This is a genomic window from Streptomyces sp. NPDC049597, from assembly GCF_040675505.1.
Taxonomy (GTDB): Bacteria; Actinomycetota; Actinomycetes; order Streptomycetales; family Streptomycetaceae; genus Streptomyces.
In genome coordinates, this window is sequence record NZ_JBFAOY010000026.1 from 1 (window position 1) to 104,121 (window position 104,121).

At 69.9% G+C, this 104,121-nt stretch carries 94 protein-coding genes, 3 tRNA genes and 2 pseudogenes; 60 read left to right on the forward strand and 39 right to left on the reverse strand.

Annotated features, from left to right (window positions below):
- From AB0K02_RS25595 to AB0K02_RS25605, 3 genes are all read left to right on the forward strand, one after another.
- Positions 1-658 (forward strand): PLP-dependent transferase (locus AB0K02_RS25595; RefSeq protein ID WP_365994866.1); only part of this gene is annotated, 658 nt, incomplete at its 5' end.
- Positions 659-909: 251 nt separating this feature from the next.
- Positions 910-1,800 (forward strand): LysR family transcriptional regulator, encoded by an 891-nt coding sequence (locus AB0K02_RS25600; protein WP_365994867.1) that lies wholly within the window; start codon positions 910-912, stop codon positions 1,798-1,800.
- A 62-nt stretch (positions 1,801-1,862) separates the two neighbouring features.
- A complete protein-coding gene (locus tag AB0K02_RS25605; RefSeq protein WP_177149290.1) occupies positions 1,863-2,342 on the forward strand; it encodes an NUDIX hydrolase in 480 nt (159 codons plus the stop codon).
- Between the two features lie 28 nt (positions 2,343-2,370).
- Here the strand turns inward: AB0K02_RS25605 and AB0K02_RS25610 are convergent, their stop codons facing one another.
- The gene (locus AB0K02_RS25610) at positions 2,371-4,167 is read right to left on the reverse strand and encodes a globin domain-containing protein (RefSeq protein WP_365994868.1); all 1,797 of its coding nucleotides are present in this window, start codon (positions 4,165-4,167) and stop codon (positions 2,371-2,373) included.
- 524 nt (positions 4,168-4,691) lie between these two features.
- Between AB0K02_RS25610 and AB0K02_RS25615 the strand changes: the two genes are divergently transcribed.
- The 4 genes from AB0K02_RS25615 to AB0K02_RS25630 all read left to right on the forward strand — a co-directional run bounded on the left by AB0K02_RS25615 (position 4,692) and on the right by AB0K02_RS25630 (position 7,179).
- The gene (locus tag AB0K02_RS25615; RefSeq protein ID WP_365994869.1) at positions 4,692-5,237 is read left to right on the forward strand and encodes a DUF2269 domain-containing protein; all 546 of its coding nucleotides are present in this window, start codon (positions 4,692-4,694) and stop codon (positions 5,235-5,237) included.
- 4 nt (positions 5,238-5,241) lie between these two features.
- Positions 5,242-6,096, forward strand: a complete 855-nt coding sequence (locus AB0K02_RS25620) for a GNAT family N-acetyltransferase (RefSeq protein ID WP_365994870.1) — start codon at positions 5,242-5,244, stop codon at positions 6,094-6,096.
- A gap of 161 nt (positions 6,097-6,257) precedes the next feature.
- Positions 6,258-6,716, forward strand: a complete 459-nt coding sequence (locus AB0K02_RS25625; RefSeq protein WP_365994871.1) for a MarR family transcriptional regulator — start codon at positions 6,258-6,260, stop codon at positions 6,714-6,716.
- Positions 6,717-6,726: 10 nt separating this feature from the next.
- The gene (locus AB0K02_RS25630) at positions 6,727-7,179 is read left to right on the forward strand and encodes a GNAT family N-acetyltransferase (RefSeq protein ID WP_365994872.1); all 453 of its coding nucleotides are present in this window, start codon (positions 6,727-6,729) and stop codon (positions 7,177-7,179) included.
- Between the two features lie 86 nt (positions 7,180-7,265).
- Here the strand turns inward: AB0K02_RS25630 and AB0K02_RS25635 are convergent, their stop codons facing one another.
- Positions 7,266-8,642: a serine hydrolase domain-containing protein gene (locus AB0K02_RS25635; protein ID WP_365994873.1), complete on the reverse strand. Its 1,377-nt coding sequence runs from the start codon at positions 8,640-8,642 to the stop codon at positions 7,266-7,268.
- Positions 8,643-8,840: 198 nt separating this feature from the next.
- On the opposite strand from AB0K02_RS25635, the gene AB0K02_RS25640 reads away from it, so the two are divergent.
- Positions 8,841-9,224 carry a VOC family protein gene (locus AB0K02_RS25640; RefSeq protein WP_365994874.1) on the forward strand — a complete coding sequence of 128 codons (384 nt, stop codon included), beginning with the start codon at positions 8,841-8,843 and terminating at the stop codon, positions 9,222-9,224.
- 133 nt (positions 9,225-9,357) lie between these two features.
- Here AB0K02_RS25640 and dnaB read toward each other — a convergent pair whose 3' ends face one another.
- A complete protein-coding gene (gene dnaB, locus AB0K02_RS25645) occupies positions 9,358-10,830 on the reverse strand; it encodes a replicative DNA helicase (protein ID WP_365994875.1) in 1,473 nt (490 codons plus the stop codon).
- A gap of 425 nt (positions 10,831-11,255) precedes the next feature.
- Here dnaB and AB0K02_RS25650 point away from each other — a divergent pair, with 425 nt between their 5' ends.
- Complete coding sequence (locus AB0K02_RS25650) at positions 11,256-12,593, forward strand: MATE family efflux transporter (protein ID WP_365994876.1); 1,338 nt, start codon at positions 11,256-11,258, stop codon at positions 12,591-12,593.
- 137 nt (positions 12,594-12,730) lie between these two features.
- Here the strand turns inward: AB0K02_RS25650 and rplI are convergent, their stop codons facing one another.
- The 4 genes from rplI to rpsF form a co-directional block, all read right to left on the reverse strand.
- Positions 12,731-13,177: a 50S ribosomal protein L9 gene (gene rplI / locus AB0K02_RS25655; RefSeq protein ID WP_365994877.1), complete on the reverse strand. Its 447-nt coding sequence runs from the start codon at positions 13,175-13,177 to the stop codon at positions 12,731-12,733.
- Positions 13,178-13,195: 18 nt separating this feature from the next.
- Positions 13,196-13,432 (reverse strand): 30S ribosomal protein S18, encoded by a 237-nt coding sequence (rpsR, locus tag AB0K02_RS25660; protein ID WP_005315025.1) that lies wholly within the window; start codon positions 13,430-13,432, stop codon positions 13,196-13,198.
- A 43-nt stretch (positions 13,433-13,475) separates the two neighbouring features.
- Complete coding sequence (locus AB0K02_RS25665; protein WP_365994878.1) at positions 13,476-14,060, reverse strand: single-stranded DNA-binding protein; 585 nt, start codon at positions 14,058-14,060, stop codon at positions 13,476-13,478.
- A 75-nt stretch (positions 14,061-14,135) separates the two neighbouring features.
- Entirely contained in the window at positions 14,136-14,426 is a 291-nt protein-coding gene (gene rpsF, locus AB0K02_RS25670; protein ID WP_004950685.1) for a 30S ribosomal protein S6, read from the reverse strand.
- Between the two features lie 271 nt (positions 14,427-14,697).
- On the opposite strand from rpsF, the gene AB0K02_RS25675 reads away from it, so the two are divergent.
- The 3 genes from AB0K02_RS25675 to AB0K02_RS25685 all read left to right on the forward strand — a co-directional run bounded on the left by AB0K02_RS25675 (position 14,698) and on the right by AB0K02_RS25685 (position 17,395).
- Positions 14,698-15,012, forward strand: a complete 315-nt coding sequence (locus tag AB0K02_RS25675; RefSeq protein ID WP_365994879.1) for a hypothetical protein — start codon at positions 14,698-14,700, stop codon at positions 15,010-15,012.
- 141 nt (positions 15,013-15,153) lie between these two features.
- Entirely contained in the window at positions 15,154-16,272 is a 1,119-nt protein-coding gene (locus tag AB0K02_RS25680; protein WP_365994880.1) for a peptidoglycan bridge formation glycyltransferase FemA/FemB family protein, read from the forward strand.
- A gap of 91 nt (positions 16,273-16,363) precedes the next feature.
- The gene (locus AB0K02_RS25685; RefSeq protein ID WP_365994881.1) at positions 16,364-17,395 is read left to right on the forward strand and encodes an alanine racemase; all 1,032 of its coding nucleotides are present in this window, start codon (positions 16,364-16,366) and stop codon (positions 17,393-17,395) included.
- Positions 17,396-17,468: 73 nt separating this feature from the next.
- Here AB0K02_RS25685 and AB0K02_RS25690 read toward each other — a convergent pair whose 3' ends face one another.
- A complete protein-coding gene (locus AB0K02_RS25690; protein WP_365994882.1) occupies positions 17,469-19,040 on the reverse strand; it encodes a glycosyltransferase 87 family protein in 1,572 nt (523 codons plus the stop codon).
- A 125-nt stretch (positions 19,041-19,165) separates the two neighbouring features.
- Positions 19,166-21,841, reverse strand: a complete 2,676-nt coding sequence (locus AB0K02_RS25695) for a transglycosylase domain-containing protein (protein ID WP_365994883.1) — start codon at positions 21,839-21,841, stop codon at positions 19,166-19,168.
- 372 nt (positions 21,842-22,213) lie between these two features.
- On the opposite strand from AB0K02_RS25695, the gene AB0K02_RS25700 reads away from it, so the two are divergent.
- The 3 genes from AB0K02_RS25700 to AB0K02_RS25710 all read left to right on the forward strand — a co-directional run bounded on the left by AB0K02_RS25700 (position 22,214) and on the right by AB0K02_RS25710 (position 25,418).
- Complete coding sequence (locus tag AB0K02_RS25700; RefSeq protein ID WP_365994884.1) at positions 22,214-22,930, forward strand: helix-turn-helix transcriptional regulator; 717 nt, start codon at positions 22,214-22,216, stop codon at positions 22,928-22,930.
- Between the two features lie 59 nt (positions 22,931-22,989).
- Positions 22,990-24,072 (forward strand): inositol-3-phosphate synthase, encoded by a 1,083-nt coding sequence (locus AB0K02_RS25705; protein ID WP_365994885.1) that lies wholly within the window; start codon positions 22,990-22,992, stop codon positions 24,070-24,072.
- Positions 24,073-24,149: 77 nt separating this feature from the next.
- Positions 24,150-25,418 carry an MFS transporter gene (locus tag AB0K02_RS25710; protein ID WP_365994886.1) on the forward strand — a complete coding sequence of 423 codons (1,269 nt, stop codon included), beginning with the start codon at positions 24,150-24,152 and terminating at the stop codon, positions 25,416-25,418.
- 93 nt (positions 25,419-25,511) lie between these two features.
- On the opposite strand, the gene AB0K02_RS25715 is transcribed toward AB0K02_RS25710, so the two are convergent.
- Entirely contained in the window at positions 25,512-26,978 is a 1,467-nt protein-coding gene (locus AB0K02_RS25715; protein WP_365994887.1) for a CCA tRNA nucleotidyltransferase, read from the reverse strand.
- A 182-nt stretch (positions 26,979-27,160) separates the two neighbouring features.
- On the opposite strand from AB0K02_RS25715, the gene AB0K02_RS25720 reads away from it, so the two are divergent.
- The 7 genes from AB0K02_RS25720 (at position 27,161) to trxA (ending at position 36,672) form a co-directional block, all read left to right on the forward strand.
- Positions 27,161-29,515: a DUF6049 family protein gene (locus tag AB0K02_RS25720; RefSeq protein WP_365994888.1), complete on the forward strand. Its 2,355-nt coding sequence runs from the start codon at positions 27,161-27,163 to the stop codon at positions 29,513-29,515.
- A 44-nt stretch (positions 29,516-29,559) separates the two neighbouring features.
- The gene (gene murJ / locus AB0K02_RS25725; RefSeq protein WP_365994889.1) at positions 29,560-31,710 is read left to right on the forward strand and encodes a murein biosynthesis integral membrane protein MurJ; all 2,151 of its coding nucleotides are present in this window, start codon (positions 29,560-29,562) and stop codon (positions 31,708-31,710) included.
- Between the two features lie 120 nt (positions 31,711-31,830).
- Positions 31,831-33,567: a protein kinase family protein gene (locus tag AB0K02_RS25730; protein ID WP_365994890.1), complete on the forward strand. Its 1,737-nt coding sequence runs from the start codon at positions 31,831-31,833 to the stop codon at positions 33,565-33,567.
- A gap of 24 nt (positions 33,568-33,591) precedes the next feature.
- Positions 33,592-34,296, forward strand: a complete 705-nt coding sequence (sigM, locus tag AB0K02_RS25735; protein ID WP_365994891.1) for an RNA polymerase sigma factor SigM — start codon at positions 33,592-33,594, stop codon at positions 34,294-34,296.
- A gap of 476 nt (positions 34,297-34,772) precedes the next feature.
- Complete coding sequence (locus tag AB0K02_RS25740; protein ID WP_365994892.1) at positions 34,773-35,192, forward strand: hypothetical protein; 420 nt, start codon at positions 34,773-34,775, stop codon at positions 35,190-35,192.
- A gap of 123 nt (positions 35,193-35,315) precedes the next feature.
- The gene (gene trxB / locus AB0K02_RS25745) at positions 35,316-36,290 is read left to right on the forward strand and encodes a thioredoxin-disulfide reductase (protein WP_365994893.1); all 975 of its coding nucleotides are present in this window, start codon (positions 35,316-35,318) and stop codon (positions 36,288-36,290) included.
- Between the two features lie 49 nt (positions 36,291-36,339).
- Positions 36,340-36,672, forward strand: coding sequence for a thioredoxin (gene trxA, locus AB0K02_RS25750; RefSeq protein ID WP_365994894.1), 333 nt, complete (start codon positions 36,340-36,342; stop codon positions 36,670-36,672).
- 77 nt (positions 36,673-36,749) lie between these two features.
- Here trxA and AB0K02_RS25755 read toward each other — a convergent pair whose 3' ends face one another.
- The 9 genes from AB0K02_RS25755 to rpmH form a co-directional block, all read right to left on the reverse strand.
- Positions 36,750-37,367 carry a GNAT family N-acetyltransferase gene (locus AB0K02_RS25755; RefSeq protein ID WP_365994895.1) on the reverse strand — a complete coding sequence of 206 codons (618 nt, stop codon included), beginning with the start codon at positions 37,365-37,367 and terminating at the stop codon, positions 36,750-36,752.
- Positions 37,368-37,672: 305 nt separating this feature from the next.
- Positions 37,673-38,773: a ParB/RepB/Spo0J family partition protein gene (locus AB0K02_RS25760; RefSeq protein WP_365994896.1), complete on the reverse strand. Its 1,101-nt coding sequence runs from the start codon at positions 38,771-38,773 to the stop codon at positions 37,673-37,675.
- The gene (locus AB0K02_RS25765) at positions 38,770-39,843 is read right to left on the reverse strand and encodes a ParA family protein (RefSeq protein ID WP_365994897.1); all 1,074 of its coding nucleotides are present in this window, start codon (positions 39,841-39,843) and stop codon (positions 38,770-38,772) included. Before AB0K02_RS25765 ends, AB0K02_RS25760 begins: the two co-directional genes overlap by 4 nt.
- A gap of 248 nt (positions 39,844-40,091) precedes the next feature.
- On the reverse strand, positions 40,092-40,808 hold the full coding sequence (gene rsmG / locus AB0K02_RS25770; RefSeq protein WP_177149320.1) for a 16S rRNA (guanine(527)-N(7))-methyltransferase RsmG: 717 nt from the start codon (positions 40,806-40,808) through the stop codon (positions 40,092-40,094).
- A 112-nt stretch (positions 40,809-40,920) separates the two neighbouring features.
- A complete protein-coding gene (locus AB0K02_RS25775) occupies positions 40,921-41,433 on the reverse strand; it encodes a R3H domain-containing nucleic acid-binding protein (RefSeq protein WP_365994898.1) in 513 nt (170 codons plus the stop codon).
- Positions 41,434-41,447: 14 nt separating this feature from the next.
- Complete coding sequence (yidC, locus tag AB0K02_RS25780) at positions 41,448-42,734, reverse strand: membrane protein insertase YidC (protein WP_365994899.1); 1,287 nt, start codon at positions 42,732-42,734, stop codon at positions 41,448-41,450.
- Positions 42,735-42,737: 3 nt separating this feature from the next.
- Positions 42,738-43,097 carry a membrane protein insertion efficiency factor YidD gene (gene yidD / locus AB0K02_RS25785; protein ID WP_177149323.1) on the reverse strand — a complete coding sequence of 120 codons (360 nt, stop codon included), beginning with the start codon at positions 43,095-43,097 and terminating at the stop codon, positions 42,738-42,740.
- The gene (rnpA, locus tag AB0K02_RS25790; RefSeq protein WP_365994900.1) at positions 43,094-43,465 is read right to left on the reverse strand and encodes a ribonuclease P protein component; all 372 of its coding nucleotides are present in this window, start codon (positions 43,463-43,465) and stop codon (positions 43,094-43,096) included. The genes yidD and rnpA overlap by 4 nt, the downstream gene beginning before the upstream one ends.
- A gap of 18 nt (positions 43,466-43,483) precedes the next feature.
- On the reverse strand, positions 43,484-43,621 hold the full coding sequence (gene rpmH / locus AB0K02_RS25795; RefSeq protein WP_003956500.1) for a 50S ribosomal protein L34: 138 nt from the start codon (positions 43,619-43,621) through the stop codon (positions 43,484-43,486).
- A gap of 360 nt (positions 43,622-43,981) precedes the next feature.
- Between rpmH and dnaA the strand changes: the two genes are divergently transcribed.
- The 12 genes from dnaA to AB0K02_RS25855 all read left to right on the forward strand — a co-directional run bounded on the left by dnaA (position 43,982) and on the right by AB0K02_RS25855 (position 59,216).
- Positions 43,982-45,790 carry a chromosomal replication initiator protein DnaA gene (gene dnaA, locus AB0K02_RS25800; protein ID WP_365994901.1) on the forward strand — a complete coding sequence of 603 codons (1,809 nt, stop codon included), beginning with the start codon at positions 43,982-43,984 and terminating at the stop codon, positions 45,788-45,790.
- An 873-nt stretch (positions 45,791-46,663) separates the two neighbouring features.
- Positions 46,664-47,794 carry a DNA polymerase III subunit beta gene (dnaN, locus tag AB0K02_RS25805; RefSeq protein ID WP_365994944.1) on the forward strand — a complete coding sequence of 377 codons (1,131 nt, stop codon included), beginning with the start codon at positions 46,664-46,666 and terminating at the stop codon, positions 47,792-47,794.
- Between the two features lie 86 nt (positions 47,795-47,880).
- Positions 47,881-48,774, forward strand: coding sequence for a phosphogluconate dehydrogenase (NAD(+)-dependent, decarboxylating) (gene gnd / locus AB0K02_RS25810; protein WP_365994945.1), 894 nt, complete (start codon positions 47,881-47,883; stop codon positions 48,772-48,774).
- A 57-nt stretch (positions 48,775-48,831) separates the two neighbouring features.
- The gene (recF, locus tag AB0K02_RS25815; RefSeq protein ID WP_365994902.1) at positions 48,832-49,971 is read left to right on the forward strand and encodes a DNA replication/repair protein RecF; all 1,140 of its coding nucleotides are present in this window, start codon (positions 48,832-48,834) and stop codon (positions 49,969-49,971) included.
- Positions 49,968-50,513, forward strand: coding sequence for a DciA family protein (locus AB0K02_RS25820; RefSeq protein ID WP_365994903.1), 546 nt, complete (start codon positions 49,968-49,970; stop codon positions 50,511-50,513). Before recF ends, AB0K02_RS25820 begins: the two co-directional genes overlap by 4 nt.
- 307 nt (positions 50,514-50,820) lie before the next feature.
- Positions 50,821-52,896 (forward strand): DNA topoisomerase (ATP-hydrolyzing) subunit B, encoded by a 2,076-nt coding sequence (gene gyrB / locus AB0K02_RS25825; RefSeq protein WP_365994904.1) that lies wholly within the window; start codon positions 50,821-50,823, stop codon positions 52,894-52,896.
- Positions 52,897-52,940: 44 nt separating this feature from the next.
- Positions 52,941-55,535 (forward strand): DNA gyrase subunit A, encoded by a 2,595-nt coding sequence (gene gyrA / locus AB0K02_RS25830; RefSeq protein WP_365994905.1) that lies wholly within the window; start codon positions 52,941-52,943, stop codon positions 55,533-55,535.
- A gap of 87 nt (positions 55,536-55,622) precedes the next feature.
- Positions 55,623-56,174: a DUF3566 domain-containing protein gene (locus AB0K02_RS25835; protein WP_307717786.1), complete on the forward strand. Its 552-nt coding sequence runs from the start codon at positions 55,623-55,625 to the stop codon at positions 56,172-56,174.
- 82 nt (positions 56,175-56,256) lie between these two features.
- Positions 56,257-56,330, forward strand: a tRNA-Ile gene (locus AB0K02_RS25840).
- Positions 56,331-56,566: 236 nt separating this feature from the next.
- Positions 56,567-56,701 carry a DLW-39 family protein gene (locus AB0K02_RS25845; RefSeq protein WP_003958712.1) on the forward strand — a complete coding sequence of 45 codons (135 nt, stop codon included), beginning with the start codon at positions 56,567-56,569 and terminating at the stop codon, positions 56,699-56,701.
- Positions 56,702-57,246: 545 nt separating this feature from the next.
- Positions 57,247-57,690, forward strand: a complete 444-nt coding sequence (locus AB0K02_RS25850) for a hypothetical protein (RefSeq protein WP_365994906.1) — start codon at positions 57,247-57,249, stop codon at positions 57,688-57,690.
- Positions 57,687-59,216 carry a hypothetical protein gene (locus tag AB0K02_RS25855; protein ID WP_365994907.1) on the forward strand — a complete coding sequence of 510 codons (1,530 nt, stop codon included), beginning with the start codon at positions 57,687-57,689 and terminating at the stop codon, positions 59,214-59,216. The genes AB0K02_RS25850 and AB0K02_RS25855 overlap by 4 nt, the downstream gene beginning before the upstream one ends.
- Before the next feature lie 22 nt (positions 59,217-59,238).
- On the opposite strand, the gene AB0K02_RS25860 is transcribed toward AB0K02_RS25855, so the two are convergent.
- Both AB0K02_RS25860 and AB0K02_RS25865 read right to left on the reverse strand, forming a co-directional pair.
- Positions 59,239-60,585, reverse strand: coding sequence for a protein kinase (locus AB0K02_RS25860; protein ID WP_365994908.1), 1,347 nt, complete (start codon positions 60,583-60,585; stop codon positions 59,239-59,241).
- Positions 60,586-60,631: 46 nt separating this feature from the next.
- Positions 60,632-61,180 (reverse strand): DNA-binding protein, encoded by a 549-nt coding sequence (locus tag AB0K02_RS25865; RefSeq protein ID WP_365994909.1) that lies wholly within the window; start codon positions 61,178-61,180, stop codon positions 60,632-60,634.
- 191 nt (positions 61,181-61,371) lie between these two features.
- On the opposite strand from AB0K02_RS25865, the gene AB0K02_RS25870 reads away from it, so the two are divergent.
- Positions 61,372-61,444 (forward strand) — tRNA-Ala (locus AB0K02_RS25870).
- A 547-nt stretch (positions 61,445-61,991) separates the two neighbouring features.
- Positions 61,992-62,312: pseudogene (locus AB0K02_RS25875) on the forward strand (DUF6344 domain-containing protein); the annotation flags it as partial.
- 226 nt (positions 62,313-62,538) lie between these two features.
- Here the strand turns inward: AB0K02_RS25875 and AB0K02_RS25880 are convergent.
- Complete coding sequence (locus AB0K02_RS25880; protein ID WP_365994910.1) at positions 62,539-63,207, reverse strand: DUF5324 family protein; 669 nt, start codon at positions 63,205-63,207, stop codon at positions 62,539-62,541.
- 273 nt (positions 63,208-63,480) lie between these two features.
- Between AB0K02_RS25880 and AB0K02_RS25885 the strand changes: the two genes are divergently transcribed.
- Both AB0K02_RS25885 and AB0K02_RS25890 read left to right on the forward strand, forming a co-directional pair.
- Positions 63,481-64,014: a peptidylprolyl isomerase gene (locus AB0K02_RS25885; protein ID WP_365994911.1), complete on the forward strand. Its 534-nt coding sequence runs from the start codon at positions 63,481-63,483 to the stop codon at positions 64,012-64,014.
- A gap of 93 nt (positions 64,015-64,107) precedes the next feature.
- Positions 64,108-65,004 (forward strand): rhomboid family intramembrane serine protease, encoded by an 897-nt coding sequence (locus AB0K02_RS25890; protein WP_365994912.1) that lies wholly within the window; start codon positions 64,108-64,110, stop codon positions 65,002-65,004.
- Between the two features lie 261 nt (positions 65,005-65,265).
- Here AB0K02_RS25890 and crgA read toward each other — a convergent pair whose 3' ends face one another.
- On the reverse strand, positions 65,266-65,523 hold the full coding sequence (gene crgA, locus AB0K02_RS25895) for a cell division protein CrgA (RefSeq protein WP_365994913.1): 258 nt from the start codon (positions 65,521-65,523) through the stop codon (positions 65,266-65,268).
- 141 nt (positions 65,524-65,664) lie between these two features.
- Here crgA and AB0K02_RS25900 point away from each other — a divergent pair, with 141 nt between their 5' ends.
- From AB0K02_RS25900 to AB0K02_RS25925, 6 genes are read left to right on the forward strand one after another with little or no spacing between them, the layout of a single operon-like run.
- On the forward strand, positions 65,665-66,432 hold the full coding sequence (locus AB0K02_RS25900; protein ID WP_365994914.1) for a DUF881 domain-containing protein: 768 nt from the start codon (positions 65,665-65,667) through the stop codon (positions 66,430-66,432).
- A 52-nt stretch (positions 66,433-66,484) separates the two neighbouring features.
- The gene (locus tag AB0K02_RS25905; protein WP_365994946.1) at positions 66,485-67,186 is read left to right on the forward strand and encodes a class E sortase; all 702 of its coding nucleotides are present in this window, start codon (positions 66,485-66,487) and stop codon (positions 67,184-67,186) included.
- 30 nt (positions 67,187-67,216) lie between these two features.
- Positions 67,217-67,417 (forward strand): hypothetical protein, encoded by a 201-nt coding sequence (locus tag AB0K02_RS25910; RefSeq protein ID WP_307717988.1) that lies wholly within the window; start codon positions 67,217-67,219, stop codon positions 67,415-67,417.
- Positions 67,414-68,052 carry an aminodeoxychorismate/anthranilate synthase component II gene (locus tag AB0K02_RS25915; RefSeq protein ID WP_365994915.1) on the forward strand — a complete coding sequence of 213 codons (639 nt, stop codon included), beginning with the start codon at positions 67,414-67,416 and terminating at the stop codon, positions 68,050-68,052. The genes AB0K02_RS25910 and AB0K02_RS25915 overlap by 4 nt, the downstream gene beginning before the upstream one ends.
- Positions 68,049-69,392: a class E sortase gene (locus AB0K02_RS25920; protein ID WP_365994916.1), complete on the forward strand. Its 1,344-nt coding sequence runs from the start codon at positions 68,049-68,051 to the stop codon at positions 69,390-69,392. The genes AB0K02_RS25915 and AB0K02_RS25920 overlap by 4 nt, the downstream gene beginning before the upstream one ends.
- Positions 69,393-69,431: 39 nt before the next feature.
- Positions 69,432-70,109 (forward strand): class E sortase, encoded by a 678-nt coding sequence (locus AB0K02_RS25925; RefSeq protein WP_365994917.1) that lies wholly within the window; start codon positions 69,432-69,434, stop codon positions 70,107-70,109.
- Positions 70,110-70,183: 74 nt separating this feature from the next.
- On the opposite strand, the gene pknB is transcribed toward AB0K02_RS25925, so the two are convergent.
- The 6 genes from pknB to AB0K02_RS25955 form a co-directional block, all read right to left on the reverse strand.
- On the reverse strand, positions 70,184-72,202 hold the full coding sequence (gene pknB / locus AB0K02_RS25930) for a Stk1 family PASTA domain-containing Ser/Thr kinase (RefSeq protein ID WP_365994918.1): 2,019 nt from the start codon (positions 72,200-72,202) through the stop codon (positions 70,184-70,186).
- Positions 72,203-72,369: 167 nt separating this feature from the next.
- A complete protein-coding gene (locus AB0K02_RS25935; RefSeq protein ID WP_365994919.1) occupies positions 72,370-73,830 on the reverse strand; it encodes a penicillin-binding transpeptidase domain-containing protein in 1,461 nt (486 codons plus the stop codon).
- Positions 73,827-75,251 (reverse strand): FtsW/RodA/SpoVE family cell cycle protein, encoded by a 1,425-nt coding sequence (locus AB0K02_RS25940; protein WP_365994920.1) that lies wholly within the window; start codon positions 75,249-75,251, stop codon positions 73,827-73,829. Before AB0K02_RS25940 ends, AB0K02_RS25935 begins: the two co-directional genes overlap by 4 nt.
- Before the next feature lie 26 nt (positions 75,252-75,277).
- Complete coding sequence (locus tag AB0K02_RS25945) at positions 75,278-76,771, reverse strand: Stp1/IreP family PP2C-type Ser/Thr phosphatase (RefSeq protein WP_365994921.1); 1,494 nt, start codon at positions 76,769-76,771, stop codon at positions 75,278-75,280.
- Positions 76,772-76,912: 141 nt separating this feature from the next.
- A complete protein-coding gene (locus tag AB0K02_RS25950; protein ID WP_365994922.1) occupies positions 76,913-77,422 on the reverse strand; it encodes an FHA domain-containing protein in 510 nt (169 codons plus the stop codon).
- A 10-nt stretch (positions 77,423-77,432) separates the two neighbouring features.
- Complete coding sequence (locus tag AB0K02_RS25955) at positions 77,433-78,296, reverse strand: DUF3662 and FHA domain-containing protein (protein WP_365994923.1); 864 nt, start codon at positions 78,294-78,296, stop codon at positions 77,433-77,435.
- A 336-nt stretch (positions 78,297-78,632) separates the two neighbouring features.
- On the opposite strand from AB0K02_RS25955, the gene AB0K02_RS25960 reads away from it, so the two are divergent.
- From AB0K02_RS25960 to AB0K02_RS25975, 4 genes are all read left to right on the forward strand, one after another.
- Positions 78,633-78,719: transfer RNA gene (locus tag AB0K02_RS25960), tRNA-Leu, on the forward strand.
- A gap of 305 nt (positions 78,720-79,024) precedes the next feature.
- Entirely contained in the window at positions 79,025-80,515 is a 1,491-nt protein-coding gene (locus tag AB0K02_RS25965; RefSeq protein ID WP_365994924.1) for a DUF2252 domain-containing protein, read from the forward strand.
- 33 nt (positions 80,516-80,548) lie between these two features.
- Positions 80,549-81,394, forward strand: coding sequence for a hypothetical protein (locus tag AB0K02_RS25970; RefSeq protein ID WP_365994925.1), 846 nt, complete (start codon positions 80,549-80,551; stop codon positions 81,392-81,394).
- A 64-nt stretch (positions 81,395-81,458) separates the two neighbouring features.
- The gene (locus AB0K02_RS25975; protein ID WP_365994926.1) at positions 81,459-81,803 is read left to right on the forward strand and encodes a rhodanese-like domain-containing protein; all 345 of its coding nucleotides are present in this window, start codon (positions 81,459-81,461) and stop codon (positions 81,801-81,803) included.
- A 165-nt stretch (positions 81,804-81,968) separates the two neighbouring features.
- On the opposite strand, the gene AB0K02_RS25980 is transcribed toward AB0K02_RS25975, so the two are convergent.
- The 6 genes from AB0K02_RS25980 to paaA form a co-directional block, all read right to left on the reverse strand.
- Complete coding sequence (locus AB0K02_RS25980) at positions 81,969-83,138, reverse strand: acyl-CoA dehydrogenase family protein (RefSeq protein WP_365994927.1); 1,170 nt, start codon at positions 83,136-83,138, stop codon at positions 81,969-81,971.
- Between the two features lie 156 nt (positions 83,139-83,294).
- Positions 83,295-84,350 carry a 2Fe-2S iron-sulfur cluster-binding protein gene (locus tag AB0K02_RS25985; protein ID WP_365994928.1) on the reverse strand — a complete coding sequence of 352 codons (1,056 nt, stop codon included), beginning with the start codon at positions 84,348-84,350 and terminating at the stop codon, positions 83,295-83,297.
- Entirely contained in the window at positions 84,351-84,869 is a 519-nt protein-coding gene (gene paaD / locus AB0K02_RS25990) for a 1,2-phenylacetyl-CoA epoxidase subunit PaaD (RefSeq protein ID WP_365994929.1), read from the reverse strand.
- Positions 84,863-85,582: a 1,2-phenylacetyl-CoA epoxidase subunit PaaC gene (gene paaC, locus AB0K02_RS25995; protein ID WP_365994930.1), complete on the reverse strand. Its 720-nt coding sequence runs from the start codon at positions 85,580-85,582 to the stop codon at positions 84,863-84,865. The genes paaD and paaC overlap by 7 nt, the downstream gene beginning before the upstream one ends.
- Positions 85,579-85,869 carry a 1,2-phenylacetyl-CoA epoxidase subunit PaaB gene (gene paaB, locus AB0K02_RS26000; RefSeq protein ID WP_365994931.1) on the reverse strand — a complete coding sequence of 97 codons (291 nt, stop codon included), beginning with the start codon at positions 85,867-85,869 and terminating at the stop codon, positions 85,579-85,581. Before paaB ends, paaC begins: the two co-directional genes overlap by 4 nt.
- A complete protein-coding gene (paaA, locus tag AB0K02_RS26005; protein ID WP_365994932.1) occupies positions 85,866-86,837 on the reverse strand; it encodes a 1,2-phenylacetyl-CoA epoxidase subunit PaaA in 972 nt (323 codons plus the stop codon). The genes paaB and paaA overlap by 4 nt, the downstream gene beginning before the upstream one ends.
- A gap of 114 nt (positions 86,838-86,951) precedes the next feature.
- On the opposite strand from paaA, the gene AB0K02_RS26010 reads away from it, so the two are divergent.
- The 3 genes from AB0K02_RS26010 to AB0K02_RS26020 are packed head-to-tail and all read left to right on the forward strand — an operon-like array spanning position 86,952 to position 89,619.
- A complete protein-coding gene (locus AB0K02_RS26010; protein WP_365994933.1) occupies positions 86,952-87,788 on the forward strand; it encodes a DUF5819 family protein in 837 nt (278 codons plus the stop codon).
- The gene (locus AB0K02_RS26015) at positions 87,785-88,969 is read left to right on the forward strand and encodes an HTTM domain-containing protein (RefSeq protein ID WP_365994934.1); all 1,185 of its coding nucleotides are present in this window, start codon (positions 87,785-87,787) and stop codon (positions 88,967-88,969) included. The genes AB0K02_RS26010 and AB0K02_RS26015 overlap by 4 nt, the downstream gene beginning before the upstream one ends.
- A 17-nt stretch (positions 88,970-88,986) precedes the next feature.
- Positions 88,987-89,619, forward strand: coding sequence for a TrmH family RNA methyltransferase (locus AB0K02_RS26020; RefSeq protein ID WP_365994947.1), 633 nt, complete (start codon positions 88,987-88,989; stop codon positions 89,617-89,619).
- A 59-nt stretch (positions 89,620-89,678) separates the two neighbouring features.
- Here the strand turns inward: AB0K02_RS26020 and paaN are convergent, their stop codons facing one another.
- Positions 89,679-91,358: a phenylacetic acid degradation protein PaaN gene (paaN, locus tag AB0K02_RS26025; protein ID WP_365994935.1), complete on the reverse strand. Its 1,680-nt coding sequence runs from the start codon at positions 91,356-91,358 to the stop codon at positions 89,679-89,681.
- Positions 91,359-91,480: 122 nt separating this feature from the next.
- Here paaN and AB0K02_RS26030 point away from each other — a divergent pair, with 122 nt between their 5' ends.
- Both AB0K02_RS26030 and AB0K02_RS26035 read left to right on the forward strand, forming a co-directional pair.
- Positions 91,481-92,992, forward strand: a complete 1,512-nt coding sequence (locus AB0K02_RS26030) for a 3-hydroxyacyl-CoA dehydrogenase (RefSeq protein WP_365994936.1) — start codon at positions 91,481-91,483, stop codon at positions 92,990-92,992.
- Positions 92,989-93,588 carry a TetR/AcrR family transcriptional regulator gene (locus AB0K02_RS26035; protein WP_365994937.1) on the forward strand — a complete coding sequence of 200 codons (600 nt, stop codon included), beginning with the start codon at positions 92,989-92,991 and terminating at the stop codon, positions 93,586-93,588. Before AB0K02_RS26030 ends, AB0K02_RS26035 begins: the two co-directional genes overlap by 4 nt.
- Before the next feature lie 214 nt (positions 93,589-93,802).
- Here AB0K02_RS26035 and AB0K02_RS26040 read toward each other — a convergent pair whose 3' ends face one another.
- Positions 93,803-94,345, reverse strand: a complete 543-nt coding sequence (locus AB0K02_RS26040) for an Lrp/AsnC family transcriptional regulator (protein WP_365994948.1) — start codon at positions 94,343-94,345, stop codon at positions 93,803-93,805.
- A 241-nt stretch (positions 94,346-94,586) separates the two neighbouring features.
- Between AB0K02_RS26040 and pdhA the strand changes: the two genes are divergently transcribed.
- From pdhA to AB0K02_RS26075, 7 genes are all read left to right on the forward strand, one after another.
- Positions 94,587-95,726, forward strand: coding sequence for a pyruvate dehydrogenase (acetyl-transferring) E1 component subunit alpha (gene pdhA, locus AB0K02_RS26045; protein WP_365994949.1), 1,140 nt, complete (start codon positions 94,587-94,589; stop codon positions 95,724-95,726).
- Entirely contained in the window at positions 95,723-96,727 is a 1,005-nt protein-coding gene (locus tag AB0K02_RS26050; RefSeq protein WP_365994938.1) for an alpha-ketoacid dehydrogenase subunit beta, read from the forward strand. The genes pdhA and AB0K02_RS26050 overlap by 4 nt, the downstream gene beginning before the upstream one ends.
- Positions 96,727-98,163 (forward strand): dihydrolipoamide acetyltransferase family protein, encoded by a 1,437-nt coding sequence (locus tag AB0K02_RS26055; RefSeq protein WP_365994939.1) that lies wholly within the window; start codon positions 96,727-96,729, stop codon positions 98,161-98,163. Before AB0K02_RS26050 ends, AB0K02_RS26055 begins: the two co-directional genes overlap by 1 nt.
- Positions 98,164-98,350: 187 nt before the next feature.
- Positions 98,351-99,304: an NTP transferase domain-containing protein gene (locus AB0K02_RS26060; RefSeq protein WP_365994940.1), complete on the forward strand. Its 954-nt coding sequence runs from the start codon at positions 98,351-98,353 to the stop codon at positions 99,302-99,304.
- Positions 99,301-100,767 (forward strand): molybdopterin molybdotransferase MoeA, encoded by a 1,467-nt coding sequence (locus AB0K02_RS26065; protein ID WP_365994941.1) that lies wholly within the window; start codon positions 99,301-99,303, stop codon positions 100,765-100,767. Before AB0K02_RS26060 ends, AB0K02_RS26065 begins: the two co-directional genes overlap by 4 nt.
- Entirely contained in the window at positions 100,719-101,843 is a 1,125-nt protein-coding gene (locus tag AB0K02_RS26070) for a potassium channel family protein (protein WP_365994950.1), read from the forward strand. Before AB0K02_RS26065 ends, AB0K02_RS26070 begins: the two co-directional genes overlap by 49 nt.
- A gap of 10 nt (positions 101,844-101,853) precedes the next feature.
- The gene (locus AB0K02_RS26075) at positions 101,854-102,843 is read left to right on the forward strand and encodes an NAD(P)H-quinone oxidoreductase (protein WP_365994942.1); all 990 of its coding nucleotides are present in this window, start codon (positions 101,854-101,856) and stop codon (positions 102,841-102,843) included.
- Between the two features lie 110 nt (positions 102,844-102,953).
- On the opposite strand, the gene AB0K02_RS26080 is transcribed toward AB0K02_RS26075, so the two are convergent.
- Complete coding sequence (locus AB0K02_RS26080; protein WP_365994943.1) at positions 102,954-103,496, reverse strand: bacterial proteasome activator family protein; 543 nt, start codon at positions 103,494-103,496, stop codon at positions 102,954-102,956.
- Positions 103,497-103,606: 110 nt separating this feature from the next.
- Positions 103,607-104,121, reverse strand: a pseudogene (locus AB0K02_RS26085) (ABC transporter permease); the annotation flags it as partial.

Here is a 104,121-nt window from a genome sequence, read left to right on the forward strand (position 1 = left end):
GCGCCTGACCGAGGCCGCGCACGCCGTCGGCGCGCTCGTCGCCGTCGACAACACGCTCGCCACCCCGCTCGGGCAGCGGCCGCTGGACCTCGGCGCCGACTTCTCGGTGGCGAGCGACACCAAGGGCATGACGGGGCACGGCGACCTCCTGCTCGGTCATGTGACCTGCCGCGACACCGCCCTGGCGGCGGGCGTGCGACGCTGGCGGAAGATCGTCGGGGCCATTCCGGGCCCGATGGAGGCCTGGCTCGCCCACCGTTCGCTCGCCACCCTGCACCTGCGCGCCGACCGGCAGTGCGCGAACGCCCTGGCGCTCGCGCAGGCCCTCGGCACCAGGCCGGAGGTGACCGGCCTGCGCTACCCGGGACTGGCCACCGACCCCTCGCACGACATCGCGTCCCGGCAGATGCGGCGCTTCGGGTGCGTGGTCTCCTTCGTTCTGCCCGACCGCGCGCACGCGGAGCGCTTCCTGGGCGGACTGCGGCTCGTCGACGACGCCACCAGCTTCGGCGGGGTGCGCTCCACGGCCGAGCGGCGGGGGCGCTGGGGCGGGGACGCCGTCCCCGAGGGATTCGTCCGCTTCTCCGCCGGCGCGGAGGACTCCCAGGACCTGGTGCCCGACGTGCTGCGGGCGCTGGACGAGGCGGCCGCCCGCTGACGGCCCTGGCCAGGCGCTCCGGACGCCCGGCCCGGCCGGACGGACACCGTGGACGACCGGCCGGCTTCGGTGAACGGTCCGAGCCTCCCCCCTCGCGACTCGGACCGTTCCGGTTCCTGCGCGCCGAGAACCGTTGCGTTCAAGGCTAGTTGACTGTGCGTCAGTGTCCAATCACGCTGACGACAGATACCTATCGACTTATTTATAGTTGGCCGGGTTCGGGCGCAACGTCGGATCAGGAGGGACATGGCATGGATCTGGCCCTGCTGCGCACCTTCGTCACTGTGCACCGGGCCGGTTCCTTCACCCGCGCCGCGGCGCTGCTCGGCCTGTCCCAGCCGGCCGTCACCGGCCAGATACGCACGCTCGAACGACAGCTCGGCCGCCCTCTGTTCCTGCGCCGGGCCCGCGGTGTCACCCCGACCACCATCGGAGACGAGCTCGCCCACCGGGCCGCCCCGCATCTGGACGCCCTCCTGGAGATCGCCGAGGCCGGACTCGACGACGAGTCGCCGGCCCGCACGATCCACCTCGCCGGACCGCCCGAGTTCACCGCCCTGCGCGCCCTGCCCGCCCTCACCCCGCTGATCGGCCGGGGCCTCGCTCTGCGCACCTCGTTCGGCAACGCCGAGGAGACCCTCGAAGGTCTCGCCGCCGGCCACCACGACGTCGCCATCGCCACCACGCGGCCCCGTGGACGGCTGCTGACCTCGACCGCCCTGTGCGACGAGGAGCACGTCCTCGTCGCCGCCCCTCGGTGGGCGGCCCAGCTGGGACCGGACGTGCTCCGCAAGGGCCCTGCGGTCCTCGCGCAGCTGCCGGTCGTGGAGGTGCACGAGTCCCTGCCCCTCGTATCCCGCTACTGGCACGCCGTCTTCGACTCCCCTCCGGCCGACGCCGGCGCTGTCATCGCACCGGACCTGCGCGCGGTCCTGGAGGCCGCCGCCGCCGGCGCGGGCCTCGCCGTCCTGCCCCGCTACCTGTGCGAGGACGCGCTCGGGCACGGCCGGGTCGTCACGCTCCTCGACCCTCCCGTGCCCCCGCTGCGCACGTACTTCCTCGTCATACGCACCGGGACACTGGCCCACCCCCATGTCGCGCGGGCCCATGAGGAGCTGCTGCGCGCGGCTGAAGGCTGGTGAGGCGCGGCTCGCGAGGGGCCCGGAGGAGTTTCAGAAGCGGCGACATGGGCCACTCTCTTGCCATGACCGAACGACCAGTGGTCAAGCGCACCGCACGCGCCATTCTGCTCGACGGGAACGACCTCGTCCTGATCAAGCGCACCAAGCCCGGTGTCGACCCCTACTGGCTCACGCCGGGCGGAGGCGTCGAGCCGGAGGACGCCACCGTCGTCGACGCCCTTCATCGTGAGGTCCACGAGGAGCTCGGGGCCAAGATCACTGACGTGGTGCCGTGCTTCGTGGACACGGTCGAGCACATCGCCGACGGCGGCGTGACCGGAGTGAAGGTGCAGCACTTCTTCGTCTGCCGCCTGGAGTCCATGGACCCCTCGCTGCGGCACGGTCCGGAGGTCGACGAGCCCTGCGGGGAGTACGAGATCGTACGCGTCCCGTTCAGCAGGGTCGGGATCGCCGCCGTCCACCTGGTGCCGCTCTCCCTGCGCCACTACCTGGACGGCAACATCGAGGGCGTCCGGGCGATGCACGCACCCGATCTGGGCTGACGCCCACGACGGCGCCGCGTCGCGTCGCCTAGTCGGCCGCCGCCACGAGTTCTTCCAGGGAATCGTGGCGGATCCGGTCGTACGGGATGCCGATGCCGCGGAGCGCGTGCACACCGCTGCGGATCATCCCGGGCGGCCCGGAGATATAGGCGTCGAAGCCGTGCCACGGCCCGTACCGGCCGAGGTCCCGCACGGCCGAGGGGAACTCCGCGCGGTCGTCGACCACCGGGCGGACCGACAGCCAGGGGTGCGTCTGCTGCAGCCGGAGCATGGTGTCGATGTCGTACAGGTCGTGGTCGGAGCGCGCCCCGTAGAAGACCTCGACGGTGCGCCGCTCGCCATGGGTGGCCACGTCCTCGACGAGCGCCTTGATGGGCGCTATGCCGGTGCCGCCGCCAAGGCAGAGCAGACCGTTGTCGGTGGTGTGGTCGACCGTCATCGACCCGGCGGGCGGTCCGAGCCGCAGCACGTCCCCGGGTCTGGCGTGGTGGACCAGGGCGTTGGAGACCCAGCCCGCCGGCACGGCCTTGACGTGGAAGGACAGCAGCCCGTCGGGGCGGGGGGCGCCGGCGAAGGAGTAGTGCCGCCAGATCCTGGGCCACCAGGGCGTCTCCAGGCTCGTGTACTGCCCGGCGAGGAACTTGTACGGCTGGTCCGGACGGACCGTGATGATCGCGATGTCCGGGGTCCGCAGGTCGTGCGAGACGACCTCGGCATCCCACCAGGCAGGGGCGTGCTGCTCGTCCTCGGCCGCCGCGTCGATCATGATCTGGGAGATCGTCGTGTATGTGCGCACCCAGGCCGCCTCGGTCTCGGCGTCCCACGTGGTCGTCGCGTACCGCGTCAGGGCGCCGAGCAGGGCCTCACCGACGGCCGGGTAGTGGGCGGGCTGTGTCCCGTACTTGCGGTGGCCGCGGCCGAGGTTGCGGAGGTAGTCCGTCAGCACCGCCGCGTTGTCCATGTGCTCGGCCGCGGTCAGCAGCGCCTTGAGCAGCCGGTCGCGCTGGGTGTCCATGGCGACCGGGAACAGGGACCGCAGCTCGGGATGGCGGACGAAGAGCAGGGCGTAGAAGTACGAGGTGACCTGGTCGGCCACGGGCGCGATCTCGGCCATGCTCCGGCGGATCAGCACGGCGTCGGGGGACGCGGAGGACTCGGCGGGCGCGGAGTCATGGGGCTGCCCGGCCGGGTCGGCGTGGTCCTTACCGGAGGCATGGGCGTCGTGGGCCGCGGGGGCGGCATCAGGTGCGGCAGCGTGGTGCGTGCGCTGGGAAGGGATGCCCTGGGCCGTACCCGGCGCCGGCACGTCGCTCGTGCCAAAGGGCGCCTGCCGGGCCGGGATGTCCTTCGGTTCCGGTGCCCCATGGGCCGGATCGTGGCCGGCGGCGGGCCGGGAGTGCTCGGGCTCGGCGTCAGGTGCGGATGCGCCCGGGGCATCGGCCCCGGATGCGGTGCCCGGTGCGGCGGCCGGGTCCTGGTCCGGCTCCGCGGCCGCTGTCGGCCGCTCGGTATCGGGCTCTTCGGGGGGTGTCGACGGTACGTCCCGTACGACCGACAGCCGCGGCCGGTTGCGGCGGGACGAACCGGAACCGACCGGGCGTATCGCCGACACAGGGCGCGTCGGAACGGCCGTGGGCCGGCTCGGCCCGCCGTCCTCCGCCCGGCCGTCCTGCCCTTCCCGGCCAGGTCGCGAGTCAGTGGGTGCACCCTCGACCCCGGTCGCCCCACCGGGCCGTGCCGGTTGCCTGCGAGGGGTGAACCAACCGCCTCCGCTGTTGTCGCCTGACCCGCCGTTGTCGGCCGACCTGCTGGCCGGAGCTTCCATGGTGTGCCTCGCCTCGAACATCTTCCGGTCGGTTCACGCACGCCCGTCAGCAGGAACGTGCCGCACTTACCTGCGCTGTCCAGCACTGCCGCAACTCGTCCTTGCCACGGCCGTGCTCTGTATCAGGACGAGTTACCTCCGATGAAGACTCTGTCGGGACGCCCACTGTCGCAGCATGGCAGTCGATTCCCGGAACTGGGACAAAGAGCCGAAAGTCCGGGCAGCCGAACCCCTTTTCCCATTAGGCTCCAATGCCCCCATGTCTCTGCATCCGGATCGTCCGGAGCTCCTGCCCTCCCACTCCTGGTGCGCCCCGGATGGACTCCCGGGTCCCGCGGAGATGGAACCACCGTATGCAAGACACCCGTCCAGGCCAACCCCGGACTCTGCACAGACCCGGTCCGCGATCTTCACGCCGTACGCGCCGTTCATACGTCCGTGGGCTCGTGTACGCCGACGCCAGTACCCACGGTTACTCCCGCTGTCGGACGACCGGCACACGGCTGCCCGGCACTGTGTTTCACGTGAAACCACTCAAGCGCCCCGTCCGCCGGGGAATCCTTGTCGTCCATGTCGCCGCATCCGCGGGCTGGCTCGGGCTCACTCTCGGCCTGCTCGCGCTTGCACTCACTGCCTTCACCACCGGCTCAGTACCGGCGATCGAGGCCTCCTACCTCTCCATGAAGGTCTTCACCGACTGGCTCGTACTTACGCTCGCCTTCCTCACGCTCTTCAGCGGCCTCGTCCTGTCCCTCGGGACGAAGTGGGGCCTCGCCCGCCACTGGTGGGTCTTCATCAAGTTCTGGCTGACGCTGGCGACGACCACCGCTTCGGTCCTCGCCCTTCGGCCAGGCGTCAACGAGGCTGCCGGGAGTGTCGCTTCGGGTGCCGTGGTCGCCGATCCGCGTGACCTCGTGATGGGGCCCGCCGTGTCACTGGCGGCCTACCTCTTCATGACGGTGATTTCGGTACTGAAGCCGTGGGGAACCACCCGGCGTGGTCGCAGCGGGCGGGGCGTCGTCACTTCCCCTAAAGCGGTGGACGGAGGATCAGTGCGTCAGACAGCCTGACCCCATGTCGACTCCGCTCTCCGAGCTGCCCATCAGGCGCCTGACCATCGATGACCTCGTCTCGTGTGCCGACCTCTCCGAGGACCGCGGCTGGCCACGCGAGGATCACAAGTGGGGTCTGCTGCTGACGGCCGGCACCGGGTACGGGATCGACGATCCGGCGGGCAAGGGACTGGTGGCCGCCTGCGTGCTGACGTCGTACGGCCCCGGGCTCGCCGCGATCGGCATGGTGCTCGTCGCCGAGCGATTCGCCCGTCAGGGCATCGGGCGCCGACTGATGAAGCATGTACTGGCAGAGGCCGGGGAGACTCCCCTGACTCTTCACGCCACTCCCCATGGGCAGCCGCTCTACGAGGAACTGGGCTTCGTCACCACCGGTCGGGCGGAGATGGTCCGGGGTCACTTCACCGCCACCGACCCGGCTGCCACAGTGCCGACCCGTCCGGCGACAGCGGAAGACATGCCCGCGCTGGTACGCCTGGACGCCGAGGTCTTCGGCGTGGACCGGACCCACATGATCACCCGCCTCCCGGCCTTCGCCGACCAGCTCCGGGTGGCGGAGCAGGACGGCGCGCTGACCGGATACGCGGCTGCCTGGCCGAACATGGCGACCCACGTCGTCGGCCCCCTGATCGCCAAGGACACCGATACGGCAAAGGCCCTGATCACCTCACTCGCGGCGAACACGGACCGCCCGCTGCGCACGGACATCGATGTGCGCCACGAGCATCTGCTCACCTGGGTGAAGTCACAGGGCCTGGAGCCGGTCGCCTTCAACGCGGTGATGACCTATGCCATCCCGGCGCTGCCGGGCGACTGGACCCGCCGGTTCGCACCGCTGACCGTCGCGGCGGGCTGAGGATCGTCCCCTCCCACTGCGACGGCAGTACGTCATCCGCCGACGCCGGGATGCAGCCCAGCCAGGAATTACTTGCAACCGCTCAATAATTGCAAGCGCGGACTATTGCACTCATCGTCTACCCTGAGAGGGAGCCCCGAACGGCACCGAGGAGGAGACAGATGACTGCGACCGACCCCGCCCTCACAGCCCTCGCACAGGGTTGGTGCGCCCTCTCGCTGCTGCACGGAAAGATCGAGGCGCACATCGAGCGGGCTCTGGAGTCCCGGCACGGGCTGAGCATGCGCGAGTTCTCGCTGCTCGACGTGCTCAGCCGACAGCACAACGGGCCGGGCGGGCATCTGCAGATGAAGCAGGTCTCCGACGCTGTCGTTCTCAGCCAGAGCGCCACGACCCGGCTGGTCACCCGCCTCGAGGACCGTGGACTGCTGACCCGCTACCTCTGTGACACGGACCGCCGTGGCATCTACACCGATGTCACCGAAGCCGGTCTGGCTCTGCTCGCCGAGGCGCGACCGACGAACGACACCGCTCTGCGCGAGGCGCTCGACGAAGCCGCCAAGAATCCCGAGCTCGCTCCGCTCGTCAAGACCGTCGAAGAGCTGCGGGTCCCCGCGTAGTCTGCGGATCATGAGTGATCTGCACATACGCCGGGCGGTCGCCGAGGACATCCCGGCCATCGTGGCGCTGCTCGCCGACGACCCGCTGGGCACGCAGCGCGAGTCGCCCGACGACCTCGCTCCGTACATCACCGCGTTCGAGCGACTGGCCGCCGACCCCCACCAGCACCCGATCGTCGCCGTCCGGGACGGCCAAGTCGTCGGCACACTCCAGCTGACGATCATCCCTGGCCTCTCCCGGCGTGGCACGACCCGCTCGATCATCGAGGCCGTACGGATCCATGCCGACGAGCGCGGCAGCGGGCTGGGCACCCGGCTCATCGAGTGGGCCGTCGAGGAGTCCCGCGGCTTGGGCTGCCAACTGGTCCAGCTCACGTCCGACGCCACCCGAACCGATGCCCACCGCTTCTATGAGCGCCTCGGTTTCGAGCCCTCCCACATCGGGTTCAAGTTGACCCTCTGAGCACAGGAGGCGCTGCCCGCCCGGCGGTGAGAACGGGCCGACCCGTCTGGCATGGGTCGGCCCGTTTCACGTGAAACGTCCAGGGATCAGAGCCCGCGCCATCCGTCCTCGTCCACACCACCGGGCACCGCGTCGCCCTGTTCGTAGGGCTCACGCGTGAACACGAACGATCCGAGGTCCAGGTGGCTCACCGATCCGTCCTCACGGCGGACCACCGTGAGCGTCTCCCCTGCGAAGTAGCCGTCCAGCCCCGTCCACTCCCCCTTGGGCCCGGCCACGAAGCGAGACCGCCGGCCGCCCCCGCGCAGAGGCTCCAGGTCGACACCGCGATCGCCGACAAGGCGCAGCGCGTAGGCGTAGGTACCCCAATACCAGGGACCTGTGAGGTTCAGCAGCTCCTGGTCGACGTCGGGCAGCGGTCGCCATGGCGCGGGCATCCGGGGCTCGGCATCCGCCACGATGCGTACGAGATCGGCGGCTACGGTGCTCACGAGCGGCCCTGACGTCACATTGGCCAGCGCCACGGCGGCGACGCCGTCCTCCACGCTCACCCACAGCCCTGCGAGAAACCCCGGTAGGGAGCCCGAGTGCCCGACGAGTGTGCGCCCCTCGTTGCGGACGATCTGCATGCCCAGGCCATAGGTGCTGTTCCAGTCTCCGGCCTCTGCGGGCACCGACGGGATGCGCATCTCGCGCACGGAGGCAGCCCTCAGCACCCGGTCGTCACCCTCGGCGAGGAACCAGGCGAAACGACAGAGGTCCGTCGCGGTCGACCACAACTGTCCGGCGGGGGCCATCAGTCCCAGATCCTCGACGGGCTCGGGAAGCATGACATCGGCCCACGGATGGACGGCCCAGCCGCCCGCGTGCGGCGCTCGCGGCTGCGCGCTCGTCCGGGTCAGCCCCAGCGGGTCGAGGATCTCCATCTGGAGGGCCTGCTCCCACGGAACGCCGCGTACGGCTTCGACGAGTGATCCGAGAAGCGTGTAGCCAGGGTTGGAATAGTGGTGCCGACGGCCGGGAGGGTGCATCCGTGTCTGGTCGCCGAGGACATCGGCGAGTTCGGGGCGCAGAGTGCCGGGAGTCCGTTCCCACCAGGGTGCCGGAGACTCGGCGCTCAACCCCGCGCTGTGACCGAGAAGCTGAGCGATGGTCACTTCTCCGACATCCGTGGCGGGCAGATGCTTCTCCAGCGGATCGCTCAGATCCAGCAGCCCCTCGTCACGCAGCCGCATCACGAGAACCGCGGTAAAGGTCTTGGTGATCGAGCCGATGCGGTACTGCGTATCGGCGTCGGGTGCGTGTCCGTCGACGCAGGTACGCGCGCCTGTCCACACCGGACGGCCGTCCCTCAGCACGGCTCCGACGAGAGAGGGGGCGCGTCCCTCGCTCTGCGCTACGGCGATGCGGTGCAGGAGCGCCCTGCGGGTGGTGGGGAGCAGCTCTTCCCGGGATGAGGTCATGCAGCAGGTCTATCGGTGCACGGGCGCTCCGTCGACCCGATTAAGCGGGTCCACAAGGGCATTGAGGCAGTGGTGCTCACTCCGCATGCAGGCCATGGTGCCGTTGAACCCCTGCCGGTACGCCGCCTGTTCCGGCCCCACGTGCCGACCGAGCAGGACCTCTGACAGCTCTCGGGTTGTCTACGTACACTCCCGGGCATGGCATGCCGCATCAGTGAGCTGGTCCTCGACTGCGCCGATCCCGAACGGCTCGCCGCATTCTGGAGCGAGGTCCTCGGCTACGTCGAACTCGGCCGGGAGGACGACGGAAGCATCGAGATCGGGCCGCCCGACGCCGGCTTCGGCGGCCCGCAGCCCATCCTCATCCTCAGCCCCAGCAGCGACCCGCCGACCGGGAAACTCCGACTGCACATCGACGTCAACGCCACCGACCGCGACCAGGACGCGGAGCTGGAGCGGCTGCTCGCTCTCGGCGCCAAGCCCGTCGACGTCGGCCAGACCGGCACCGAGAACTGGCACGTCCTGGCCGACCCGGAGGGCAACGTCTTCTGCCTCCTGCACGCCCGGCTCCAGCCCCTCTGACCAGGTACGCCCTGACGCCAGGCCGTCCGGTCGTTCGAGTGGGGCCGGGCGGTTGCCCGTCGGTGTCAGCGCACGCATGTGCCGACATCCGAGCTGGATCAGAACACCACGTCTGAGGCCGTGCAACGGCGCATCACGTCTGAGCCATGTCCACGAAGCGCGAGTAGTGGCCCTGGAACGCCACCGTGATCGTGGCCGTCGGGCCGTTACGGTGCTTCGCCACGATCAGGTCCGCCTCGCCCGCGCGCGGGGACTCCTTCTCGTACGCGTCCTCGCGGTGCAACAGGATGACCATGTCGGCGTCCTGCTCGATCGAACCTGATTCACGCAGGTCCGAAACCATCGGCTTCTTGTCCGTGCGCTGCTCGGGGCCACGGTTCAGCTGGGAGAGCGCGATCACCGGGATCTCCAGCTCCTTGGCCAGGAGCTTGAGGTTTCGCGACATGTCCGAGACCTCCTGCTGGCGGCTCTCGGCTCGCTTGGAGCCACCCGACTGCATCAGCTGGAGGTAGTCGATGACCACCAGCTTCAGGTCGTTGCGCTGCTTCAGGCGGCGGCACTTGGCACGGATCTCCATCATCGACAGGTTGGGCGAGTCGTCGATGTAGAGCGGGGCCTGGGACACGTCGGGCATCCGGCGCGCCAGGCGGGTCCAGTCCTCGTCCGTCATCGTCCCGGAGCGCATGTGATGGAGCGCCACACGGGCCTCTGCCGACAGCAGACGCATCGCGATCTCGTTGCGCCCCATTTCGAGGGAGAAGATCACGCTGGGCAGGTTGTTCTTGATCGAGGCCGCACGCGCGAAGTCCAGGGCCAGAGTCGACTTGCCCATCGCGGGACGGGCGGCGATGACGATCATCTGGCCCGGGTGCAGGCCGTTCGTCAGGGAATCGAAGTCCGTGAAGCCCGTGGGCACACCGGTCATCTCACCGCTGCGCGAGCCGATCGCCTCGATCTCGTCGAGAGCGCCCTCCATGATGTCGCCGAGCGGCAGGTAGTCCTCACTGGTCCGCTGCTCGGTGACGGCATAGATCTCGGCCTGGGCGGAGTTGACGATTTCGTCCACGTCGCCGTCGGCCGCGTATCCCATCTGCGTGATCTTGGTGCCGGCCTCCACGAGCCTGCGCAGCACCGCCCGCTCATGGACGATCTCGGCGTAGTACGACGCGTTGGCCGCGGTCGGCACCGACTGGACCAGCGTGTGCAGATAGGGGGCCCCGCCGACGCGGGTGATCTCCCCACGCTTGACCAGCTCTGCCGCGACCGTGATCGGGTCGGCCGGCTCACCCTTGGCATAGAGGTCGAGGATCGCCTGGAAGACGGTCTCGTGCGCCGGCCGGTAGAAGTCGTGGCCCTTGATGATCTCGACCACGTCGGCGATGGCGTCCTTCGACAGCAGCATGCCGCCGAGAACGGACTGCTCGGCGTCGAGGTCCTGCGGAGGCACCCGCTCGAAGCCGGGACCGCTGTCCCAGCCGGTGCTCTCCCGGCCGCGGTCGTGCTGGTCCTCACGGCGGGTGTCGCTGCCGCGGCGGCGGGAGGCGGGAAGCCGGTCACTGGGACTCTCGGCCGCCCACGGGTCGTCCAAGGGCTCGGAAATGCTCACCCGCGGCCACCTCCTCCCGTCCGCTCCGCGGACCTTTGCCGTGGCACTCTTTCTACGGCACGACACTGACAAAACGAGTCGCCTGACTCCGCTTGCGCGCGTCGGGCGACGGTCCACGGTAGGCCCGTCGGCACCGTCAGCCAATCTGGTTATCCACAGGCCCTGTGGACGAGCGACCAGATGCTGTGGAGAAGTCTTCTGAACCTGTGCACGGACCGGGGGACAGCACTGTGGACAAACTCGCACCCAGCCCACCACATGACCTCTGAGCTGGTCTTTTTCCGTCCACTGGCTGTGGGGGAGAAAAACTTTCGCCACCGGACCAAGATCAGAACAAACGACGCACGGGGTGACGGCCGGACCCGTGAGTGGTAAGGGACACATGCGCATTGCATCTCTTACCTGTGGACGATTAGATTGGGGCCATGACCCAGGCCTCCGTGACCCCCAAGGTGCGCCGTCGACGCCATGACCGAGAGATCATCGCGCTCGCCGTCCCCGCCTTCGGCGCCCTGGTCGCCGAGCCCCTGTTCGTGATGGTCGACAGCGCCGTCGTGGGCCACCTCGGCACGCCCCAGCTCGCCGGTCTCGGCGTCGCGGCTGCCCTGCTCATGACGGCCGTCAGTGTCTTCGTGTTCCTGGCGTACGCCACCACCGCCGCCGTTGCCCGCCGTGTCGGCGCAGGCGACCTTCCCTCGGCGATCCGTCAGGGGATGGACGGCATCTGGCTCGCGCTCTTCCTGGGAATCGCCGTCGTAGCGGTGACCCTCCCGACCGCCCCCTCGCTGGTGGATCTCTTCGGCGCATCACAGACGGCGGCGCCGCATGCGATCACCTACCTGCGCATTTCCAGCCTTGGCATACCGGCCATGCTGATCGTGCTCGCGGCGACCGGTGTCCTGCGGGGCCTCCAGGACACGCGGACACCGCTCTATGTGGCGATCGGCGGATTCACGGCCAACGCAGCACTGAACGCAGGACTGGTGTACGGCGCCGGGCTGGGCATCGCCGGCTCCGCATGGGGCACCGTCGCCGCCCAGTGCGGGATGGCCGTCGCGTACCTCGTCGTCGTCGTGCGCGGAGCCCGTGAGCACGGTTCCTCGCTCCGCCCCGACGCGGCCGGGATCAGGGCGAGTGCCCAGGCCGGCGTCCCTCTGCTGGTCCGCACGCTCTCACTGCGGGCGGTCCTGATGATCGCCACGGCAGTGGCAGCCCGCCTCGGCGACACCGACATCGCGGCACACCAAGTCGTTCTGTCGCTCTGGAGTCTGCTGGCCTTCGCCCTCGATGCCATCGCGATCGCCGGGCAGGCCATCATCGGGCGCTACCTCGGTGCGAACGATGCCGAGGGAGCACGGCAGGCCTGCCGCCGCATGGTGGAGTGGGGAATCGCCGCGGGCGTGATCCTGGGCATCCTGGTCGTGGTCTCGCGCCCGCTGTTCATCCCTCTGTTCACCGGCGATCAGGCGGTCCGGGACACGCTTCTTCCCGCGCTTCTCGTCGTAGCGGTCTCCCAGCCGATCGCGGGAGTGGTCTTCGTCCTGGACGGGGTGCTGATGGGGGCGGGGGACGGCCCGTATCTCGCCTGGGCCATGCTCGTCACCCTCGCGGTGTTCGCGCCCGTGGCCCTTCTGGTGCCCGCCGTCGGCGGCGGCCTCACCGCGCTGTGGTGGGCCATGACCCTGATGATGACCGTGCGGCTGCTGACGCTGTGGTGGCGGGCCCGGTCCGGACGCTGGATCGTGACCGGCGCGACGCGCTGACGTTTCACGTGAAACATCCGGTAGGGCACGCGGTACCGCGCTGCAGACAACCGTGATCGCACCACCGCGCCGGACCGACAGAAGGGCCGCACCCCCGAGGGGTGCGGCCCTTCCTACCGCTCAGTCGAGCGCGCTGATCAGGCGGCGACAACCTCGACGCCGAGCTGCGCGGCAACCTCGGGGTGCAGACGCACGGACACCTGGTGCGAGCCCAGGGTCTTGATCGGCGAACCGAGCTCGACGCGACGCTTGTCGACCTCCGGACCACCGGCAGCCTTGATCGCCGAAGCGATGTCGGCCGGGGTGACGGAACCGAACAGGCGGCCGGCCTCGCCGGAGCGAACAGCCAGGCGCACCTTCACGGCCTCGAGCTGGCCCTTGACGGAGTTCGCCTGCTCGATGGTCGCGATCTCGTGGATCTTGCGGGCGCGGCGGATCTGCGCCACGTCCTTCTCGCCACCCTTGGTCCAGCGGATCGCGAAACCGCGCGGGACCAGGTAGTTGCGAGCGTAGCCGTCCTTGACGTCGACGACGTCGCCTGCGGCGCCGAGGCCGGAGACCTCGTGGGTGAGGATGATCTTCATGTCTCGGTCACCCTTCCCTTATCGCGCGGTGGACGTGTAGGGCAGCAGCGCCATCTCACGGCTGTTCTTGACGGCCGTGGCGACGTCACGCTGGTGCTGCGTGCAGTTGCCGGTCACGCGGCGGGCACGGATCTTGCCACGGTCGGAAATGAACTTCCGCAGCATGTTCGTGTCCTTGTAGTCCACGTACGCGGTCTTGTCCTTGCAGAACGCGCAGACCTTCTTCTTAGGCTTGCGCACAGGCGGCTTCGCCATGGTGATTCTCCTGTGTGATCAAGAAGTGGGGGTACGAGCTGCCCTAGAAGGGAGGCTCGTCCGAGTAGCCGCCGCCGGAACCGCCGGAGCTTCCGCCCCAGCCGCCGCCCCCGCCCTGCTGGCCGCCGCCGGCCGGCGCGCTCGTGGCCCAGGGGTCGTCGGCGGGTGCACCGCCGCCGCCCTGCTGCTGGCCACCACCGGGGCCGCCGCCCCAGCCGCCGCCGCCCTGCTGGCCGCCGCCGTAACCACCCTGGCCGCCGCGACCGGTGGTCTTGGTGACCTTGGCCGTGGCGTTCTTGAGGCTGGGGCCGACTTCCTCGACGTCCAGCTCGAAGACCGTGCGCTTGACGCCCTCGCGGTCCTCGTAGGACCGCTGCTTCAGGCGGCCCTGCACGACGACGCGCATGCCGCGCTGGAGCGACTCGGCGACGTTCTCCGCCGCCTGCCGCCAGACCGAGCAGGTCAGGAACAGGCTCTCGCCGTCCTTCCACTCGTTGGTCTGCCGGTCGAAGGTGCGGGGAGTGGACGCGACGCGGAACTTCGCGACCGCCGCACCGGACGGGGTGAAGCGCAGCTCGGGGTCGTCGACGAGATTGCCGACGACCGTGATGACGGTCTCGCCTGCCATTGGGGGTACCTCTCGGCGGGGATTGCTTCTGGCTGCTTGCTGCTACTCGAACCCGATGACCTCTGAGCTAGGTGCTCAGTGGGTCTCGGGACGGAGGACCTTGGTCCGGAGGACCGACTCGTTCAGGTTCATCTGGCGGTCGAGCTCCTTGACGACCGCAGGCTCGGCCTGCAGGTCGATGACCGAGTAGATGCCCTCGGGCTTCTTCTTGATCTCGTAAGCGAGACGACGACGGCCCCAGGTGTCGACCTTCTCCACCTTTCCGTTGCCCTCACGGACGACGGAGAGGAAGTTCTCGATCAGCGGGGAGACAGCGCGCTCCTCGAGATCGGGGTCGAGGATGACCATCACCTCGTAGTGACGCATGTGGAACCCACCTCCTTTGGACTCAGCGGCCACGGTCGTTCCGTGGCAGGAGGGTCGTGATGCGTGAGCAACGGTATCGGCCGCCACTGACAATCCCGGCTCGACGAGCGGAGATCGCGTCCTGGCCTGGGCAGACACCGGTGCAGACCGTACAGAGTACCTGCACCCCGGCTTCCGGTTGAAATCCGGTGGCGGATGGCCGCAATCTGTACACATCGGGTGCGCGCGGCGCTACCATGCGCCGCCTTCCGGCACAGCCAGGAGGTGCCTCATGGCACATGCAATGCGACGTCAGTCCCCCGCCTCTCTCCTCGCCACGGACGGCAAGCCACATCCGCTTCAGGACACCCTGATGGCGGTGACGCTGGTGCTCGGTGCCATCGCGTTCATCACGGCGATGTTCCACCACCTCCACCTGCTGAGCTCGTGGACGGGCCTCATCGGAATCGTCACGGGCGCGTACGGCCAGTTCATCTCGGCGACCACACGCGAGCGGTTCCTGCTGATCATCGGCCTCGGAGCGTCGGCCGTGGGCTTCTTCCTCGGCATGGCGCACGGCGGCCTCTTCGGCGGAGTCCTCGGCTGACGCACAGCGCACCGGGAGCGGGCCGCGACCGGCCCGCTCTTGCGTACAGCCATTCGGAGCGCCTCCTCGGACCAGTAGGCTTCGGCGCGAGAGCCGGAGCCCCTGTACCCATGGGGACACACCTGCCGAGGAGCGCCCCGCATGAGCCTGACCCTGAGGACCATCAGTCGTGAGCAGCATCTGGCCTACATCCAGAGCCTGCCCTCGGCGAGTCACTGCCAGGTCCCGGCGTGGGCGGACGTGAAGACCGAGTGGCGCTCGGAGAACCTGGGCTGGTTCGACAAGAGCGGCGACCTGGTCGGCGTCGGCCTGGTGCTCTACCGCCAGCTGCCCAAGATCAAGCGGTATCTCGCGTATCTCCCCGAGGGCCCGGTCATCAACTGGTACGCCCCGAACCTGGACGACTGGCTGCAGCCGATGCTGGCGCACCTCAAGAACCAGGGCGCCTTCTCGGTCAAGATGGGGCCGCCCGTCGTCATCCGCCGCTGGGACGCCCCCGCGATCAAGGCCGGCATCCAGGACCCCGACGTCAAGCGCCTGCGCGATGTCGAGGCCACGCACATCGAGCCCCGGGCCTTCGAGGTCGCCGACCGCCTGCGCAAGATGGGCTGGCAGCAGGGCGAGGACGGCGGAGCCGGCTTCGGCGACGTGCAGCCGCGGTACGTCTACCAGGTGCCGCTGGCCAACCGGTCGCTGGACGACGTCCTCAAGGGCTTCAACCAGCTGTGGCGCCGCAACATCAAGAAGGCCGAGAAGGCCGGCGTCGAGGTGGTCCAGGGCCGCTACGAGGACCTCGCCGAGTGGCAGCGCCTGTACGAGATCACCGCCGAGCGGGACCGCTTCCGGCCGCGCCCGCTGTCGTACTTCCAGCGCATGTGGACCGTCCTCAACAACGAGGACCCCAACCGCATGCGCCTGTACTTCGCCCGGCACAACGGCGTGAACCTGTCCGCGGCCACCATGCTCGTCGTCGGCGGACACGTCTGGTACTCCTACGGAGCCTCCGACAACATCGGGCGCGAGGTCCGGCCCTCGAACGCGATGCAGTGGCGGATGCTGCGCGACGCCTACGCCATGGGCGCGACCGTCTACGACCTCCGGGGCATCAGCGACTCGCTCGACGAGACGGATCACCTCTTCGGCCTGATCCAGTTCAAGGTCGGCACCGGTGGCGAGGCCGTCGAGTACGTCGGCGAGTGGGACTTCCCGCTGAACAAGCTGCTCCACAAGGCGCTGGACATCTACATGTCGCGCCGCTGAGGACGCCGCTGACCGCTCCGGCGGCGCGAAGGACTCCGTAATCTCGTACCTGTCTTTGATACGCAGCCACCAGAAAGGTTCCGGGCCGGTCATGGCGCTCTCCCTCTACGTCGACATCGCGCGCTGGCGGGCGCACCAGAAGTCCGTGATCGACCAGTTCCCGGGACTGGTCCCGGTCTGCAAGGGCAACGGCTACGGCTTCGGCCACGAGCGCCTCTCCGACGAGGCGGCCCGCTTCGGCGCCGACATGCTCGCGGTCGGCACGACGTACGAGGCCGCGCGGATCAAGGACTGGTTCGGCGGCGACCTGCTGGTCCTCACACCCTTCCGGCGCGGTGAGGAGCCGGTGCCGCTGCCCGACCGGGTGATCCGTTCGGTGTCCTCGGTGGACGGTGTGCACGCCCTGGTCGGGGCACGGGTCGTCATCGAGTGCATGAGCTCGATGAAGCGCCACGGCATCACCGAGCAGGAGCTCGGCCATCTGCACGCCGCGATCGAGGACGTGCGGCTCGAGGGCTTCGCGCTGCACCTGCCGCTGGACCGCACGGACGGCTCCGACGCAGTCGAGGAGGTCATCGGCTGGATGGACCGGCTGCGTGCCGCCCGCCTGCCGCTGCACACGATGTTCGTCAGCCACCTGCGGGCCGACGAACAGGCCCGGCTGCAGCAGCAGTTCCCGCAGACCCGCTTCCGCGCCCGGATCGGCACCCGTCTGTGGCTCGGCGACCACGAGGCGACCCAGTACCGCGGGGCGGTCCTGGACGTGACGCGCGTCTCCAAGGGCGACCGTTTCGGCTACCGGCAGCAGAAGGCCGCGTCCGACGGCTGGCTCGTCGTCGTCGCCGGCGGCACGTCGCACGGTGTGGGGCTGGAGGCGCCCAAGGCGATGCACGGCGTGATGCCGCGCGCCAAGGGCGTGGCCCGTGCCGGCCTCGCGACGGTCAACCGCAACCTGTCGCCGTTCGTGTGGGCGGGCAAGCAGCGCTGGTTCGCCGAACCGCCGCACATGCAGGTCTCGATCCTGTTCGTGCCGGCGGACGCCGAGGAGCCCAGGGTCGGCGACGAGCTCGTCGCCCATCTGCGGCACACGACCACGCAGTTCGACCGCCTCGTCGACCGGTAGGCAAGGACGCCCGGTCGTCGACCGGGAGGGCGCTCGGCGCTGCCTGCCGCCGGACGCGGATTCCGCGAGGCCGTCAGGCGGACGGCTGAGCCCCTTGGCCCTGCCCCGTCCTGGCGGGCTCCATCCCCCATTCCACCCGCGGCCCCTCCACGGTCTGCGCGGCATGCCGTCGCCGCCGGGCCGAACGCCCCAGGGCGAACACGTCCTCGGCCCCGTCGAGCACTCCGCCGGACGGGTCGTCCGAGCCGTCGGTCCGCACCCCGTCGCGTTCGGGCATGAGGATGTCCCGCACGATGACCGCGCACAGGTAGAGCGTGCCCAGCAGGTGCAGGGCGATCGCGAGCTGGTAGCCCTCGGGCGGCAGCCCCTGGTGCTTCTCGCTGGTGGTGTACGCGAGGTACATCCAGATGCCGAGGAAGTACATGACCTCGCAGGCCTGCCAGACGAGGAAGTCCCGCCAGCGCGGACGGGCGAGCGCCGCAAGCGGGATCAGCCACAGGACGTACTGCGGTGAGTAGACCTTGTTGGTGAGGACGAACACGGCGACGACCAGGAACGCCAGTTGCGCGAACCGGGGCCTGCGCGGTGCGGTGAGAGTCAGCAGGGCGATACCGGCGCACGCGACGATCGTCAGGAGCATCGCGTACGTGTTGACCGTCTCCGCCTCGATCGAGCGACCGGTGCGCTGAGTGATGATCAGCCAGAACGAACCGAAGTCGACCGGTCGCTCCTGGCTGAAGGTGTAGAACTTCTTCCACCCCTCCGGCGCCAGCAGCATGACGGGCACGTTGACCACGAGCCACGCCGCCACGGCCCCGAAGGCCGTCGTGAGGAACTCGCGCCACCTGCCCGCGCGCCAGCACAGCACCAGCAGCGGCCCGAGGAGCAGGAACGGGTAGAACTTGGCGGCCGTCGCCAGGCCGATGAGGACGCCTGCGGCGAGCACCCTGCTGCGCGACCACATGAGCATCGCCGAGGCCGTCAGGGCCACCGCGAGCAGGTCCCAGTTGATCGTGGCCGTCAGCGCGAAGGCGGGTGCCAGCGCCACCAGCAGCGCGTCCCACGGACGGCGGCGGTGTGTGCGGGCGACGCACACGGCGATGACGGCCGCGCAGACCAGCAGCATTCCCGCGTTGATCAGCCAGTACAGCTGCTCGCGCTGCATCATGTCGTCGCCCGACAGCCCGAGCCAGGAGGCGGCATCGGCGACCCAGGAGGCGACCTGCATGAACAGGCCCGTCAGCACCGGGTATTCGAGGTACTCCATGTCGCCGGGCAGCCGGTCGAAGTACGGAAGGCGCCCATCGGCGAAGCCACGGCCGAGATACAGGTGCGGGATGTCCGAGTAGCAGGCATGGGTGTACTGCGAACTGGTGCCCCTGAACCAGGCCCAGTTGTAGCAGGGCAGCTTCTGCACCATGCCGAGCGCGAACATGCCGATCGCCACCAAGGCGATGACGCGCACGGGTGTGAGCGGGCCGTTGCCGCCGCGCCGGGCCCAGCGGCCCGCGGGGCCACCGATCAGCTCGCTGCCGGCCGCGGCGATCCTGTCACGCCGTGTGGGGCGCACGTCAGGACTGTCCCGCCGTGCGGGCAGGGCGCCGCGGCGGTCCTCGTACACGCTCGTCTCCTCTGCGCTGGGCATGGTGCACATCCTGCCGTAAGGAGCCGGGGACACGACGAGGGCCGCCGTTTCCGGCGGGCACAGGCACGAAGCGCTGCGCTTGCCGGTACGGCGGCCCTCGATGGGTGCCGGCCTACGTGCGGCGGCTACTCGGTTCCGTCGGAGCCTCCGATGAAGCCTCCGCCGTTGCCTCCGCCGTTGCCGTTGCCTCCGCCGCCCGTGTCGGTACCGGTCGAGGTCGTCGGGCTCGACGTGATCCCGCCGTTGGTCCCGCCCTGGTCAGTGCCGGCGTCGGTGCCGCCGGTGGGATCGCAGGTCCAGTCCTCCCACGGGTTGCACGACTCCGTGGGGCGGCCGGGGCTCTTCGAGGGGCTCTCGGAGGGGCTCGGCGACGGCGACGGGGACGGGCTCGAGGACGGGCTGCTGCTCGGCGTCGGCTTGGGGCTGACCGCGCCGCCGCCCCAGACGGCCTCGGCGTCGAGCTCCTCCGGCTCGTCGAACTCCACGATCTTGGCGCCCTTGAGCGCCTGGGACATGTACGTCTGCCAGATCTCGGACGGGAACGACGAACCGTGGATCGTGTCCCGGTCACCGGTGCCGTACATCTTCAGGAATTCGCGCTTCTTGCCGCTCTTCTCGTTGTCGTCGAGGCGGTACATGTCGATGGCGGTCGACAGCTGCGGGGTGTAGCCGACGAACCACGCGGACTTGTTGTCGTCGGTGGTACCCGTCTTGCCGGCGACCTGACGGCCGGGAAGGCGCGCGTTCTTACCCGTGCCCTCGTCGTCGTCGACGACATCGCGGAGCACGTCCGTCACATTGGTGGCGACGGCCTTGGTGAAGGCCGTCTCGGCCTTGTCCTCGTGCTTGTAGATCGTCTTGCCCTGGTGCTCGACGGACGTCACGGAGTACGGGTCGCGCTGCTTTCCGTTGGCCGCGAAGGTGCCGTACGCGCCCGCCATGCGGATCGCGCTGGGGTCCGAGATTCCGAGGGAGAACGAGGGGACGTCCGACTTGACCAGGCTGGACTCCAGCAGGCCGGCGTCGACGGCCGCCTTTCGCACCTGCGGGATGCCGATGTCCATGCCGAGCTGCACGAACGGCGAGTTGGCCGAGTGGATCATGGCTTCGCGCAGGCTGATGTTCTTGAACGACTCGTCACCGTCGTTGCGCTGCAGCCACTCCTTGCCCTCCTCGTTGCGCCAGACCGAACCGTCGTAGTTCTTGATCTTGAGCTTGTTGGCACCGTTGTACCGGCTCTTGTCGGGGTCGACGATGGTGCGCTGGCTGGGCCCCTGCTCGCTCTCGCCTTCGGGGTCGCGCACGCCGTCCCGCATCGCGGCGGCCAGCACGAAGGGCTTGAACGTCGATCCGACCTGGGCACCGGTCGCGTCGGCGTTGTTCGTGAAGTGCTTCGTCGCGTCGGTACCGCCGTAGATCGCGACGATCTTGCCGGTCTCCGGCTCCACGGAGGCGCCGCCGAACTGGACGTGGGTGTCCGTGTCCGGCCGCTTCTCCGGGTCGATGTGCTTCTTGTAGATGTTCTTGATGGTGGCCTCGAGCGCCTGGACCTTCTTCTTGTCGAAGGTCGTGTGGATCTCGTAGCCGCCCTGCGCCAGCTTGTTGGCGGTCATGCCCTCGTACTTGTTGAGGAAGTTGGCCTTGGCCAGGTCCACCAGGTAGCCGATCTGCCCGCCCAGCTGGGCGTTCTTCTTCGGCTTCTGGGGGTCCGGGAACTCGGTGTACGTGGCGCGCTCCCCGGCGTCCAGGCGGCCGTCCTTGACCATCTCGTCGAGGATCCAGCGCCAGCGCTTCTCGGCCCGCTCCCGGTTGGCCTCAGCCGTCGCCTTCGCGTCGATCTCCGTGGCGCCGGCCGGGTCGTAGTACGTCGCGCCCTTGAGAAGCGAGGCGAGGAACGCGCACTCGCTGGCGTTCAGCTTCTCCGCGTCCTTGTTGTAGTACGTGCGCGCCGCGGCCTGGATGCCGTAGGCACCCCGCCCGTAGTAGGAGGTGTTCAGATAGCCCTGCATGATGTCGGGCTTGTCCATCTCGCTGTCGATCTTGATGGCGATGAACAGCTCCTGGACCTTACGGCTCAGGGTCTGGTCCTGGTCGTCGAGCCGCGCGTTCTTCACATACTGCTGGGTGATCGTGGAGCCACCCTGGGTCTCCTGGCCACGGGCCATGTTGAACACGGCGCGGGTGATACCCATCGGGTCGATGCCCGAGTCCTTCTCGAACGTCTTGTTCTCCGCCGAGATCACTGCGTCCTGCATCGCCCGCGGGATCTGGTCGATGCCGATGATCTGGCGGTTGACCTCGCCCCCCGTGGCGGCCATCTGGGAGCCGTCGGCCCAGTAGTAGACGTTGTTCTGGGCCGTGGCCGCCTCCGCCTCCTTGGGGATGGCGACCGTGCTGTACGCGAGGGCCGCGGCCACGGTCAGCAGCCCGAGGAAGCCGATGCACAGTCCCGCGACGAGCTTCCAGGAGGGCATCCAGCGACGCCATCCGTACTTGTCGTGCCGCGGGTAGTCGATCAGCCGCTTCTTGCCGGCTCCGGCTCCGGCGGCACCGCGGCGCGCGGCCCTGCCGCCCGCCCCCGACTCGTCCACGCGCCGGCGACCACCGCCCCGCTGGGCGGCGCGCCGGGCCTCGGCTCTGCCACCGTAGGGACGCTCCTCCCCGTGAGAAGCGGAAGGGGAGGCTGACGTGGCACCCCTTCCGGGTGCTGCACGGCGCCCAGAGGACTGCTGGGCGGCGCGTCGGGCCGCGGCGCGCCCGCCACCCTGCGGCTGCGGCGGTTTGCGTCGGTGCTCGCTCATCGAACGACTACTCCTCGGGCAGGCGAGACGCCTGGAAGCGGCAGTTGAGTTCCGGTCCCCCCGAAATGGATACGGCCGAGCTCTCGGGAGAGCTCGTCCGCTGTGCATCCACGGCGATGACGCACAAGGGCGTCACATGGTTCCCGGTGGTCTGCATGCCGCACAGACTACGCACGGTCAAAACCCACCGAGGGGCGAAGTTCACCCCATATCAGGCAACTCACCGCCGACGAATTGGTGATGTGACGCCGCTCACGAAGGCACCCCTTGTCCCATGCGAGACGCCGCTCTATCGTGCTGATGTATCGAATCGATACATCAGCACGACACATCGGAACGGCATACGGGCACCGACGGGCGAGGGAGGCGGCAGTGAGCAGACGCTCAGGCATCCTCGAGTTCGCCGTCCTCGGCCTGCTCCGCGAAGCCCCGATGCACGGGTACGAGCTGCGCAAGCGGCTCAACACCTCGCTGGGAATCTTCCGGGCCTTCAGCTACGGAACCCTCTACCCCTGCCTCAAGACGCTCGTCGCCAACGGCTGGTTGATCGAGGAACCGGGAAACGCACCCGAGGACGCCCTCGCCGCATCGCTGGCGGGGCGCCGCGCCAAGATCGTCTACCGGCTGACGGCCGAAGGTAAGGAGCACTTCGAGGAGCTGCTCTCGCACACCGGCCCGGACACCTGGGAGGACGAGCACTTCGCAGCCCGTTTCGCCTTCTTCGGACAGACGGAGCGCGAGGTGCGGATGCGAGTCCTGGAGGGACGCCGCAGCCGGCTGGAGGAGCGCCTGGAGAAGATGCGCGCCTCTCTCGCCCGCACCCGCGAGCGCCTCGACGACTACACGCTCGAACTGCAGCGGCACGGCATGGAGTCCGTGGAACGCGAAGTGCGCTGGCTGAACGAGCTCATCGAGAGCGAGCGGGCGGGGCGGGATCAGCGACGGCCCTTCCCCGAGAGCACCGCTCAGCAGGACAACACATCTGGAGCGACGGGCGGCCTGCCCCGGCACCAGGGCGACGAGTCATCCGGAGGGACCCCTCCCGACAGCTCCACCCCGCCGGATCCGTCCGACGACACCGCCAAGTGAAGCCCCGCGCTCCGCAGGGTTTCATCCGGAATACCGAGATCACACAGGGAGCAACCGGAATGGGTTCGGTTCGCGTAGCCATCGTCGGCGTGGGCAACTGCGCCGCCTCGCTGGTGCAGGGCGTCGAGTACTACAAGGACGCCGACCCGGCAGGCAAGGTGCCGGGTCTCATGCACGTCCAGTTCGGCGAGTACCACGTTCGTGACGTCGAGTTCGTGGCCGCCTTCGACGTGGACGCCAAGAAGGTCGGCCTCGACCTCGCCGACGCCATCGGTGCCAGCGAGAACAACACCATCAAGATCTGCGACGTGCCGTCGACCGGCGTCACCGTGCAGCGCGGTCACACCCTGGACGGTCTGGGCAAGTACTACCGCCAGACGATCGAGGAGTCCGCCGAGGCCCCGGTCGACGTCGTCCAGGTCCTCAAGGACAGGCAGGTCGACGTCCTGGTCTGCTACCTGCCCGTCGGTTCCGAGGACGCGGCGAAGTTCTACGCGCAGTGCGCCATCGACGCCAAGGTCGCGTTCGTCAACGCGCTCCCGGTCTTCATCGCCGGCACCAAGGAGTGGGCGGACAAGTTCACCGAGGCCGGTGTCCCGATCGTCGGCGACGACATCAAGTCGCAGGTCGGCGCCACCATCACGCACCGCGTGATGGCGAAGCTCTTCGAGGACCGGGGCGTCATCCTGGACCGCACGATGCAGCTGAACGTCGGCGGCAACATGGACTTCAAGAACATGCTCGAGCGCGAGCGCCTGGAGTCCAAGAAGATCTCGAAGACGCAGGCCGTCACCTCGCAGATCCCGGACCGCGAGCTGGGCGAGAAGAACGTCCACATCGGCCCGTCGGACTACGTGGCCTGGCTGGACGACCGCAAGTGGGCGTACGTGCGTCTCGAGGGCCGCGCCTTCGGTGACGTCCCGCTGAACCTCGAGTACAAGCTCGAAGTGTGGGACTCCCCGAACTCCGCGGGTGTCATCATCGACGCCCTGCGCGCCGCGAAGATCGCCAAGGACCGGGGCATCGGCGGCCCGATCCTCTCCGCGTCCTCGTACTTCATGAAGTCCCCGCCGGTCCAGTACTTCGACGACCAGGCTCGCGAGAACGTCGAGAAGTTCATCAAGGGCGAGGTCGAGCGCTAAACGTTCGTCCCGTCCGATCGAGGAGGGTCCCCGGGTCATCGGCCCGGGGACCCTCCTCGTATGTGACCCTTGCTCGCATGCCCGCTGTACGTGATCTGCGCGTACTACTGCGCCTGACCGACTTCCGCCGACTGCTGACCGTCCGGCTGCTCTCCCAGTCGGCTGACGGCGTCTACCAGGTCGCTCTCGCCACCCATGTGGTCTTCTCACCGGAGAAGCAGACCTCGCCGGCCGCGATCGCCTCCGCCATGGCCGTGCTGTTGCTCCCCTACTCCTTCGTGGGCCCCTTCGCAGGCGTGCTCCTCGATCGCTGGCGTCGCCGACAGGTCTTCCTCTACGGCAATCTCCTGCGTGCCCTGCTCGCAGGCTGCACGGCGCTGCTCATTCTGGCCTCGGTGCCGGACTGGCTCTTCTATGCCTCCGCGCTCGCCGTCACGGCCGTCAACCGGTTCGTACTGGCCGGGCTCTCGGCCGCCCTGCCTCGTGTGGTCGACGCGGACCGGCTCGTCATGGCCAACTCCGTGTCGCCCACCGCCGGAACTCTCGCCGCCACCGCGGGCGGCGGGCTGGCCTTCCTCGTCCGCCTCGTCGTCGCCGATTCCGATGCCGTGGTGGTACTGGTCGGGGCCGCGCTCTACCTCGCCTCCGCCCTGGCGTCGCTGCGCATGGGGCGCGAGCTGCTCGGCCCGGATCCGGAACTCGTTCAGCCTCGTCTGTTCACGGCGATCGCGTCCACGGCGCGCGGGCTGCTGGACGGCCTGCGGCATCTGACCCAACGACCGCCCGCCGCCCACGTCTTGGCGGCGATGACCCTCATGCGATTCTGCTACGGCGCGTTCACCGTGATGGTGCTGATGCTCTGCCGCTACGCGTGGACCGAGACCGAATCCGACGGGCTCGCCCTCCTCGGCCTGGCACTCGCGGTCTCGGGAGCGGGATTCTTCGCCGCCGCCGTACTGTCGCCCTGGGGGATCGGTCGCCTCGGGCGGTACGGCTGGATGGTCGGCTGCGCCGCGGCGGCAGCCGTCCTGGAACCGGCACTGGGACTGCCGTTCGCTCCGGGGCCGATGCTGGTCGCCGCTTTCATTCTGGGGCTCGTCACCCAAGGAGCGAAGATCGCGACGGACACGATTGTCCAGACCGCCACGGACGACGCCTTCCGTGGCAGGGTCTTCGCTCTCTACGACGTGTTGTTCAACGTGGGCTTCGTCGGAGCGGCCGGTATCGCCGCCCTCATGCTGCCGCCGGACGGCAGGTCGGCTCCACTCATCGGCCTGATCGCAGCCATCCACGCAGGGGTCGCGGCGATGCTGGAGCGCTGGAGGCGCACAGGGGAGCTGGCCTGACGCAAAGCGCTCGGGGCGGTGTTTCACGTGAAACACCGCCCCGACCGTCATCGCGGTGCGATGTTTCACGTGAAACATCGCACCGTTTCACGCTCAGCCCTGAGCCGCCCACCACTCCTTGAGTGCGGCAACCGCGGCATCGTGCTCCATCGGACCGTTCTCCAGACGCAGATCGAGAAGGAACGCGTACGCCTTGCCGATCACGGGACCGGGACCAACGCCCAGGACCTCCTGGATCTGGTTGCCGTTGAGGTCCGGCCGGATCGCGTCCAGCTCCTCCTGCTGCTGCAGCTGGGCGATGCGCTCCTCCAGACCGTCATAGGCCCGGGAGAGCGCAGACGCCTTCCTCTTGTTCCGGGTCGTGCAGTCCGAGCGGGTGAGCTTGTGCAGCCGCGACAGCAGCGGTCCGGCGTCTCGCACGTAGCGTCGCACCGCCGAGTCGGTCCATTCGCCGGTCCCGTAGCCGTGGAAGCGCAGGTGCAGCTCGACCAGCCGCGCGACGTCCTTGACCATCTCGTTCGAGTACTTGAGCGCCGTCATCCGCTTCTTGGTCATCTTCGCGCCCACCACCTCGTGGTGATGGAAGGAGACACGCCCGTCCTTCTCGAACCGCCGCGTCCTCGGCTTTCCGATGTCATGGAGCAGCGCCGCGAGCCTCAGCACCAGATCCGGACCCTCGTCCTCGAGGGCGATCGCCTGGTCGAGCACGGTGAGTGAATGCTCGTACACATCCTTGTGACGGTGATGCTCGTCGCTCTCCAGGCGGAGTGCCGGCAACTCTGGCAGGACGTACTCCCCGAGCCCCGTGTCGACGAGCAGCCCCAGCCCCTTGCGGGGCTGCGCGGACAGCAGCAGCTTGTTCAGTTCGTCGCGCACCCGTTCAGCGGAGACGATCTCGATGCGCTGCGCCATCGCCTTGATGGCAGCCACCACGTCGGGCGCCACCTCGAAATCGAGCTGGGCCGCGAACCGGGCGGCGCGCATCATCCGCAGCGGATCGTCCGAGAAGGACTCCTCAGGGGTGCCGGGCGTCCGCAGTACTCGGGCCGCGAGGTCCTCGAGGCCGCCGTGCGGATCGACGAACACCTTCTCGGGAAGGGCGACGGCCATGGCGTTCACCGTGAAGTCCCGACGGACGAGGTCCTCCTCGATCGAGTCGCCGTAGGACACCTCCGGCTTGCGCGACGTCCGGTCGTAGGACTCCGACCGGTAGGTGGTCACCTCGATCTGGAAGCGCTGCACGTCGTCACCGACGCGGCCTTCCTTCTGGGCTCCGACCGTGCCGAAGGCGATGCCGACGTCCCAGACCGAGTCCGCCCACGGCCGGATGATCTTCAGTACGTCCTCGGGCCGAGCGTCCGTCGTGAAGTCGAGGTCGTTGCCGAGCCGACCGAGAAGTGCGTCACGTACCGACCCGCCGACCAGGGCGAGGCTGAACCCGGCCTCCTGGAAACGGCGGGCAAGGTCGTCGGCGACCGGGGACACCCGCAGCAGTTCGCTCACCGCGCGGCGTTGCACCTGGCTCAGGGCAGTGGGGTTGTCTTCATTGGCGTTCGGCACAACAGAAAAGGGTACGTGCCCCGGCGGACCGGAGCGCCCCTGTTTACGGCGGCCCGGCGGAGGCCTTGCGATCTTGTGATGCAGTCCGCGGCACGTCGACCCAGCGGGCATCGTTACCATGCGTGGACGCAAGAACCAGAGAACCACCACCGGCAAGCAGACGACGAGGGACGGGCGAGCGCGTGGCCGAGGCGGCAGACTTCCAGGGGATGCGTACTTCTCCTGCCCGCCGGTGGCTGCGTCGCTCAGCCTCACTGCTCACCGGCGCACCACTCCTTGCGGGGCTGCTGGTCGGCCCCGCGGCGCCGACCGCGCATGCCGCGGAGGACGCCACCGGATCACGGACCGTCGATGTGTCTCTCGACACGTTCACGCCGGCGACGCCGGGCGAGAAGGACACGATCACCATCTCCGGCACGGTGATCAACGAGGGCAAGCAGACGATCACCGACGCGCACGTCGATCTGCGGGTCGGGCAGAAGCTCTTCGGCAGGACCGCCATCGATCGCGTCGCGGAGCGCACCGGCTACAACCCGGGCCTCGACGGTGCGGCGATCGACACCAAGTACTCGGTTGAGATCCCCCGCCTCGCCTCCGGCATCAGCCATGACTTCCGGCTCTCCGTGCCCGCCGACGAACTCGACCTCGCCGAGGACGGGGGCGTCTACCAGCTCGGCGTCTCGCTCTCGGGACAGACCGCGAACCTGCCGTACGACCAGGTGCTGGGCATCGAGCGGACTTTCCTGCCGTGGCAGCCGGAGCCACCGGAGAAGAAAACCCGCCTCACGTATATGTGGCCGCTCATCTCCTCCACGCATCTCACCTCCGAGACGGGCTCCGACGAGCAGCAGACGCCCGTCTTCGAGGACGAGTCGCTGGCGGCCGAGCTGTCCATCGGCGGGCGGCTCGACCAGCTCGTCTCCCTCGGCAAGGAGCTGCCGGTCACCTGGGTCATCGATCCGGACCTGCTGGCAACCGTGGACGCCATGACGCGGAACTACGAGGTCAAGAAGGGGAACACCACGGTCGCGGGCAAGAACCAGGCCGTGGCCAAGCGCTGGCTGAGCGATCTCCAAGCAGCGGTCCGGGACCGCAAGGTGGTCGCCCTGCCGTTCGCCGATCCCGACCTGGCCTCGCTGGCGCACCGCGGCAAGTCCGTCTCCGGATCGCTCAGCCACCTCCAGCCGGCCACCGAGGTCGCCGCGACCACAGTCGAAACGGTCCTCCACGTGAAGGCGTCGACCGACTTCGCCTGGCCCGTGGAGGGCGCGGTCGACTCGTCGATCGTCGATGTGGCCACATCGGCCGGTGCGCACAATGTGATCGCCCGCAGCGACAGCCTCCAGGACAACCTGGGCTACACGCCCACCGCGGCGCGGCCCATCGGCGGTGGCACGACCGCGGTCGTCGCCGACTCACGGCTCTCCAAGGCCTTCCATGGCGACATGACCCGGTCGGACTCCTCGACGCTCGCCGTCCAGGAGTTCCTCGCCCAGACGCTCGCCGTGACGCACCAGGCCCCCGACAAGCAGCGCAGCATCGTCGTCGCCCCGCAGCGCGTGCCCACGGCAGCCCAGGCCCAGTCCATGGCGCGAGCTCTGCAGGCCCTCGGCAACCAGCGCTGGACCCAGCCGCTCGACCTCGTCGCGGCCGCCGGCTCCAAGCCGGACCCCGACGCCAACACCGCGGTGCCCCGCAGCTCCCAGTACCCGGGCAAGCTGCGTAAGCAGGAGCTGCCCGTCGTGGCCTTCCAGGACGTCCGGGGCACCCAGGAGACCCTCGACATGTTCGAGGGCATCCTCACCCAGGCGGACCGGGTGAACACGCCCTTCGGCAGGGCGATCGACCGCGAGCTGTCGGTGTCCTGGCGGGCGAACCCCGTGGCGGCGCAGCAGTACCGCAACGGGGTGCGGAGCTATCTGCGGGACCTCACCGAAGAGGTCCAGCTGATCGAGAAGTCGGACGTGACCCTCTCGGGCCGGAGCGCCACGATTCCGGTCACCGTGCAGAACGAGCTGGTCCAGGGCATCGACCATCTGGTGCTCCGGCTCACGTCGCACAACCCCACGCGTCTGAACCTCGACGGCGACAAGGGCGTCACCGAACAGCAGATCCGGATCGACGGCGGCCACAGCCAGACGGTGAAGTTCCCCGCCTCGGCCAATGCCAACGGTCAGGTCCAGATGACGGCGCAGCTCTTCACGCAGGACGGCAAGCTGTACGGCAAGGCCATGAACTTCACGGTGAAGGTCTCCGAGATCACACCGACGGTCATGCTCGTCATCGCCGGCGGCGTCCTGCTTCTGGTCCTCGCAGGCATCAGGATGTACACCCAGCGCAAGCGCGCCGCCGCTCGCGAGGCGGAGGGCGCGGAGTCCGAGCAGGTGTCGACGGACGACGACACCGCCTCGGACGAGACCGAGAGCACGCGGGGTGACATCGAAAACCCGGATCCCGGGCAGGCGAGTGACCCCGGACCGGACACCCGACCCGAAAGCGGCGACCCGTCGGGCGCTGGTGAGAAAGTGGACCGTTGAGCGATGTGTGGCCGGTCGGCCGGGGACGATGAGGTGGGGTAGTCATGAACGCGCCGTACGACGGTGACCGTGGCCAGGGCTCGGGTGGAAACCCGGCCGGCCAGGTCCCGCCGCCGCATCAGCCCGCTCCCGAGCCCTACCAGGACCCCTACCTCCAGGACGCGTACGCTCCCGACCCCTTCCAGGCCCAGGATCTGTCCGCCCAGGACCCGGTGGCCGAGGCGCTCTACGACCGGTCTGCGCATCCTCCGCCGCCCTCCGGGACCTACCAGGAGCCGCAGCCGCTCTACCAGCAGCCTCCGCCGTCCGAATACGCCCCCGACCCCCGGGTCTGGGCACAGACGCCCCCGCCCGAGCCGGAGGGTCCCTCCCGGCACCTGCCATACGGGGACGCCGCCGGAACCACCCAGTTCACGGGCGTGGACGACCTCGTCACCCGCGCCGGCGAAAAGGAACCGGAGCCCGACGCGTTCGCTCACCTCTTCCGGGACCAGCAGGCCTCCGGCCACCCGGCCCCGGCACCCGAACCGGTGCCGGCGACGCCCGCACCCCCGAAGAAGCCGGCAGGGCGGGCCTCCGGTCTGCTGAAGTCCAGCGCCGTGATGGCGGCGGGCACGCTGGTCTCCCGCCTGACCGGGTTCGTGCGCAGCCTTGTGATCACCGCTGCCCTTGGCGCCGCTCTCCTCGGTGACACGTTCACCGTCGCCTACACCCTGCCGACGATGATCTACATCCTCACCGTCGGCGGCGGGCTCAACTCGGTCTTCGTGCCACAGCTGGTGCGCGCGATGAAGAACGACGACGACGGCGGCGAGGCGTATGCCAACCGCCTGCTCACCCTGGTGATGGTGGCACTCGGCTCCATCGTCGCCATCGCCGTGTTCGCCGCACCGCTGCTGATCCAGCTGATGTCGGACACGATTGCGGGCGATCCGGCGTCGAACAGCGTCGCCGTCACCTTCGCCCGGTACTGCCTGCCCACGATCTTCTTCATGGGCATCCATGTCGTCATGGGCCAGATCCTCAACGCCCGCGGCAAGTTCGGCGCGATGATGTGGACGCCGGTCCTCAACAACATCGTCATGATCACCACGTTCGGCCTCTTCATCTGGGTGTACGGCACCTCGGCCGAATCGCAGATGGGTGTGCAGACGATTCCACCGGAGGGCGTCCGCCTGCTCGGCATCGGAACGCTCCTCGGCCTGGTCGTCCAGGCGCTGGCGATGATTCCGTACCTGCGAGAGACCGGCTTCCGCTTCCGTCCGCGCTTCGACTGGAAGGGCCACGGTCTCGGCAAGACGGTGAAGCTGGCCAAGTGGACGGTGCTCTTCGTTCTCGCGAACCAGGCCGGTGTCCTCGTCGTCACCCAGCTCGCCACCGCGGCGGGCGAGGCGTCGGGCAAGCAGGGCGCGGGCTTCATCGCCTACACCAACGCCCAGCTCATCTGGGGCATGCCGCAGGCCATCATCACGGTCTCCGTGATGGCCGCCCTGCTGCCGCGCATCTCGCGCGCCGCCCACGACGACGACCCGGGCGCCGTGCGCGACGACATCTCCCAGGGTCTGCGCAACAGCGCGGTCGCCATCGTCCCGGTCTCCTTCGCCTTCCTCGCGCTGGGCGTTCCGATGTCCACGCTGCTGTTCGCGTCCACCGGCCAGGAAGCCGCACGGGGCATGGGCTTCATCCTGATGGCCTTCGGCCTCGGCCTGATCCCCTACTCCGTGCAGTACGTCGTCCTGCGCGGCTTCTACGCCTACGAGGACACCAGGACGCCCTTCTACAACACGGTCATCGTCGCAGGGGTCAACGCAGGGGCGTCCGCCCTGTGTTACGCGCTGCTGCCCGCCCAATGGGCCGTCGTCGGCATGGGTGCGTCCTACGGTCTCGCGTACGCGGTGGGTGTCGGGGTCGCCTGGCGGCGGCTCAAGAAGCGCCTCGGCGGCGATCTGGACGGCTCTCATGTGATGCGGACCTACGCACGGCTCTCCCTGGCGTCGGTGCCGGCCGCGATCGCGGGCGGTGCGGCAGCCTTCGGCGTCATGAGGGGCCTGGGCAGCGGCGCGGGTGGCTCGCTGGTGGCGCTGGTCGCCGGTGGAGCCGTACTGATGGGCGTCTTCCTCGTGGCGGCGAAGAGGATGCGCATCGCAGAGCTCAACGCCATGGTCGGCATGGTCCGTGGACGTCTCGGCCGCTAGGACGGACGGGCTCTGGCACAACCTTCGTCGGACGTCGTGTGTCGTGCATAGCGTCCGACTGTGGGCACAATTGGCATGGCGTTTGGATATGGCGCAACGGATGGGGAGGCAGGAACGACGGTGGCGGAACGTAGCACGGCTGCCGTCGACGTGGCCGACAACGGCGGGGACGAACCGCTGACCGCGCAGGCGGGCAAGGCCACGACCGACGGGGCGGCAGAATCCCAGAAGACTGCGGAGACGACCGCACCGGAGACGGACGGCGAGGCGAAGACCGGGACCAAGGACAAAGACCTCGCCCTGTCGACGCCTGAACTGCACAGTGGCCACAAACTCGCCAGACGCTACCGTCTGGAGGAGTGCGTCACCCGGTTGGACGGTTTCAGCAGCTGGCGAGCCGTCGACGAGAAACTGCGCCGCGCCGTCGGCGTCCACCTCCTGCCCGCGGACCATCCCAGGGCCCGTTCCGTTCTCGCCGCCGCCCGTTCATCGGCTCTCCTCGGCGATCCACGCTTCGTCCAGGTCCTCGACGCCGTCGAGGAGAACGACCTGGTCTACGTCGTGCACGAATGGCTCCCCGACGCCGTCGAACTGACCACGCTGCTGGCCTCAGGGCCTTTCGAACCGCATGACGCGTACCAACTCGTCGAGCAGGTGTCGTTGGCCATGGCCGCGGCCCACCGCGAGGGGCTCGCCCATCTGCGGCTGACGCCCGGCGCGGTTCTGCGTACCTCGACCGGCCAGTACCGCATCCGTGGCCTCGCGGTGAACGCCGCGCTGCGCGGCATCTCCGCCGAGCGCCCCCAGCGCACCGACACCGAGGCGATCGGCGCCCTGCTGTACGCCGCGCTCACCCAGCGCTGGCCCTACGAGAACGACGCCTACGGTCTCTCCGGGCTTCCCAAGGGCGTCGGGCTTGTCGCACCCGACCAGGTACGTGCCGGCGTCCACCGTGGACTGTCCGAACTGGCCATGCGCGCTCTCGTCAACGACGGTGCCACCGCCTCCCGTCAGGAGCCGCCCTGCACCACGCCCGACGAACTGGCCAAGGCGGTCGCCGCGATGCCGCGCATCCGCCCGCCGGAGCCGGCCTTCACCGCGCCCCCGGAGTACCAGCGCACCACCTACCAGCAGGGCAACTACGGGCGCGCCGCCGTCCGGCCGGGCATGGGTGTCACGCAGGCCTCGCCCACACCGCCCGCCCCGTTGGAGAGCCGCACCGGCAAGGCGTTGAAGTGGGCCGTGTCCGCACTCCTCATCGCCGCCCTGGGGCTCGGAAGCTGGCAGGTGGCCGACAAGCTGCTCGGACAGGAGCAGGGCGCCCAGGAGCCCAAGACGTCACCGACGACCGTCACGGGTGGCGAGGACGAGAGGCCCAAGGCTCCCGTCCCCCTGAGGATCCAGGCGGCCCAGGAGTACGCCCCGGACGGATCCCCCCAGAACGCGGGGAATGCGGGAGCGACACACGACGGCGACAGCAGCACCTACTGGCGGACCAAGAGCTACTTCGACGGACCGGAGTTCGCTCCGTCGGTGAAGCAGGGTGTGGGCATCGTCTTCGACCTCGGTTCGGAAAAGGACGTCTCCAGCGCGTCCATAGCGTTGCGCTACGGCGGAGATCACACCACGATCAGCCTCTACGCAGCCGATTCCCTGTCCCCGTCCGGCCCGGTGAGCTCCATGACGCAGATCTCCTCCGGACAGACCAGCGGATTGGCATTGAAATTGACGGCCAAGAAGCCGGTGGCGAGCCGCTATGTCCTGCTCTGGATGACTGCGATGCCGTACTCGTCGAAGGACGAGTTCAGCGGAACCGGTTACAAGCAAGGCATCACGGACGTCACGTTCACCGGCTGACAGAAGCGGGGAGGGGGCTCACCGTTGGACGACGCCACACTCGGCGGCGCGAGCGACCAGGATCTGCTGGCCCGCCATGTCTCCGGTGACCCCGACGCCTTCGGTGAGCTCGTGCGGCGCCACCGCGACCGGCTGTGGGCCGTGGCGCTGCGCACGCTGGGGGACAGGGAGGAGGCTGCGGACGCGGTCCAGGACGCCCTCGTTTCCGCCTTCCGCGCCGCGCACACCTTCCGCGGCCAGTCTGCCGTCACCACGTGGCTGCACCGCATCACAGTGAACGCCTGCCTCGACCGCGCCCGCAAAGCGGCATCCCGCAAGACCTCTCCCGTCGACGACACGGAGCGTCTGGAACAGCTGCTGGAGCCTCACGAGTCCGCCGAGGCTCCGGCCGAGCGCCAGGACCTCCACCGCCAACTCCTGGCCGCGCTGGCCACACTGCCGCCGGACCAGCGAGCCGCGCTCGTCCTGGTGGACATGCAGGGATACCCCGTCGCGGAAGCCGCACGGATCCTCGACGTACCCACCGGGACGATCAAGAGCCGGTGCGCCCGGGGCCGCGCCCGACTGCTGCCCATGCTCACCCACCTCCGTACGGAACGCGGGGATAACCCCGACGTCAGCGGGGGAAGGAACCGGACGCCGGGGACATCCGTCCCACCGGAGTCGGGAGCAAGAGACACAGGGCCGAACGGGCCTGCGGCTGTGAAGGGTGGAGGTGGGCGCGCGTGACATCCTCGACCGACAGGGCCGGCACAGCACAGCACCCGGACGTCTCGGAGATCTCCGACCTCACGGAAGGTCTTCTTTCCCCCTCCCGTGCTGCTGAGGTACGCCGTCACCTCGACGACTGCTCCCTCTGCGCAGATGTCCGCAGCTCGCTCGAAGAGATCCGCGGCTTGCTGGGGACGCTGCCGGGGACCGGCCGGATGCCGGCCGACATTGCCGGCCGGATCGACGCCGCCCTCGCTGCCGAGGCGCTCCTGGCCGCCAGCGCCCCCTCCGAACCCGCGCATGTTTCACGTGAAACAGCACCGGCCCCGTCTTCGGCCGAGGCGACCGCCCCCGCGGCCGACCGCCCCGCAGGCCACTCGCGTGCCGCGACTGGCCCCGGCCGTAACCGTCGGACCCGCCGTCGGCGCGTGGCCGTGCTCGGCGCCGTGTTCGGGGCTGCCGCTGTCGGGGTCAGCGTCCTGCTCCTCCAATCGGTGCAGACCCAATCGGGGAGCGACTCCAGCACCAAGGACGCCAGCGTCAGCGCCGCCACCGGAGAGTTCTCCGGAGCGCCCATCCAGGACCGCGTACACACGCTGCTCGCTGGGGACGCTCACACCGAGCCGAGGATCGAGAAGGTGCCGCCGCTCGACACCGAGTCCTCCACCGTCTCGCCCAAGAGCTCACCCGAGACGTCGGTACCTGTATGCATCCAGCAGGGGACCGGCCGCTCCGATCGCCCCCTCGCCTTCGAGCAGGGCCGCTATGCGGGTGTCGACGCCTACCTCGTGGTCATGGCGCACGCCACCGACGCGACGCGGGTCCAGGCGTACGTCGTCGACGCCGACTGCCTCGGCAAGGCAGCCGCCGGCCCCGGAAAGCTGCTGCACTCGGAGTCCTACCCTCGCGACTGAGACCTTGTCTGTGCCGCTCCGACGCCCCGGGAATGCAAGCCCCGTAGGATCCGTTGGGTGGGGTGAGACCCTGTACCCGCCCCCGTAGGCAGTAGGCAGTCTGCAGAGACGAGGAAGAAACCCGTGAGCGACGTCCGCAATGTGATCATCATCGGCTCCGGGCCCGCGGGCTACACGGCCGCGCTCTACACCGCGCGCGCGTCGTTGCAGCCGCTGGTGTTCGAGGGCGCCGTCACCGCCGGTGGCGCGCTGATGAACACGACCGAGGTGGAGAACTTCCCCGGCTTCCGCGACGGCATCATGGGTCCGGATCTGATGGACAACATGCGCGCCCAGGCCGAGCGCTTCGGCGCCGAGCTCGTCCCCGACGATGTCGTGGCCGTCGACCTCACGGGCGAGATCAAGACCGTCACCGACACCGCCGGAACCGTGCACCGCGCGAAGGCCGTGATCGTCACCACCGGCTCCCAGCACCGCAAGCTGGGGCTGCCGAACGAGGACGCCCTCTCCGGACGCGGCGTCTCCTGGTGCGCCACGTGTGACGGGTTCTTCTTCAAGGACCAGGACATCGCCGTCATCGGTGGTGGCGACACCGCCATGGAGGAGGCCACCTTCCTCTCGCGCTTCGCAAAGTCCGTCACGATCGTCCACCGCCGTGACACGCTGCGCGCCTCCAAGGCCATGCAGGAGCGCGCCTTCGCAGACCCGAAGATCTCGTTCGCCTGGGACAGCGAAGTCGCCGAGATCCACGGCGACCCGAAGCTCTCCGGTCTGACCCTGCGCAACACCAAGACGGGTGAGACCTCGCCGCTCGCCGTCACCGGCCTGTTCATCGCAGTGGGCCACGACCCTCGCACCGAGCTCTTCAAGGGCCAGCTGGAGCTCGACGAGGAGGGCTACCTCAAGGTCGACGCGCCGTCCACGCGCACCAACCTGCCCGGTGTCTTCGGCGCCGGTGACGTCGTCGACCACACCTACCGCCAGGCCATCACGGCCGCCGGCACGGGCTGCTCCGCCGCCCTGGACGCCGAGCGCTTCCTCGCCGCCCTCTCGGACAGCGAGAAGGTCGCCGAGCCCGAGAAGACCCCTGTGGTCTGACCCCCGCACCGCACTCCCCTACACCCCGCAAAGAAGTAAGGAGGACGCCGTGGCCGGCGACCTGAAGAACGTGACCGACGACTCCTTCGAAGAGGACGTCCTCAAGAGCGACAAGCCCGTCCTGGTGGACTTCTGGGCTGCCTGGTGCGGCCCCTGCCGCCAGATCGCGCCGTCCCTGGAGGCCATCGCGGCCGAGCACGGCGACAAGATCCAGGTCGTGAAGCTCAACATCGACGAGAACCCGGCCACCGCTGCGAAGTACGGCGTCATGTCCATCCCGACGCTGAACGTCTACCAGAACGGTGAGGTCGCCAAGACCATCGTCGGCGCCAAGCCGAAGGCCGCGATCATCCGCGACCTCGAGAGCTTCATCGGCGAGTAGTCACCGCCTCCCGTTTCACGTGAAACATCGAATGGGCTCACCCCCGATGTGGGGGTGAGCCCATTCTCATGTCAGTCTCACAGCGGCCGGAGCGCCGGCTCCTTCTGCACCGCGCCCAACAGCCGATCGAGGGCCAGCTCGACGTCTTCCTTCCAGGAGAGTGTCGTCCGCAGCTCGAGCCGCAGCCGGGGGTGCGTCGGATGCGAACGCACCGTCTTGAACCCCACCGAGAGCAGATGGTCGGCCGGCAGGACACACGCAGGCTCCTTCCACCGCGCATCGCCGAACGCCTCGATGGCCCGGAATCCACGCCGCAGCAGGTCCTTGGCGACTGTCTGGACGATCACTCGCCCCAGTCCCTGCCCTTGATACCCCGGCATGACCCAGGCGGTGATGAGCTGCACCGCGTCCGCGGAGACGGGGCTCGTCGGAAAGGCCATCGACCGGGGCACATAGGCCGGCGGCGCATAGAGAACGAAGCCGACCGGAGCGTCGTCGACGTAGACGACACGGCCGCACGAGCCCCAGTCGAGAAGGACCGCCGAGATCCAGGCCTCCTTCTCGAGCTGAGGAGTCCCCGCCTTTACCGCTGCTTCGCCGCTGACCGGATCAAGCTCCCAGAAGACACACGAACGACAGCGCTGGGGAAGGTCCGAAAGGTTGTCGAGCGTGAGCGGTACGAGTCGGCGCCCCATGGAGACTCACCCTCTCTTCCCTGATCTGCCGCGCTCCGCGCGGCTGCCAGCGCGCTCCTCTCCCAAAGCAGGCTGCTGACGAATCCGCCTACTGCCCCAAGTCCCAGACCGGCTGTCACCAGTTGGCTGCGGCTCACCGCTCGCATGGCCCCCGCCCTCCCTCTGAGGTGGCTCAAGGTGGATGCGTCGTACCAGAACGCATCGTATCCACCCAGCCCTGACACGGATACCGCACTACGGCAAAAGGCGGGTCGTGTCTCGTCGGAACACGACCCGCCTGTGACGACGGCGAAGATCGAGGAGCCTCAGACGTCCTCGTCCTCGGCGAGCTCGCCGAGCCCCTTCTCCAGGACGCGGCCCTCTCCGGGGGCCAGGGTGCCGAGGATCCTCTCGAGGTCGTCTATCGATGCGAACTCGACGACGATCTTTCCCTTCTTCAGCCCGAGGTCGACCTTCACCCGCGTCTCGAAGCGGTCCGACAGCCGGGAGGCGAGATCGCTGAGCGCCGGGGACAGCCGAGTCCCGGCTCGCGGGCTCTTGGGCTTCGGCGTGCTCTTGGGGTCGGAGTTGAGCAGAGTGACGATCTCCTCGACCGCCCGTACCGAGAGGCCCTCGGCCACGATGCGGTGGGCCAGCCTGTCCTGCTCCTCCGAGTCGTCCACGGAGAGCAGCGCCCGCGCGTGTCCCGCGGAGAGGACACCGGCAGCGACCCTGCGCTGCACGGGCGGTGACAGCTTCAGGAGGCGCAGCGTGTTGGAGACCTGCGGACGCGAGCGCCCGATGCGGTCGGCCAACTGGTCATGGGTGCAGTCGAAGTCCTTGAGCAGTTGGTCGTAGGCAGCCGCCTCTTCCAGCGGGTTCAGCTGTGCCCGGTGGAGGTTCTCCAGCAGGGCGTCCAGCAGAAGCTTCTCGTCCTCGGTGTGCCGGACGATCGCAGGGATCCGCTCCAGCCCGGCCTCTCGGCACGCCCGCCAGCGGCGCTCGCCCATGATGAGCTCGTAGTGGTCTTGCCCCAACTGCCGTACGACGACGGGCTGGAGGAGGCCGACCTCCTTGATGGAGGTGATCAGCTCGGCAAGAGCGTCCTCGTCGAAGACCTCACGCGGCTGTCGCGGATTGGGGGTGATCGCATCGAGCGGCACCTCCGCGAAATGCGCTCCCGCCGGCTCGCTCGGCTGCAGTGCGGAGTCGGCGTCGACGACGGAACCGATGCCGTCCGGCGCGGCAGCGGCCGCGGGGAGTGTGGCGACCTTCGCAGCCGCCACCCCACGGTCCGTGGTCAGCACCGGAACCGCCGCCGAAGAGGGCGTGGCGCCGCCCGCCGAGGCGGGCGCCTGCTGCTCCTGGGGAGCCGCGGGGATCAGCGCACCGAGCCCACGCCCCAATCCTCTACGTCGCTCGCTCACTGGATCCCCTCCGACACATTCTGCTGGTTGTTCTGAGCTGCATGGGCGTGCTGGGGATCGTAGTGGAGCCCCACGCCACGGAGAGCAATCTCCCGGGCGGCTTCAAGGTAGGACAGGGAGCCGCTGGAACCCGGATCGTAGGTCAGGACCGTCTGTCCGTAGCTCGGGGCCTCCGAGATGCGCACCGACCGGGGAATGCTCGTACGCAGGACCTCATCCCCGAAGTGGCTGCGCACCTCCTCCGCCACCTGGGAAGCGAGCCGCGTCCGGCCGTCGTACATGGTGAGGAGGATCGTCGATACATGAAGCGCGGGATTGAGGTGTCCTCGCACCAGATCGACATTCCGCAGCAACTGGCCCAGCCCCTCCAGCGCGTAGTACTCGCACTGAATGGGGATGAGGACCTCCGCGCCCGCGACGAGTGCGTTGACGGTCAGCAGGCCGAGCGACGGCGGGCAGTCGATCAGGATGTAGTCCAGCGGCTGCTCGTACGCCTGGATGGCGCGCTGAAGTCTGCTCTCCCGCGCCACCAGCGACACCAGCTCGATCTCCGCACCGGCGAGATCGATGGTGGCGGGAGCGCAGAAGAGTCCTTCGACGTCGGGGACGGGCTGGACCACCTCGGCGAGGGGCTTGCTCTCCACCAGGACGTCATAAATCGAGGGAACTTCCGCATGGTGATCGATTCCCAGCGCCGTGGAGGCGTTGCCCTGGGGGTCGAGGTCCACCACCAGAACGCGCGCTCCATGCAGGGCGAGCGAGGCGGCAAGGTTGACCGTGGTGGTGGTCTTCCCTACGCCGCCCTTCTGATTGGCGACAACCATGACGCGTGTCTGCTCAGGTCGGGGCAGCCCCTCACCGGCACGCCCCAGCGCCTCCACGGCCAGCTGAGCAGCACGGCCGATGGGGGTGTCGTCCATGGGCGGCGGTGTTTCACGTGAAACATCCTCCCCCGGGGACTCGGTACGGGGACCGGGGACCGGATCGGTCATCGGTCCCGCGATGTTGGCGTCGGACCGCAAGGATTCACTCTCCTCGACTTCAGGCTCGCGATGAAGAGAGCCTGCCATGCTTTCGGGGTCGTGAACCAGCGAGGCCCGTGGATCTGTGGATGAATCCACCTCTGTGGACAACTCGGTAGCCCGCACGAGGGGCTTGCGACCCCTCATCGGTGCGGCAGCACGGCCGCGGCTGATGATTCCCTGCAGCAGTGAGCGACGTTTCACGTGAAACACGATGCCTGCGCCGTATCACCGAACCGGGACGACACTCCGAAATGCGTACGTATGGAAGCTTGTATGGCTCAGCGTGCTGAAGGTCATCGACGACGACGGGTTCGACTCGTCCTTGCGGCCTTCGCGCGCTTGGCGGCGAACCTCACACCGCCGGGACTTTCACCCACCTCGACCCGTACGACGGTGGACAACGGGTCGACGATGCCTTCGCCGACATGGAGAACCGAGGTCTCCACGACACCGAGCTTGCTCAGCGCGGCCCGGGCGCTCTGGATCTCCTCCTCGGCGGTGTCGCCCTTGAGAGCCAGCATCTCGCCGTAAGGACGGAGCAACGGGACGCCCCAGCCGGCGAGGCGGTCCAGCGGCGCCACGGCTCGCGCGGTCACCACATGCACCGGGGGCACCTTCCCCAGCATCTCCTCCGCCCGGCCCCTGACCACGGTCACATGGTCCAGACCCAGCAGCTCGACGACCTCCTGCAGAAAGTTCGTACGCCGCAGCAAGGGTTCGAGCAGGGTGATCTTGAGGTCCGGCCGGACGAGGGCGAGCGGGATGCCCGGCAGACCGGCACCCGAGCCGACGTCACACACCGTTACCCCCTCCGGGACGACCTCGGAGAGCACAGCGCAGTTCAGCAGGTGTCGCTCCCACAACCGGGGAACCTCACGCGGGCCGATCAGGCCGCGCTTGACCCCCGCATCCGCGAGCAGCTCCGCATACCGCACGGCCTCGGGAAAAAGCTCTCCGAACACCGTCCGCGCCGCCTCGGGCGCCTGGGGAAGCTCCGCTGCCTCCGTCACGGGAACCGTCCTTCCGTACCGCACTGCCGCACAGGGGCTGTGATGGCTGACTATCAGGCTGACAAGGATCGGCCCCGCCTGCGAACAGACGGGGCCGAGGGAACACGGGGGGTCAGGCAGGGAGAACGACGACGAAGCGCTGGGGCTCCTCGCCCTCGGACTCACTGCGCAGGCCGGCGGCCGCGACCGCGTCGTGGACGACCTTGCGCTCGAAGGGCGTCATGGGGTCGAGCTTCACCGGCTCGCCGGTGGTCTTGACCTCGTTGGCCGCCTTGGCGCCGAGCTCGGCCAGCTCGGTGCGCTTCTTCGCCCGGAACCCGGCGATGTCGAGCATGAGACGGCTGCGGTCACCTGTCTCACGGTGCACAGCCAGGCGCGTCAGCTCCTGAAGCGCCTCGAGGACTTCGCCGTCCCGGCCCACGAGCTTCTGCAGGTCCCGGCTGCCCGCGTCACTGATGATCGAGACCGCGGCGCGGTCTGCCTCGACGTCCATGTCGATGTCACCGTCGAGGTCGGCGATGTCGAGCAGGCCCTCGAGGTAATCGGCCGCGATCTCCCCTTCCTGCTCGAGGCGGGTCAGGGTGTCGCCACCCTCGGCGGCGGCGGAGATGGTGCCTTCCGTCACGGATGGACTCCTTCTTACTTCTTGGACGACGGGTGCTTGGGGCGCTGCTGGCCCTTGCGCTGCCCGGACTTAGCCTGCCCGGGCTTGGTCTGGCGGGATCCGGTGGCCTTGCCACCGCCGGCCTTGGGCTGGACACCCTCGGCGGACTCGTCCTTCTGCAGCGACGTCTTGGACACGGAGTCGGCCGGGTCTTCGGCACCCTTTGCGGCACCCGCGGTGCCGGCGGCGGACTGACGCCGCGCCTTGCTCTGCCGCTTGGGCTGCTGGCGCCGCTGGGCGCCGCTGCCGCCCTCGGCCTCGGCCACCGCCGTCTCGCTCTTCGCCACGGTGCCGTCCGCCTGGGCGGTCAGGCCGGCCTTGGCCAGCCCGGTGATGAACCGGCGCTCGTTCTCATTGCGGTCCGACCCCTTGGCCACGATCGCCTGGACGACCGAGCGCCTGCGGCGCGAGCGCACCTCGCCGTGCGCGACGACGCTCTTGAGGAGGCGCTGCAGGTAGTGGTCCTGGGCCTTGCTGCCCGGCGTCGGGTTCTGGTTGATCACGTACATCTGCTGGCCCATGGTCCACACGTTGGTGGTCAGCCAGTAGACGAGGACACCGACCGGGAAGTTGATGCCCATGCCGGCGAAGATCACCGGGAAGATGTACATCAGCATCTTCTGCTGCTGCATGTACGGCGTCTTGACGGTGAGGTCGACGTTCTTCTGCATCAGCTGGCGCTGCGTGTAGAACTGCGACGCCGACATCAGGATGATCATGATCGCGGTGACGATGCGCACGTCCGTCAGGGAGGCGTTGAGCGCCTCGACCTTGGCCGGGTCGTCCATGAACTTCGCGGCGATCGGAGCACCGAAGATGTGCGCCTCACGCGCGCTGTCCACGAGGCTCTTGTTGAGCACCCCGATCTCGTCACCCGAGGCGATCTTGCTGAGCACGTGGTACAGAGCGAAGAAGAACGGCGACTGCGCAAGGATGGGCAGGCACGAGGAGAGGGGGTTGGTCCCCGTCTCCTTGTACAGCTTCATCATCTCTTCGGACTGACGCTGTCGGTCGTTCTTGTAGCGCTCCTGGATCGCCTTCATCTTCGGCTGGAGCGCCTGCATGTTCCGGGTCGACTTGATCTGCTTCACGAAGAGCGGGATCAGGCAGATCCGGATGAGGATCACCAGCGACACGATGGACAGTCCCCAGGCCCAGCCCGTGTCCGGGCCGAAGATCGCCCCGTAGAGCTTGTGGAACTGGACGATGATCCACGAGACAGGTGTGGTGATAAAACTGAAGAGACTGGCAATCGTGTCCACTAATCAGGCTCCTTGAGCATTGGGCGAGGTCTCTGCGGCCGGGCTCGGGGTTCCGGGGGCCGACCCCGGGGCAGGCACATCAGCGGCGGAGTGCCCGCCCTTGCTGCCGCGCAAGGCATCGCGCAGCATTTCGTGCCACCGTGGGCGCTTGCGCGGAGGCACATGATCCACACCGCCGGGCGACCACGGATTGCACCGCAGGATCCGCCAGGCGGTCAGGGCTGTGCCTTTCACCGCACCGTGCCGGTCGATGGCCGTAAATCCATAGTGGGAACACGACGGGTAGTACCTGCAGACCGGTCCCAGCAGCGGGCTGATCGTCCACTGATAGATCTTGATCAGTGCCAGCAGTGGGTACTTCATCGCGCGCCCCCTCCCAGCAGCCGCTGCAGAGCGGCGTCCAGGTCTCGGGCCAGCTGTGCATGTTCGGCGTCGCCCGCACCGGGCAGCGCCCGTACGACCACCAGGCTACCGGGGGGCAGCTCGGAGAGCCGATCACGCATGAGGTGGCGCAGTCTCCGCTTGACCTTGTTGCGTACGACGGCACCGCCCACGGCCTTGCTCACGACGAAACCCGCACACGTCGGGGGAGCGCTCTCCCCAGGCGCGTGCGGGTCCGTTGCACCGCTGCGTAGATGGACGACGAGAAGCGGGCGTCCGGCCCGGCGTCCTCGGCGTACCGCAGTCGCGAAGTCCTCGCGCCGCCTCAGCCGATTCTCGGAAGGCAGCACGTCATGACCTGTACGCGATCAGGCGGACAGGCGGGCGCGACCCTTGCTGCGGCGGGACGCGAGGATCGCGCGGCCGGCACGGGTACGCATGCGCAGACGGAAACCGTGGGTCTTCGCGCGACGACGGTTGTTCGGCTGGAAGGTGCGCTTGCTCACTCGGGGGCTCCAGAAATGATTCGTTGATGGCGGGACATCGCCTGGCTGTCACCGTGCGCCCACGAGTAGCTCGCGATTACGCCCGAGTGCACCGCTTCACAATCACAGACCGTGATCTTTGCCCATCGGAGGCAGGCGGCAGCAGCCATCGACAACTCGACCTGGTTACGGTACGCGCGGCTACGCCATCCGGTCAAACCAGGTCGCCGGCGGTCGCCGCTGTACACAGGCTGTGGACAACAACTTGAACCGCATGGCTCGGGCTGACTACCGTGGCTGAACTCGGAATCTTTTCCTGCCTGTCTTCCCATCCCGTCCCGAGAACCACACATTCGTGGGACCTGTGAGAGAGCGTGCTTCGTGGCTGACGTACCTGCCGATCTTGCCGCAGTGTGGCCACGAGTGCTGGACCAGCTCCTCGACGAGGGCCAGCAGGGCGTCGAGCCCAAGGACAAGCAGTGGATCGAACGCTGCCAGCCCCTCGCGCTCGTCGCCGACACCGCGCTGCTCGCCGTCCCCAACGAGTGGGGAAAGCGCGTGCTCGAGGGTCGCCTCGCCCCGCTGATCAGCGAGACGCTGAGCCGTGAGTGCGGCCGTCCGATCCGGATCGCGATCACCGTCGACGACACCGTGGGCGAGCCGGCCGCTCCCCAGGCACCGCCCGCCCACCAGCAGCAGCCGCGCTACCAAGGGCCCCAGCGCGACGATTCCCGCCCCGCCGACGCGTACGACGGACCGCGCCAGGGCGTCGACGCCTACGAGACCGGGCGCCAGAGCGACCCCTACGACAGCGGCTACGGCCACCGTCCGTCCCCCGACGACGGCCTGCCGGACGTGCGCCCGTCGTACCCCGAGTACCAGCAGCAGCGCCCCGAGCCCGGCGCCTGGCCGCGTACCCAGGAAGACCTCTCCTGGCAGCAGCCGCGCCTCGGCGGCTTCCAGGAGCGCGACCCGTACGCCTCCGCCCCGCCGAGCCGGCCTCAGCACGACTACCGGCAGCCGCCGGAGCGCCAGCAGTACGACCCGCGTCCCGAGCGCCAGCTGCCCGAGCCGCAGACCCCGCACCGCGGCGGCTCCCCGGGCGCGCCCGGACCGCTCGGCGCCAAGCCCGCGCCCGCGCCCGGTCCCGGCGAACCGCACGCGCGCCTGAACCCCAAGTACCTCTTCGACACGTTCGTCATCGGCGCGTCCAACCGCTTCGCGCACGCCGCTGCCGTCGCGGTCGCCGAGGCGCCGGCCAAGGCGTACAACCCCCTGTTCATCTACGGTGAGTCGGGGCTCGGCAAGACGCACCTGCTGCATGCCATCGGGCACTACGCGCGCAGTCTCTATCCCGGCACCCGTGTGCGGTACGTGAGCTCCGAGGAGTTCACCAACGAGTTCATCAACTCGATCCGCGACGGCAAGGGCGACACCTTCCGCAAGCGCTATCGCGACGTGGACATCCTCCTGGTCGACGACATCCAGTTCCTCGCGAGCAAGGAGTCGACGCAGGAGGAGTTCTTCCACACCTTCAACACGCTGCACAACGCCAACAAGCAGATCGTGCTGTCCTCGGACCGGCCGCCCAAGCAGCTGATGACCCTGGAGGACCGGCTGCGGAACCGGTTCGAGTGGGGTCTGACCACCGACGTGCAGCCGCCCGAGCTGGAGACGCGTATCGCGATCCTGCGCAAGAAGGCCGTGCAGGAGCAGCTCAACGCCCCGCCGGAGGTGCTGGAGTTCATCGCGTCCCGCATCTCCCGGAACATCCGTGAACTCGAAGGCGCGCTGATCCGGGTCACGGCGTTCGCCTCGCTCAACCGGCAGCCGGTGGACCTCGGTCTCACCGAGATCGTGCTCAAGGACCTGATCCCCGGAGGCGAGGACGCCGCTCCCGAGATCACCGCGACCGCGATCATGGCGGCCACGGCCGACTACTTCGGCCTCACGGTCGAGGATCTGTGCGGATCCTCGCGCAGCCGCGTACTGGTGACGGCACGCCAGATCGCGATGTACCTGTGCAGGGAGCTCACGGATCTGTCACTGCCGAAGATCGGCGCACAGTTCGGCGGGCGCGACCACACGACCGTGATGCACGCGGACCGCAAGATCCGCGCGCTGATGGCGGAGCGGCGGTCGATCTACAACCAGGTCACCGAGCTCACCAACCGCATCAAGAACGGCTGACGCAGCCGCCAGCACGACCTGCGAAGGCGCCCACGGGAGGAGATCCCGCGGGCGCCTTTTTCGGCGTTCCAGGGCCTCTCGCCGACTGCCGGGTTCGCTCGGCGGGCCGCCGTACCGTCCTGCGGCGGGACGTCTGTGTTCGAATACGCCCCGGCCGGTGCCGGTTCTCCACAGGAGTGGGGACGATCTTCCGTCCACAGCCTGGGGACCGGGAAGTTGTCCAGACACGGTCCACAGGACAGCCTGTGGAGTCACGGTAGGGCCAGCTCAGCAGGGTGTGGATTTGTGACCGGCGGCCCTCCACAGTCTGTGGACAGCCGAATCGTCCACAGACCTTGATCCACGTTGTCCACCGGCAGCCCACAGGCAGGGCTCCGTTGCCCACAGCTTTTCCCCACCCCTGTCCACTGTTCGGCAACGGAACACCCCCGCTCACCGGGTCGAGTGAAAGGCATCACACCAACGTGGCCGGTTGGCCTGTGGGGAACGTGGGTAAAGCTGGGGACGGCACTGGGGAGAAGTCCCTGTGGCCTGTGCATCGGGTGTGCAGAACTTTCGCGTGTCCACAGAAGCACCCGGTTGTCCACTGGTCCCGCCCACAGGCGCGGTGGACAAAAAACGGGCTCTGACCTGCGCAGAAGGCGTTATCCACGGTTTCCACAGGCCCTACTACTACTCCCACTCAGAGTTACCGGGGAATTCGCTTGGAAGACGGGGCTGTGCACAACTCGAGCCCGGAGCGCCCGGTACCTCTTGGCGCGGCTTGACCCCGACCCGCACCAGCTGTCGGCGCCGTGCGTCAGACTGGTCTTCGGCATCAAGCCGATGACGAAGGCCAGCAGGGCGAGCCAGCAACAGCAGGAGGCGGTTCCGGTGAAGATCCGGGTGGAGCGCGATGTACTCGCGGAGGCGGTGGCCTGGGTGGCCCGGAGCCTCCCGGCCCGTCCGCCGGCGCCCGTACTCGCAGGCCTTCTTCTGAAGGCGGAGGACGGCGCTCTCAGCTTCTCCAGCTTCGACTACGAGGTCTCGGCCCGTGTCTCGGTGGAGGCCGAGATCGACGAGGACGGCACCGTGCTCGTCTCCGGCCGCCTGCTCGCCGACATCTGCCGCGCCCTGCCCAACCGGCCGGTGGAGATTTCCACAGACGGTGTACGGGCGACCGTGGTCTGCGGCTCCTCGCGGTTCACCCTCCACACCCTGCCTGTGGAGGAGTACCCGGCGCTCCCGCAGATGCCGACCGCGACCGGCACCGTGCCCGGCGAGGTCTTCGCCTCCGCCGCCGCCCAGGTCGCCATCGCCGCCGGCCGCGACGACACCCTCCCCGTCCTGACCGGTGTGCGGATCGAGATCGAGGGCGACACCGTCACCCTGGCCTCCACCGACCGCTACCGCTTCGCGGTCCGGGAGTTCCTGTGGAAGCCCGAGAGCCCCGACGCCTCCGCCGTGGCCCTGGTGCCCGCCAAGACGCTGCTCGACACCGCCAAGTCGCTGACCAGCGGTGACACGGTCACTCTGGCGCTGTCCGGCTCCGGTGCGGGTGAGGGTCTGATCGGTTTCGAGGGCGCCGGGCGCCGCACGACGACCCGTCTGCTCGAAGGCGACCTGCCGAAGTACCGCACGCTGTTCCCGACCGAGTTCAACTCGGTGGCCGTCATCGAGACCGCGCCGTTCGTCGAGGCCGTCAAGCGTGTCGCCCTGGTCGCCGAGCGGAACACCCCGGTGCGCCTCAGCTTCGAGCAGGGCGTGCTGATCCTGGAGGCCGGCTCCAGCGACGACGCACAGGCTGTGGAGCGTGTGGACGCGCAGCTGGAGGGCGACGACATCTCGATCGCCTTCAACCCGACCTTCCTGCTGGACGGTCTGAGCGCGATCGACTCGCCGGTCGCCCAGCTGTCCTTCACCACCTCCACCAAGCCGGCGCTGCTGAGCGGCAAGCCGGCCGTGGACGCGGAGGCGGACGAGGCGTACAAGTACCTGATCATGCCGGTGCGCCTGAGCGGCTGATCAGCGGCTTTTGAGCGCCTGACCCCACAGGTGTGCACCCGCGTCCGGGCGTAGTCTCGGACGCGGGTAGGAAACGGCACACAACGATTGAGGAATCTCTGATGGAGCTCGGTCTCGTCGGCCTCGGCAAGATGGGCGGCAACATGCGCGAGCGCATTCGCCGCGCAGGCCACACCGTCATCGGCTACGACCGCAACCCGGACCTCGCGGACGTCCCCAGCCTCGAGGAGCTTGTGAGCAAGCTCAAGGGCCCGCGCGTCGTCTGGGTCATGGTCCCGGCGGGTGCCGCGACCCAGTCCACGATCGACGAGCTGGCGGAGCTGCTGTCCCCCGGCGACATCGTCGTCGACGGCGGCAACTCCCGCTGGACCGACGACGAGAAGCACGCCGAGGAGCTGGCCGCCAAGGGCATCGGCTTCGTCGACTGCGGCGTCTCCGGCGGTGTCTGGGGCCTGGAGAACGGCTACGCGCTGATGTACGGCGGCGACGCCGAGCACGTCGCGAAGGTCCAGCCGATCTTCGACGCGCTCAAGCCCGAGGGCGAGTTCGGCTCGGTCCACGCGGGCAAGGTCGGCGCCGGGCACTTCGCCAAGATGGTCCACAACGGCATCGAGTACGCCATGATGCAGGCCTACGCCGAGGGCTGGGAGCTGCTGGAGAAGGTCGACTCCGTCACCGATGTGCGCGAGGTCTTCCGCTCCTGGCAGGAGGGCACCGTCATTCGCTCCTGGCTGCTCGACCTCGCGGTCAACGCCCTGGACGAGGACGAGCACTTGGACAAGCTGCGCGGTTTCGCGCAGGACTCCGGCGAGGGCCGCTGGACCGTCGAGGCCGCGATCGACAACGCCGTGCCGCTGCCGGCGATCACCGCGTCGCTGTTCGCGCGGTTCGCGTCGCGCCAGGACGACTCCCCGCAGATGAAGATGATCGCCGCACTGCGCAACCAGTTCGGCGGCCACGCGGTGGAGAGCAAGAAGTAATCCACAGGCTGTGCACCGCGGTGCACAGCCACGCCGGGGGAAGGTCGGCGCCACACCATGCACGTCACGCATCTGTCGCTGGCCGACTTCCGCTCGTACGCCCGGGTCGAGGTCCCTCTCGATCCGGGCGTCACCGCTTTCGTGGGGGCGAACGGCCAGGGCAAGACCAATCTCGTCGAGGCCGTCGGCTATCTGGCGACGCTGTCCAGCCACCGGGTGTCCTCGGACGCGCCGCTGGTGCGGATGGGGGCCGACCGCGCTGTGATCCGCGCCGCCGTCACCCAGGGCGAGCGCTCTCAGCTGGTCGAGCTCGAGCTCAACCCGGGCAAGGCGAACCGGGCTCGTATCAACAGGTCCTCGCAGGTCAGGCCGCGTGACGTGCTCGGGATCGTCCGCACGGTCCTGTTCGCGCCGGAGGACCTCGCGCTGGTCAAGGGCGATCCCGGCGAGCGGCGGCGCTTCCTCGACGAACTGGTCACGGCCCGCTCGCCCCGCATGGCCGGGGTGCGCTCGGACTACGACCGTGTGCTCAAGCAGCGCAACACCCTCCTGAAGTCGGCCGCGATGGCGCGCCGGCACGGCGGGCGTTCCATGGACATGTCCACGCTGGACGTATGGGACCAGCACCTGGCGCGGGCCGGCGCCGAGGTGCTGGCCAGACGGTTCGACCTGATCACCGCCCTCCAGCCGCTGACGGACAAGGCGTACGAGGCACTGGCGCCGGGCGGCGGTCCGATCGCCCTGGAGTACCGTTCCTCCTCCGCCCCCGAGGGTGCCGGGCACGCCGGGCCCATGACGCGCGAGGAGTTGTACGAGCAGCTGACGGGCGCGCTGGCCGAGGTGCGCAAGCAGGAGATCGAGAGGGGTGTGACCCTGGTCGGCCCGCACCGTGACGACCTGCTGCTCAAGCTGGGACAGCTCCCGGCGAAGGGGTACGCGAGCCATGGCGAGTCCTGGTCCTACGCGCTGGCGCTGCGACTGGCCTCCTACGACCTGCTGCGCGCCGAGGGCAACGAGCCGGTGCTCGTGCTCGACGACGTGTTCGCCGAGCTGGACGCACGCCGCAGGGAGCGCCTGGCGGAGCTGGTGGCCCCCGGTGAACAGGTGCTGGTAACGGCCGCGGTCGACGACGACGTCCCCCACGTGCTGGCGGGCGCCCGGTACACGGTGGCCGACGGGCAGGTGGAGCGCGCATGAGCGAGGACGAGATTGCTTCGGCCCCGCGGGTTCCCGAGTCCTCGGGTGTCGACCTGGCACGCGTCGCGCTGCGCGCGGCCAAGGAGCAGGCGAAGGCCAAGGGCGCGGCCGCACAGCAGAAGAAGCAGGCCCGGCGCGGCGGTGGGCTGCGCTCGGGCGCGCGAGCGGACGGCCGCGATCCGCTGCCGCTCGGCGCGGCGATCAACCGGCTGATCACCGAGCGGGGCTGGGAGACCCCGGCCGCGGTGGGCGGTGTGATGGGCCGCTGGCCGCAGATCGTCGGCGAGGACCTGGCCAAGCACTGCGTACCGCTGCGCTACGACGAGGACCCGGGCGAGCGGGTGCTGACGGTCCAGTGCGACTCCACGGCATGGGCGACGCAGCTTCGGCTGCTGGCTCCGCGGCTCGTGGCGCGGTTGAACGAGGATCTGGGGCACGGCACGGTCCGGGTGATCAAGGTGCTGGGCCCCGGTGGGCCGCAGCGCCGGTTCGGTCCGCTGCGGGCGCCCGGAAGCACGGGCCCGGGGGACACGTACGGCTGATCCGGCCCCGTTCGCGCGGCTGCCGGGACAGGGGAAACCGGACGGTACGTCCGAGGTGTCCCTCAGGGTAGCCGGAGGTTGACAGCCCGAAGCTCTCAAAGCCCGTGTGAGCCTCTTGGAGCCCCTTCCCGCATATGGGGAGTCGGACGGAGGCGGTTCAGGGCGGCACATGCGGACTCAGCTACCGGCAAACCCCCATTCGTGTCGCCGGTACCGGTAGACTGGTGGACAATCCCGCGTATCTCGCGGGACACGTCGATTAGATGCCGAACGACGCAGCCGGTCCCGCTAGCCCGGAGAGCGGCTTGTGCTGTGCCAGAAAGGGCGCTTCGTGGCCGATTCCGGCAACCCCAACGAGAACACCCCGTCCACTGCTGCCGGTGGGAACGGCGAGGCAAGCTCCTCGTACGACGCCAGCGCGATCACCGTCCTCGAGGGTCTGGACGCGGTCCGCAAGCGCCCCGGCATGTACATCGGCTCGACCGGCGAGCGTGGTTTGCACCACATGGTGCAGGAGGTCGTCGACAACTCCGTCGACGAGGCCCTGGCCGGGCACGCGGACACCATTGACGTCACGATCCTCGCCGACGGCGGGGTCCGGGTGGTGGACAACGGACGCGGTATCCCCGTCGACATCCACCCCGTCGAGAAGAAGCCGGCCGTCGAGGTCGTCCTGACCGTGCTGCACGCCGGCGGCAAGTTCGGCGGCGGCGGCTACGCCGTCTCCGGCGGTCTGCACGGCGTCGGCGTCTCCGTCGTGAACGCGCTGTCGACCAAGGTCTCGGTGGACATCAAGCGCGACGGCTACCGGTGGACCCAGGAGTACAAGCAGGGGGTGCCCACCGCGCCCCTGGCCAAGCACGAGGCCGTCGAGGACTCCGGCACCACCGTGACGTTCTGGGCCGACCCGGACGTCTTCGAGACGACCGAGTACTCCTTCGAGACCCTGTCGCGGCGCTTCCAGGAGATGGCCTTCCTCAACAAGGGCCTGACGATCACGCTGACCGACGAGCGCGAGTCCGCGAAGGCGACCATGCGCGCCGACGACGCGGACGCCTCCGCCGAGACGGTCGAGGAGCAGCCGGCCCGCACCGTGAAGTACTACTACGAAGGCGGCATCGTCGACTTCGTCAAGTACCTCAACAGCCGCAAGGGTGACCTCATCCACCCCACGGTCATCGACATCGAGGCCGAGGACAAGGAGCGGATGCTCTCGGTCGAGATCGCGATGCAGTGGAACTCGCAGTACACGGAGGGCGTGTACTCCTTCGCGAACACCATCCACACGCACGAGGGCGGCACCCACGAGGAGGGCTTCCGGGCCGCTCTGACGGGTCTGGTCAACCGGTACGCGCGTGACAAGAAGCTGCTGCGCGAGAAGGACGACAACCTCTCCGGCGAGGACGTGCGCGAGGGTCTGACCGCGATCATCTCGGTCAAGCTCGGCGAGCCGCAGTTCGAGGGCCAGACCAAGACCAAGCTGGGCAACACCGAGGCGAAGACCTTCGTGCAGAAGGTCGTTCACGAACACCTGACCGACTGGTTCGACCGCAACCCCAACGAGGCCGCGGACATCGTGCGCAAGGCGATCCAGGCGGCCACCGCCCGGGTCGCGGCCCGCAAGGCGCGCGATCTGACCCGCCGCAAGGGCCTGTTGGAGTCGGCGTCGCTGCCGGGCAAGCTGAGCGACTGCCAGTCCAACGACCCGACCAAGTGCGAGATCTTCATCGTCGAGGGTGACTCCGCCGGCGGCTCGGCCAAGTCCGGCCGCAACCCGATGTACCAGGCCATCCTGCCCATCCGAGGCAAGATCCTGAACGTGGAGAAGGCGCGGATCGACAAGATCCTGCAGAACACCGAGGTCCAGGCGCTGATCTCGGCCTTCGGCACCGGGGTCCACGAGGACTTCGACATCGAGAAGCTCCGCTACCACAAGATCATTCTCATGGCGGACGCCGACGTCGACGGCCAGCACATCAACACCCTGCTGCTGACGTTCCTGTTCCGCTTCATGCGGCCGCTGGTCGAGGCCGGCCACGTCTTCCTCTCCCGGCCCCCGCTGTACAAGATCAAGTGGGGCCGGGACGACTTCGAGTACGCCTACTCCGACCGCGAGCGCGACGCACTCGTGGAGCTCGGCAAGCAGGCGGGCAAGCGCATCAAGGAGGACTCGATCCAGCGCTTCAAGGGCCTCGGCGAGATGAACGCCGAGGAGCTGCGCGTCACCACCATGGACCAGGAGCACCGCGTGCTCGGCCAGGTCACGCTGGACGACGCGGCGCAGGCCGACGACCTGTTCTCGGTGCTCATGGGCGAGGACGTGGAGGCGCGGCGCTCGTTCATCCAGCGCAACGCCAAGGACGTCCGCTTCCTCGACATCTGAGTCGGTCTCAGCTGAGTACCGCACGAAAGGACTGAAGACCAGCAATGGCCGACGAGAACACCCCTGTCACCACCGAAGAGGAAGAGCCTCTCGCCATGCGTGTCGAGCCCGTCGGGCTCGAGACGGAGATGCAGCGCTCCTACCTCGACTACGCGATGTCCGTCATCGTCTCGCGCGCGCTGCCGGACGTGCGGGACGGTCTCAAGCCCGTCCACCGCCGCGTGCTGTACGCGATGTACGACGGCGGTTACCGCCCCGAGAAGGGCTTTTACAAGTGCGCCCGTGTCGTCGGTGACGTCATGGGCACGTACCACCCCCACGGCGACACCTCGATCTACGACGCCCTGGTCCGCCTGGCCCAGCCGTGGTCGATGCGCATGCCGCTGGTGGACTCCAACGGCAACTTCGGTTCCCCGGGCAACGACCCGGCCGCGGCCATGCGGTACACCGAGTGCAAGATGATGCCGCTGGCCATGGAGATGCTCCGGGACATCGACGAGGAGACCGTCGACTTCCAGGACAACTACGACGGCCGCAACCAGGAGCCGACGGTCCTGCCGGCGCGCTTCCCGAACCTGCTGATCAACGGCAGCGCCGGTATCGCCGTCGGCATGGCCACCAACATCCCGCCGCACAACCTCCGCGAGGTCGCGGCCGGCGCCCAGTGGGCGCTGGAGCACCCGGAGGCCACGCACGAGGAGCTGCTCGACGCCCTGATCGAGCGGATCAAGGGCCCGGACTTCCCGACCGGCGCCCTGGTCGTCGGCCGCAAGGGCATCGAGGAGGCGTACCGCACCGGTCGCGGCTCCATCACGATGCGGGCCGTCGTCGAGGTCGAGGAGATCCAGAACCGCCAGTGCTTGGTGGTCACGGAGCTTCCGTACCAGGTCAACCCGGACAACCTCGCGCAGAAGATCGCCGACCTCGTGAAGGACGGCAAGATCGGCGGCATCGCGGACGTCCGTGACGAGACGTCCTCGCGCACCGGCCAGCGCCTGGTCATCGTGCTGAAGCGCGACGCGGTCGCCAAGGTCGTGCTGAACAACCTCTACAAGCACACCGACCTGCAGACGAACTTCGGCGCCAACATGCTCGCCCTCGTCGACGGGGTGCCGCGCACGCTGTCCCTGGACGCGTTCATCCGCCACTGGGTGACGCACCAGGTCGAGGTCATCGTCCGCCGCACCAGGTTCCGCCTGCGCAAGGCCGAGGAGCGGGCGCACATCCTGCGCGGTCTGCTCAAGGCGCTCGACGCGATCGACGAGGTCATCGCGCTGATCCGGCGCAGCGACACCGTCGAGGTGGCGCGCGAGGGCCTGATGGGCCTGCTGGAGATCGACGAGATCCAGGCCAACGCGATCCTCGAGATGCAGCTGCGCCGGCTCGCCGCCCTGGAGCGCCAGAAGATCATCCAGGAGCACGACGAACTCCAGGCGAAGATCAACGAGTACAACGCGATCCTCGCCTCGCCGGAGAAGCAGCGCGCGATCATCAGCGACGAACTTGCCGCGCTGGTCGAGAAGTTCGGCGACGACCGCCGCTCCAAGCTGGTGCCCTTCGACGGCGACATGTCCATCGAGGACCTGATCGCCGAGGAGGACATCGTCGTCACGATCACGCGTGGCGGCTATGTGAAGCGTACGAAGACCGACGACTACCGCTCGCAGAAGCGCGGCGGCAAGGGCGTGCGCGGCACGAAGCTGAAGGAAGACGACATCGTCGACCACTTCTTCGTCTCCACCACCCACCACTGGCTGCTGTTCTTCACCAACAAGGGCCGGGTCTACCGGGCCAAGGCGTACGAGCTGCCGGACGCCGGCCGTGACGCGCGCGGTCAGCACGTCGCCAACCTGCTGGCCTTCCAGCCGGACGAGCGGATCGCCGAGATCCTCGCGATCCGCGACTACGAGGCCGTGCCGTACCTGGTGCTCGCCACCAAGGCGGGTCTGGTGAAGAAGACCCCGCTGAAGGACTACGACTCCCCGCGGTCGGGCGGTGTCATCGCGATCAACCTCCGCGAGACCGAGAGCGGCGCCGACGACGAACTGATCGGTGCCGAGCCGGTGTCCGCCGAGGACGATCTGCTGCTCATCAGCAAGAAGGCGCAGTCGATCCGGTTCACCGCGACCGACGAGGCGCTGCGCCCGATGGGACGCGCGACCTCCGGTGTCAAGGGCATGAGTTTCCGTGAGGGCGACGAACTGCTCTCGATGAATGTCGTCCGGCCCGGTACGTTCGTGTTCACCGCCACCGACGGCGGGTACGCGAAGCGGACGGCCGTCGACGAGTACCGCGTCCAGGGTCGCGGCGGCCTCGGTATCAAGGCCGCGAAGATCGTGGAGGACCGCGGATCGCTCGTGGGCGCGCTGGTGGTCGAGGAGACCGACGAGATCCTCGCCATCACGCTCGGTGGCGGCGTGATTCGCACGCGAGTCAATGAAGTCAGGGAGACGGGCCGTGACACCATGGGCGTCCAACTGATCAACCTGGGCAAGCGCGATGCCGTGGTCGGGATCGCTCGCAACGCCGAGGCAGGTCGCGAGGCCGAAGAGGTCGACGGGACCGAGGCGGACGGCGACGAGCCGGCCGAGTCGGCAGCCGAGGGCACTCCGTCCTCGGCAGGGGAGCACGAGGAGTAGAGCGTGAGTGGAGCCACGGGCGCCGGAGCGGCCGCTTCCGGAGCGAACGGTGCCCGTGGCCCTGCCGCGGACTCCCAGGGGGCCACAGTGACGGACACCCGGGGGCCTCAGCCCCCTCACCAGATGTTCGGCGGCGAGCAGCCCGCTCCCGCCCAGCCCGGACAGGCGTACCACCCGCCTCAGGCGTATCCCTCGCCGGGCGGCGCCCAGGGCGGTCAGTCCGCCTCGGCGGTGCGCCGGCCGCGTACGGGTGCCAGTACGACACCGCGTACGCGCAAGGCACGGCTGCGGGTGGCGAAGGCCGACCCGTGGTCGGTGATGAAGGTCAGCTTCCTGCTGTCCATCGCCCTGGGCATCTGCACCGTGGTCGCGGCCGCGGTGCTGTGGATGGTCATGGACGCGATGGGCGTCTTCTCGACGGTCGGCGGGACGATCAGCGAGGCCACCGGCTCCAACGAGAGCAACGGCTTCGATCTCCAGTCGTTCCTGTCGCTGCCGCGGGTGCTCATCTTCACCTCGGTCATCGCGGTGATCGATGTGGTGCTCGCCACAGCGCTGGCCACCCTCGGGGCCTTCATCTACAACCTCTCCGCCGGATTTGTGGGCGGTGTGGAGCTCACGCTCGCCGAGGACGAGTAGCGCCGGAGCCGGGTCCCCGGAATCCGATTTTGGCGCTGCACCGCGTGTGCGCTAATCTTCAGAGGTCAGCGCGCAGCGCGGAGGGGCTATAGCTCAGTTGGTTAGAGCGCATCCCTGATAAGGATGAGGCCACAGGTTCAAATCCTGTTAGCCCCACAGTGCACAGGCCCCCAGCCGGATCCGGTTGGGGGCCTTCTGCTTGCCCGGTCGGGGCGCACCGTCCATGATCGGCGCGGCCCCCGGCGGCGGCCGGGCCGATCGCTTTGCCGCGGCCCCCAGTTGAGGCGGGGCCGGGTCTCGGGGGCGGCCCGTAGGTCACCGATCGGTATCGGTCGGTGTGTATAGTCGGGCGCCAGAAGTCCTCATACGTCAAGGAAAGACGAGGTCGCGCGGTGAAGAAGCTTCTCCTGGTCGCACTGGCCGCCATCGGCGGGCTCCTCGTGTACCGCCAGATCCAGGCGGATCGCGCCGAGCAGGATCTGTGGACGGAGGCGACCGACTCCGTGCCCGCAGGTTCGGGTGTGTGAGACGCAGTCCTTGGATCATGGGCCCCGGCCGCGGAAGCGGCCGGGGCTTCGTGCTGCGAGGGCCGGTAGCGCGCCGGGCGGCTGACTGCGGGCTGTGGCGCGACCGTGACGCAATGCCCTTGAGTTCGCTGCGGCAAATCGTTAGCTTGCGAGAGCAAACATGAGTCGTGGGATGGGGTCGCGCGTGACATCGGTGGTGACGATCGGCGCGGCGCTGGACACGGCGGAGCCGGCCACGTGGGAGCTCTCGGGGGAAGGCAGGCCCAAGGGGTGCACCGGCACACGGTCCGCACCGTCTGTGCGGCCCCTCGGCAGGGCGGCCCTGAAGCGGGCCGTACAGGCCCTGCGGCTCAAGGAGGACGCTCCCATCGGCGCGTCGCCCCAGAAGGCTGCCGAGCACCCTTCCCGAGCCCGCGGACGGTGCTGTCGGCCGCGCTCACTCCTGCCGTCGGGCGCATGCCCGGCCGGAAGGCTTCGGGGCGTTGCGACCGGGCGGACCGCTTCCGGCTCGTCGTCGAGCGGAAGAGCCGGGCCGGGGACAGCAGTTGCGCCGCGACGGGAAGTTCTCCAACGGGCCGGTCCTGAACGGTTCGTCGGCGGCGCGGTCCCACGGCGCCACCCAGATCGTCACCCCGGCGCGGGCGCCGGTCGGCGCCGGCACCGGTGAGTCGTGCCCTCGGGCCCGCGTGGCCGTTCTCGGCGACCGGCAGGCCGGGCCGCAGCGCGACGCACCCCTGCCTGCGGGCGGTCCGGGCGAACAGAGGGACAAGAAGGGTGATTCGCCCGCCCGCGCAGACAGCGCGGGCGCCGACGGGGCAGGATGGTCCGGCGTCGCGATCGCCGCGGCGGCGGGCGGCGGCGCCGTCCTGGTCGCGGCCGTGGCGGTCGCCCTGCTGCGGCGCAGGGCCACGGCGGCCACCGGCCCGTCCGGCGGGCCGAGCCCGGCGGCGGGCTCGTCGGACTCATCGACCACAGGGAGAAACGCGTGAAGAGGCAGCGCGGCAGGGGCCGGGTGACGCTGGCCGCGATGGCGGCGATGTGCGCCGTGGCGGCGCTGCCGGGGCAGGCGTGGGCGGCGGGCGAACCGAGCCCGTACACGTTCGACGACGAGGCGAAGCCCGTCCAGGGCACGCCGGTCAACAGCAACGGCCCGGAACTCACCGCCGGTTCGACGTACAAGGACAGCATCAAGCCGGGCGAGAAGCGCTACTACCGGATCGACCTCGACGCCGCGTCCAACGCCTACGTCTCGGCGGTGGCCGTCCCCAAGCTGGGGACGAAGGTCGCCTACGCCGACAAGCTCGAAGTCAGCATCGAGGACCGGTCGGGCTCCGAGTGCAGCGACGGTGAGGCCACGTTCGGATCGGCGACGTACGCCCGCCCTGTCGCCGACTACGCGACCCGGCGGATCGAGGAGGACGGCACCAGCTGCCAGGAAGCGGGGGCGTACTACGTCCTCCTGGAGCGTACGAGCGAGGCCACGTCGACACCCGAGCCGTGGGATGTGGAGATCCGCTTCCTGACCGAGCCCGGGTTGAAGAAGGCCGCGCCCACGGAGGCGAGGGAGAACTGGCCGTCGGCTTCGCCCGCGGTGCCGGGCGGCGGTCCGCAGAAGCGGGCCGGAGGCACCGGCTTCCACGACGCGACCAGCCTCGAACAGGGCGAGTGGCAGGACGAGATCGCGCCCGGCCGGACCCTCTTCTACCGGGTGCCGGTGGACTGGGGACAGCAGCTGTTCGTCAGCGCCGACATCGGCAACAGCCCTTCGGGTGACGCCCGCGAGAGCGTCGGCAACGCCATGACGGTGGCCCTGCACAACCCGGCCCGGGGCCTGGTGGACGAGGACAGCAGCGTCTACTACGACGGCAAGCAGAAGTCCATGGCCCTCGACCCGCTGCCGCCGGTCGCCTACGAGAACCGCTACGACTCCGACACCAGTGCGGCCGCCATGCGGTTCGCCGGCTGGTACTACCTCTCGGTCACGCTGAGCCCGGAGATGGCCGAGGCGTTCGGCGAGAACCCGCTGCAGCTGACGCTGCGCGTGAACGTGACCGGTCAGCCCAGCACAGGGCCCGCCTACGACGGTCCGGCGGGCGACTTCCAGGTCACCGAGGACGACCTGGCCGCTGCCGGCAGCGGCAAGAACGCCGACGCCGCGGAGAAGAGCGGCACGATGGCGGTCGTCGCGGCGGCGGGGATCGGCGCGGGGACCGTCCTGGTGGTGGGGCTCGTCGTATGGACACTGCTCGCACGGCGGCGGGGCGGGGCCGCGGAGGGCCCGGCCGCCGTCCCGGCACAGGGACACGCGCCGGCGCCCCAGCAGTCCCAGGCGGTCCATGCCGTCCAGGCGCAGGAGGCGCCGGCGGCCGCCGCGTACGGCCCGCCGCCTGGCTACGGGTACCCGGGCGCGCAGCCGCCGCAGAACCCGCACGCGCAGCCCCCGCAGGGACCGCCCGGCCAGGGCTACGGCTACGGCTACGGCTACGGGCAGTACGGACCGCCGCCCGGCCGGTAGGCGGGAGTGCGGCGGTGCCGGCTCAGGTCTGGGTGAGCGCCCAGATGCCGACGGTGAAGCACAGCAGAGCGACGATCAGAACCGGGACCGCGACCTTCGGGGGCGGTCCCGGCCTCTTCTGGGCGGCGGAAGGAAGGGCCCCGGAGTTCCGCGCGGCGGAATCGGGAACCTGCTGGCGCGGGGCGGTGTAGGCCCGGGTGGAAGGCTGTTCGTACGGCACAGGAGCGGTAAGGGCCTGGGAGGGCTGCTCCTGCGTCGGCGCGTGGTGGGGGGAGACGGGATGCGCCGGTACGGCAGCGGGGACCGGGCTCGGCGTGGAATCCGGCGGGACCGGCACGGCGGCCGGAGCGGCGGGCTGGACCGCGTGCGACTGCGGTGGGGAGGGCTGCTGCGGGGGCGGGGCCAGGTGGAAGCTGCCCGTCTGCGAGGCCGGGGCGGGCTGCGAGGCAGGGGCGGCGGACGGCGCCTGCCGGGGCGTGTCCTCGGCGGACTCGGGCCCATTCGGGCCGAAGCCGGCGGGCAGCGACCCGAGTTGGTCGAAGATCTCGACCGGCTCCTCGTCGGCCGTGGCCTCGGGCAGCATCTCCACGGCGGAGGTGAGTGCCTTGCGCGCGCCAGTGGCCGTACGGAAGCGGGCCTGCGGATCGGGTTGCAGCAGCCCGGCGAGCACCTGCCACAGCGGCTCGGGAATGCCCTGGGGGGCGCTCGGGGTGCCGTGGTTGGCGAAGTGCTCGATCAGCGCCTGGGAGTCGGGCTTTTGGCCCTGCAGGAGATACAGCCCGACGAGACCGACGGCGAACAGATCGGCGGTGAAGTCCGGCTCCGCGCCCATCATCTGCTCGGGCGCGAAGTAACCGGGCGTACCCACCACATAGTTGGTCTCGGTCAGCCGCGGCTCACCCTTGCGCATGGAGATGCCGAAGTCGGAGACCCGCAGGTGCGGCCGGCCCGTTCCGGTGGCCTCCATCAGGATGTTGGCCGGCTTGATGTCGCGGTGCACGACCCCCTCCGCGTGCACCGCGGCGAGTCCGGACAGCAGCTGATCGAGCAGGGTGCAGACGAAGCGCGGGGGCAACGGGCCGTAGTCGCCGATGACGTGCGCCAGCGACCCGCCGCTCACCAGGTCCATGGTGAACAGGACCTTGTCGTCGTCCGCGGCCCAGCTGGCCGGGGCCAGGACGTGCGGGTGATCGATCCGCAGCGCCTGCTCGCGCACGAAGCGGAGCAGGGTGTGGGCGTCGCTCTGCTGCAGAACCTTCGCCGCCACATAGCGTCGGCGCCGGTGGTCCCAGGCGCGCCAGACGGCTCCGACACCGCCGCGTCCGATCGGGTCGATCAGTTCGTACCGACCAGCGAAGACCTCACCCATTGTGCTGCGCCAGCTCCCGGTTCCCTTGCGGCGACGTCCGCCTCGTTCAGCTCTGGTGCGACTCGTAGTGGGCGACCGCGTCGGCGGTGCGCCCGGCGCCGTACACCCGGAGGAACTCTGCCAGTTCGGGGTGGGCGGGGGCGAGTGAGTCCGCCGCATCGATGATGTCGCCCGCCGCCGCGACCGAGCGCAGCAGCGACTGGATCTCACGCACGACGCGGCGCACGGTCGGCGCCCCGGACGTGCCCGTGGACTGGCTCGTGCCGGTGAGGACAGAGCCGCCCTGCGACTTCTTGATCTCCTCCATCCGGGCCGTGGCCTCCACGGCGCTCACACTGCCGTCGGCCACCTGACTCGCCAGCTCCTGCAGTGCCTGGACGCGCTGGACCACAGCGGGGTTGCCGATCTTGGCACGCTGGCCGCTCATCAGCTGGGAGAGCATCGGAGCCGACAGACCGAGTACGCCCGCGAGCCTCGCCTGGTTGAGACCGAGGTCGTCGATCAGCCTGCGGAAGAGCGCCCCCAGCGGCTCCCCGTACCAGCTGCGCTGCAGTTCCCGGGCTCTTGCGGTCGTCTCCTGCTGCGCTGCGTCCATTGCGTCTCCCCATCGCTTCCCCAAAGCGGCTTCGCTGCTGCGAACCTCGTGGTGCATCTTACGGAGCGTGTCCAGGGACCGGGAGTCCCATCGGGAGTCCCAATCCTTTTGCAGAATCACGGGGGTGACCCGGTACTCTGGTGCGCGACGGTGACCGAGGAGCGTGCCTCTCGGTCATGGTCACCTTTCCCGGGGCCTTAGCTCAGTTGGTAGAGCGCTGTCTTTGCATGGCAGATGTCAGGGGTTCGACTCCCCTAGGCTCCACAACCTCACAAGACTCCCCTGATCTGCGAAAACGCGGATCAGGGGAGTTTTTCATGGGGCGCGGCGGTCCCGGCGGGCAGCGAGGCGCCCGTCGTCCGGCGACCCCGTCGAGGAGCAGGCTCGTCACGAACGGCCGCATGAGGGGGGACCGAACTCCCTGAGGGCGCCGGGAGCAACTCCGCGGCCGTGCGTCGCCGGATGCTCCGTCCGGCTCGTGGGGCCCTGCACACCGTCGCACGCATGGGGCACCTGCGCGGCGAGGACGCCGCCGCACCGGAGTCCGGCCGATCTCTGCCTGGCAGGCGCGGGGCGGCGTGGCCGCTGATCAGCAGGAACCGGGGCGGGGAGGCCCCTGAGGGACACGCGCTACACGACCGCGTCGTCCCGCGCATCTCGTGCGCGGCCCGTCCACGGCGTCGCGGGATGGGCCACACGGGTGGTGTTCATCCGAAGAACTGCGCGGGAACGGCGTCGCTCCCACACTCCTCGAGATGCGTACACATCATGAGAAAGGTATGTAAAGCGCTCAACCCGAAAGCGAGGGGTCATGGCCGCCTTCAAGGTCAGGAATCTGTGGACCGCGTTCCTCACCGCGTTCTTCGCACTGCTTGCCTCGGTGGGGCTCACCACCGCCGCCGCTGCCGCGTCGCAGCCCGCCGCCCGGACGCCCGACGAGCCGGTGAAGGCCCGTCCGCAGGCCTCCGTCGCCGTCCTGCCGGCGCAGAAGAGGAGGGCGGCCACGACACGCTGGCTTCCCACAGCCCGGGGCCGGTCGCTGCCGCCCACGATGAAGCAGCGCATCGGCGCCGAGGCCCATGGCGCCTCCCCGGCCACCAGGCACCTGCGCGCGCTCGAAGCTGAGGCTGCCGACATGACCGAGGCCGATGCCACGCCGGCGGTCTCCTCCGCCGCCGCCCCCGCCGACGCGGCGCACCCGGCCGGCTCCCGGCGGACGGCCCGCACGACGCTCACCGCACGCCCCGCGACCGGTGCCCCGGCCGCCGCTCCGGCCCGTTCGTCCTACGCCGTAGCGGCGTGAGGCGCCGGGAGCGTCCTTCTCTCCCGGCGCCACCGCCCACGAGGACGGGACACGTTCAGCGATTCTCGTCGCGGTCCGCCGACTCCGCATCGTCCTGCTTCATCCGGACCTCGGGATCGAGATCGGACGGGGTACTGCCGTCGACGGACGACAGCGGGGCCTCCGTGGCTGCGGGCGGTTCCACCAGCCAGTCCGGGTTCGCCTGCTTGTCCCACCACTTCCAGGCGGCGAAGGCGCCGCCGGCCAGTACGCCCACCACCGCGACACCCTTGAAGACACGTCCGGCCCTGGACCGCCGTTCGTGCTTCCTCACAAGCTTCCTGATCTCCTTCGCCGTCACCTGTCCGCGCAGAGCGGCCAGAGCGGCAGCAGAACGGGCCGCGGCCTCCGCCCCCACGGGCTGGGCGACGGCCATCGCGTGCCCGACACGCGGAACGGTGTAGTCAGCCGCCTGACGCGCGGCCCTCCGGGCCTGTACAGCAGCCCGGTGCGCGGCCCGGTCGACCTTGGGCGGCACATGCGGCGCCACACGCGCGCCGTACTGAACACGGGCCTGAGCAGCGGCCTTGGAGACTTTTGGCGCGAGCCGTACGCGGGCTTCGCGCGCATAGAGCGTGGCCTGGTCCTTGGCCGTGCCGGCGTAGGGCGCCACCACTTCCGCGGCGTGCAGCACGCTCTCCTTCGCCGTACCGGTCGCGGCGCGCACGCTGTCCATGCGGGTCACGGGATCCTCCTCCTCGGTGGCGTTCTGGTGGGCCTGGGGTTTGTCCCCAGTTGGGCAAAGTTCCGCCTTTCCACCCGATTGAAAATCATGCCTGTTGAGCGCTCCCCCGGCATGCGGGGCGGGCATCCGGGTCATCTCGGGACCTTGCGGACGTCCATGTCACCGTTCGGGCCGAAGCGCGCCTGTGCGACGGCTACCCGCCGCCTTTCCGTCTACGCCGCCCCGCCGTGCGAGGATCGGGGGACGTCAGAGAAGACTTACGGAAGGCAGACCGTGGCCGAGCAGCTTTACGCCACCCTGAAGACCAACCAAGGCGACATCGAGATCCGGCTTCTGCCGAACCACGCCCCCAAGACGGTGAAGAACTTCGTCGAACTCGCGACCGGCGAGCGCGAATGGGTCCACCCGGGTACCGGTAAGAAGTCCACCGACAAGCTGTACGACGGGACCGTCTTCCACCGGGTGATCAGCGGCTTCATGATCCAGGGCGGTGACCCCCTGGGCAACGGCACCGGCGGCCCGGGCTACGAGTTCGCCGACGAGTTCCACCCGGAGCTGGCCTTCGACAAGCCGTACCTGCTGGCCATGGCCAACGCCGGCCCGGGCACCAACGGCTCGCAGTTCTTCATCACCGTGGCGCCGACCGCGTGGCTGACGCGCAAGCACACCATCTTCGGCGAGGTCTCGACCGACGCCGGCAGGAAGGTCGTGGACGCCATCGCGGCCACCCGGACCAACCCGCGCACCGACCGTCCGCTCAACGACGTCGTCATCGAGTCGGTCGTCGTGGAGAAGCGCCAGAGCTGACCCCGCGGGATTCCCGTACGGGAACCTTTTCGCCCTGTCCGTCCGTAAGGATGGGCAGGGCGGTGTCGCGAGCCCACCAGACGAGGGGACCTCATGGACCAGGCGCCAGGCAGTCCGCAGGAGCCGCAGGACACCCATGGCCTGCCCGGCTGCTACCGGCACCCGGGCCGCGAGACGGGCATCCGCTGCACCCGCTGCGAGCGTCCGATCTGCACGGAGTGCATGATCAGCGCCTCGGTCGGCTTCCAGTGCCCGGACTGTGTCCGCACCGGGTCGGGCACGGGCCACGCGCCCGACGCGAACCGGCCGCGCACGATCGCGGGCGGGACGGTCGCGGCGGATCCGCGCCTGGTGACGAAGGTACTGCTGGCGATCAACCTCGTGGTGTTCGTCCTGGGCGCGGTGAACGACCGCCTGGTGGACGCGCTTGCCCTGGTCGGCCAGTGGCCGCCCGCGCCGTTCCTGCCCGCCGAGGGCGTCGCCGAGGGCGAGTGGTACCGCCTCGTGACGTCGATGTTCCTGCACCAGGAGATCTGGCACATCGCGTTCAACATGCTGGGTCTGTGGTGGCTGGGCGGTCCGCTCGAGCAGGCTCTCGGCCGCGCCCGGTATCTGGCCCTGTATCTGATCTCCGGGCTGGCCGGCAGCGCGCTCACGTATCTGCTGGCCGATCCGGGGCAGGGTTCGCTGGGGGCCTCCGGCGCGATCTTCGGCCTCCTCGGCGCCACCATGGTCCTCATGCGCCGGCTGCGCTACGACATGCGCCCGGTCGTCGCCCTGCTGGCGATCAACCTGGTGATCACCTTCTTCTGGCCGGGCATCGCCTGGCAGGCCCACGTCGGCGGTCTGATCGCCGGGGCGGCCCTCGCCTACGGGCTCGTCCACGCCCCGCCGGGCAAGCGGCGCACCCCGGTCCAGTTCGGCGTGTGCGGGCTCGTCCTGCTGGCCTCTCTCGTGGTCGTCGTGGCGCGGACCCTCGCGCTCACCTGACCCGCGGCGGCATCTTTCCCCAAAGTTGTCCACAGCGAGTGGCGGATCTTGTGCATGCTGTGGGGAACAAGCGTGCCCCCCGCCCCTGACCTGGGAATTCCCGGTCGGGGCGAGGGGGCTTTGGCTTCACCGGCCTGGCCGAAGCAGTCACATCGGCGTCAACGTCCGGAGGGTTATCCACAGATCGTCTGACCTTTTCCCCTGCTGTGGACAACCGTGTGGATAACTCAGGGCAGGGCTTGACGGCCGACGGCGCGGACGCTACTTCCACTGCGTGGAGACACCGAAGCCCGCGGCGATGAAGCCGAAGCCCGCGACGATGTTCCAGTTGCCGAAGCTCTTGACCGGCAGCTCGCCCTCGGTCACGTAGAAGAGAACGATCCAGGCGAGTCCGATCAGGAACAGCGCGAGCATCACCGGCGCGACCCAGCCACGGCTGGTCAGCTTGATGTTCGTGGCCTGCTTCGAGGCCGGCGGCGGCGTGAAGTCGGCCTTCTTGCGGATACGTGACTTCGGCACGAGGGACTCTCCTGTCGATGCGCTTGCGTGACCGCGCAGGTAACTGTGGCTGGCGCCGGGGCCGGCGCGAGGGGGACCATCGGCTCCCCCGGGCGTCCGTTAGCGTAGTGCTTCCGCGGTGCCGAAGGAGATAAGGGTACGTTGCGCAATTCTGCCGACTCCCCGCAAGGGGCGGTTCGCCGCAGCAGGTGGCGGCCCGTCCGGCTGCTCACGGCTGCCGTTTTCGCCCTCGCCGGGCTGATCTTCGTCACGAGCTTCAACACCGCCAAGGGCACGGATCTGCGCACCGACGACTCCCTGCTGAAGCTCTCCGACCTGATCAAGCAGCGCAGCGCCGACAACGGCGACCTCGAGGAGTCCACCGCGGCCGTACGCGACGACGTCGACGCACTCGCCCAGCGCGACGACGGCTCGACCGAGGCCGAGGACGCCAGGCTCAAGGCCCTGGAGGAGTCCGCGGGCACCGAGAGGCTGAGCGGCAGGGCCGTGACCGTCACGCTCGACGACGCCCCGCCGAACGCGCAGGCCGCTCCCGGCTACCCCGAACCCCAGGCCAACGACCTGGTCATCCACCAGCAGGACCTGCAGGCCGTGGTCAACGCGCTGTGGCAGGGCGGCGCCCAGGGCATCCGGGTCATGGACCAGCGGCTGATCTCCACCAGCGCCGTACGGTGCGTGGGCAACACGCTGATCCTCCAGGGGCGCGTCTACTCTCCGCCTTACAAGATCACCGCTGTCGGTGACCAGGAAGCGCTCAAGAAGGCGCTCGCGAAGTCACCCGCGATCCAGAACTACCAGCTGTACGTGGAGGCATACGGCCTCGGCTGGAAAGTGGACGAGGACGAGCGGGTGACTCTTCCCGGTTACTCGGGCACAGTGGATCTCCACTACGCGAAGCCCGCCGGCTAGCGCTCAGGCCGCCCGGAGGGCGCCGCCCGGTCGGTGGAGCCTGGGGGTGCACGTGAAAGTGCGGCTGCTGGTACGGACCTTCAGCGAACTGTGCATCACCGCGGGCACGTTGATCGTGCTGTTCGTCCTCTACGTGATCTTCTGGACCGGTGTCGAGGCCGAGGGCGCGACGGAAGGACAGATCGACCGGCTGCGGGACAGCTGGGCCGGGGCCCCGGTGGCGACTCCCTCGCCCGACCGCACGAGGCCGGCCGCTCCCGAGGAGTACGAGCCCGGGAAGCCCTTCGCGGTCATGCACATCCCGCGCTTCGGGAAGGACTGGCACTGGCCGGTCCTCGAGGGCACCGGCACGGAGGTCCTCAAGAAGGGGCTCGGGCACTACGCGGGGACCGCCGCCCTGGGCGAGACGGGCAACTTCGCGGTCGCCGGCCACCGTCGCACGTACGGCGACCCCTTCAAGGACTTCCCCCGCCTGCGCGCGGGGGACGCCGTCGTGCTGACGGAGGGCACGACGGCGTTCACCTACCGGATCGTGAAGGCCCCCTACCGCACGCTGCCCACCGACATCGGCGTCATCGCGCCCGTGCCGGATCCGGTCGAGGCCGACGCCGCCGGATTCGACGGACCGGGCCGCTATCTGACGCTGACCACGTGCGAGCCGGAGTGGGGCAGCAGCCACCGGCTCGTCGTCTGGGCGCGGCTCGACGCGACGCGGCCTGTGACCCACGGCGAACCGCGGGCTTTCCACAGCTGACCCCCGCGGCCCCCGCCGCCCTTTAGTCTGGTGCCGTACCGAACGGAAAGGGACGGCATGTACGGCTGGATCTGGCGGCATCTGCCGGGGAACGCATGGGTGCGGGCGCTCATCTCGCTCGTGCTGGTCCTGGCGGTCGTCTACGTACTGTTCCAGTACGTCTTCCCGTGGGCGGAGCCGCTGCTCCCGTTCAACGACGTGACGGTCGACGGTGAGGGAGCGGCCCGATGAGCGCACGCATCCTCGTCGTCGACAACTACGACAGCTTCGTCTTCAACCTCGTCCAGTACCTCTACCAGCTCGGCGCCGAGTGCGAGGTGGTGCGCAACGACGAGGTGTCCCTGGAGCACGCGCAGGACGGATTCGACGGCGTGCTGCTCTCCCCCGGCCCGGGCGCGCCCGAACAGGCCGGTGTCTGCATCGACATGGTCCGCCACTGCGCGGCCACGGGCGTGCCCGTCTTCGGCGTCTGCCTGGGCATGCAGTCGATGGCGGTGGCCTATGGCGGCGTGGTCGACCGCGCGCCCCAGCTGTTGCACGGCAAGACCTCGCTGGTCACCCACGAGGGCAAGGGCGTCTTCGCCGGGCTGCCGTCGCCCTTCACGGCGACGCGCTACCACTCGCTGGCCGCCGAGCCCGCCGACCTGCCGGCCGAGCTCGAGGTGACCGCCCGTACCGCCGACGGCATCATCATGGGTCTGCGCCACCGTGAACTGCCCGTCGAGGGTGTGCAGTTCCACCCCGAGTCCGTCCTGACCGAGCACGGCCATCTCATGCTCGCCAACTGGCTGGTGCAGTGCGGCGACGCCGGAGCCGTCGGGCGTTCGGCAGGGCTCGCACCGGTGGTGGGCAAGGCGCTGGCGTGAGCGCCGTGCGCCCCGGGCACGAGCACGAGCAGGGGGACGGGCGGCGGTACGGGGGCGAGGCAGGGCCCGGCTACGACCCCTTGACGGACCCCCTGCCCCCGGGCGAGCACGCTTCCCCCTGGTTCCGCACGCCGGCCGCCCCCGCGGGGCAGGAGAGCAGCCAGTCCCTGCCGTACCCGGAGCCGCCGGCGGCAGGGGAGCCGGTCGACTGGTACGACCGCGAGGGCTACCGCCAGGACTGGTACGGCTCCGAGCCCGTACGGGAGCCGGAACCGGCCGGGCCACGGACGCCGTCGCACGCCCCGGTCCCACCGCATCCGACGGTGCCCGGGACCGAACAGGCCGCGCCGCACACGGAGCTGTTCGAGACCGGGCAGGCCCCGGCGGAGACCGCCGTCTTCGAGACCCTGCCCCCTGGCACCGCGGCCGACGACCGCGGGCCCGCGGTTTCCGCCACCGCCCCGGTCACCGACGACGAGACGGTGGCGCTGCGCACGTCCGACACGCGCCGCGCGGCCGAGGTGCCGACGGGGCCCGGCCGGGCCGATCGGCGCCGGGCGGCGAAGGGCAGGGGCCGCAGGCGGCCCGCCCCGGCAGTCGCCGAGAAGCCCGCCGGGCCCGCGAAACCGATGTCGCGGGTCGAGGCGAGACGGGCGGCCAAGGCGGCGAAGGACAGTCCGGCCGTCATCGCCAGCCGCGCCATCGGCGAACTGTTCATCACCTTCGGCGTGCTGATGCTGCTGTTCGTCACGTATCAGCTGTGGTGGACGAACGTGCTGGCGGGCCAGCAGGCGGACAAGGCGGCGAACAAGATCCAGGACGAGTGGTCCAGCGGCCGCAAACCCGATGCCTTCGAGCCGGGCCAGGGCTTCGCCATCATGTACATCCCGCGGCTGGACGTCGTGGTTCCCATCGCCGAGGGCATCGACAAGAACGGCGTCCTGGACCGCGGCATGGTGGGCCACTACAGCGAGGGCAAGCTCAAGACCGCGATGCCCCACGACAAGCAGGGGAACTTCGCGGTCGCGGGCCACCGCAACACCCACGGCGAACCGTTCCGTTACATCAACCACCTGGAGCCCGGCGACCCGATCGTCGTCGAGACGCAGGACACCTATTACACGTACGAGATGACGAGCATCCTGCCGCAGACCTCGCCGTCGAACGTGAGCGTGATCGGTCCCGTGCCGCCGGGGTCCGGTTTCACGCGGCCCGGCCGGTACATCACGCTGACGACCTGCACGCCGGAGTTCACCAGTACCTACCGCATGATCGTGTGGGGCAAGATGGTCGAGGAACGGCCGCGCAGCAAGGGAAAACCCGACGCACTCGTCAGCTGATGACGTCGGCCCAGACACTTCAAGACAGGAACAGGTGCAGTGGCACGTGCACGAAACCGGATCGCCGGCGCCATCAGTGTCCTCGGAGAGCTGCTGATCACCGCGGGCGTGGTGCTGGGGCTCTTCGTCGCCTACTCGCTGTGGTGGACGAACGTCCTCGCCGACCGGGAGGCCTCCGCACAGAGCAACCGGATGCGCGACGGCTGGGAGAGCAGCGGTCCCGGTGCGCTGGACACCAAGGACGGCATCGGTTTCCTGCACGTACCCGCCATGAACAACGGCGAGGTGCTGGTCAAGAAGGGCACGGACACCAAGGCCCTCAACGACGGGATCGCCGGCTACTACACCGAGCCGATCAAGTCCGCGCTCCCGTGGGACGACAAGGGCAACTTCACCCTGGCCGCGCACCGCGACGGCCACGGCGCCAAGTTCCACAACATCCACAAGCTGCGTGACGGCGACCCGATCGTCTTCGAGACGAAGGACACCTGGTACGTCTACAAGGTCTACAAGACGCTCCCGAAGACCTCGAAGTACAACGTGGACGTGCTGCAGCCGGTCCCGAAGGAGTCGGGCAAGAAGAAGCCCGGCCGGTACATCACGCTGACGACCTGCACGCCGGTCTACACCTCGGACTACCGGTACATCGTGTGGGGCGAGCTGGACCGCACGGAGAAGGTGGACGCGAAGCGGACGCCTCCGGCCGAGCTGCGTTAGAGCCCCGTACGGCACGGGAAAGCCCCGGCACCCTCAGGGGTGCCGGGGCTTTCCGCTGCTCCGGGGAGAGGACCTCAGTCGCCGTCGCCGCCGCCGATGAAGCCGCCGCCGCCGTTGTTGCCGCCGTTGTTACCACCGTCCCCGCCGCCGAACGTCGCGAGGACGATCGGCTGGGTCGGGTCGGCGGGAGTGCCGGGCGACGGGTTGGAGCCGGTCACGAGGGCGTTGTCGTCCTGAGGGTTGCCCGGGGCGATCGTGACGTTCGTGAAACCGGCCTGCGCCAGGATCTGCTTGGCCTCGGCCACCCGCTTGCCCAGGATCTCCGCGGGAACGGCGACCTGCGTCTGCTGCGGGCCCTTGGAGACCTGGAGGGTGACCTTGGAGCCCTTGGCGACCTTGCCGGCCGGCGGGTTCTGGCCGACGACCTGGTTCGCGGGCTGCTGCGAGTCGACGTCCACCCGGACCACCTCGAACTCGAGGATCTCCAGCTGGCTCTTCGCCGTCTCGAACTGCTGGCCCACCACGTCAGGCAGGTCCTGCTTCGCCTGCTTGGCCACCGTCAGCGTGACCTCGGTGCCCTTCTCGACCATGGTCCGGCCTGGCGGGTCCTGCTCGAGGACCGTGCCCGGGTCCTCCTCGGCGGACTCGACCTCCTTGACGTCGACCGTGAAGCCGTCCTCCTCGAGGAGTTCGGTCGCCGAGGTGACGTCCTTGTCGGTGACATCGGGCACCCTGACCTTGGGCGCGCCCTCCGAGATGAAGACGTTGACAGTCCCGCCCTGAGCCATCTCGCCGTCCCTGGGAAGCTGCCGGCAGATGCTGCCCTTGGGCTGCTCGCAGCGCTCGGTTCCCGCCTCGGTGACCTCGACCTTGGCGTTCTCAGCCCGTCGCTCGGCCTCCTTCAGGGTGAGGCCCACCAGCTGGGGTACCGGCACGTTGTTGCCGCCGGCGCTGTCGCCGAAGACCGACCGGCCGATGAGCACCGCGCCGATCAGGACGAGGATGCCCGCGATCACCAGCAGGATCGTCGAGGTGTTCGACTTCTTCTGGCGCCGGCGGTCCGGGCGGTCGTCGTAACCGCCGTAGCCGCCGTCGTCCGGATTCACCGGCGGGAGCATCGAGGTCTGGCCGGCCGGGTCGGCCTGGCGCAGTGCCGTGGTCGGCTGGTCGTCGGGGCCGTAGCCGCCGCCGTAGCCGACCGCGCCCATCGCCGCCGTCGCCGCGACCGGCTGGCCGTCGAGGCAGGCCTCGATGTCGGCGCGCATCTCATCGGCGGACTGGTAGCGGTAGTCCGGGTCCTTGACCAGGGCCTTCAACACGATCGCGTCCATCTCGGGCGTGATCTCGGGGTCGAAGTTGCTGGGCGGCTGCGGCTCTTCCCGCACGTGCTGGTACGCCACGGCCACCGGGGAGTCACCCACGAACGGCGGACGCACGGTCAGAAGCTCGTAGAGGAGGCAGCCGGTGGAGTAGAGGTCGGAGCGTGCGTCGACCTGCTCGCCCTTCGCCTGTTCCGGGGAGAGGTACTGCGCGGTGCCGATGACCGCCGCGGTCTGCGTCATGGTCATGCCGGAGTCGCCCATGGCACGGGCGATGCCGAAGTCCATGACCTTGACCTGGCCGGTGCGCGTCAGCATGACGTTCGCCGGCTTGATGTCGCGGTGGACGATGCCGTTGCGGTGCGAGTACTCCAGCGCCTGGAGGATGCCGATCGTCATCTCCAGCGTGCGCTCGGGCAGCAGCTTGCGGCCCGAGTGGAGCAGCTCACGCAGGGTCGACCCGTCGACGTACTCCATGACGATGTACGGGATCGAGACCCCCGCGCCCCCGCCGGGGGCGCCGTCGTACACCATGTCCTCGCCGGTGTCGTAGACAGCGACGATCGCCGGGTGGTTGAGCGAGGCGGCCGACTGGGCCTCACGGCGGAACCGGGCCTGGAAGGACGGATCGCGGGCCAGGTCGGCCCGCAGCGTCTTCACGGCGACGGTGCGGCCGAGCCGGGTGTCGTGGGCGAGGTAGACCTCGGCCATGCCACCACGGCCGAGCACCGAGCCCAGTTCGTACCGGCCGCCGAGGCGACGCGGCTCTTCCATAACCTTCCAGCCCTCTCCGTCAGTCCCGACCGCACCCGTGTGTGGTCCGCCGGTGTGCTGTTCGCGCATACGCTACCGGGCACGTACTGCTTGATCCGCCCGGTAGCGGCAGCTGATACCCGACCGGTATCGCAATGTGCAGGTATGCGGGTCGGGAGTGATCCTCGTCACTCCTGTTCGTCGAGCACCGCCTTCATCACGGCCTTGGCGATGGGCGCCGCGAGGCCGCCACCCGAGATGTCGTCGCGGCGGGCGTTGCTGTCCTCGACGACGACAGCGACGGCGACGGGGGACCCGTTGTCGTCCTTGGCGTACGAGATGAACCACGCGTAGGGGTTCTTGCTGTTGTTCTCGCCGTGCTGGGCGGTACCGGTCTTGCCGCCGACCGTCACGCCGCTGATCGCCGCGTTGGAGCCGGTGCCGTTCTCGACGACGTTCTCCATCATCTGCTGGAGGAGCTGGGCGTTCTTCGGCGAGATCGGGCGGCTCATCTCCTCCGGCTCGTTGTGCTGGATGACGTCCAGGTTCGGCGAGACGAGCTTGTCGACCATGTACGGCTTCATCAGCCGGCCGTCGTTGGCGATGGCCGCCGTGACCATGGCCATCTGGAGCGGGGTGGCCGCGGTGTTGAACTGGCCGATGGAGGACTGCGCGTTGCCGTCCCGGCTCATGTTCTTGTCGTAGACGGAGGCGGCGGCGCGGACCGGGGTGTCGATCTCCGGGTTGTTGAAGCCGAACTTCTCCGCCATCTCGACCATCTTGTCGCGGCTCACGTCGTCACCGAGCTTGGCGAAGACCGAGTTGCAGGAGACCCGCATGGCCTCGTTCAGGCTGGCGTTCTCGCAGCCGCTCGCGTGGTTGACCATCGGCGTGCGGGTGCCGGGCAGGATGTACGGCTCCGGGGTGTCGGTCGCGGCGTCGATGTCGTCGACCTCGCCGTACTCCAGTGCCGCGGCGGCGGTGACCACCTTGAACGTGGAGCCGGGCGGGTAGGTCTCGCGGAGCGCGCGGTTGAGCTTCGGCTTGTCCTTGTCCTTCTCCAGCGCGACCCACGCCTTCTCGTCCTTGGCCGAGTAGCCGGCGAAGGACGAGGGGTCGTAGGACGGGGTGGAGGCGAGGGCGAGGATCTTGCCGGTCTTCGGATCGATGGCCGCGACGGCGCCCTTCTTGTCGCCGAGCCCCTTGAACGCGGCCTCCTGGGCCTTGCCGCTGAGGGTGGTGACGACGTTGCCGCCCTTCTTCTTGTCGCCGGTGAACATCGACATGGTCCGGTCGAAGAAGAGCTGGTCGGAGTTGCCGCTGAGGATGCCGTCCTCGAGCTTCTCGATCTGGTTGGCGTCGTACGCCTGGGAGGCGTACCCGGTCACCGGTGCCCACATGGGACCGTCGATGTACGTCCGCTTGTACTTGTAGTACCTGTCGCCGCTCTCCACGGAGCCGGTGATGGCCTTGCCGTCGACGATGATGTTGCCGCGCTCGTAGGAGTAGCGCTCGATCTGAACGCGGCGGTTGAGCTTGTGCGAGTTCAACTCGTCGGCGCGGACGTACTGGAGCCAGTTGTCGCGCAGCAACAAGGCGAGCACGAGGATTCCGCAGAAGATCGCGATCCGGCGCAGGGGCTTGTTCACGGTCGGACCACCTGGGTCATCTCGGCGTCGGGGGACGGGGCGGGGGCAGGCGCGGGACGGCGCGCGGTGTCGCTGATACGGATCAGGATCCCGATCAGTGCCCAGTTGGCGATCACTGAGGAACCGCCGGCGGCAAGGAACGGCATGGTCATACCGGTCAGCGGGATGAGCCCCATCACGCCGCCGGCGACCACGAACACCTGCAACGCGAACGCGCCGGACAGGCCGATCGCCAGCAGCTTGCCGAACGGGTCGCGTGCCGCGAGGGCCGTGCGTACACCTCGCTCGATGAGCAGGCCGTACAGCAGCAGGAAGGCCATCACGCCGGCCAGACCGAGTTCCTCGCCGACGGTGGCGAAGATGAAGTCGGAGTTGGCGGCGAACTGGATGAGGTCGGAGTTGCCCTGCCCCAGTCCGGTGCCGAGAGTCCCTCCGGCGCCGAAGGACATCAGGACCTGTGTCATCTGGTCACAGGCGTTGAGCATGTTGGGGTCCTGGGCGGTCTCCAGGCATCCGAAGGGGTCGAGCCAGGCGGCCACGCGGGACTGGACGTGACCCGCGAACTGCGAGACGACGACCGCGCCGCCCGCAGACATCAGCAGACCCATGACGATCCAGCTGGTCCGCTCGGTGGCGACGTACAGCATGATCACGAACATGCCGAAGAACAGCAGCGAGGTGCCGAGGTCGTTCTCGAAGATCAGCACCAGCAGGCTCATGGCCCAGATGGTCAGGATCGGTCCGAGATCCCGGCCGCGCGGCAGGTAGAGACCCATGAAGCGGCGGCTGGCCAGTGCCAGCGCATCCCGTTTCACCATGAGGTAGCCGGAGAAGAAGACGGCGATGATGATCTTCGCGAACTCGCCCGGCTGGATGGAGAAACCGCCGACCCGGATCCAGATCTTCGCGCCGAAGACGTTCGCGCCGAGACCCGGAACGAGCGGCAGCAGCAGCAGAACGAGCGCCGCCGCCATCGAGATGTAGGTGTAGCGCTGCAGGATGCGGTGGTCCTTCAGCATGAGAAGCACACCGAGGAACAGGGCGATGCCGACGGCCGAGTACATCAGCTGGTTGGTGGCCTGCGGCGCGAAGTCGCTGCGGGCCAGCAGCCGGGGCGACTGGTCCAGGCGCCAGATCAGCACCAGGCCCAGTCCGTTCAGCAGCGTCGCCAGCGGCAGCAGCAGCGGGTCCGCGTACTTGGCGAACTTGCGCACCACGAGGTGGGCGACGCCGGCGAGCAGACCGAGGCCGAGGCCGTAGCCGAGCATGCCGGTCGGCACCTCGCCGTCGAGGGCGAGCCCGACATTGAGGTACGCGAACACCGGAATCGCGACGGCGAACCCGAGCAGCATCAGCTCGGTGTTCCGTCGGCTCGGTGCGTCGATCGCACCGATCGTGGTCGTGTTGGTGACAACGCTCATGGTGGAGAAGGCCCCCTACGGCCCTGTTACTGCTTGCCGCAGTTCGAGGCCAGCTTCTGCTCCTCCTCCGAGAGGGTGGGACCCGGAGAGGGAGCGGCTGCGTTCGGCTTGGTCTTGGAGGTCTGCGTGGTGGGCGTCCCGGCGGCGTCGTCCGCCTCCCCCTCGCCGGGCGGCGGGGTGCTGGCGCGGTCGGCCGCCTCGCGGCGCTGCTCGTCCTTCTTGCAGGCGGTTGCCTGGCGGGCGAGCTCGTCGACCTTGGCCCGGGCCTTGCCGAGGCTGTCCTCGGTGATCGTGGCCTCCACCTGCTTGCGCTGGTAGGGCGGTAGGTACTTGAGTTCGATCTCGGGGTGGTCCTTCTCCACATCCGAGAGCGAGAGCCACGCCAGGTCCTGGCTGATGCCCCGGTAGAGCGCGACGTGTTCGTCCTTCGAGCCGACGTAGTACTGGGTCTGGGTCCAGCGGTAGCCGCCGTACAGTCCGCCGCCCACGACCGCGAGGGCGAGGGCGACGAAGAACGACCGCTTCAGCCACTTGCGGCCTCCGCGCGCTTTGACGAAGTCGTCGTCCGAGAAGGACCCGAAGGAGCCTTCCGGCGGCATGCCGGCGTATCCCTCGCCGGAACCGGGCGGACCGAAGCTGCCGCTGGGAGACTGCGCCGCCGAGGGACGGCCGAGGCCCGCCGCGCGGCCGGCCGGGGTCTGCATGGCGCCGCCGTCGTTCAGCTGGTGCTGGTTCTCGGCGACCGCGCCGACGACGACCGGGATGTCGCTCAGCTGTGCGGCCAGCGTGTCCCCGGAGTCGGTGTCGAGGACGTCCGCGACGATGCAGGTGATGTTGTCGGGGCCGCCGCCTCGCAGGGCGAGCTGGATCAGGTCCTGCACGGTCTCCTGGGGGCCCTGGTAGCTGGCGAGCGTCTCCTCCATCGTCTGGTGGGAGACGACGCCGGAAAGGCCGTCGGAGCAGATCAGGTACCGGTCGCCGGCCCGGACCTCGCGGATGGAGAGGTCGGGCTCGACATGGTCGCCGCTGCCCAGCGCACGCATCAGCAGGGAGCGCTGCGGGTGGGTGGTGGCTTCCTCCTCGGTGATGCGGCCCTCGTCGACGAGCCGCTGCACCCAGGTGTGGTCCTGCGTGATCTGGGTCAGCACACCGTCGCGCAGCAGATACGCGCGCGAGTCGCCGACGTGGACGAGGCCGAGGCGCTGACCGGTCCACAGGAGTGCGGTCAGCGTGGTGCCCATGCCCTCGAGCTGGGGGTCCTCCTCGACCATCATCCGGAGCTGGTCGTTCGCACGCTGCACGGCGCTGCCGAGCGAGGTGAGGATGTCGGAGCCGGGAACGTCGTCGTCGAGCGTGACGAGCGTGGAGATGACCTCGGAGGAGGCGACCTCGCCGGCGGCCTGGCCGCCCATGCCGTCGGCGATGGCGAGCAGGCGCGGGCCGGCGTAACCGGAGTCCTCGTTGCCCTCGCGGATCATGCCCTTGTGCGATCCGGCGGCGAAACGCAGAGAAAGACTCATGCGCACCTCGCCCGTCGGCTCGCCGCTTGACTGTCGCGCCAGCCGGTCTCGAGCCACACTGCCCACCCTCCGGTCGGGAGTCCGTGCCGGTCGCCCGCGGGGACCGCTGCGACTCGCTCGCTCCGCTCGCTCATTGTCGTACTACTTCCGCAGCTCGATGACGGTCTTGCCGATGCGGATCGGCGCGCCCAGCGGAATCGGTGTCGGGGTGGTGAGCCGGGTCCGGTCGAGATAGGTGCCATTGGTGGACCCGAGATCCTCGACGATCCACTGGCCGTCTCGATCGGGATAGATCCTGGCATGCCTGCTGGAGGCGTAGTCGTCGTCCAGCACGATGGTGGAGTCGTGCGCGCGGCCCAGGGTGATCGTCTGGCCCTGGAGGGCGACCGTGGTGCCTGTGAGGCTGCCCTCCGAGACGACGAGCTTCGTGGGCGCCCCCCTGCGCTGGCGGCCGCCCGACTGCTGGCGCTGCTGCGGGGCAGCGGCCTGACGCGCCTGCTGGGGACGGGCGTCCGCCGTGCGGCGTGAGCCGCGCTGCGTGACGCGCGTCCCGAACAGGTCGCTGCGGATGACCTGGACGGCCACGATCACGAACAGCCACAGAACAGCCAGGAAACCTAGCCGCATGACCGTCAGGGTCAGCTCTGACATTGCCCCCGCTTCACCCTTCGGCTTGCCGGTAAACGATGGTGGTGCTGCCCACGACGATCCGCGAGCCGTCGCGGAGCGTAGCGCGGGTGGTGTGCTGCCCGTCCACCACGATGCCGTTGGTGGACCCGAGATCCTGGATCGTCGAGGGCGTTCCGGTCCGGATCTCACAGTGCCGGCGCGATACGCCGGGGTCGTCGATCCGCACATCGGCGTCGGTGCTGCGGCCGAGCACCAGCGTCGGGCGGGAGATCTGATGGCGTGTGCCGTTGATCTCGATCCAGCGGCGCACCTGTGCGTTCGGCAGGGCACCCGGGCCGGGTGCGCGCTGGCCGACCGCGGGGCCGGGGCGCCGGTCGCCGGGCATGCCGGGCGGCGGCGCGGCCGGCATGGGCGGCGCGCCCGCGATGGGGGTCCCCCCGCCGTAGGCAGGCGGAGGGTAGCCATAGCCGCCGCGAGGTGCGCCCTGCGGGGCGCCGGGGGCGCCGGCGTTTTGTGACGTACTCGACGCCAGAGTGCGGCTGCGCACGCGGTACAGACCCGTGTCGAGGTCGTCAGCCTTCTCCAGGTGGACCTTGATCGGGCCCATGAAGGTGTAGCGCTGCTGCTTGGCGTAGTCGCGGACGAGGCCGGACAGCTCGTCGCCGAGCTGGCCCGAGTACGGGCTCAGGCGCTCGAAGTCGGGCGCGCTGAGCTCGACGATGAAGTCATTGGGGACGACCGTCCGCTCCCGGTTCCAGATCGTCGCGTTGTTGTCGCACTCGCGCTGGAGGGCGCCCGCGATCTCGACTGGCTGGACCTCGGACTTGAACACCTTGGCGAAGGTGCCGTTGACCAGGCCTTCGAGACGCTGCTCGAAACGCTTCAGGACTCCCATGGGGCACCTCCTCCGTCGTTGTCGCCCTGGTACTGCTTACAGATCGTATCCACGCGTCGGGAAATCGGCTGGTTCCCCTTGTCTGCCCCGTCGATGAGTGTCACCTCTCACACGGATCGTAGAGGCGGCCTGAGAACAGTGTCCCGCACCCTGGGTACATCAAGGAGGAGTGGGGGCAGGCCGCTCGTCGTTCCCGCTCACTCGCCTCGTTCCCTGTTCGCTCCGAGGGACTCCGAAACAACGGATGTGAATCCACCCTGCGCAGCGTGCTAATCTTCTGCATGTCGCCAGGGGGCAGCACCGAAACCGGTGAAGCGCCCGACGACAACACCCAATGCGCGGGTGGCGGAATAGGCAGACGCGCTGGATTCAGGTTCCAGTGCCCGCAAGGGCGTGGGGGTTCAACTCCCCCCTCGCGCACCATGGAGACGGGTCTCCACCGGACGAAAGTCCCGGTGGAGGCCCGTTTCTCGTTGTTGCCCGGTTGCCGGCCCGGCCTCTTCGGGTGGCCTGAGTGGCCTGGGTGCGGCGGCTCGATGTTTCACGTGGAACATCACGCGCCGAAGCGGCCGGTGGTGGGGCATGACGGCCTGCGTGGCGGTGGGGCACGTGAGCGGCCGTGAAGCGGCGGACAGGGTTTTCCCACAGGGGCAGACGGCTGTTGCGGCCCGGCGGTACCGTCATGGCGGTTGATGTTGAGGGCGTACGACGCCGGGGGAGGCCGCGGCATGGGCGAGGCCGAGATGTTGGTGCCACCGCAGCGGCCGGAGAGCGGCGTGGCGGTCGGAGCGGGCGGAGGGGCCGGTGAGCGCATCCCGGATGTGCCCGGATTCGCTCCCCGCAGGGTGACGAAGGGCACGGCGACCGGCGGTTCGCCGAAGGACCTGGGCAAGGCGCTGCGGGCGCGGGTGCCGCGGTCCGGGCACGATTCCCTCGTCCTCACGGCCGGGCGTCCCGATGCCGTGCAGGCGGTGGAGGAGTCCAGCCGGGGCCGCGTGCCCGAGCTGACCCCGATACGGGTGGGGAGGATGGCGGCCTCGCCGTTCGCCTTCCTGCGGGGCTCGGCCGGACTGATGGCGCACGATCTGGTGGGCACCCCCGTGACCGGGATCGGGGCCCAGATCTGTGGTGACGCGCACGCGGCGAACTTCGGCCTTTACGGGGACGCACGCGGCCGTCTGGTGATCGACCTCAATGACTTCGACGAGACCGTCGTCGGCCCCTGGGAATGGGACGTCAAGCGGCTGGCGGTGTCGCTGGTGCTGGCCGGCCGGGTGGCAGGGGCGGACGAGGACGTCTGCAGGGCGGCGGCCTTCGACGCCGTGGGCGCCTACCGCCGCACCATGAGGCTGCTGGCGAAGCTGCCGGCGCTGGACGCGTGGAACGCCATCGCCGACGAGGAACTCGTCTCGCACACGGACGCGCGGGATCTGCTCGGCACCCTGGAGCGCGTCGCCGTGAAAGCCCGCAACAACACCAGCGCCCGCTTCGCCGCCAGGTCCACTGAGCCGGTGACGGTCGACGGGCGCGAGGCCGGCCGGCGCTTCGTGGACGCGCCGCCTGTCCTGCGGCGCGTGCCGGACGAAGAGGCGTCGATGGTCGCCGCATCCCTCGGCCCGTACTTGGCCACCCTCTCCGAGGACCGGCTGCCGTTGCTCGCGCGGTACGCGATCCACGACGTCGCCTTCCGCGTGGTGGGCACCGGAAGCGTCGGCACACGGTCGTACGTGGTGCTGCTGCTCGATCACCGGGGCGACGCGCTGGTGCTGCAGGTGAAGGAGGCGCGGGCCTCGGCGCTGGAGCCGCATCTGCGTGCCGCCGGCTTCCCGGTGCGGCCCGTGGAGCACGAGGGACGGCGCGTGGTGCTCGGGCAGAAGCGGATGCAGGTGGTCAGCGACATCCTGCTCGGCTGGACGACGGTGGACGGACGGCCGTTCCAGGTGAGGCAGTTCCGGAACCGCAAGGGCAGCGTGGATCCCGCCGCTCTGGCGCCCGACCAGGTCGACGACTACGGACGGATGACCGGCGCGCTGCTGGCGCGGGCCCACGCCCACAGTGCCGATCCACGGCTCCTGGCCGGCTACTGCGGCAAGAGCGAGGAGTTCGACGAGGCAGTCGCGTCCTTCGCCGTCACCTACGCGGACCGGACCGAGGCGGACCACGCGGATCTGTTGGCCGCGATCAAGAGCGGGCGCATCACCGCCGAGCTGGGGGTGTGACCGGTCGGGCCGCCGCGCCCGTAGGCTGGGCGGGTGACCCAGGAAGCCGCCGGGGGACCGACCACCCGGAACGACGAAGAGCGCGACGCGCACCAGGACGCACAGCCGAGGCCCGAGGCCCGGCTGGCGCAAGCGGTGCGTGTGGCCGAGCAGGCGCTGATCGAGTTCGAGATCGCGCTGGAGACGTTCCGGGTGGAAGTGGAGAACTTCTCCCGGCTGCACCACCAGAAGCTGGGGCCGATGTACGCGCGGCTCGACGAGCTGGACGCCCGGATCGCCGAGGCCCGGGCGGCGCTCACCGGCGACCCGGAGGACCTGCGCAAGGCGCAGGAGGCGCGGGCCATGGTGCTGCCGATGCCCGGCGTCGACGAGCTGTTCCACGGCTGGGTGGACAGCGACGGTCTGTCTCCCGAGGCCGCCGCCATGCTCACCGAGCAGCCGGTGCGCGCCCCCAAGCGGGTACGGCCCAGTGAAGAGGCCCGCAAGCTCTACCGGGAGCTCGCACGCAAGGCGCATCCGGACCTGGCGCAGGACGAGACGGAGCGGGCTCGGCGCGACGAGTTCATCGCCCGGGTGAACGCCGCCTACGGCCTCGGCGACGAGACCCGGCTGAAGGAGCTTGCCGCGGAGTGGGATGCCGGTCCGGTGACGCCCGAGCCGCAGCTCAGCGAGAGCGAGGAGCTCTACGCCCGGCTGGAGTGGCTCTCGCAGCGCAAGGAACTGCTCACCGCCGTTGCCAAGGAGCTGGAGGAGAGCGCCATCGGCGCGATGCTGCGGATGGCGCCCGACGACCCGGACGCGCTGCTCGACGAGATCGCCGAGCAGTTGCTCGCGCAGGTCGCCGAGCGGGAGAGGGAACTGGCCGGCCTGGTGGAGTAGGTTTTTTCGAGGCCCGCAGGTGGCCCTCCGGCCGCCGTGTACGTACGAGAGAAGGCATTGCCCCATGAACTTCGCCCCGCTGCCCTCCGTGGAAGCCGCGGCGGTACCGGCCGACGGTCTGGTGCTGGACGTCCGTGAGGCCGACGAGTGGGCGGCCGGTCACGTCGAGGGGGCGCTGCACGTCCCGATGAGCGACTTCGTCGCCCGCTTCGGCGAGGTGACCGAGGCGGTGGCGGACGGACGTCGCGCCTATGTGATGTGCCGGGTGGGCGGGCGCTCGGCGCAGGTGACCCAGTACCTGGTGCAGCAGGGCATCGACGCGGTGAACATCGACGGCGGCATGCTCGCCTGGGAGGGCGCGGGCCGCCCGATGGTGACCGAGGGCGGGGCCCCGGCCTTCGTGCTCTGATCCGGGCGGCCGGGCCGCATCCGGTCGGCGGCGGCCGCACCGGCGATCCGCCTTCGGCTGCGGCGGTCACGACGGGGGTCCGGCCGGGCGGCCGATGGTTGGGCGGCGACGGTCTGCCGGCTACGGTTGGGCGGCCTGTCCTGGGCCGTGGCCTTCGGCGAGCCTCTAGCCGAGCGGATGCGCGGCGAGCAGGTCGCCGAGGGTCTCTTCGTGAGCGGCCGCCGGGCCGAGAGAGAGTTCCAGCTGCTTGGCCCACGCATGGAAGCGGTGGAGCGGGTAGTCGGTGTCCGCGCCGAAGCCGCCGTGCAGATGCTGGGCTGTCTGCACCACCCGGCGCACCCCTTCGGACGCCCAGATCTTGGCCACCGACACGTCGGCCGTGACGGGCAGAGCGCCGGCGGACGCCGTGCCGGACGGACCGGTCTCCTCCGGCTCGGACAGACGCCAGGCGGCCTGCCACAGGGTGGCCTCCATGGCGCGCAGGTCGATGTAGCGGTCGGCCGCCTGGACGGCGACCGCCTGGAACGTCGCCAGGGGGAAGCCGAACTGTTCGCGCTTCGCCGTGTAGCGGCTCGTCATCGCGAGCACCGCTTCGCCGAGGCCCAGCGCCAGCGCGCACGTGCCGGTCGCCAGGAGCCGGCGCAGCCATTCCCACGCGCCGTCCGCCTCGACCACGGCGCAGTCGTCCACCCGGACGGAGTCCAGGGTGGCCTCGGCGAACAGCTCGCCGTTGGTGGAGATCTGCTCCGCCAGCGCGAGCCCAGCGGCACCCTGGGGGACCAGAGCGAACAGGGCACGCCCTTCATCGGTGTGGGCGGGCACGGCGATCCGGTCCGCGCACGGGGCCCAGGGCACGCCTGTCTGCACTCCGTCGAGAACCCATCCGCCGTCGGACCCATCCGCCCGGCGTGCGGCCACGGCGAGCTCGGCGGGATCGTGGCCGGTGCGGCCGTTCGCCCCGGCCGTCAGGATCAGCTCACCGCGTACGACCCGGGGGAGGATCTCGGCGCGCAGTGCGGGGCTGCCGTGCCGGGCCACCGCCATGGCGACCGCGCTCGTCTCCAGCAGGGGCACCCTGGCCAGCACCTTCGCCGCCTCGCGCAGCACCAGGCACAGGGCGATCGGGTCCAGGCCCGCTCCGCCGTGCTCCGTCGGCAGGGCCAGGCCGAGCAGGTCCGCACGCGCGAGGCCGGCCCACAAGGCGCGGTCGATGTCATCGGCCACCGCGCCCGGCGTCAGTGCCGGGCTGGGCACCGCGTCAGGCGCCACGTCCGAAAAGACGGCCCTGGCGGCCTCCACGGCCGCCTGCTGCTCCTCGGTGAAGGTGAAGTCCACTGTCCCGCCCTCCCGCACGCACCAGCACAACGGCACCGGTGGAGGCCATATCTGACGGAGCGTCAAGATAGGGCACGGTGCCGGAAAAGAACACAGCGCGTGCGGGGCGGAATGAGCGGACGGGCGATGTCCGGGGCAGGTCCTGGACGGGCCGCGTCAGCGGTCGAAGTCCAACTCCACTTCTGCCGTGGCCGGATGGGACTGGCATGCGAGGACGTAACCCGCCTCCGTCTCCTCCGGCTCCAGCGCGAAGTTGCGGTCCATGCGGACGTCTCCGGAGACGAGGAAGGCGCGGCAGGTGCCGCAGACGCCGCCCTTGCAGGCGTACGGAGCGTCCGCACGACTGCGCAGCACGGTTTCCAGCAGCGACTCCCCTTCCCGCACCGGCCATGTCCCGGAACGGCCGTCGAGAGTCGCAGTAAGGGACGCATGGGCGGGTGCCGCCACCGGAGCGGCGACCGGGGCCGAGCCGTCGTCTATGTGGAAGATCTCCTGATGGATGCGCCCGCGGTCCACTCCGAGTCCGCGGAGGGCCTGCTCGGCTCCCCGCACGAGTCCGAAGGGCCCGCACAGGAACCAGCCGTCCACGTCCGCCACCGGCAGCAGCGCCGGCAGGAGGGCCGTCAGCCGCTCCCGGTCCAGCCGACCGGACGGCAGTCCCGACTGCTGCTCCTCCCGGGACAGCACGGTGACCAGGTGGAAGCGGTCCGGGAAGCGGTCTTTGAGGTCGGCGACCTCCTCCAGGAACATCGTCGACGCCGCCGTGCGGTCGCTGCGGATCAGACAGAACCGGGCGTCCGGCTCCTCGGCGAGAAGCGTCGCGGCCATGGACAGCACCGGCGTGATGCCGCTGCCGCCGACCACCGCGGCGAAGTGCCCGGGGCGGGGTGGCAGGAGGAACCGGCCCATCGGAGGCATGACCTCGACGACGTCACCGACGGCCAGCTCCTTGAGGGCGTACGTCGAGAACTCGCCGCCGTCGACCAGGCGGATGCCTACCCGCAGCACGGGGACGCCGCCGACGGGGACGGCCGGGGAGCAGATCGAGTACGTGCGCCGGATCTCCTCGCCGTCCACGACCCGGCGCACGGCCAGATGCTGGCCCGGGATGTGGCGGAAGGTCTCGTGCAGCTCGGGCGGCACCTCGAAGGTGACGGCCACCGAGTCGTCGGTGAGCTGCTCGACGGCGCCGACCCGGAGCGGATGGAACATCTACAGCTCCTTGAAGTGGTCGAAAGGTTCACGGCAGGAGACGCAGCGGCGCAGGGCCTTGCACGCCGTCGAGGAGAACCGGCTCAGCAGCTCGGTCTCCGTCGACCCGCAGTGCGGGCAGCGCACGGCGAGCGTCAGCTGCACGGGGCCCTCGGCCCGGTGGGGGCGCGGCGGGGCTATGCCGAACTCTCGGAGCTTGCGCCGCCCTTCCTCGCTGATGTCGTCCGTGGACCAGGCCGGTGAGAGCACCTTGACGACGGAGACGTCCGCCATCCCGTGGTCGTGCAGCACCCGCTCGATGTCCGCGGTCATGGCCTCGACGGCCGGGCAGCCCGTGTACGTGGGGGTCAGCTCGACCTCGACACGGTCCGGACCGACCAGGTGGACCCCGCGGAGCACTCCCAGCTCGTCCAGGGTCAGCACCGGCAGCTCCGGGTCGGGAACGGAACCGGCCAGTCTGCGCAGCTCCGCCTCCAGCGCCGTGTCACCGGCGCACGGCTCCTGTGTCCTGGTCACCATGACGCCCCCGGATGGCTCCGGCGCAGATGCTGCATCTCGGCGAGCATCCGGCCGAACGGCTCCGTGTGCAGGCCCTGGCGCCCGGCCCCGGCCGACCAGGCGCCCTTGCGAGGCCCGTCCGGCACGGTCAGCGTCGCCTGCTTCAGCACGCCGGTGACGTACTCGAGCCAGGCCGACTCCAGCGCCTCCCACTCGACGTCCAGGCCCTCGACCGGCTGGAACATCTCGCCGGTGAAACGCCACAGCCCCTCGCACGCCACCTGCATGCGCTCATGGCTCTCCGCGGTCCCGTCGCCCAGCCGCGCGACCCAGTGCTCCGCGTGGTCGCGGTGGTACGCGACCTCCTTGACGGCCTTCGCCGCGAGTCCGGAGAAGGGGCCGTCACCGGCGGCGAGGGACTGGTAGAGCAGGCCCTGGTAGCCGGAGAAGTAGAGCTGGCGGGCGATGGTGTGGGCGAAGTCGCCGTTCGGCTGCTCGACCAGCTGGAGGTTGGTGAACTCGCGCTCCTCGCGCAGGTACGCGAGCTCGTCCTCGTCGCCGACGAGGGAGAGCAGCACCCTGGCCTGGCCCAGCAGGTCGAGGGCGATGTTGGCGAGCGCCACCTCTTCCTCGAGGACGGGCGCGTGGCCGGCCCACTCCCCCAGCCGGTGCGAGAGCACCAGTGCGTCGTCGCCGAGCGCCAGGGCCGCCGTGTGCACGGGCGTGCTGCTCACAGGTGCTTCACCCCTTCGGGGATCTCGTAGAAGGTCGGGTGGCGGTACGGCTTGTCGGCGGCCGGGTCGAAGAACGGGTCCTTCTCGTCCGGCGAGGAGGCGGTGATCGCGGCGGACGGCACCACCCAGATCGAGACGCCCTCGCTGCGCCGGGTGTAGAGATCGCGCGCGTTCCTCAGGGCCATGTCGGCGTCCGGGGCGTGCAGGCTGCCCGCGTGCGTGTGGGACAGGCCGCGGCGCGAGCGCACGAAGACCTCCCACAGCGGCCATTCGGTCGAGCTGCTCATGCGGTCGCCTCCCTGGTCTCGGTGTGCGGTGCTGCTGGTCTGTGCTTGTCGGCGTACGCCGCGGCCGCTTCGCGGACCCAGGCGCCCGCCTCGTGCGCCCGGCGGCGCTGGGTGATCCGCTGCTCGTTGCACGGCCCGTTGCCCTTGAGGACTTCCTGGAACTCGGTCCAGTCGATCGCGCCGAAGTCGTAGTGGCCCCGCTCCTCGTTCCACCGGAGGTCCGGGTCGGGGAGCGTCAGGCCGAGCGCCTCGGCCTGCGGGACGCAGATGTCGACGAAGCGCTGGCGCAGCTCGTCGTTCGAATGCCGCTTGATCTTCCAGGCCATGGACTGGGCGGAGTGCGCCGAGGCGTCGTCCGGCGGGCCGAACATCATCAGCGAGGGCCACCACCAGCGGTCCACGGCGTCCTGCGCCATCGCGTGCTGCTCCGGCGTGCCCTGGGACAGGGTGAGCAGCAGCTCGTAGCCCTGGCGCTGGTGGAAGGACTCCTCCTTGCAGATCCGGACCATCGCGCGGGCGTAGGGACCGTAGGAGCAGCGGCAGAGGGGGACCTGGTTGGTGATCGCGGCACCGTCGACGAGCCAGCCGATGGCGCCGACGTCCGCCCAGGTCAGAGTCGGGTAATTGAAGATCGACGAGTACTTCTGGCGGCCGGCGTGGAGCTTGTCGAGCAGCTCGTCGCGGCTGGTGCCCAGGGTCTCGGCGGCGCTGTAGAGGTAGAGGCCGTGGCCGGCCTCGTCCTGGACCTTGGCCATCAGGATCGCCTTGCGGCGCAGCGAGGGCGCCCGCGTGATCCAGTTGGCCTCCGGCTGCATGCCGATGATTTCCGAGTGCGCGTGCTGGGCCATCTGGCGGACGAGCGAGGCCCGGTACGCGTCCGGCATCCAGTCGCGCGGCTCGATGCGCTCGTCGGCGGCCACGGCCGCGTCGAACGCCGCCTCGTACGCCTCCGGTGTCACTGTCGTCATCCGGGCCCCCTACCGACCGATCGTTCGGTTCATCGGCTTCAATGGTGAGTCGACGGCCCTTAAGGTGTCAAGCCTGTGGATAACCGAGGTGGACGACAGGGGATCGGGGCGGGGATGGAGTCCTTCGAGTTCAAGGACGGCACGGATGGGGGCCTCGGCTCCGGCCCGCCCGCGCCGCAGTCGCCGGAAGGGGACGCGACCCCGGTCGGCGCCGCCGCGTCCGGCCCCCCTCCGGTCGGTTCCCCCGCGCCGGACGTCTCCCCGAGCGGCCCGGCACGGTCCCGGCCCGAACGCGGCATCGCCGCGCTGTCCACCCCGTACCAGGTCACGGCAGCCGTCTGCCTCGTGCTCGTCGCCGCCTTCGCGTGCGTCCACCTGACCATGGTCTTCCTCCACGTCGCCCCCTCCAACACGGTCACGAAGAGCCATGGTGAGGCGGTCCAGGAATGGGTCTACCCCGAGTTCGAACAGAACTGGAAGCTCTTCGCGCCCAACCCTCTCCAGCACAACATCGCGGTGCAGGTGCGGGCCGAGTACACCGCGGAAGACGGCAGCCGCCGGACCAGCGAATGGCTCGATCTGTCCGCACAGGACGGTGAGGCCATCCGGGGCAACCTCCTCCCGAGCCACGTCCACCAGAACCAGTTGCGCCGCGGCTGGGACTTCTTCCTCGGCTCCCACGACAACGAGGCCCGCCCCAACGGTGTGCGCGGCAGGCTCTCCGAGCGCTACATGCGCCGCATCGTGATGCTGCGGCTGGAGGGCATGGACCTGGGAGGCCCCGTCCAGCGCGTCCAGCTCAGGTCGTCGACCCGTGCGATCGAAGCGCCCGCGTGGAGCGGTGAGAGGACCGACGTCCGGCCCGTCCACCGCGTCATGCCGTGGTGGACGATCACTTCGGCCGATCTGCCCGCCGGTGTCGACAACGGCGGCAAGGAGGCGGGCCGGTGAGCACCACCACTGGGGAGCGCGCGGTGGCCCGCGTCGTCCAGCGCGTCACGGCGACGGCCTTCGGGCCCTACCAGACCGCGATCGTCCGGATCGGTTTCGGCACCACGTGGCTGCTGTTCCTGCTGGTCGAGCTGCCCCACCGTCATCAGCTCTACGGGCCCGGCGGCCCCTGGAGCTGGGACATGGGCCGTGAACTGGTCGCCAACAACGGCGCCTTCACCAGCCTGCTGTGGTCGGACAGCAGCCTGTGGTTCGAGACCGTCTACGGCCTGTCCATAGTCGCGAGCCTGCTGCTCATACTCGGCTGGCGCACCCGCGCCGCGTCCGCGCTGTTCATGTTCGGCGTGCTGTCCCTGCAGAACCGCTCGATCTTCGTCGGCGACGGCGGTGACAATGTCGTCCACCTGATGGCGATCTACCTGGTCTTCACACGCTGCGCCCAGGTCTGGTCGCTCGACGCGCGCCGCGCGGCACGCGCCGTGCCCGGTGCCCCCTCGCGCGATCGCGTCGGCCCCCTGCTGTGGGCGGTGCTCGGAGCCGGGCTGCTCGTCGGCACCTTCCTCAACGGGCCCGACTGGATGCTGTGGCTGCTGTGGCTGCTGTGGGCGGCCCAGGGGCTGTGGTGGCTGATCTGCCGGGAGGCCCCCCGAAGCCAGCTGCGCCTGCTGCTCGACGTCCTGGCCAGCACCGTCCACAACTGCGCACTCGTCGTGATCATGGCCGAGGTCTGTCTGATCTACGCCACCGCCGGCTGGTACAAGATCCAGGGCACGCGCTGGCAGGACGGGACGGCCCTGTACTACCCGCTCAAGCTCGAGTACTTCACGCCGTGGCCGGCCCTCTCCGACGCGCTGGCCACCAGCGGTCTGCTGATGCTGGTGCTGACCTACGGCACGGTCGCCGTCCAGGTCGCGTTCCCGTTCACCCTCTTCAACCGGCGGGTCAAGAACGTCCTGCTGGTCGTCATGATGCTGGAGCACGCGGGCATCGCCGTGCTGCTCGGGCTGCCGGTCTTCTCCCTCGCCATGATCGCCGCCGACGCCGTCTTCCTGCCGACCGCCTTCCTGCTGTGGCTCGGGGCGCGGGCGGGCCGGGCCCGGGACCGGGTGTTCTCGCGGAGGCCGGCCCAGGGGCAGCCGGAACGGGAGAGCGGCGAGGTTCCCCGTACGCTCGTCGGGTGAGCACCACCGAGGAACCGATGCAGTACGACGAGGGCTACGGCCCCGAGATCGGCGTGGGACCGCACCCCCTGCCGTGGCCGCAGGACGAGCGGTACGACCCGAAGCTGCTGGCCGAGGGCGACCGCCGCAACGTCGTCGACCGGTACCGGTACTGGACGCGTGAGGCGATCGTCGCCGATCTGGACACCCGGAGGCACGGCTTCCATGTGGCCGTCGAGAACTGGGGCCATGACTTCAATATCGGGTCCGTGGTGCGTACCGCGAACGCCTTCCTCGCGAACGAGATCCACATCGTGGGCCGTCGGCGCTGGAACCGGCGCGGGGCCATGGTCACCGACCGGTACCAGCATGTGCGCCACCACCCGGACACGGCGTCCCTGACCGCATGGGCGGCCTCGGAAGACCTGCCGATCATCGGCATCGACAACCTGCCGGGCGCCGTGCCGCTGGAGCGGACCGAGCTGCCGCGCCGCTGTGTGCTGCTCTTCGGCCAGGAAGGGCCGGGGCTGACGCAGGAGGCGCGCGAGCACGCGGCGATGGTCTGCTCGATCGCGCAGTTCGGCTCCACGCGGTCGATCAACGCGGGCGCTGCGGCGGCCATCGCCATGCACGCGTGGGTGCAGCGGCACGCGGACGTGCCGTTGCCCTGAGCGCGGAGCTCTCCTCCCCGGAGCGGCGGGCCGGCGACTGACCGGCCCGCCGGGCGCGATCAGGCCTGGCGCCGTACCTCGACCACACGGAAGCGGTTCGAGACGAACGCGCCGTCGCACAGGGCGGCGTTCGCCGCGGGGTTGCCGCCGGAGCCGTGGAAGTCGGAGAACGCCGCGGTCTGGTTGACGTACACCCCGCCGGTCAGATTCAGCGAGAGCTGGGCCGACTCGTCGAGGCAGACCTCTTCGAGCGCGCGCTCGGTCTCCTCGGACGTGGTGTACGCGCCGACCGTCATGGCGCCCTTGTCGCGGACCGTGCGCCGCAGCAGGTCCAGCGCGTCCGCCGTCGAGTCCACGGCCACCACGAACGACACGGGACCGAAGCACTCGGAGAGGAACGCGGGCTCCGCGTCCTGCGCCTCCCAGTACTTGCGGGCGCCGTCGAGCTTGATGATCACCGGAGTGCGCACGGTCGCGTCCGGGAACTCCGGATTGACCACCTCGCGCGAGGGCAGCGCCACCTCGCCGAGCTCGGCCGCCGCCTCGAGGCGGGCCTTCACGTCGGGGTTGACCAGGGCGCCCAGGAGGGCATTGGCCCGGGCGTCGTCGCCGAGCAGACCGCCGACGGCCGCCGCGAGGTCGGCCGCCACCTCGTCGTACGTCTTCGGGCCCTGATCGGTGCTGATTCCCTCCCGGGGGACCAGCACGTTCTGCGGGGTGGTGCACATCTGGCCGCTGTACAGGGACAGGGAGAAGGCCAGGTTGGACAGCATCCCCTTGTAGTCGTCGGTGGAGTCGACGACGACCGTGTTCACGCCGGCCTTCTCGGTGTAGACCTGTGCCTGGCGCGCGTTGGCCTCCAGCCAGTCCCCGAAGGCCGTGGAGCCCGTGTAGTCGATGATCCTGATCTCGGGGCGGGTCGCCAGCGTCTTCGCGATGCCCTCGCCGGGGCGCTCGGCGGCAAGGCACACCAGGTTGGCGTCGAAACCGGCCTCGGCGAGCACCTCGCGCGCCACCTTCACGGTGAGGGCGAGGGGGAGCACCGCGCGCGGGTGCGGCTTGACCAGGACCGGGTTGCCCGTGGCCAGGGAGGCGAAGAGCCCGGGGTAGCCGTTCCACGTGGGGAAGGTGTTGCAGCCGATCACCAGGGCGATGCCGCGGCCGGCCGTCGTGAAGGTCTTGCGCAGCTCAAGAGGGTCGCGCTTGCCCTGGGGCTTGGACCAGTCGGCCGCGGCCGGCGTCCGGGTCTGCTCCTCGTAGGCGTACGCCACGGCCTCCAGGCCGCGGTCCTGGGCGTGCGGGCCGCCCGCCTGGAACGCCATCATGAACGCCTGCCCACTGGTGTGCATCACCGCGTGCGCGAACTCGTGGGTGCGGGCGCTGATGCGGGAGAGGATCTCCAGGCAGACGAGGGCGCGCGTCTCGGGGCCGGCCTCGCGCCAGGCCGCCATGCCCGCGCGCATCGCGGGCAGCAGCACGTCCAGATCCGGGTGGGGGTACTCGATGCCCAGCTCCGGCCCGTACGGCGAGGTCTCACCGCCCGTCCAGCCGTCCGTGCCCGGCTGGTCCAGGTCGAAGCGGGTGCCGCGCAGCGCCTCGAAGGCCGCGAGGCCGTCCGCGGGGGCGCTTTCGCCGTACGCCTTGGGGTGCTCGGGGTGCGGGGACCAGTAGGCGCGCGTGCGGATCGCTTCGAGGGCCTGGTCGAGCGTGGGCCGGTGGGTCTCGGTCAGCTGCTGCATGACGGACCAACTCCTCGTCGAGCTGGGCAGGGGACTAATGACAGAGTTAGAGTAACCGAACGATCGGTCGGTACAAGGGGGCCTGTCGAAGCTGTGGACAACTCGTCGGGGAGGATCGCTCCATGAGCGCCATCGACACCAGCCGCACCGTCGCCGTCGTCGGCGCCGGCACCATGGGCCAGGGCATCGCGCAGGTCGCCCTCGTCGCGGGCCACCCCGTGCGGCTCTACGACGCCGTCGCCGGCCGGGCAGGTGAGGCCGCGGACGCGATCGGCGCGCGCCTGGACCGGCTGGTCGAGAAGGGCCGCATGGACGCCGGGGAGCGCGACGCCGCCCGCGCGCGTCTCGTCCCGGCCGCCGACCTGGCGGAGCTCGCCGACGCCGCACTCGTCGTCGAGGCGGTCCTCGAACAACTGGCGGTCAAGCAGGAGCTCTTCGCCGAGCTGGAGAAGATCGTCGCCGACGACTGCCTGCTCGCGACCAACACCTCCTCGCTCTCGGTCACAGCCGTCGCGGGAGCCCTCCGCGCCCCGGGCCGCTTCGTCGGCCTGCACTTCTTCAACCCCGCACCCCTCCTGCCTCTGGTGGAGGTCGTCAGCGGTCACGCCACCGACGAGGAGACCGCCACGCGCGCGTGGGCGACGGCCGCGGCCTGGGGCAAGACGCCCGTGCGCTGCGCCGACCTGCCCGGCTTCATCGTCAATCGCATAGCCAGGCCCTTCTACGCCGAGGCCTTCGCCGTCCACGAGGAGCACGGCATCGACCCGGCCACCATCGACGCGATCCTGCGCGAGAGCGGCGGCTTCGCCATGGGCCCGTTCGAGCTCACCGACCTGATCGGCCAGGACGTCAACGAGGCCGTGACCCGCTCGGTGTGGGAGTCCTTCTTCCACAGCCCCAAGTTCCAGCCGTCCCTCGCCCAGCGCCGGCTCGTCGAATCACGCAGGCTCGGCCGCAAGTCGGGCCATGGCTGGTTCTCGTACGCCGAGGGCGCCGCGCAGCCCGCGCCGGCCGACGCGGGACCCGAGGACGCGCCGGAGTACGTCGTCGCCGAGGGCGACCTCGGACCCGCCGCTGAGCTGATCGGGATGATCCGTGAGGCGGGCATCACCGTGCGGCAGGAGGACGAGGACACGGGCACCCGTCTGATCCTGCCGAGCGGTGGCCAGTTGGTGCTGGCGGACGGACAGATCGCCGCGGAGTTCGGCGACGTCGTCTACTTCGACCTCGCCCTCGACTACCGGACGGCCGGCCGGATCGCCCTGTCCGCGGCGGCCGATGTGCAGCAGGACACGCTCGCGCAGGCCACCGGCCTGTTCCAGGCCCTCGGCAAGCGGGTCAGCGTCCTCCCCGACGTACCGGGCATGATCGTCGCCCGTACGGTCGCGATGCTCGGCGACCTCGCGCTGGACGCCGTCGCCCGGCGCGTCGCCTCCGCCGAGGACATCGACACCGCGATGCGGCTCGGCGTCAACTACCCGATGGGGCCGGTCGAATGGAACGAGAGGCTCGGGCGCGACTGGGCATGGGAGCTGCTGGCCAACCTGCACCAGTCCGTGCCGACCGGCCGCTACGCGCGCACGCTCGGACTGCACCAGTGGTCGTACGGCTCCCCGACCGAGGACGCGTCATGACCACGCCCAAGCGGGACACGTACACCCCCGAGACCCTGCTGACCGTCGCGGTGCGGATCTTCAACGAGCGCGGCTACGACGGCACGTCCATGGAGCACCTGTCCCGGGCCGCGGGCATCTCCAAGTCCTCGATCTACCACCATGTCGCGGGCAAGGAGGAACTGCTGCGCCGGGCCGTCAGCCGGGCCCTGGACGCCCTGTTCGCCATCCTCGACGAGGAGGGCGCCGAGCGGGGCCGGGCCGTCGAGCGCGTCGAGTACGTCACCCGGCGCACCGTCGAAGTGCTCATGGCCGAACTGCCCTACGTGACGCTGCTGCTGCGCGTCCGCGGCAACACCAAGACCGAGCGGTGGGCGATGGAACGCCGCCGTGAGTTCGACCAGCGGGTCGCCGACCTGCTGAAGGCGGCCGCAGCGGAAGGCGACCTGCGCGCCGACATGGACACCCGGCTGGCGACGCGGCTGCTCTTCGGCATGGTGAACTCCCTCGTCGAGTGGTACCGCCCGCAGGCGGGCGGCGGGTACGACGGGGACCAGGTGGCCGAGGCGGTCGTGCGGATGGCCTTCGACGGGCTGCGGACGGACGTGCACGCCTGAGCCGTCGCCGGGCGGTCGCCGGACGGTCTTGGCGGGGACGTCCACTCAGGCTGTGCGGGGGCGTCTCACCCTGATGAACCTTTCCCGGACGGTCACCGGACGGTGCGCCCGGGCGTTCCCGGCCGGTCGCCGGTCGCCGGTCGCCGGTCGCCGGTCGCCGGTCGCCGGTCGCCGGGCGGCTGCGCCTGAGCTGCCCGCGTGCCGTCCACTGCCGCTACGGACCCTCCGGCGGTTCCGCGTCGGGGGCCAGGCCCGCGGCCGTGCCCGGCGGCCCGGGCGCCGGGTCCAGGTCCGTCTCCTCGAAGACCAGCAGCGTGCGCGTCGACAGGACCTCGGGGATGGACTGCAGCCTGGTCAGGACCAGTTCGCGCAGGGTGCGGTTGTCGGGCGTGTGCACCAGGAGCAGCACGTCGAAGTCGCCGCTCACCAGGGCGATGTGCGCGGCTCCGGGCAAGGCCTGGAGCTGTTCGCGCACGGTCCGCCAGGAGTTCTGCACGATCTTGAGCGTGATGTAGGCGGACGCGCCCTGACCCGCGCGCTCGTGGTTCACGCGGGCGCTGAAGCCCCGGATCACGCCGTCGTCGATGAGCCGGTTGATCCGCGCGTACGCGTTGGCGCGCGACACGTGCACCCGCTCGGCCACGGACCGGATCGAGGCGCGGCCGTCCGTCTGGAGCATCCGCAGGATGTCGCGGTCGATCGCGTCCAGGGGCCGCGGCGGAGGCGTCTGCTCCCCGCGGTCCCCGCCCTCAGCCATTTGTTCAGTCGGCATGTCCCCCCGCCTTCCCAGCATGGACGACCTGTCTCCATCTGAAGCTGTGGAGAACCGTTTGTCCACAGGCTGCCCGCGCCTGTAGCCAAAATGCGTCCACGACCGAACAATCGGTAGGTGAGGCGCGCCACACTCGCGACGCCTCCCGTCCGCATTCGTCGTCGCCTTCGTCTTCGTTGATCGTCGGCGCTCCCACGAGGAGGTGCTCGCGTTGAGAAAGAGCAGCATGACGGTCCAGGAGCTGCCCGGTGACGCTGCCGCCTACCGGCCCACCCCGCCCCCGGCCTGGCAGCACCGCACCGACCCCGCACCCCTGCTCCCGGACCCGGAGCCGTTCCGCGTGCTGGGCACCGGGGCTGCCGCCGCGGCCGACCCCGAGCTGCTGCTCCGGCTGTACGCGGAGCTCGTCCGCGGCCGGCGGTACAACGCCCAGGCGACCGCTCTCACCAAGCAGGGCAGGCTCGCCGTCTACCCGTCGAGCACCGGACAGGAGGCGTGCGAGGTCGCAGCCGCGCTGGCCATCGAGGAGCGGGACTGGCTCTTCCCGAGCTACCGCGACACCCTCGCGGCCGTGGCCCGTGGCCTCGACCCCGTGCAGGCCCTGACCCTGCTGCGCGGCGACTGGCACACCGGGTACGACCCGTACGAGCACCGCATCGCGCCTCTGTGCACCCCGCTCGCCACCCAGCTGCCGCACGCCGTGGGGCTGGCGCACGCGGCCCGTCTCAAGGGCGACGACGTCGTCGCGCTCGCCATGGTCGGCGACGGCGGCACCAGCGAGGGCGACTTCCACGAGGCACTGAACTTCGCGGCGGTGTGGCAGGCCCCCGTCGTCTTCCTCGTCCAGAACAACGGCTTCGCGATCTCCGTGCCGCTGGCCAAGCAGACCGCCGCGCCCTCCCTGGCCCACAAGGCCGTCGGGTACGGCATGCCCGGCCGCCTCGTCGACGGCAACGACGCAGCCGCCGTGCACCAGGTGCTCGGCGAGGCCGTCGCCCGGGCCCGGCGCGGTGGCGGTCCGACACTGGTCGAGGCCGTCACCTACCGCATGGACGCCCACACCAACGCCGACGACGCCACGCGCTACCGGGGCGAGAGCGAGGTCGAGACCTGGCGTGCGCACGATCCCATCCTGTTGCTGGAGCGCGAGTTGACGGAGCGCGGACTGCTCGACGACGACCGCCGCAAGGCGGCCGCCGACGCCGCCGAAGCGATGGCGGCCGACCTGCGCGAGCGGATGAACGCCGACCCGGTCCTCGACCCGATGGACCTGTTCACCCATGTCTACGCGGAGCAGACCGGCCAGTTGCGTGAGCAGGCGGCGCAGCTGCGCGCCGAGCTCGACGCCGAGGGAGAAGCACGATGACCACGGCTGCCGTGAAGCCGGCGACCATGGCCCAGGCCCTGCAGCGCGCGATGCGCGACGCGATGGCCGAGGACCCCACCGTCCATGTGATGGGAGAGGACGTCGGCACGCTCGGCGGTGTCTTCCGGGTGACGGACGGGCTCGCCAAGGAGTTCGGCGAGGACCGCTGCACCGACACGCCGCTGGCCGAGGCCGGCATCCTCGGCACGGCCGTGGGCATGGCGATGTACGGGCTGAGGCCCGTCGTCGAGATGCAGTTCGACGCCTTCGCCTACCCCGCGTTCGAGCAGCTCATCAGTCATGTCGCCCGCATGCGCAACCGCACCCGCGGCGCCATGCCGCTCCCGATCACCGTCCGGGTGCCTTATGGCGGCGGGATCGGCGGCGTCGAGCACCACAGCGACTCCTCCGAGGCGTACTACATGGCGACTCCGGGTCTCCACGTCGTCACGCCCGCCACGGTCGAGGACGCCTACGGGATGCTGCGGGCCGCGATCGCCTCCGACGACCCCGTCGTCTTCCTGGAGCCCAAGCGGCTGTACTGGTCGAAGGCTCAGTGGTCGCCGGATGCCCCCACGGCCGTCGAGCCGATCGGCCGTGCCGTCGTGCGGCGCCCCGGCCGCAGTGCCACGCTCATCACCTACGGCCCCTCCGTGCCCGTCTGCATGGAGGCCGCCGAGGCCGCGGAGGCCGAGGGCTGGGACCTGGAGGTCGTGGACCTGCGCTCGCTGGTGCCGTTCGACGACGAGACGGTCTGCGCCTCCGTACGGCGGACGGGCCGTGCGGTCGTCGTCCACGAGTCCACCGGATTCGGCGGTCCCGGCGGTGAGATCGCCGCGCGGGTGACCGAGCGCTGCTTCCACCATCTGGAGGCGCCCGTGCTGCGGGTCGCCGGGTTCGACATCCCGTATCCGCCGCCGATGCTGGAGCGTCACCACCTCCCGGGCGTGGACCGGGTGCTCGACGCGGTGGCACGGTTGCAGTGGGAGGCGGAGAGCTGATGGCGCAGGTGCTCGAATTCAGGCTGCCCGACCTCGGCGAGGGACTGACCGAGGCGGAGATCGTGCGCTGGATGGTGTCCGTGGGCGACGTCGTGGAGATCGACCAGCCCGTCGTCGAGGTCGAGACGGCCAAGGCGATGGTCGAGGTGCCGTGTCCGTACGGAGGCGTGGTCACCGCGCGCTTCGGTGAGGAGGGCACCGAGCTGCCCGTGGGGGCGCCGCTGCTGACGGTCGCGGTGGGGGCGATGAACGCGGGTGTCGCCGGTTCCGGTGCCGCTGCCGGGCCCGCCGCCGACACCGGGGACCCGGGCGCGGAGACCTCCGGGAACGTGCTGGTCGGGTACGGGACCGGGGCACCGGCGGCCCGCCGTCGACGCATCCGGCCCGCCACCGGCACACCGACCGCTCAGGGCCCCGGCCCCATCTCGCCCGCTGCCGACCCCCGACAGGCGCAAGCGGCGGTGGACCGGGCGACCGGCCACGCCCACGGCGCGTCGGCGCGCAGGGCTGCTGCCGAGGAGGCGTCGCAGGGCGGCCCCGTCGCCGTCATCTCTCCGCTCGTGCGCAGGCTCGCCCGCGAGCACGGCCTCGACCTGCGAGGCCTGGCCGGATCGGGCCCCGACGGGCTCATCCTGCGGGCCGACGTCGAGCGGGCCGTGAACGCCGCCGCCACGCAGCTCCAGGCACCTGCCGCACCGCAGCCGGTGGCCTCACGGCCCGAGGTCTTCCGGCCCCCGGCGTCGTCGCAGGGGGAGCGCATTCCGCTGCGCGGAGTGCGCGGAGCCGTGGCCGACAAGCTCTCGCGCAGCCGGCGCGAGATCCCCGACGCCACCTGCTGGGTCGACGCGGACGCCACCGAGCTCATGGCCGCCCGCGTGGCGATGAACGCGGCGGGAGGGGAGAAGATCTCTCTCCTCGCCCTTCTCGCCCGCATCTGCACGGCCGCGCTCGCGCGGTACCCCGAGCTCAACTCCACCGTGGACACGGACGCCCGCGAGATCGTGCGGCTCCCCGAGGTGCACCTCGGTTTCGCGGCACAGACCGAGCGGGGTCTGGTCGTGCCCGTCGTCAAGGACGCGCACACCAGGTCGGCGGAGTCGCTCACGGCGGAGTTCGCGCGGCTGACGGAGGCGGCGAGGCAGGGGACGCTGACTCCGGCGGACCTCACGGGCGGCACGTTCACTCTGAACAACTACGGGGTGTTCGGCGTCGACGGCTCCACGCCGATCGTCAACCACCCGGAGGCCGCCATGCTCGGCGTCGGCCGGATCGTGCCGAAGCCGTGGGTGCACGAGGGCGAGCTGGCGGTACGTCAGGTGGTCCAGCTGTCGCTGACCTTCGACCACCGGGTGTGCGACGGCGGCACCGCCGGCGGATTCCTGCGCTACGTCGCCGACTGCGTGGAGCACCCTTCGGTACTGCTGCGCACTCTGTAGGACGCCTTGCTGTAGAAGGTCCGGGCGCAGCCCGGGCACACGCGCCGCCTGTGGGACGCCCCAGCGCTCCACAGCGGGGTGCCGCCGGCTTACAGCCGGGACACCGTCGGGCACGCCCCGGACCGGGATCCGACCAGGGATCGGGACGGGGCTCCCCGCCCGCCACGACACGGCCCATACTGCATGGGTGACCGCGAAGACCGCGTACGACGCCATCGTGCTCGCCGGAGGCGCGGCGAAGCGCCTGGGCGGAGCCGACAAGCCGGCGGTGAGCGTGGGCGGGCGGGCCCTGCTCGACCGGGTCCTCGGCGTGTGCCGGGACGCCGGGCGCACCGTCGTCGTCGGCGGACGCCGCCCCACCGCCCGCCCTGTCGTATGGGCCCGCGAGGAGCCGCCGGGCGGCGGACCGCTCGCCGCGCTCGACGCCGGAGTGCGGCAGTGCGACGCGCCCGCGGTGCTCGTGCTCTCCGCCGACCTGCCGTTCCTGGGCCGCACGACCGTGCGGCACCTGATCTCCGCGCTCGACGAGAGCGACCGTGAGGCGGCACTGCTGACCGACGCCGACGGCCGCGACCAGCCCCTCGTAGCGGCCTACCGCACCGAACCGCTCCGACGTGAACTTGCTCTCCTCGCGACCGAACACGGCACCCTTTCCGGACTGCCGCTGCGTCTTCTGGCACAGGAACTGGACCTCGCCCGGGTCCGGACCGACCCCCTCGCCTCCTTCGACTGCGACACCTGGGAGGACGTTTCCGCTGCCCGGGCCCGTATCAGGGAGCATGGTCACGTGCTGGATGAATGGATCACCGCAGTCAAGGACGAACTCGGCGTCGAACTCGACGTCGACACCCGTGTCCTGCTCGACCTCGCCCGCGACGCCGCGCACGGCGTGGCCCGCCCCGCCGCGCCGCTGACCACCTTCCTGGTGGGTTACGCGGCCGCCCGGGCAGGCGGCGGACCGGAGGCCGTGGCCGATGCCGCCCGCAAGGCCGTCGCTCTCGCGACCCGCTGGGCGGAGGAGACCGAGCAGACCGCTGGGCCCGCACCCGGGGCGGCCGGGACCGGCCCCGCCGCCTCAGGGACCGAACGCGGCACCGGCGGCCCCGACGACCGCAAGAACGGTGAGGCCGAAGCCGGATGACCGGCCACGACGACACATCGGGCCGCCCCGGTGCGGGACCTGCTCACGAGGACCCGCCTCCGGGCGAGCGACGGCAGGAGGGCGTCCACGACGGTTCCCGGCCCGCCCCGCGCCCACGGGAGCTCACCCCTGAGGGCGACCTCGACGGAGTGGACGAGGCCCTCGCCCTCGTCGGTCCGCGTGACCGGGAGCCCGCTCCTGCGGCTCCGGGCGCCGGGCCCCGCGCGGCTGCCGCTTCCGCCCGCCACCGCGCCACCTCCTGGCCCGAGGCGCGCTCCCTCGCCGCCCGGATCGGACGGGCTGCCGCCCCCCGCACGCGGAGCGCGGCCCTCGCCGACGCGCTGGGACAGGTCATCGCCGAGCCGCTCGTGGCGCTGTGCGACCTCCCGTCCTTCGACACCTCCGCCATGGACGGCTGGGCGGTCGCCGGCCCCGGGCCCTGGCGCCTGGACGCGGAGGCGTCCGTCCTCGCCGGGCACGGCGAGACACCGCCCCTCCCGGACGGCACGGCGGTACGCATCGCCACCGGCGCACGGGTGCCGTCCGGCACCACCGCCGTCATCCGCAGCGAGCACGCCCGGGCCGGTGGCACCTCACAGCAACTGCACGCCGAGCGTGAGGTCGTCCCGGGCCAGGACATCCGGCCGCGCGGCCAGGAGTGCCGCGCGGGCGACCAGCTCCTGCCCTCCGGATCCCAGGTGACCCCGGCCGTGCTGGGGCTGGCCGCGGCCGCCGGTTACGACCGCCTCGTGACGGTCGCCCGGCCGCGTGCCGAGGTCCTGGTGCTCGGCGACGAACTGCTCACCTCCGGGCTTCCCCACGACGGCCTCATCCGTGACGCACTCGGTCCGATGATCGGCCCCTGGCTGGCGTCGCTGGGCGTCGAGGTCGTGGCGACCCGGCGGATCGGCGACGACGCCGAGGCCCTGCACCGGGCCGTCACCACCTCCGACGCCGATCTGCTGATCACCACCGGCGGTACGGCGGCGGGACCCGTCGACCACGTCCACCCGGTGCTGCGCAAGGCGGGCGCCGAGCTGCTGGTCGACGGAGTCGCCGTGCGGCCCGGCCACCCCATGCTGCTCGCCCGGCTCGCTCCCGGCCGTCACCTGGTGGGCCTGCCCGGCAACCCCCTGGCCGCCGTCTCGGGCCTGCTCACGCTCGCCGAGCCGCTGCTGCGCGGGCTGTGCGGGCGACCGCCCGCGGTTGCGTACAGCCTGCCCGTCCGGGAAGCGGTGCACGGTCACCCGCACGACACCCGGCTCGTGCCGTTCGTGCACGGCGAGGAGCAGCTCGTGCCGCTCCACTACAACGGTCCGGCGATGCTGCGGGGCATCGCGGCAGCCGATGGTCTGGCGGTGATCCCGCCCGGTGGGGCACGGGCCGGTGACGAGCTGGAAGTCCTCGACCTGCCCTGGGCCGCCTGGACGCCGCCGACCGCCGAGGGAGGACGTTTCACGTGAAACTTCCCGGCCACGACGCCATGGCCCGGAATGTGGAAGAACAGCTGATCACGAGCCGGGTGAAGCTCCCCCGACGGGTGGTCGAGCGCCCGCTGCGGCAGGTCAGCAAGCGGCTGCTGATGGCCCTGATGGTGCTCGCCATCACGGTGCTGCTCGTCTGGAGCGACCGCCACGGCTATCACGACAACGCCGACGATTCCGTCGACTTCCTCGACTGCGTCTACTACGCGACCGTCACCCTCTCCACCACGGGGTACGGCGACATCGTTCCCCACAGTGACGCGGCCCGGCTCACAAACGTGCTGCTGGTGACGCCGCTGCGTGTGCTCTTTCTGATCATCCTGGTCGGCACCACCCTCGAGGTCCTCACCGAACGCACCCGGGAGGAGTGGCGACTGAACCGCTGGAGGTCCACCTTGCGCGATCACACCGTCATCGTCGGCTTCGGCACGAAAGGACGATCGGCGATGATGACGCTCTGTGCCACCGGGCTGCGAAAGGAGCAGATCGTCGTCGTCGATCCGAGCAGCAAGGTGATCGAGGCGGCCAACGCCGAGGGCTTTGTCGGCGTGGTCGGCGACGCCACCCGCAGTGACGTGCTCATCCGGGCCGAACTCCAGAAGGCCCGCCAGGTCATCGTCGCCCCCCAGCGCGACGACACCGCCGTGCTGGTCACCCTGACGGCCCGCCAGCTCAACCGAGGCGCCAAGATCGTCGCCGCCGTCCGGGAGGAGGAGAACGCGCCGCTGCTGCGCCAGTCCGGTGCCGACGCGGTCATCACCAGCTCGGGCGCGGCTGGCCGGCTGCTCGGCCTGTCCGTGCTCAGCCCCAGCGCCGGCACGGTCCTGGAGGACCTCATCCAGCAGGGCAGCGGCCTCGACCTCATCGAACGGCCCGTGATAAAAGCCGAGGTGGGCCGCAGTGTGCGGGACACCGACGACCTGGTCGTCAGCGTGCTGCGCGGGCACCGGCTGATCGGCTACGACGACCCCGCGGCGAGCCCGCTGCAGCTCACCGACCGGCTGATCACCATCGTCCGCTCACAGAACGACCAGACGCCCGGCGGCCCGGAGTAGCCTCGCGGCCATGTATGCGATCACGATTCCCGAACCCGGTGGTCCCGAGGCCCTGGTCTGGGCCGAGGTCCCCGAGCCCGTACCCGGCGAGGGAGAAGTCCTCGTCGACGTCGTCGCCAGCGCCGTCAATCGCGCCGATCTGCTGCAACGGCAGGGCTTCTACGACCCGCCGCCCGGCTCCTCCCCCTACCCCGGTCTCGAGTGCGCGGGCCGGATCTCCGCACTGGGGCCCGGAGTTTCGGGCTGGGCCGTCGGCGACGAAGTGTGCGCACTGCTCGCGGGCGGCGGGTACGCCGAGAAAGTGACCGTACCGGCGGGGCAGTTGCTGCCCGTCCCGAAGGGAGTGGACCTGGCGACGGCCGCGGCGCTGCCCGAGGTCACCGCGACCGTGTGGTCCAACGTTTTCATGATCGCCCACCTGCGGCCGGGCGAGACCCTGCTCGTCCACGGAGGCGCGAGCGGCATCGGGACGATGGCGATCCAGCTGGCCAAGGCGGTGGGCGCGCGGGTGGCTGTCACGGCGGGCGGCCCCGAAAAGCTGGCGCGCTGCGCAGAGTTGGGCGCCGACATCCTGATCGACTACCGCGAGCAGGACTTCGTCGAGGAGATCCGCAAGGCGACGGACGGTGCCGGGGCCGATGTCATTCTCGACATCGTCGGCGCCAAGTACCTGGACCGCAACGTCCGGGCGCTGGCGGTCAACGGCCGGCTCGCCGTCATCGGCCTCCAGGGTGGTGTGAAGGGCGAGCTGGACCTCCGCGCCCTGCTGGCCAAGCGGGCGGCGATCACCGCCACCTCGCTGCGCGCCCGCCCCCTCGGCGAGAAGGCGGCCATCATCGCGGCCGTGGCCGAGCACGTCTGGCCGCTGATCGCAGCCGGCCGGGTACGCGCGGTCGTGGACCGCCATGTGCCGCTGCCCGAAGCCGCTGAGGCCCACCGGGCGCTGGAGTCCGGTGACCACGTGGGCAAGGTGCTCCTGGTCACGCCGGAGAAGCCCTGAGGGACGCAGGCCACGCGGAGGCCCGGTCCACCGTCCGGTGGACCGGGCCTCCGCTGTCCGGTCAGGAAGCCGTGCCTGGTGACGGCCGTGGCCGGGTGCGCCGATCCTGGTTACAGATACGGGCCGGAGCGGACCGCTCCGTGCTGCCCGCCCTCGTCGTCGTCGTGCGGGGCACCGGGCGGCAGGGCGCGGCGCATCTGCTCCAACTGGGCCCTCGCGGCCATCTGCTGGGCGAACAGCGCCGTCTGGATGCCGTGGAAGAGGCCCTCCAGCCAGCCGACCAGCTGAGCCTGGGCGATGCGCAGTTCCGCCTCGGAGGGAATCGCGTCGTCGGTGAACGGGAGCGACAGGCGCTCCAGTTCCTCGACGAGCTCGGGCGCGAGGCCGTCCTCCAGCTCCTTGACCGAACCGCGGTGGATCTCCTTGAGCCGGACGCGGCTGGCCTCGTCGAGAGGCGCCGCGCGCACTTCCTCCAGAAGCTGCTTGATCATGCTGCCGATGCGCATGACCTTCGCAGGCTGTTCGACCATCTCCGTCACCGGGACCTCGCGCGACTCGTCGTCACCGTCACCGCCGCCGAGAGCCATCCCGTCCTGTCCCACCACGAGGACATGGGGACTCTCCTGCGACCGTTCATTCCTCGGCATCTCCATGCCGCCATTCTCTCGTACATGGGCGTCACCACACGGTGTGCCCCCGCAGGAAGGTGATCCACCCTCCTGCGGGGGCACGAAATCGCAGAGCACGGCCGTGGGCGGGCCCCTCAGGTCGCCGCGCGGCGGGCGAGCGCCCCGCGGGAGCGGGTGACCAGGGCCGCCAGCAGGGCCGCCCCCACCGGCACGGCGACCAGCAGCGTGGCCAGCGTCTCCCACGGCACCACGATCGGCACGTACGGGATGTCGCCCGCGCCCCAGCCGTTGTCGAGGGCGTCCTGGTACCAGCCCATCTGCCGGCGCCTCTCGGTGAGCCGCAGCCCGACGGCCGGCAGGACTCCCGCCGCCGACCCGAGCACCACCCCCATGGCGGCGACGACGCCGCACTGGAACCCGCTGAGCGTCCTGCGGACCCGTGGCGGGGCGCCGACCGCGGCCAGCGTCTTCAGGTCGGCCTCCGCGTCGGCCTGTGCCAGGCCCGTGGCGATACCCGCCGCACCGATGGTGATCAGTCCGGCGAAGACGGTGAGCGCCAGCAGCACGATGCTGTTCTCGCTGGTGTAGCCCTCCTCGATGTGCAGGCTGACGTCCGCGCCCGTCCTGGCCAGCTCGTCGTCGAGCTTCT

Excerpts from the sequence above, each read along its gene's own strand:
- AB0K02_RS25600 (WP_365994867.1), top strand. The coding sequence starts at position 910 with ATGGATCTGGCCCTGCTGCGCACCTTCGTCACTGTGCACCGGGCCGGT.
- AB0K02_RS25605 (WP_177149290.1), top strand. The coding sequence starts at position 1,863 with ATGACCGAACGACCAGTGGTCAAGCGCACCGCACGCGCCATTCTGCTC.
- AB0K02_RS25610 (WP_365994868.1), bottom strand. The coding sequence starts at position 4,167 with ATGGAAGCTCCGGCCAGCAGGTCGGCCGACAACGGCGGGTCAGGCGAC.
- AB0K02_RS25620 (WP_365994870.1), top strand. The coding sequence starts at position 5,242 with ATGTCGACTCCGCTCTCCGAGCTGCCCATCAGGCGCCTGACCATCGAT.
- AB0K02_RS25625 (WP_365994871.1), top strand. The coding sequence starts at position 6,258 with ATGACTGCGACCGACCCCGCCCTCACAGCCCTCGCACAGGGTTGGTGC.
- AB0K02_RS25630 (WP_365994872.1), top strand. The coding sequence starts at position 6,727 with ATGAGTGATCTGCACATACGCCGGGCGGTCGCCGAGGACATCCCGGCC.
- AB0K02_RS25635 (WP_365994873.1), bottom strand. The coding sequence starts at position 8,642 with ATGACCTCATCCCGGGAAGAGCTGCTCCCCACCACCCGCAGGGCGCTC.
- AB0K02_RS25640 (WP_365994874.1), top strand. The coding sequence starts at position 8,841 with ATGGCATGCCGCATCAGTGAGCTGGTCCTCGACTGCGCCGATCCCGAA.
- AB0K02_RS25650 (WP_365994876.1), top strand. The coding sequence starts at position 11,256 with ATGACCCAGGCCTCCGTGACCCCCAAGGTGCGCCGTCGACGCCATGAC.
- rplI (WP_365994877.1), bottom strand. The coding sequence starts at position 13,177 with ATGAAGATCATCCTCACCCACGAGGTCTCCGGCCTCGGCGCCGCAGGC.
- rpsR (WP_005315025.1), bottom strand. The coding sequence starts at position 13,432 with ATGGCGAAGCCGCCTGTGCGCAAGCCTAAGAAGAAGGTCTGCGCGTTC.
- AB0K02_RS25665 (WP_365994878.1), bottom strand. The coding sequence starts at position 14,060 with ATGGCAGGCGAGACCGTCATCACGGTCGTCGGCAATCTCGTCGACGAC.
- rpsF (WP_004950685.1), bottom strand. The coding sequence starts at position 14,426 with ATGCGTCACTACGAGGTGATGGTCATCCTCGACCCCGATCTCGAGGAG.
- AB0K02_RS25675 (WP_365994879.1), top strand. The coding sequence starts at position 14,698 with ATGGCACATGCAATGCGACGTCAGTCCCCCGCCTCTCTCCTCGCCACG.
- AB0K02_RS25680 (WP_365994880.1), top strand. The coding sequence starts at position 15,154 with ATGAGCCTGACCCTGAGGACCATCAGTCGTGAGCAGCATCTGGCCTAC.
- AB0K02_RS25685 (WP_365994881.1), top strand. The coding sequence starts at position 16,364 with ATGGCGCTCTCCCTCTACGTCGACATCGCGCGCTGGCGGGCGCACCAG.
- AB0K02_RS25690 (WP_365994882.1), bottom strand. The coding sequence starts at position 19,040 with ATGCCCAGCGCAGAGGAGACGAGCGTGTACGAGGACCGCCGCGGCGCC.
- AB0K02_RS25695 (WP_365994883.1), bottom strand. The coding sequence starts at position 21,841 with ATGAGCGAGCACCGACGCAAACCGCCGCAGCCGCAGGGTGGCGGGCGC.
- AB0K02_RS25705 (WP_365994885.1), top strand. The coding sequence starts at position 22,990 with ATGGGTTCGGTTCGCGTAGCCATCGTCGGCGTGGGCAACTGCGCCGCC.
- AB0K02_RS25710 (WP_365994886.1), top strand. The coding sequence starts at position 24,150 with ATGCCCGCTGTACGTGATCTGCGCGTACTACTGCGCCTGACCGACTTC.
- murJ (WP_365994889.1), top strand. The coding sequence starts at position 29,560 with ATGAACGCGCCGTACGACGGTGACCGTGGCCAGGGCTCGGGTGGAAAC.
- AB0K02_RS25755 (WP_365994895.1), bottom strand. The coding sequence starts at position 37,367 with ATGGGGCGCCGACTCGTACCGCTCACGCTCGACAACCTTTCGGACCTT.
- AB0K02_RS25765 (WP_365994897.1), bottom strand. The coding sequence starts at position 39,843 with ATGGCAGGCTCTCTTCATCGCGAGCCTGAAGTCGAGGAGAGTGAATCC.
- yidD (WP_177149323.1), bottom strand. The coding sequence starts at position 43,097 with ATGAAGTACCCACTGCTGGCACTGATCAAGATCTATCAGTGGACGATC.
- recF (WP_365994902.1), top strand. The coding sequence starts at position 48,832 with ATGCACGTCACGCATCTGTCGCTGGCCGACTTCCGCTCGTACGCCCGG.
- AB0K02_RS25820 (WP_365994903.1), top strand. The coding sequence starts at position 49,968 with ATGAGCGAGGACGAGATTGCTTCGGCCCCGCGGGTTCCCGAGTCCTCG.
- gyrA (WP_365994905.1), top strand. The coding sequence starts at position 52,941 with ATGGCCGACGAGAACACCCCTGTCACCACCGAAGAGGAAGAGCCTCTC.
- AB0K02_RS25860 (WP_365994908.1), bottom strand. The coding sequence starts at position 60,585 with ATGGGTGAGGTCTTCGCTGGTCGGTACGAACTGATCGACCCGATCGGA.
- AB0K02_RS25865 (WP_365994909.1), bottom strand. The coding sequence starts at position 61,180 with ATGGACGCAGCGCAGCAGGAGACGACCGCAAGAGCCCGGGAACTGCAG.
- AB0K02_RS25890 (WP_365994912.1), top strand. The coding sequence starts at position 64,108 with ATGGACCAGGCGCCAGGCAGTCCGCAGGAGCCGCAGGACACCCATGGC.
- AB0K02_RS25915 (WP_365994915.1), top strand. The coding sequence starts at position 67,414 with ATGAGCGCACGCATCCTCGTCGTCGACAACTACGACAGCTTCGTCTTC.
- pknB (WP_365994918.1), bottom strand. The coding sequence starts at position 72,202 with ATGGAAGAGCCGCGTCGCCTCGGCGGCCGGTACGAACTGGGCTCGGTG.
- AB0K02_RS25940 (WP_365994920.1), bottom strand. The coding sequence starts at position 75,251 with ATGAGCGTTGTCACCAACACGACCACGATCGGTGCGATCGACGCACCG.
- AB0K02_RS25945 (WP_365994921.1), bottom strand. The coding sequence starts at position 76,771 with ATGAGTCTTTCTCTGCGTTTCGCCGCCGGATCGCACAAGGGCATGATC.
- AB0K02_RS25950 (WP_365994922.1), bottom strand. The coding sequence starts at position 77,422 with ATGTCAGAGCTGACCCTGACGGTCATGCGGCTAGGTTTCCTGGCTGTT.
- AB0K02_RS25955 (WP_365994923.1), bottom strand. The coding sequence starts at position 78,296 with ATGGGAGTCCTGAAGCGTTTCGAGCAGCGTCTCGAAGGCCTGGTCAAC.
- AB0K02_RS25965 (WP_365994924.1), top strand. The coding sequence starts at position 79,025 with ATGGGCGAGGCCGAGATGTTGGTGCCACCGCAGCGGCCGGAGAGCGGC.
- AB0K02_RS25975 (WP_365994926.1), top strand. The coding sequence starts at position 81,459 with ATGAACTTCGCCCCGCTGCCCTCCGTGGAAGCCGCGGCGGTACCGGCC.
- AB0K02_RS25985 (WP_365994928.1), bottom strand. The coding sequence starts at position 84,350 with ATGTTCCATCCGCTCCGGGTCGGCGCCGTCGAGCAGCTCACCGACGAC.
- paaD (WP_365994929.1), bottom strand. The coding sequence starts at position 84,869 with ATGGTGACCAGGACACAGGAGCCGTGCGCCGGTGACACGGCGCTGGAG.
- paaB (WP_365994931.1), bottom strand. The coding sequence starts at position 85,869 with ATGAGCAGCTCGACCGAATGGCCGCTGTGGGAGGTCTTCGTGCGCTCG.
- paaA (WP_365994932.1), bottom strand. The coding sequence starts at position 86,837 with ATGACGACAGTGACACCGGAGGCGTACGAGGCGGCGTTCGACGCGGCC.
- AB0K02_RS26010 (WP_365994933.1), top strand. The coding sequence starts at position 86,952 with ATGGAGTCCTTCGAGTTCAAGGACGGCACGGATGGGGGCCTCGGCTCC.
- AB0K02_RS26020 (WP_365994947.1), top strand. The coding sequence starts at position 88,987 with ATGCAGTACGACGAGGGCTACGGCCCCGAGATCGGCGTGGGACCGCAC.
- paaN (WP_365994935.1), bottom strand. The coding sequence starts at position 91,358 with ATGCAGCAGCTGACCGAGACCCACCGGCCCACGCTCGACCAGGCCCTC.
- AB0K02_RS26030 (WP_365994936.1), top strand. The coding sequence starts at position 91,481 with ATGAGCGCCATCGACACCAGCCGCACCGTCGCCGTCGTCGGCGCCGGC.
- AB0K02_RS26035 (WP_365994937.1), top strand. The coding sequence starts at position 92,989 with ATGACCACGCCCAAGCGGGACACGTACACCCCCGAGACCCTGCTGACC.
- AB0K02_RS26040 (WP_365994948.1), bottom strand. The coding sequence starts at position 94,345 with ATGGCTGAGGGCGGGGACCGCGGGGAGCAGACGCCTCCGCCGCGGCCC.
- pdhA (WP_365994949.1), top strand. The coding sequence starts at position 94,587 with ATGACGGTCCAGGAGCTGCCCGGTGACGCTGCCGCCTACCGGCCCACC.
- AB0K02_RS26050 (WP_365994938.1), top strand. The coding sequence starts at position 95,723 with ATGACCACGGCTGCCGTGAAGCCGGCGACCATGGCCCAGGCCCTGCAG.
- AB0K02_RS26055 (WP_365994939.1), top strand. The coding sequence starts at position 96,727 with ATGGCGCAGGTGCTCGAATTCAGGCTGCCCGACCTCGGCGAGGGACTG.
- AB0K02_RS26065 (WP_365994941.1), top strand. The coding sequence starts at position 99,301 with ATGACCGGCCACGACGACACATCGGGCCGCCCCGGTGCGGGACCTGCT.
- AB0K02_RS26075 (WP_365994942.1), top strand. The coding sequence starts at position 101,854 with ATGTATGCGATCACGATTCCCGAACCCGGTGGTCCCGAGGCCCTGGTC.
- AB0K02_RS26080 (WP_365994943.1), bottom strand. The coding sequence starts at position 103,496 with ATGGAGATGCCGAGGAATGAACGGTCGCAGGAGAGTCCCCATGTCCTC.